General features: G+C 60.8%; 107 protein-coding genes, 7 tRNA genes, 1 other RNA gene and 1 pseudogene (2 of these 116 cut by a window edge). 42 read left to right on the top strand and 74 right to left on the bottom strand.

Features of this window, described 5'->3' with window-relative positions; translation table 11 throughout:
- The 10 genes from purF to L085_RS11430 all read right to left on the bottom strand — a co-directional run.
- Nucleotides 1-508, bottom strand: partial view of an amidophosphoribosyltransferase gene (gene purF / locus L085_RS11475; RefSeq protein ID WP_004936117.1) — the 5' portion only. The gene continues 1010 nt to the left of window position 1, outside the view; only the first 508 of its 1518 coding nucleotides appear in the window; the start codon lies at nt 506-508; its stop codon lies off the left edge, out of view.
- Between the two features lie 21 nt (nt 509-529).
- On the bottom strand, nt 530-1030 hold the full coding sequence (gene cvpA, locus L085_RS11470; protein ID WP_044030790.1) for a colicin V production protein: 501 nt from the start codon (nt 1028-1030) through the stop codon (nt 530-532).
- Between the two features lie 234 nt (nt 1031-1264).
- Nucleotides 1265-2002 (bottom strand): cell division protein DedD, encoded by a 738-nt coding sequence (dedD, locus tag L085_RS11465; protein ID WP_015378591.1) that lies wholly within the window; start codon nt 2000-2002, stop codon nt 1265-1267.
- On the bottom strand, nt 2003-3268 hold the full coding sequence (folC, locus tag L085_RS11460; protein ID WP_015378592.1) for a bifunctional tetrahydrofolate synthase/dihydrofolate synthase: 1266 nt from the start codon (nt 3266-3268) through the stop codon (nt 2003-2005).
- Nucleotides 3269-3458: 190 nt separating this feature from the next.
- Nucleotides 3459-4367 carry an acetyl-CoA carboxylase, carboxyltransferase subunit beta gene (gene accD / locus L085_RS11455; protein WP_004936126.1) on the bottom strand — a complete coding sequence of 303 codons (909 nt, stop codon included), beginning with the start codon at nt 4365-4367 and terminating at the stop codon, nt 3459-3461.
- A gap of 232 nt (nt 4368-4599) precedes the next feature.
- A complete protein-coding gene (locus L085_RS11450) occupies nt 4600-5262 on the bottom strand; it encodes a DedA family protein (RefSeq protein WP_044030789.1) in 663 nt (220 codons plus the stop codon).
- A gap of 78 nt (nt 5263-5340) precedes the next feature.
- On the bottom strand, nt 5341-6162 hold the full coding sequence (gene truA / locus L085_RS11445) for a tRNA pseudouridine(38-40) synthase TruA (protein WP_015378593.1): 822 nt from the start codon (nt 6160-6162) through the stop codon (nt 5341-5343).
- Complete coding sequence (locus tag L085_RS11440) at nt 6162-7172, bottom strand: aspartate-semialdehyde dehydrogenase (RefSeq protein ID WP_044030788.1); 1011 nt, start codon at nt 7170-7172, stop codon at nt 6162-6164. Before L085_RS11440 ends, truA begins: the two co-directional genes overlap by 1 nt.
- Nucleotides 7173-7282: 110 nt before the next feature.
- Nucleotides 7283-8404 (bottom strand): 4-phosphoerythronate dehydrogenase PdxB, encoded by a 1122-nt coding sequence (gene pdxB, locus L085_RS11435; RefSeq protein WP_044030787.1) that lies wholly within the window; start codon nt 8402-8404, stop codon nt 7283-7285.
- A gap of 53 nt (nt 8405-8457) precedes the next feature.
- Nucleotides 8458-9231: a helix-turn-helix transcriptional regulator gene (locus L085_RS11430; protein WP_015378596.1), complete on the bottom strand. Its 774-nt coding sequence runs from the start codon at nt 9229-9231 to the stop codon at nt 8458-8460.
- 117 nt (nt 9232-9348) lie between these two features.
- Here L085_RS11430 and L085_RS11425 point away from each other — a divergent pair, with 117 nt between their 5' ends.
- Nucleotides 9349-10269, top strand: a complete 921-nt coding sequence (locus L085_RS11425; RefSeq protein WP_004936141.1) for a DMT family transporter — start codon at nt 9349-9351, stop codon at nt 10267-10269.
- Here the strand turns inward: L085_RS11425 and L085_RS11420 are convergent.
- The 3 genes from L085_RS11420 to L085_RS11410 all read right to left on the bottom strand — a co-directional run bounded on the left by L085_RS11420 (nt 10266) and on the right by L085_RS11410 (nt 12758).
- Nucleotides 10266-11684, bottom strand: coding sequence for a sensor histidine kinase (locus L085_RS11420; protein WP_004936144.1), 1419 nt, complete (start codon nt 11682-11684; stop codon nt 10266-10268). The genes L085_RS11425 and L085_RS11420 overlap by 4 nt on opposite strands.
- On the bottom strand, nt 11671-12345 hold the full coding sequence (tctD, locus tag L085_RS11415; RefSeq protein WP_004936146.1) for a transcriptional regulator TctD: 675 nt from the start codon (nt 12343-12345) through the stop codon (nt 11671-11673). The genes L085_RS11420 and tctD overlap by 14 nt, the downstream gene beginning before the upstream one ends.
- Nucleotides 12346-12512: 167 nt before the next feature.
- Nucleotides 12513-12758 carry a hypothetical protein gene (locus tag L085_RS11410; protein ID WP_021505572.1) on the bottom strand — a complete coding sequence of 82 codons (246 nt, stop codon included), beginning with the start codon at nt 12756-12758 and terminating at the stop codon, nt 12513-12515.
- Nucleotides 12759-13118: 360 nt separating this feature from the next.
- Here L085_RS11410 and L085_RS11405 point away from each other — a divergent pair, with 360 nt between their 5' ends.
- From L085_RS11405 to L085_RS11395, 3 genes are read left to right on the top strand one after another with little or no spacing between them, the layout of a single operon-like run.
- The gene (locus L085_RS11405) at nt 13119-14099 is read left to right on the top strand and encodes a tripartite tricarboxylate transporter substrate binding protein (protein WP_015378599.1); all 981 of its coding nucleotides are present in this window, start codon (nt 13119-13121) and stop codon (nt 14097-14099) included.
- A 15-nt stretch (nt 14100-14114) separates the two neighbouring features.
- Nucleotides 14115-14546, top strand: a complete 432-nt coding sequence (locus L085_RS11400; RefSeq protein WP_004936154.1) for a tripartite tricarboxylate transporter TctB family protein — start codon at nt 14115-14117, stop codon at nt 14544-14546.
- Between the two features lie 11 nt (nt 14547-14557).
- Nucleotides 14558-16075 (top strand): tripartite tricarboxylate transporter permease, encoded by a 1518-nt coding sequence (locus L085_RS11395; protein ID WP_015378600.1) that lies wholly within the window; start codon nt 14558-14560, stop codon nt 16073-16075.
- Nucleotides 16076-16108: 33 nt separating this feature from the next.
- Here L085_RS11395 and L085_RS11390 read toward each other — a convergent pair whose 3' ends face one another.
- Both L085_RS11390 and L085_RS11385 read right to left on the bottom strand, forming a co-directional pair.
- Nucleotides 16109-16738 (bottom strand): CatB-related O-acetyltransferase, encoded by a 630-nt coding sequence (locus L085_RS11390; protein WP_044030786.1) that lies wholly within the window; start codon nt 16736-16738, stop codon nt 16109-16111.
- 156 nt (nt 16739-16894) lie between these two features.
- Complete coding sequence (locus L085_RS11385) at nt 16895-17890, bottom strand: DMT family transporter (RefSeq protein ID WP_044030785.1); 996 nt, start codon at nt 17888-17890, stop codon at nt 16895-16897.
- Between the two features lie 172 nt (nt 17891-18062).
- On the opposite strand from L085_RS11385, the gene L085_RS11380 reads away from it, so the two are divergent.
- The gene (locus L085_RS11380; RefSeq protein WP_044030784.1) at nt 18063-19529 is read left to right on the top strand and encodes a PLP-dependent aminotransferase family protein; all 1467 of its coding nucleotides are present in this window, start codon (nt 18063-18065) and stop codon (nt 19527-19529) included.
- Here the strand turns inward: L085_RS11380 and L085_RS11375 are convergent.
- The 4 genes from L085_RS11375 to L085_RS11360 are packed head-to-tail and all read right to left on the bottom strand — an operon-like array spanning nt 19526 to nt 23180.
- Entirely contained in the window at nt 19526-20026 is a 501-nt protein-coding gene (locus L085_RS11375; protein WP_044030783.1) for a protein disulfide oxidoreductase, read from the bottom strand. The two genes, L085_RS11380 and L085_RS11375, sit on opposite strands and share 4 nt — an antisense overlap.
- Nucleotides 20019-20735 (bottom strand): DsbA family protein, encoded by a 717-nt coding sequence (locus L085_RS11370; RefSeq protein ID WP_044030782.1) that lies wholly within the window; start codon nt 20733-20735, stop codon nt 20019-20021. The genes L085_RS11375 and L085_RS11370 overlap by 8 nt, the downstream gene beginning before the upstream one ends.
- Entirely contained in the window at nt 20732-22768 is a 2037-nt protein-coding gene (locus L085_RS11365; RefSeq protein ID WP_044030781.1) for a protein-disulfide reductase DsbD domain-containing protein, read from the bottom strand. Before L085_RS11365 ends, L085_RS11370 begins: the two co-directional genes overlap by 4 nt.
- Nucleotides 22769-22817: 49 nt before the next feature.
- The gene (locus L085_RS11360; protein ID WP_021505578.1) at nt 22818-23180 is read right to left on the bottom strand and encodes a hypothetical protein; all 363 of its coding nucleotides are present in this window, start codon (nt 23178-23180) and stop codon (nt 22818-22820) included.
- 205 nt (nt 23181-23385) lie between these two features.
- Here L085_RS11360 and flk point away from each other — a divergent pair, with 205 nt between their 5' ends.
- Nucleotides 23386-24414: a flagella biosynthesis regulator Flk gene (gene flk / locus L085_RS11355; protein ID WP_044030780.1), complete on the top strand. Its 1029-nt coding sequence runs from the start codon at nt 23386-23388 to the stop codon at nt 24412-24414.
- 4 nt (nt 24415-24418) lie between these two features.
- Here flk and L085_RS11350 read toward each other — a convergent pair whose 3' ends face one another.
- Complete coding sequence (locus L085_RS11350) at nt 24419-24874, bottom strand: rhodanese-like domain-containing protein (protein ID WP_021505580.1); 456 nt, start codon at nt 24872-24874, stop codon at nt 24419-24421.
- Nucleotides 24875-24967: 93 nt separating this feature from the next.
- Here L085_RS11350 and L085_RS11345 point away from each other — a divergent pair, with 93 nt between their 5' ends.
- A complete protein-coding gene (locus L085_RS11345; RefSeq protein ID WP_193378782.1) occupies nt 24968-26401 on the top strand; it encodes a PLP-dependent aminotransferase family protein in 1434 nt (477 codons plus the stop codon).
- Between the two features lie 27 nt (nt 26402-26428).
- On the opposite strand, the gene L085_RS11340 is transcribed toward L085_RS11345, so the two are convergent.
- The gene (locus L085_RS11340; protein ID WP_044030778.1) at nt 26429-27325 is read right to left on the bottom strand and encodes an endonuclease/exonuclease/phosphatase family protein; all 897 of its coding nucleotides are present in this window, start codon (nt 27323-27325) and stop codon (nt 26429-26431) included.
- A gap of 217 nt (nt 27326-27542) precedes the next feature.
- Between L085_RS11340 and pepT the strand changes: the two genes are divergently transcribed.
- Nucleotides 27543-28790: a peptidase T gene (gene pepT / locus L085_RS11335; protein ID WP_004936192.1), complete on the top strand. Its 1248-nt coding sequence runs from the start codon at nt 27543-27545 to the stop codon at nt 28788-28790.
- On the opposite strand, the gene L085_RS11330 is transcribed toward pepT, so the two are convergent.
- On the bottom strand, nt 28787-29899 hold the full coding sequence (locus L085_RS11330) for an SLC13 family permease (protein ID WP_044030777.1): 1113 nt from the start codon (nt 29897-29899) through the stop codon (nt 28787-28789). The genes pepT and L085_RS11330 overlap by 4 nt on opposite strands.
- Before the next feature lie 152 nt (nt 29900-30051).
- Between L085_RS11330 and apbE the strand changes: the two genes are divergently transcribed.
- A complete protein-coding gene (apbE, locus tag L085_RS11325) occupies nt 30052-31083 on the top strand; it encodes an FAD:protein FMN transferase ApbE (RefSeq protein WP_044030776.1) in 1032 nt (343 codons plus the stop codon).
- 51 nt (nt 31084-31134) lie between these two features.
- On the opposite strand, the gene L085_RS11320 is transcribed toward apbE, so the two are convergent.
- On the bottom strand, nt 31135-31356 hold the full coding sequence (locus tag L085_RS11320; RefSeq protein ID WP_004936201.1) for a hypothetical protein: 222 nt from the start codon (nt 31354-31356) through the stop codon (nt 31135-31137).
- A gap of 212 nt (nt 31357-31568) precedes the next feature.
- Nucleotides 31569-32789, bottom strand: coding sequence for a beta-ketoacyl-ACP synthase I (gene fabB / locus L085_RS11315; RefSeq protein ID WP_004936203.1), 1221 nt, complete (start codon nt 32787-32789; stop codon nt 31569-31571).
- A gap of 170 nt (nt 32790-32959) precedes the next feature.
- Between fabB and mnmC the strand changes: the two genes are divergently transcribed.
- A complete protein-coding gene (gene mnmC / locus L085_RS11310; protein ID WP_044032017.1) occupies nt 32960-34981 on the top strand; it encodes a bifunctional tRNA (5-methylaminomethyl-2-thiouridine)(34)-methyltransferase MnmD/FAD-dependent 5-carboxymethylaminomethyl-2-thiouridine(34) oxidoreductase MnmC in 2022 nt (673 codons plus the stop codon).
- A gap of 40 nt (nt 34982-35021) precedes the next feature.
- Here the strand turns inward: mnmC and L085_RS11305 are convergent, their stop codons facing one another.
- The 6 genes from L085_RS11305 to prmB form a co-directional block, all read right to left on the bottom strand.
- Nucleotides 35022-35303 (bottom strand): YfcL family protein, encoded by a 282-nt coding sequence (locus tag L085_RS11305; RefSeq protein WP_004936209.1) that lies wholly within the window; start codon nt 35301-35303, stop codon nt 35022-35024.
- A gap of 32 nt (nt 35304-35335) precedes the next feature.
- A complete protein-coding gene (locus L085_RS11300; protein WP_044030775.1) occupies nt 35336-35893 on the bottom strand; it encodes an elongation factor P hydroxylase in 558 nt (185 codons plus the stop codon).
- Nucleotides 35894-35975: 82 nt separating this feature from the next.
- A complete protein-coding gene (locus tag L085_RS11295; protein ID WP_044030774.1) occupies nt 35976-36782 on the bottom strand; it encodes a sulfite exporter TauE/SafE family protein in 807 nt (268 codons plus the stop codon).
- 3 nt (nt 36783-36785) lie between these two features.
- Entirely contained in the window at nt 36786-37613 is an 828-nt protein-coding gene (gene mepA / locus L085_RS11290; RefSeq protein ID WP_044030773.1) for a penicillin-insensitive murein endopeptidase, read from the bottom strand.
- A 5-nt stretch (nt 37614-37618) separates the two neighbouring features.
- Nucleotides 37619-38704, bottom strand: coding sequence for a chorismate synthase (aroC, locus tag L085_RS11285; RefSeq protein ID WP_004936219.1), 1086 nt, complete (start codon nt 38702-38704; stop codon nt 37619-37621).
- Nucleotides 38705-38769: 65 nt separating this feature from the next.
- Nucleotides 38770-39702: a 50S ribosomal protein L3 N(5)-glutamine methyltransferase gene (gene prmB, locus L085_RS11280; RefSeq protein ID WP_004936224.1), complete on the bottom strand. Its 933-nt coding sequence runs from the start codon at nt 39700-39702 to the stop codon at nt 38770-38772.
- 170 nt (nt 39703-39872) lie between these two features.
- Here prmB and smrB point away from each other — a divergent pair, with 170 nt between their 5' ends.
- Nucleotides 39873-40403, top strand: a complete 531-nt coding sequence (gene smrB / locus L085_RS11275) for an endonuclease SmrB (RefSeq protein ID WP_044030772.1) — start codon at nt 39873-39875, stop codon at nt 40401-40403.
- 69 nt (nt 40404-40472) lie between these two features.
- Here smrB and sixA read toward each other — a convergent pair whose 3' ends face one another.
- The 4 genes from sixA to L085_RS11255 form a co-directional block, all read right to left on the bottom strand.
- Nucleotides 40473-40955 (bottom strand): phosphohistidine phosphatase SixA, encoded by a 483-nt coding sequence (sixA, locus tag L085_RS11270; RefSeq protein ID WP_004936230.1) that lies wholly within the window; start codon nt 40953-40955, stop codon nt 40473-40475.
- A gap of 388 nt (nt 40956-41343) precedes the next feature.
- The gene (fadJ, locus tag L085_RS11265) at nt 41344-43509 is read right to left on the bottom strand and encodes a fatty acid oxidation complex subunit alpha FadJ (RefSeq protein WP_044030771.1); all 2166 of its coding nucleotides are present in this window, start codon (nt 43507-43509) and stop codon (nt 41344-41346) included.
- Nucleotides 43509-44819, bottom strand: coding sequence for an acetyl-CoA C-acyltransferase FadI (gene fadI / locus L085_RS11260; RefSeq protein ID WP_004936237.1), 1311 nt, complete (start codon nt 44817-44819; stop codon nt 43509-43511). The genes fadJ and fadI overlap by 1 nt, the downstream gene beginning before the upstream one ends.
- 196 nt (nt 44820-45015) lie before the next feature.
- Entirely contained in the window at nt 45016-45312 is a 297-nt protein-coding gene (locus tag L085_RS11255) for a YfcZ/YiiS family protein (RefSeq protein ID WP_072145088.1), read from the bottom strand.
- Nucleotides 45313-45717: 405 nt separating this feature from the next.
- Here L085_RS11255 and fadL point away from each other — a divergent pair, with 405 nt between their 5' ends.
- Nucleotides 45718-47058 (top strand): long-chain fatty acid transporter FadL, encoded by a 1341-nt coding sequence (fadL, locus tag L085_RS11250; RefSeq protein ID WP_044030770.1) that lies wholly within the window; start codon nt 45718-45720, stop codon nt 47056-47058.
- 117 nt (nt 47059-47175) lie between these two features.
- Here the strand turns inward: fadL and mlaA are convergent, their stop codons facing one another.
- The 10 genes from mlaA to ccmA form a co-directional block, all read right to left on the bottom strand.
- The gene (gene mlaA / locus L085_RS11245) at nt 47176-47934 is read right to left on the bottom strand and encodes a phospholipid-binding lipoprotein MlaA (protein ID WP_044030769.1); all 759 of its coding nucleotides are present in this window, start codon (nt 47932-47934) and stop codon (nt 47176-47178) included.
- A 28-nt stretch (nt 47935-47962) separates the two neighbouring features.
- The gene (gene ccmI / locus L085_RS11240) at nt 47963-49177 is read right to left on the bottom strand and encodes a c-type cytochrome biogenesis protein CcmI (protein WP_044030768.1); all 1215 of its coding nucleotides are present in this window, start codon (nt 49175-49177) and stop codon (nt 47963-47965) included.
- Entirely contained in the window at nt 49177-49644 is a 468-nt protein-coding gene (locus L085_RS11235) for a cytochrome c-type biogenesis protein (protein ID WP_044030767.1), read from the bottom strand. The genes ccmI and L085_RS11235 overlap by 1 nt, the downstream gene beginning before the upstream one ends.
- Nucleotides 49641-50192 carry a DsbE family thiol:disulfide interchange protein gene (locus L085_RS11230; protein WP_015378623.1) on the bottom strand — a complete coding sequence of 184 codons (552 nt, stop codon included), beginning with the start codon at nt 50190-50192 and terminating at the stop codon, nt 49641-49643. The genes L085_RS11235 and L085_RS11230 overlap by 4 nt, the downstream gene beginning before the upstream one ends.
- Complete coding sequence (locus L085_RS11225) at nt 50189-52159, bottom strand: heme lyase CcmF/NrfE family subunit (RefSeq protein ID WP_044030766.1); 1971 nt, start codon at nt 52157-52159, stop codon at nt 50189-50191. Before L085_RS11225 ends, L085_RS11230 begins: the two co-directional genes overlap by 4 nt.
- A complete protein-coding gene (gene ccmE, locus L085_RS11220; RefSeq protein WP_004936264.1) occupies nt 52156-52650 on the bottom strand; it encodes a cytochrome c maturation protein CcmE in 495 nt (164 codons plus the stop codon). Before ccmE ends, L085_RS11225 begins: the two co-directional genes overlap by 4 nt.
- Complete coding sequence (ccmD, locus tag L085_RS11215) at nt 52647-52883, bottom strand: heme exporter protein CcmD (protein ID WP_044030765.1); 237 nt, start codon at nt 52881-52883, stop codon at nt 52647-52649. The genes ccmE and ccmD overlap by 4 nt, the downstream gene beginning before the upstream one ends.
- Nucleotides 52880-53617, bottom strand: a complete 738-nt coding sequence (locus L085_RS11210; RefSeq protein ID WP_004936270.1) for a heme ABC transporter permease — start codon at nt 53615-53617, stop codon at nt 52880-52882. Before L085_RS11210 ends, ccmD begins: the two co-directional genes overlap by 4 nt.
- 120 nt (nt 53618-53737) lie before the next feature.
- Entirely contained in the window at nt 53738-54397 is a 660-nt protein-coding gene (gene ccmB / locus L085_RS11205; protein ID WP_016926839.1) for a heme exporter protein CcmB, read from the bottom strand.
- A complete protein-coding gene (gene ccmA, locus L085_RS11200) occupies nt 54397-55029 on the bottom strand; it encodes a cytochrome c biogenesis heme-transporting ATPase CcmA (protein ID WP_004936275.1) in 633 nt (210 codons plus the stop codon). The genes ccmB and ccmA overlap by 1 nt, the downstream gene beginning before the upstream one ends.
- A 229-nt stretch (nt 55030-55258) precedes the next feature.
- Here ccmA and L085_RS11195 point away from each other — a divergent pair, with 229 nt between their 5' ends.
- Nucleotides 55259-56185 carry a formate/nitrite transporter family protein gene (locus L085_RS11195; RefSeq protein ID WP_044030764.1) on the top strand — a complete coding sequence of 309 codons (927 nt, stop codon included), beginning with the start codon at nt 55259-55261 and terminating at the stop codon, nt 56183-56185.
- Nucleotides 56186-56314: 129 nt separating this feature from the next.
- A tRNA-Arg gene (locus L085_RS11190) sits at nt 56315-56389 on the top strand.
- 93 nt (nt 56390-56482) lie between these two features.
- On the opposite strand, the gene L085_RS11185 is transcribed toward L085_RS11190, so the two are convergent.
- The 4 genes from L085_RS11185 to L085_RS11170 form a co-directional block, all read right to left on the bottom strand.
- On the bottom strand, nt 56483-57757 hold the full coding sequence (locus L085_RS11185; protein ID WP_226988591.1) for a lactonase family protein: 1275 nt from the start codon (nt 57755-57757) through the stop codon (nt 56483-56485).
- 20 nt (nt 57758-57777) lie between these two features.
- Nucleotides 57778-58578 (bottom strand): helix-turn-helix domain-containing protein, encoded by an 801-nt coding sequence (locus L085_RS11180; protein ID WP_044030762.1) that lies wholly within the window; start codon nt 58576-58578, stop codon nt 57778-57780.
- A 703-nt stretch (nt 58579-59281) separates the two neighbouring features.
- Entirely contained in the window at nt 59282-59503 is a 222-nt protein-coding gene (locus L085_RS11175) for a hypothetical protein (RefSeq protein WP_004936288.1), read from the bottom strand.
- Between the two features lies 1 nt (nt 59504).
- Nucleotides 59505-60476: a hypothetical protein gene (locus tag L085_RS11170; RefSeq protein WP_044030761.1), complete on the bottom strand. Its 972-nt coding sequence runs from the start codon at nt 60474-60476 to the stop codon at nt 59505-59507.
- A gap of 228 nt (nt 60477-60704) precedes the next feature.
- Between L085_RS11170 and L085_RS11165 the strand changes: the two genes are divergently transcribed.
- From L085_RS11165 to dsdC, 3 genes are all read left to right on the top strand, one after another.
- A complete protein-coding gene (locus tag L085_RS11165; protein WP_044030760.1) occupies nt 60705-62201 on the top strand; it encodes a helix-turn-helix transcriptional regulator in 1497 nt (498 codons plus the stop codon).
- Nucleotides 62202-62335: 134 nt separating this feature from the next.
- Complete coding sequence (locus L085_RS11160; protein WP_226988590.1) at nt 62336-62620, top strand: CsbD family protein; 285 nt, start codon at nt 62336-62338, stop codon at nt 62618-62620.
- 423 nt (nt 62621-63043) lie between these two features.
- On the top strand, nt 63044-63973 hold the full coding sequence (gene dsdC / locus L085_RS11155; protein WP_004936301.1) for a DNA-binding transcriptional regulator DsdC: 930 nt from the start codon (nt 63044-63046) through the stop codon (nt 63971-63973).
- 11 nt (nt 63974-63984) lie between these two features.
- Here the strand turns inward: dsdC and L085_RS24625 are convergent, their stop codons facing one another.
- From L085_RS24625 to L085_RS11145, 3 genes are read right to left on the bottom strand one after another with little or no spacing between them, the layout of a single operon-like run.
- On the bottom strand, nt 63985-64287 hold the full coding sequence (locus L085_RS24625; protein WP_015378633.1) for a hypothetical protein: 303 nt from the start codon (nt 64285-64287) through the stop codon (nt 63985-63987).
- Between the two features lie 3 nt (nt 64288-64290).
- The gene (locus L085_RS11150; RefSeq protein ID WP_044030759.1) at nt 64291-65214 is read right to left on the bottom strand and encodes a DMT family transporter; all 924 of its coding nucleotides are present in this window, start codon (nt 65212-65214) and stop codon (nt 64291-64293) included.
- A 46-nt stretch (nt 65215-65260) separates the two neighbouring features.
- Nucleotides 65261-65551: a hypothetical protein gene (locus L085_RS11145; protein WP_044030758.1), complete on the bottom strand. Its 291-nt coding sequence runs from the start codon at nt 65549-65551 to the stop codon at nt 65261-65263.
- Nucleotides 65552-65948: 397 nt separating this feature from the next.
- Between L085_RS11145 and L085_RS11140 the strand changes: the two genes are divergently transcribed.
- The gene (locus L085_RS11140) at nt 65949-67100 is read left to right on the top strand and encodes an autotransporter domain-containing protein (protein ID WP_015378636.1); all 1152 of its coding nucleotides are present in this window, start codon (nt 65949-65951) and stop codon (nt 67098-67100) included.
- A gap of 57 nt (nt 67101-67157) precedes the next feature.
- Here the strand turns inward: L085_RS11140 and mltB are convergent, their stop codons facing one another.
- Nucleotides 67158-68246: a lytic murein transglycosylase B gene (mltB, locus tag L085_RS11135; protein WP_015378637.1), complete on the bottom strand. Its 1089-nt coding sequence runs from the start codon at nt 68244-68246 to the stop codon at nt 67158-67160.
- Nucleotides 68247-68531: 285 nt separating this feature from the next.
- Here mltB and L085_RS11130 point away from each other — a divergent pair, with 285 nt between their 5' ends.
- Nucleotides 68532-68987 carry a DUF805 domain-containing protein gene (locus tag L085_RS11130; RefSeq protein ID WP_015378638.1) on the top strand — a complete coding sequence of 152 codons (456 nt, stop codon included), beginning with the start codon at nt 68532-68534 and terminating at the stop codon, nt 68985-68987.
- Here L085_RS11130 and pgaD read toward each other — a convergent pair.
- The 4 genes from pgaD to pgaA are packed head-to-tail and all read right to left on the bottom strand — an operon-like array spanning nt 68984 to nt 75225.
- Nucleotides 68984-69424 (bottom strand): poly-beta-1,6-N-acetyl-D-glucosamine biosynthesis protein PgaD, encoded by a 441-nt coding sequence (gene pgaD, locus L085_RS11125; protein WP_016926824.1) that lies wholly within the window; start codon nt 69422-69424, stop codon nt 68984-68986. The two genes, L085_RS11130 and pgaD, sit on opposite strands and share 4 nt — an antisense overlap.
- Nucleotides 69421-70755 carry a poly-beta-1,6-N-acetyl-D-glucosamine synthase gene (pgaC, locus tag L085_RS11120; RefSeq protein ID WP_015378640.1) on the bottom strand — a complete coding sequence of 445 codons (1335 nt, stop codon included), beginning with the start codon at nt 70753-70755 and terminating at the stop codon, nt 69421-69423. The genes pgaD and pgaC overlap by 4 nt, the downstream gene beginning before the upstream one ends.
- Nucleotides 70752-72758 carry a poly-beta-1,6-N-acetyl-D-glucosamine N-deacetylase PgaB gene (gene pgaB / locus L085_RS11115; protein WP_031300559.1) on the bottom strand — a complete coding sequence of 669 codons (2007 nt, stop codon included), beginning with the start codon at nt 72756-72758 and terminating at the stop codon, nt 70752-70754. The genes pgaC and pgaB overlap by 4 nt, the downstream gene beginning before the upstream one ends.
- Before the next feature lie 10 nt (nt 72759-72768).
- The gene (gene pgaA, locus L085_RS11110; protein WP_071841624.1) at nt 72769-75225 is read right to left on the bottom strand and encodes a poly-beta-1,6 N-acetyl-D-glucosamine export porin PgaA; all 2457 of its coding nucleotides are present in this window, start codon (nt 75223-75225) and stop codon (nt 72769-72771) included.
- 580 nt (nt 75226-75805) lie between these two features.
- Here pgaA and L085_RS11105 point away from each other — a divergent pair.
- Entirely contained in the window at nt 75806-76243 is a 438-nt protein-coding gene (locus L085_RS11105; protein ID WP_004936322.1) for a hypothetical protein, read from the top strand.
- 274 nt (nt 76244-76517) lie between these two features.
- On the opposite strand, the gene L085_RS11100 is transcribed toward L085_RS11105, so the two are convergent.
- Nucleotides 76518-77258, bottom strand: a complete 741-nt coding sequence (locus L085_RS11100; protein WP_226988589.1) for a CDP-diacylglycerol diphosphatase — start codon at nt 77256-77258, stop codon at nt 76518-76520.
- Nucleotides 77259-77654: 396 nt separating this feature from the next.
- Between L085_RS11100 and ypdK the strand changes: the two genes are divergently transcribed.
- Nucleotides 77655-77729, top strand: a complete 75-nt coding sequence (gene ypdK, locus L085_RS25310) for a membrane protein YpdK (protein WP_099782600.1) — start codon at nt 77655-77657, stop codon at nt 77727-77729.
- Between the two features lie 66 nt (nt 77730-77795).
- On the opposite strand, the gene L085_RS11095 is transcribed toward ypdK, so the two are convergent.
- From L085_RS11095 to L085_RS11085, 3 genes are all read right to left on the bottom strand, one after another.
- Complete coding sequence (locus L085_RS11095) at nt 77796-78320, bottom strand: cytochrome b (RefSeq protein ID WP_044030756.1); 525 nt, start codon at nt 78318-78320, stop codon at nt 77796-77798.
- 110 nt (nt 78321-78430) lie between these two features.
- The gene (gene alaC, locus L085_RS11090) at nt 78431-79660 is read right to left on the bottom strand and encodes an alanine transaminase (protein WP_044030755.1); all 1230 of its coding nucleotides are present in this window, start codon (nt 79658-79660) and stop codon (nt 78431-78433) included.
- Nucleotides 79661-79779: 119 nt separating this feature from the next.
- Nucleotides 79780-80319 carry a GNAT family protein gene (locus tag L085_RS11085; protein WP_044030754.1) on the bottom strand — a complete coding sequence of 180 codons (540 nt, stop codon included), beginning with the start codon at nt 80317-80319 and terminating at the stop codon, nt 79780-79782.
- Between the two features lie 168 nt (nt 80320-80487).
- Here L085_RS11085 and L085_RS11080 point away from each other — a divergent pair, with 168 nt between their 5' ends.
- The 3 genes from L085_RS11080 to L085_RS11070 all read left to right on the top strand — a co-directional run bounded on the left by L085_RS11080 (nt 80488) and on the right by L085_RS11070 (nt 84247).
- Entirely contained in the window at nt 80488-81732 is a 1245-nt protein-coding gene (locus L085_RS11080; protein WP_044030753.1) for a DUF1479 domain-containing protein, read from the top strand.
- Nucleotides 81733-81824: 92 nt separating this feature from the next.
- Entirely contained in the window at nt 81825-83516 is a 1692-nt protein-coding gene (locus L085_RS11075) for a sensor histidine kinase (protein ID WP_033632451.1), read from the top strand.
- Nucleotides 83513-84247, top strand: a complete 735-nt coding sequence (locus L085_RS11070) for a LytTR family DNA-binding domain-containing protein (protein ID WP_004936341.1) — start codon at nt 83513-83515, stop codon at nt 84245-84247. The genes L085_RS11075 and L085_RS11070 overlap by 4 nt, the downstream gene beginning before the upstream one ends.
- 4 nt (nt 84248-84251) lie before the next feature.
- Here the strand turns inward: L085_RS11070 and L085_RS11065 are convergent, their stop codons facing one another.
- On the bottom strand, nt 84252-84584 hold the full coding sequence (locus tag L085_RS11065) for a DUF2502 domain-containing protein (protein ID WP_033632450.1): 333 nt from the start codon (nt 84582-84584) through the stop codon (nt 84252-84254).
- Between the two features lie 397 nt (nt 84585-84981).
- On the opposite strand from L085_RS11065, the gene L085_RS11060 reads away from it, so the two are divergent.
- Nucleotides 84982-86211: an OFA family MFS transporter gene (locus tag L085_RS11060; protein WP_044030752.1), complete on the top strand. Its 1230-nt coding sequence runs from the start codon at nt 84982-84984 to the stop codon at nt 86209-86211.
- A gap of 69 nt (nt 86212-86280) precedes the next feature.
- Here the strand turns inward: L085_RS11060 and glk are convergent, their stop codons facing one another.
- A complete protein-coding gene (glk, locus tag L085_RS11055) occupies nt 86281-87243 on the bottom strand; it encodes a glucokinase (RefSeq protein WP_015378652.1) in 963 nt (320 codons plus the stop codon).
- 310 nt (nt 87244-87553) lie between these two features.
- Here glk and L085_RS11050 point away from each other — a divergent pair, with 310 nt between their 5' ends.
- Nucleotides 87554-88801, top strand: coding sequence for an ion channel protein (locus tag L085_RS11050; RefSeq protein ID WP_044030751.1), 1248 nt, complete (start codon nt 87554-87556; stop codon nt 88799-88801).
- Here the strand turns inward: L085_RS11050 and L085_RS11045 are convergent.
- Together L085_RS11045 and L085_RS11040 are read right to left on the bottom strand one after the other, a co-directional pair.
- Entirely contained in the window at nt 88798-89490 is a 693-nt protein-coding gene (locus L085_RS11045; RefSeq protein ID WP_044030750.1) for an aspartate/glutamate racemase family protein, read from the bottom strand. The two genes, L085_RS11050 and L085_RS11045, sit on opposite strands and share 4 nt — an antisense overlap.
- Before the next feature lie 66 nt (nt 89491-89556).
- Nucleotides 89557-90009: a multidrug/biocide efflux PACE transporter gene (locus L085_RS11040; RefSeq protein WP_004936357.1), complete on the bottom strand. Its 453-nt coding sequence runs from the start codon at nt 90007-90009 to the stop codon at nt 89557-89559.
- A gap of 99 nt (nt 90010-90108) precedes the next feature.
- On the opposite strand from L085_RS11040, the gene L085_RS11035 reads away from it, so the two are divergent.
- On the top strand, nt 90109-90978 hold the full coding sequence (locus L085_RS11035; protein ID WP_044030749.1) for a LysR family transcriptional regulator: 870 nt from the start codon (nt 90109-90111) through the stop codon (nt 90976-90978).
- Here L085_RS11035 and L085_RS11030 read toward each other — a convergent pair.
- On the bottom strand, nt 90975-92636 hold the full coding sequence (locus L085_RS11030; protein WP_044032012.1) for a thiamine pyrophosphate-binding protein: 1662 nt from the start codon (nt 92634-92636) through the stop codon (nt 90975-90977). The two genes, L085_RS11035 and L085_RS11030, sit on opposite strands and share 4 nt — an antisense overlap.
- Nucleotides 92637-92824: 188 nt before the next feature.
- Here L085_RS11030 and mgrA point away from each other — a divergent pair, with 188 nt between their 5' ends.
- The gene (mgrA, locus tag L085_RS11025; RefSeq protein WP_044030748.1) at nt 92825-93814 is read left to right on the top strand and encodes an L-glyceraldehyde 3-phosphate reductase; all 990 of its coding nucleotides are present in this window, start codon (nt 92825-92827) and stop codon (nt 93812-93814) included.
- A 222-nt stretch (nt 93815-94036) separates the two neighbouring features.
- Entirely contained in the window at nt 94037-94447 is a 411-nt protein-coding gene (locus tag L085_RS11020; protein WP_004936369.1) for a DUF2502 domain-containing protein, read from the top strand.
- A 41-nt stretch (nt 94448-94488) separates the two neighbouring features.
- Here the strand turns inward: L085_RS11020 and L085_RS11015 are convergent, their stop codons facing one another.
- A complete protein-coding gene (locus L085_RS11015; RefSeq protein ID WP_004936371.1) occupies nt 94489-95724 on the bottom strand; it encodes an Nramp family divalent metal transporter in 1236 nt (411 codons plus the stop codon).
- A gap of 377 nt (nt 95725-96101) precedes the next feature.
- Here L085_RS11015 and L085_RS11010 point away from each other — a divergent pair, with 377 nt between their 5' ends.
- Entirely contained in the window at nt 96102-97289 is a 1188-nt protein-coding gene (locus L085_RS11010) for a NupC/NupG family nucleoside CNT transporter (RefSeq protein ID WP_004936373.1), read from the top strand.
- Between the two features lie 118 nt (nt 97290-97407).
- On the opposite strand, the gene L085_RS11005 is transcribed toward L085_RS11010, so the two are convergent.
- Nucleotides 97408-97483: transfer RNA gene (locus L085_RS11005), tRNA-Ala, on the bottom strand.
- Nucleotides 97484-97542: 59 nt separating this feature from the next.
- Nucleotides 97543-97618 (bottom strand) — tRNA-Ala (locus L085_RS11000).
- 308 nt (nt 97619-97926) lie between these two features.
- On the opposite strand from L085_RS11000, the gene L085_RS10995 reads away from it, so the two are divergent.
- Nucleotides 97927-98712, top strand: coding sequence for a formate/nitrite transporter family protein (locus tag L085_RS10995; protein ID WP_044030747.1), 786 nt, complete (start codon nt 97927-97929; stop codon nt 98710-98712).
- Nucleotides 98713-98782: 70 nt separating this feature from the next.
- Here the strand turns inward: L085_RS10995 and gltX are convergent, their stop codons facing one another.
- Complete coding sequence (gene gltX / locus L085_RS10990) at nt 98783-100198, bottom strand: glutamate--tRNA ligase (RefSeq protein ID WP_044030746.1); 1416 nt, start codon at nt 100196-100198, stop codon at nt 98783-98785.
- Nucleotides 100199-100492: 294 nt separating this feature from the next.
- Here gltX and L085_RS10985 point away from each other — a divergent pair.
- The 9 genes from L085_RS10985 (at nt 100493) to L085_RS10950 (ending at nt 105400) form a co-directional block, all read left to right on the top strand.
- Nucleotides 100493-100568: transfer RNA gene (locus L085_RS10985), tRNA-Val, on the top strand.
- Nucleotides 100569-100597: 29 nt separating this feature from the next.
- Nucleotides 100598-100673, top strand: a tRNA-Val gene (locus L085_RS10980).
- A 39-nt stretch (nt 100674-100712) separates the two neighbouring features.
- Nucleotides 100713-100788 (top strand) — tRNA-Val (locus L085_RS10975).
- Nucleotides 100789-100795: 7 nt separating this feature from the next.
- A tRNA-Lys gene (locus tag L085_RS10970) sits at nt 100796-100871 on the top strand.
- Nucleotides 100872-100946: 75 nt separating this feature from the next.
- Nucleotides 100947-101069: non-coding RNA, RtT sRNA (locus L085_RS24620), on the top strand.
- A gap of 193 nt (nt 101070-101262) precedes the next feature.
- Nucleotides 101263-102270 carry a Fe2+-enterobactin ABC transporter substrate-binding protein gene (fepB, locus tag L085_RS10965; protein ID WP_044030745.1) on the top strand — a complete coding sequence of 336 codons (1008 nt, stop codon included), beginning with the start codon at nt 101263-101265 and terminating at the stop codon, nt 102268-102270.
- Between the two features lie 213 nt (nt 102271-102483).
- Complete coding sequence (fepD, locus tag L085_RS10960) at nt 102484-103539, top strand: Fe(3+)-siderophore ABC transporter permease (RefSeq protein WP_015378660.1); 1056 nt, start codon at nt 102484-102486, stop codon at nt 103537-103539.
- A complete protein-coding gene (gene fepG / locus L085_RS10955; protein WP_021505613.1) occupies nt 103539-104576 on the top strand; it encodes an iron-enterobactin ABC transporter permease in 1038 nt (345 codons plus the stop codon). The genes fepD and fepG overlap by 1 nt, the downstream gene beginning before the upstream one ends.
- A 17-nt stretch (nt 104577-104593) precedes the next feature.
- The gene (locus L085_RS10950) at nt 104594-105400 is read left to right on the top strand and encodes an ABC transporter ATP-binding protein (protein ID WP_004936408.1); all 807 of its coding nucleotides are present in this window, start codon (nt 104594-104596) and stop codon (nt 105398-105400) included.
- Nucleotides 105401-105428: 28 nt separating this feature from the next.
- Here L085_RS10950 and L085_RS10945 read toward each other — a convergent pair whose 3' ends face one another.
- From L085_RS10945 to budA, 3 genes are all read right to left on the bottom strand, one after another.
- A complete protein-coding gene (locus L085_RS10945; protein WP_004936411.1) occupies nt 105429-107015 on the bottom strand; it encodes an ABC transporter substrate-binding protein in 1587 nt (528 codons plus the stop codon).
- Nucleotides 107016-107158: 143 nt separating this feature from the next.
- Nucleotides 107159-108844 carry an acetolactate synthase AlsS gene (alsS, locus tag L085_RS10940; RefSeq protein WP_004936413.1) on the bottom strand — a complete coding sequence of 562 codons (1686 nt, stop codon included), beginning with the start codon at nt 108842-108844 and terminating at the stop codon, nt 107159-107161.
- Between the two features lie 32 nt (nt 108845-108876).
- The gene (gene budA / locus L085_RS10935) at nt 108877-109656 is read right to left on the bottom strand and encodes an acetolactate decarboxylase (protein ID WP_004936416.1); all 780 of its coding nucleotides are present in this window, start codon (nt 109654-109656) and stop codon (nt 108877-108879) included.
- 451 nt (nt 109657-110107) lie between these two features.
- Between budA and L085_RS10930 the strand changes: the two genes are divergently transcribed.
- Complete coding sequence (locus tag L085_RS10930; RefSeq protein ID WP_044030744.1) at nt 110108-111004, top strand: LysR family transcriptional regulator; 897 nt, start codon at nt 110108-110110, stop codon at nt 111002-111004.
- Here the strand turns inward: L085_RS10930 and eutC are convergent.
- Nucleotides 111001-111781, bottom strand: a pseudogene (eutC, locus tag L085_RS10925) (ethanolamine ammonia-lyase subunit EutC). The gene L085_RS10930 and the pseudogene eutC overlap by 4 nt on opposite strands.
- Entirely contained in the window at nt 111778-113163 is a 1386-nt protein-coding gene (locus tag L085_RS10920) for an ethanolamine ammonia-lyase subunit EutB (protein ID WP_044030743.1), read from the bottom strand. The pseudogene eutC and the gene L085_RS10920 overlap by 4 nt, the downstream one beginning before the upstream one ends.
- Nucleotides 113164-113322: 159 nt before the next feature.
- Between L085_RS10920 and L085_RS10915 the strand changes: the two genes are divergently transcribed.
- Nucleotides 113323-113570, top strand: the beginning of a protein-coding gene (locus tag L085_RS10915) for a nucleotidyltransferase family protein (protein WP_044030742.1). It continues 301 nt past the right edge of the window; the window shows 248 of its 549 coding nt (coding positions 1-248); the start codon lies at nt 113323-113325; its stop codon lies beyond the right edge, outside the window.

The following is a 113570-nucleotide window of genomic DNA, read 5'->3' as shown; positions in this document are numbered from 1 at the left end:
AGGCGTAAGCGCCGCGCAGTTGCTGATGCATGGCGGCGACCGCGGTAAAAATGTTGTCGGCCTCCAGCGGGTAGTGCGGGAAGCGATCCAGCTCGCTGGCCAGCACGTTCAGCAGGATTTCCGAGTCGGAGGTGGTGTTGACATGGCGGCGGCCGCTTTCGAACAGCTTTTGGCGCAGCTCATGGGCGTTGGTCAGGTTGCCGTTGTGGGCCAGCGTAATGCCGAACGGCGAGTTGACGTAGAAAGGCTGGGCCTCAGAGGCGCTCGAGCTGCCGGCCGTCGGGTAACGCACATGGCCAATGCCCATGTTGCCCTGCAAGCGTTGCATATGGCGCGCCTCAAACACATCTTTCACCAGGCCGTTGGCTTTACGCAAACGGAACCCGTTGTGGGCGTCAATGGTGACGATGCCTGCGGCATCCTGGCCACGGTGCTGAAGCACCGTCAGCGCATCATAAATCGACTGGTTTACCGGCATGAAACCGGCGATACCGACAATACCGCACATGTTGTCTTTTCCTCATCAGCGCTACCGCCCCGGCAATTGGGTCGGCAAGAAACTCGACGTGCTCTGCAGGTAGTCAAAGAACCACCTGATGACGTAACTGAACTGGGGAATGAGCTGCGACTGTTTCCAGTCGGCACTCTGTGAAAAGCCGGTAAAGGTATCCAGGAAGAACAGGATCGCTGAGACGATCAATACTCCGCGCAGCGCGCCGAAGCAGATGCCCAACACCCGGTCGGTGCCCGACAACCCGGTTTTCTCTACCAGTGAGCTAATCACATAGTTAACAATAGCCCCTACGATCAAGGTCGCGATGAACAAAATCGCGATCGCGATGCCGTTTCGCACCAGTTCATCTTCAAAACGAGTGAAATAGACCGCAAGGTAAGAGTAGAAATGGCTGGCAACAAAAAACGCACATCCCCATGTCACAAGTGACAATGCTTCGCGAACAAACCCTCGGATCAGGCTCACCAGAGCCGAAAATCCAATCACCGCTATAATGACGTAATCAATCCAGACCATGAACTATTCCAATGATGAATCGCCCCTGCATCCAATTCGCGGCGAATTCTAACAGAAAAAGAAAACGTTTGCGTAGGGGATTTCCTACCACGTTACAAATAAAAAGCGGCGATCAAAAAATTCCCAATCGCCGCGCCTACATAGGTGATTTCGCCTGTAAAAGGCGCGGTTTTTCTCGCTTTCTCTCCACCACTCCTTAATTCAGGGGCGCATCGTGCTGCGCCCCTGCGGGGTTTAACGGCCGTACGGCTTCACCTGCCCGCTCAGCCCGCTGATCGAGTTCAGCGACGGCAGCGCCGCCTGCAGCTTCTGCTTGGAGGCATCCGGGCCGACGTAGATACGGGTGATCTGCCCCTGCACCGGCGTTGACGGCACGGTAAAGGCGCGATAGCCCGAGAGGCGCAGCGAAGCGACAATCTCGTTCGCCTTGGCGGCATTTTTCAACGCCCCGAGCTGCACGACGTAGGCTTGCCCGGCCGGCGCTTTTTCTTCCGCCGGTTTCGGCTGCGGCGTCGGTTCAGGTTTCGGCGTCGGCTCCGGCTTCGGTACCGGCTTCACTTCCACCGGTTTCGGTTGCGGCGCCGGTTTCGGTTTCACTTCCACCGGTTTGGTTTCTACCGGTTTCGGCTTGGGCTGCGGCACCGGCTGAGGACGCGTTTCGACCGGCGGCGGCGCCACCTGCGCCGGCTGCTGAGCACCTTGCCGCACCGCCTGTTGCGCCGCCGCTTCATTGGCCGCCTGCTGTTCGACCAGCGCGCCCGCCCCTTCCGGCGGCTGCGCCGGCAACGGTTGCGTCACCGGTGGCAGCACGTCGTTCTCTTCGACGTCGCCCGCCTTCGGCACCAACGGAATGGCCGCGAATTCATCCTCGTAATGCTTCTTTTTACCGTCCAGCAACCCTGGCAGGATGATCACCCCCAGCGCCACCAGAATCACGGTTCCGACCAGTCGGTTCTGAAATTTACTCGCCACTCACACTCCCCGCATCTCGTCTGACGCCGCCATCACCTGCGCCACGGTGTGGAACGATCCACAGACGATCACAATATCCTGTTTATCAGCATCCTGCATAGCCTGCCGCCAGGCAGTTTCGACATCATTAAAGCGTCGCGGTTCCGCCAGATGTTGCGCCAGCTGTTCGACGCTGGCGCCGCGCGGCCCGTCGAGCGGCGCGCAGTACCATTCATCCACCTGCTCGCTGAGGCAGGCCAGCGTGCCGGCGATATCCTTGTCCGACAGCATGCCCACCACCGCGCGCACCTTGCCGCCGTTGCGCGGCAGTTTGGCCAGACGCCCGGCCAGATAGCCGGCGGCGTGCGGATTGTGCGCCACATCGAGGATCAGCGTCGGCTCACGCCGCACGATCTGGAAGCGCCCCGGCAGCGTCGCCTGCTGCAGCCCGGTGAAAATCGCGCGTTCGTCGATTTCCAGTGGAGAACAGTTGAGCGCCGCCAGCGCGGTAGCGGCGTTGGCCAGCGGTACGTTCGGCGTCGGCAGATCGGTCAGCAGCGTGTCGCCGCCCTGCCACTGCCAGCGATCGCCCTGCTCGCTGAAGCGCCAGGCTTCGCCGCGGCGAGACAGCGGTGCGCCCAGCGTTTCGGCAACCTGACGAATGCTGTCCGGCATGTCGGGTTCACCGACCACCGCCGGTTTGCCGCTGCGGAAAATGCCGGCCTTTTCACGGCCGATGCTTTCGCGATCGTTACCCAGCCAGTCGGTGTGATCGAGCGCGATGCTGGTGATCACCGCCACGCTCGGATCGACGATGTTGGTGGCATCGAGACGCCCGCCCAGGCCCACTTCCAGGATCACCACGTCGAGCCGCGCCTGTTTGAACAGCTGCAGCGCCGACAGGGTGCCGAATTCGAAATAGGTCAGCGACGTTTCGCCGCGGCCGGCTTCAATGGCGGCGAACGAGCGGCTGTGCTCCGCTTCGCTCAGCTCTTCCCCCTGAATGCGCACGCGTTCGGTATAGCGCACCAGATGCGGCGAACTGTAGACGCCGACACGCAGGCCGGCGGCCAGCAGAATCGCTTCAAGGGTGCGACAGGTGGTGCCTTTGCCGTTGGTGCCGGCAACGGTGAACACCGTGGGTGCGGGGGTCAGTAAATCCAGATGCGCCGCGACGCGCTGTACGCGCTCAAGGCCGAGTTCGATCGCCTGGCTGTGCAGACGTTCCAGATAATAAAGCCACGAGCTCAATGGCGACGTGGCTTGGGGAATTTGGTGGTTTTGCATGAGTCCCATCACTGAACTTGGGTTCATTAATCCATCAGGGCACCACCCTCACCGCGGTAAAGGCGATGCGCTTCGTGACTGCCGCCAGCCTGCCAACCGCAGCGGATAGGCTACGGCCGACGGAGAGCGGGCATCAGCCGTCACTTAGCCACAAAGTGGCGGCTGAACCCGGGCGGGATCTGTCTTTGCCTCAGGCGTCGGCCTGCTGCTCCGGCTCAATGACCGGCGCGGCCTCATCGAAATGCGGCTGCGGCTGGTTGGTCAGCTTGGACAGAATGCTCGCCAACGTTTGGCGCATTTCCGGACGGCGAACGATCATGTCGATCGCGCCTTTTTCGATCAGGAACTCGCTGCGCTGGAAGCCTGGTGGCAGTTTCTCGCGCACGGTTTGCTCGATAACGCGCGGGCCGGCAAAACCGATCAGCGCTTTCGGCTCGGCGATGTTGATGTCGCCCAGCATCGCCAGGCTGGCGGAGACACCGCCCATGGTCGGGTCGGTCAGCACGGAGATATACGGCAAGCCGCGCTCCTGCATTTTGGCCAACGCCGCGCTGGTTTTCGCCATCTGCATCAGCGACATCAGCGCTTCCTGCATACGCGCGCCGCCGCTGGCGGAGAAGCACACCAGCGGACAGTTGTCCTCCAGCGCCTGCTCAACCGCACGCACGAAACGCGCGCCGACCACGGAAGACATCGAGCCGCCGATGAAGGCGAATTCGAAGGACGCGGCGACGATCGGCATACCGTACAGCGTGCCCTTCATCACCACCAGCGCGTCTTTCTCGCCGGTCGCTTTCTGTGCGGCGACCAGACGATCTTTATAGCGCTTGGAATCCTTGAATTTCAGAACGTCCTTCGGCTCCAGATCGCTGCCCAGCTCCACTTCGCTGCCTTCGTCCAGCAGGGTATGCAGACGCGCGCGCGCGCCCATACGCATGTGATGGTCGCACTTCGGGCACACTTCCAGATTCCGCTCCAGCTCGGCGCGGTAGAGAACCTGGCCGCAGCTGTCGCATTTAGTCCAGACCCCTTCAGGAATGCTCGCCTTACGGGTTTGTGTGATATTGCTCTTGTTAAGAATTCGTTCAATCCAGCTCATCGATGACCTTTCTGTTTGAACCTGGCACACGCCAGTCCGCTGTTCATGCTTTAACAATCCCCCCGAAAACACCCCAATGAAAAAATGCCCGTTCGCGGCGCGGCAAGCGCGGCGACTGAGGCATCGGCTTCAGGGTTGTTCGCAGGAACAGACCATAATGTCGCTCATTAAACCATATCGGCCCGACGCTGTGGACAAAAAACTGGTCGAACCGACAGGTTAAGCGATGTTTTTACTGTTTTTGCTGGCGGGCGGCCGCGCGCTTGTGGCGCCAAATTTCAATCACCCCCGGCAGAACCGAAACGATGATGATCCCGACGATCAACAGTTTCAGGTTCTCCTGCACCACCGGCAGATCGCCGAACAGGTAGCCAGCATAAGTGAAGAGCAGCACCCAAACCAGTGCGCCAATCACGTTGTAGGCGGCGAAGTGGCGATAGGACATATGCCCCATACCGGCGACGAACGGCGCAAAAGTACGCACGATCGGCACGAATCGCGCCAGAATAATCGTTTTCCCGCCGTGCTTCTCATAAAACTGATGCGTTTTATCCAGGTAGCTGCGGCGGAAGATTTTCGAATTCGGGTTGCTGAACAGCTTCTCGCCGAACAACCGCCCGATAGTGTAGTTCACCGCATCGCCGATGATCGCCGCCACGGCCATCAACGCCACCATGGTGTGCACGTTCAGATCGTTGGTCGGCAACGCCGCCAGCGCGCCGGCGACGAACAGCAAAGAATCCCCCGGCAGGAACGGCGTCACCACCAGACCGGTTTCACAAAACAGGATCAGGAACAGAATAGCGTAGACCCACATGCCGTATTGTGCGACCAGTTCGGCCAGGTGCACATCAATATGCAGAATGAAATCAATAATAAACTTGATGATGTCCATAAATTCTCTCATTGATGCCGGGCGTTTCAATCACCCGGCAGAAGCACAAGGGAGCGACGCTTTCAGGCGTGCCGGCGTTTAATCGTCGGGCAAAAACAGCGGCCCCATCGGCGGCCGCGGCAGACCAAAGTGGTCAGGGTAATCCACGGCAACCAGATACAGCCCCTCGGCTCGCGCCGTCGCCGCCGCCAGATTGCGATCCTTCAGCGCCAGCAACTCGGCCATCCAGTTCTCATCCTGATTGCCGCAGCCGATCTCCATCAGGCTGCCGACGATGTTGCGAACCATGTGATGCACGAAGGCATTCGCCTTGATATCTACCACAATATATTCGCCGTAGCGCGTAACCTTAACGTGTTTTACGCAGCGCCACGGGGTGCGCGACTGGCATTGCACCGCGCGGAACGACGTGAAATCGTTCTCGCCCAGCAGCGCCTGCGCCGCCCGATGCATGCGATCGGCGTCCAGCGGGTGATAAAAATGCGTTACCCCCTGCTGCAGCACCGCCGGCCGGTAGCGATGGTTGAAAATGATATAGCGGTAGCGGCGCGCGGTGGCGCTGAAACGCGCGTGAAAATCGTCGGCAACGGGGCTCACCCAACGCACCGCGATATCCGGCGGCAAATGGGTATTCACCCCCATCGTCCAGGCGGCGTCCTTGCGGCGCGCGGTAGTTTCGAAATGCACCACCTGCCCGGTGGCGTGCACCCCGGCGTCGGTACGCCCGGCGCACAGCACGGTAATCGGCGCATCCGCCACCTTGCTCAATGCCTGCTCCAGCCGCTCCTGCACGCTGGCCACTTCTTGCTGCCGCTGCCAGCCGTAATAACGGCTGCCGTCATATTCGATGCCCAGCGCTACCTTCAGCGTCGGCTGAGCGGGCGAGACCACCTCAGACATCAGTACATCTGCTCCTGCACCAGACGCTCGGCGGTTTCGACAGCCATCAACGCGCCGCCGAAGCGCACGTTGTCCGCCACCGTCCAGAACTGCAGCAGCTCGGGGATGCCGTAATCGTTACGCAGGCAACCGATGCTGAGCGCATCGCTGCCGGAAGCGTCGGTGACCTGGGTCGGGTAATCGTCCTCTTCGCTCAGCTGAATGTCTTCGACCTCTTCGAGCTCGCTGCGCGCCTCTTCGGCGGACAGCGGGCGCAGCGCTTCCAGGTGCACCACCTGCGCGTGGCCATAAAACACCGGCGACTGAACGCAGCTCACCGAAATCGGCAGTCCTTCATCCTGCAGCACCTTGCGCACCTGATCGACGATCAGGCGCTCTTCGCGCACGCTGCCCTGCTCGTCGGCGACAAGCGGCAGCAGGTTGAACGCCAGCTGTTTACCGAAAACGCCTTCCTCGGCCGGAATGCCGTTCAGCAGGCGCGCGCTCTGGCCGGCCAGAGCGTCCACCGCCACCTTGCCGCGCGACGATACCGACATCAGCGTGGTGACGTGCAGACGCGACAGCCCCGCCTGTTCGGTCAGCGGTTTGATCGCCGTCAGCAGTTGGCTGACCATGCTGTCGGCCACCGCCACGATATTGCGGTTACGGTAATCCGCCAGCACCTGCGGGTTCACGCCCGGCACCACCAGCGGCACATCCGGCTCCATGGCGAACAGGCCGCTGGTGTCGATCACCAGGCAGCCCATGTTGCCGGCTTCTTCGGCATAGCGCGCGGAAGCGTCGCTGCCGGCGACGAAGAAGGCCAGCTGCGCCTGCGACCAGTCGAACTCTTCGGCGTTTTGCACCAGAAGAGACTTGCCGTTGAAGCGCACATTGGCGCCCGCGCTGCGTTCGCTTGCCAGAGGATAGAGCTCACCCACCGGGAACTGGCGTTCCTGCAACAATTCCAGCAACGCTTCACCTACCGCGCCAGTGGCGCCGAGCAACGCGATATTCCAGCCGTCAGACATCGGGTTTTCTCCAGAGTATTTCATTCATAAAAGCACACGGGCAGTGCAATCACCGCCCGATAATCTTTACCGCTCACTGTAGCGGCGTTGGCTTAAGACAACCTTACGCCCTACGCCACGCTGAAGCCCAGCTTGCCGAGCAGCTCGGCGCTGGCGCTGTCATCGCATTGCACGGCCAGCGAAGACCACTCGCGGCGCTCCTGGTAGTGCTTGCGCAGGCGATCGAATTCGCCCGGTTGCCCGGCGACTTTGCGCAATGGCGCATCATCGCGGCGCACATCATACACCAAGTGCATCAATCGTTTTAACCGCGCTTCATCCAGCGGCCCGTTGAGGCGGATCTGGCTGAACTCCGGCACCGGCAGCAGCGAGGCCAGCGCCACCTGCTGCGGCTGCCCCAGATGGCGGCTGAACGCTTCGAACACCTGGGTGGTGCCGCGCGCCTTGCCTTCCAGCGTATACCCGGCGATATGCGCGGTGCCGATATCCACCCGCGCCAGCAGCGGCAAGGCGAGGTCCGGCTCCGGTTCCCACACGTCCAGCACCGTGCTCAGCTTTTTGCCCTTTTCCAGCGCCTGCAGCAGCGCGGCGTTATCCACCACCGGCCCGCGGCAGGCGTTGATCAGAATGCGGTTGTCCGGCAGCGCCGCCAGCAGGTCGACATCCGCCAGATGCAGCGAATGGTATGGGCCGGATTTATTCAGCGGCGTATGGAAGGTCAGCACATCGGCCTCGGCCACCAGCTTCTCCAACGGCCAGAACTCCCCGGCGTCGCCGCGATCGGCGCGCGGCGGATCGCACAGCAGCGTGCGCACGCCCAACGCTTTGAGGCGCGCGTCCAGGCGGGAACCGACGTTGCCCACGCCGACGATGCCGACGGTTTTATCCCGCAGGTGGAAGCCGTCGCGTTCGGCCAGCAGCATCAAGGCGGAGAACACATACTCGACCACCGCGATGGCGTTGCAGCCCGGCGCGGCGGAAAACCCGATGCCCTGCCGTTGCAGCCAGGCGTCATCGACGTGATCGGTGCCGGCGGTGGCGGTGCCGACAAAGCCGATGCGGCTGCCGGCCAACAGGGCTTCATTGACCTTGGTGACCGAACGCACCATCAGCGCATCGGCATCCGCCAGCGCCTCAAGCGGGATCGGACGCCCCGGCACCGCCTGCACGTCGCCCAGGCGGCTGAACAGCTCGGCCGCGTACGGCATATTTTCATCAACCAGAATTTTCACTGCGTTCTCCGACGGTTTACGGCTATTGGTCTGTGAAATAGTGTGCCACTGAATCAGGCACGGCGAAAGCGCTCAGGGGTGGTGCCGGCGATCTGCTGGAACATGACGATAAAGGCCGACGCGGAGCTGTAGCCGACGTCCAACGCCACGTCCTGCACGGTTTTGCCCTGCTCGAGCAACGACACGGCATGCAGAAAACGCAGGCGCTGGCGCCACTCGCTGAACGACATGCCCAGATCCTGCTGGCAGCGGCGCGACAGCGTGCGCTCGGTGGTGTAGACCCGCGCCGCCCACGTTGCCAGCGAGGTGTTGTCCGCCGGGCAATGCTCCAGCGCTTCCAGCACCGGCGCCAAAAATTTGTCGTCCGACGACGGCAGATAGGTTTGCTGACGCGGCGACAGGCGCAGCTGATCGATCAGCACCTGGCACAGACGCAAATCCTCCTCCGCCTGCGGAATGTACTGCTTGCGCGCATAGAAATCCTCGGCGATGGCACGGAAGATGGGCGTTACGCTCACCAGACAGGGGTCGGCCGGCATGCCGGCGCACAGCGCCGGCGTAATGTCCACCATGCGGCACTGCGCCAGTCGCTGGTTGTAGCAGGAGTGTTCGATGCCCGCCGGCGCCCACAACACGAACTCCGGCGGCGCCAGAAAGCGCTGCCCGCCGATGCGCAGCACCATCACCCCGGCTTTGACCCACATCAACTGGCCCCAGGTGTGGCTGTGCGGCTGGAATTCGGTGCGCGCGTTAAACTCTTCACAGCGGAACTGCACCGGGTTGGGCGCCGGGATCAGCGACTCAGGGAAATGGCGGATTTCTGGCATGGTTTCGTCCCGTGATTTGTCTTGTTTACGCCGATTTTTGTCTGGATATCGCTATATATGATAAACCGGACACGCGTAGACTAGCCAGCATGTTGGACGTTATTGAGAATAATTATCATGAATATGCTCTTCCCACTGTTGGCCGTGCTGATATGGTCGATTAACGCCGTTGTCAGCAAACTCTCCGCCACCGCCATCGATCCGGCGGCCATTTCACTTTACCGCTGGCTGCTGGCGCTGATCGCCCTGACGCCGTTCGTGCTGCCGGGCGTGCTGCGCAATTGGGCGCAGGTGCGCGCCAACTGGTGGAAACTAATGATCCTCGGCTTGCTGGGCATGGTGCTGTATCAAAGCCTGGCCTATTACGCGGCGCACAGCGTCAGCGCGCTGTTTATGGGCATCATCGTGTCGCTGATCCCGCTGCTGACCATCCTGATCAGCATCGTCCTGCTGCGCATTGCGCCGACCGTCGGCGTGCTGCTCGGCAGTATTCTCTCCTTCGGCGGTTTGATCTGGCTGGTCAGCGGCGGCCAGCCCGGCGTGCTGCTGCAGCATGGTATCGGCAAGGGGGAATTGATGATGCTGCTCGCCACCGCCTCTTACGCGCTGTATGGCGTGTTGACCAAACGCTGGGCCATCGCGCTGCCGAACTGGCAATCGCTGTACGTGCAGATCCTGTTCGGCGTGCTGCTGCTGCTGCCTAATTTCCTGATGGCGCAGGATGTCGGTTTGAACGGCCATAACCTGCCGCTGGTGCTGTTCGCCGGCATTCCGGCTTCGATCATCGCCCCGTTCCTGTGGATCCAGGGCGTGATGCGCCTGGGCGCCAACACCGCCTCGATCTTCATGAACCTGGCGCCGGTGTTTACCGCCGCTATCGCCGTGCTGTTCCTGCATGAGCAGTTGCACGGTTATCACCTGATCGGCGGCGGCATTACCCTGCTGGGCGTTATCCTGTCGCAGCGGCTGCGCACGCCGCTGACGCGTAAAGCCAAAGCCCCGGCGGCCGACGTCGAGTCCTGCAAAGAACAGGCTTAAGGCAACAGCCTGAAACGCACCCGTACCAACAGACCGCCCAGCGCGGCGGAGCTCAACAGCTCCGGGCGGGTGCCGTGATAGGCGGTGATGTCCTTCACCAGCGCCAGCCCCAGGCCGGCGCCCGGCTGATCGCCCACGTTGTCCAGCCGGTGAAACGGCTGCAGCGCCAGCGCCTTGTCCTGCAAGGCGATGCCGGGGCCGCTGTCTTCAATCTCCAGCACGCCTTCCCCCGTCGCCTTCTCCTGCGTGAGGCGAGCGGTGACCACGCCCTGACGCGGTGTGTATTTCAACGCGTTGTCCAACAGGTTGGCGCACAGCTCGGCCAACAGCAGCGGTTCCCCCGCCACCTGACACGCCGCTTCACCTTCGAAGCCGAGATCGATCTGTTTGCTGCGCGCCTGTGGCAAGCGAGAGAAACAGGCGTCGCGCAGCACCTGCGCCAGGTTGACCGGCTGCAGCTTGCGCTCGGCCTGGTGCTCGCTGGCCTTCAGGCGTGAGAGATACAGCAGGCGGTCGGTCAGTGCCACGGTATTGTCCAGCGTCGCGCTCATCGCCTGCAGGCTTTCGCGCCACTGCTGCGGCCGATCGCTGGCCAGCGCCACCCCGACCTGAGTCTTCAACACCGCCAGCGGCGTGCGCAGCTGGTGGGAAGCGTCGGCGCTGAAACGTTCCTGACGCGCCACCATCAGCCGCAGCCGTTCGATATAGCGATTGAACGCCACCAGCAGCGGCTGCATCTCCGACCACGGCAATACCCGCGGCAAGGGCGTCAGCTCGCCCGGATCGCGCCGCAGCATGATGCCGGAGAGTTTACGCATCGGCTTCAACACCCGCTTGAGCAGCGCGAACGCCAGGATCAGGGTCAACACCACCACCGTGCCCTGGCTCAGCAGCGCCGCGATCATCATCTGCCGCGCTAGGTAACGGCGCGACTCCAGGGTTTCCGCCACCAAAATGGTCGCCATGCCGCTCACCCCCGACTCGTTGACCGGCTGAAACAGCGCCGCCACGCGGATCGGCCGGCCGAGATATTCCGCATCGTAAAAATGCACCAGCGCCGGGTAGAGCGTGGAACGCGGGATATGGGGCGGCAGCGACGGCAAATCGTCATAGCCCGAGATGCTTTTTCCCTGCGGCGAAATCACCTCGTAATACAGTTGATCGTTCATGTTGCGCTCGAAGCTGTCGAGCACCACATAGGGCACATCGACTGCCAACTTGCCTTCGCGCACCACCAGTCGCTCCGCCACGGTGCGCGCCGACGCCAGCAGCGTGCGATCGTAAGCCAGAGTGGCGGCGCTCATGGCGCTGAAGTAGTGGGTGTAGATAGAGATGCCGCCCAGCGCCAGCAGCGGCAGGCCAAAAAACAGCAGCAGTTGATAGAACAGCGAACGCGGGGCGTTAAACCACCGCATTGCAGAGCTCCAGGCTGTAGCCCAGACCGCGCAGCGTGACGATCGCCACGTCGCTGCCCTGCAGCTTTTTCCGCAGGCGATGTACGTAAAGCTCGATGCTCTCCGGATTGGCCTCGTCGGACAGCGTAAACACCTGCTCGAACAGCTGTTGTTTGGCCACCGGGCGGCCGCGCCGATGCATCAGCGCGGTCAACACCGCCAGTTCGCGCGGCGTCAGCGCCAGCGGCTTGCTCTCCAGCAGAAAATAGCCTTCGTCATGGTAGGTCAACGCGCCGTACTGCAACGCCGGCTGCGGGGCGCCGACGCTGCGGCGCAGTAGCGCCCGAATACGCGCTTCAAGCTCGTCCAATTCGAACGGCTTGGTGAGGTAATCGTCCGCCCCCAGATTCAGGCCCCTTACCCGATCGGCCACGTCGGTGCGCGCCGTCAGCAACAGCACCGGCAGATCCTGCCCGCGCTTGCGCAGGCGCGCCAGCAAATCCAGGCCGTTCAAACGCGGCAACGCCACATCCAACACCGCCAGCGCATAACGCTCGTTGAGCAACAGATGATCGGCCGCCACGCCGTCCGGGGCGACGTCGACGGCAAACCCGGCGCCGGTCAGCGCCTTTTGCAACCAGTGAGACAGCTCGGGGTGATCTTCAACCAATAACAGTCGCATGTTCCCATTCCATTGATTTACCTGAACAACCTGGCGCCGACACGGCGTCCGTTAACAGGCTGATAACAAAGGATGGCATGGAAAATAAGGGGATAAAAGAGCGCCGCGCCGCCAGTTTTGGGAGCTGGCACACAATTATGCGTATGGAGCGCGATCGCAGGACGGCGTCAGATCAGCGGAATGGGGCTATCGGCAACGGCAATGTCCAGCACCGGGCGCAGCTTGTCGGCGGTAAACGGCGAAGAAACCAGTACGGAGCGGTTGTTGGCGGCAAACACCAGATCGATGCCGGTCACGCAGGCGGTCATCTGACAGGCATACTTTTCACCGTCGGCGTTGACGAAATGCAGCTCAAACACGCCAACCTCGGGGCGCAGGCGCTTCAAACGACACTGCCCGCTTTCTCCCGCCATCTCGGCGTAGACCTCAGGCAACCGTTTAATTGCGCATACTTTGGCGCTGTCCCTGCCACCAAACAATTTCCCTAACGAAAACATATTACTGCGTCTCTATTCATTTCACTGATCATGATTTTATCGCAAAAGCAGAACGGCAAACCTGATATTACGCAGGATTTTGGCCGGTTTAGCGCCCTGTTCTTGCCCTCGTTTCTATGGTAGCGCACCCGCCATTCGCTGGCGACAAGAGACCCTAATCACAGACTGGAAACTTTTCCGGCCACTGAAAGGTAAATGAAAGGTTGTTGTTTTAACAATCCTGCAACCGCACCCGGCGGGATTTCACAACCAGAACAATACCGAGGGCAAGTCACAATGAAAAAAATAATGACCCGAACCTTTACCGCCGCCGCCCTGTTGCTGGCGGCCTCTCAGTCCTTCGCCGCAGAGGCGCCCAAACGCACCGAATGCATTGCGCCGGCCAAACCCGGCGGCGGCTTCGATCTGACCTGCAAACTGATTCAGGTGTCGCTGCAGGATACCAAGGCCATCGATAAACCGATGCGCGTCACCTATATGCCCGGCGGCGTCGGCGCGGTGGCCTACAACGCCATCGTCGCGCAGCGCCCGGCGGAGTTCGGCACCGTGGTGGCCTTCTCCGGCGGCTCGCTGCTCAATCTGGCCCAGGGCAAGTTCGGCCGCTACAACGTGGACGACGTGAGATGGCTGGCGGCGGTCGGCACCGACTACGGCATGATCGCAGTGCGCGCCGACTCGCCTTACAAAACCCTGAAAGACCTGATGGACGCTTTCCAAAAAGATCCCAACAGCGTGGTGTTCGGCGCCGGCGCCTCCATCGGCAGCCAGGACTGGATGAAAACCGCGCTGCTGGCGCGCGAAGTCGGCGTGGATCCGCGCAAGATGCGCTACGTGGCGTTCGAAGGCGGCGGCGAGCCGGTCACCGCGCTGCTGGGCAACCATATTCAGGCGGTTTCCGGTGACCTGAGCGAGATGGTGCCTTACCTGCAGGGCGACAAGATCCGCGTGCTGGCGGTGTATGCCGAGCAACGTCTGCCGGGCCAGCTGGCCGATATTCCCACCGCCAAAGAGCAGGGATACAGCCTGGTGTGGCCGATCATTCGCGGCTTCTACGTCGGGCCGAAAGTCAGCGATGAAGAGTATCAGTGGTGGATCGACACCTTCCAGAAAATGATGGCGACCGACGAATTCAAGCAGCAGCGCGATCTGCGCGGCCTGTTCGAATTCAACCTGACCGGCAAAGAGCTGGACGCCTACGTGAAGAACCAGGTTGCCCAATACCGTGAGCAGGCGAAAGTGTTCGGCCTGGCCAAATAACCGCAGGGGAAAACCATGAGCGATCGTATTTTTGCCGGTTTTTGGCTGCTGCTGTGTATCGGCGGGCTGTTCATCGGCTGGGGCATCCAGAGCGAATACAGCTATGAACCGCTGGGGCCGCGCCCGTTCCCGCTGGCGATCCTCAGCCTGATGGCGCTGTGCGCGGCCCTGCTGTTGCTGCGCCACCCGCAGGCGGTGGAGTGGCCGCACAGCAAGGTGTTGCAGCGGCTGCTGGTGCTGGTGATCACCCTGGTGCTGTATGCCTGGGGCTTTGAATGGCTCGGCTTCCCGCTGGCGACCGCGCTGCTGACGTTCAGCATCGGCCTGTTGTTTCAGGCCAGCCTGCCGGCGGCGGCCATCTCCGGCGTCATCATGGGCGCAGCGTTGTACTACGCCTTTGACCAACTTCTCGATGTCACACTGCCGCTCGGCGCCTGGCTGAGCTAACGGGAGCGATGATGGATACCTGGATGTATTTGACCCAAGGGTTTGAAGTGGCGCTGGTGCCGCAGAACCTGATTATCGCCCTGATCGGCTGCTTCGTCGGCACCATCGTCGGCCTGTTGCCGGGGCTGGGGCCGATCAACGGCGTGGCGATCCTGCTGCCGCTGGCGTTCGCCCTCAAACTGCCGGCCGAATCGGCGCTGATCCTGCTGGCGACGGTGTATATCGGCTGCGAATACGGCGGGCGCATCTCGTCGATTCTGCTCAACGTGCCGGGCGACGCGGCGGCGATCATGACCGCGCTGGACGGCTACCCAATGGCGCAGCAGGGGCGCGCCGGCGTGGCGCTGTCCATCTCGGCGGTCAGCTCGTTCGTCGGCTCGATGATCGCCATCGGCGGCATCATTCTGTTCGCGCCGCTGCTGGCCCGCTGGTCGCTGGCCTTTGGCCCGGCGGAGTATTTCGCCCTGATGGTGTTCGCCATCGCCTGCCTCGGCAGCATGATGAGCCAGAACCCACTGAAATCGCTGCTGGCGGCGCTGATCGGCCTGGGACTGGCAACGGTGGGCGTCGACGCCAACACCGGCGTTTACCGCTTTACCTTCGACAGCGTGCACCTCTCCGACGGCGTGCAGTTCATCGTGGTAGTGATCGGCCTGTTCTCGGTCAGCGAAATCCTGTTGATGCTGGAGAGCACCAGCGCCGGCCAGAAGCTGGTGCGTAAAACCGGCCGGCTGCTGTTCAACCGCAAAGAGGCGGCGCAGTGCGCAGGCCCTACCCTGCGTTCGTCGGTGATCGGTTTCTTCGTCGGCATTCTGCCGGGCGCCGGCGCCACTATCGCCAGCGCGCTGACCTACATGACCGAGAAGAAAATCAGCGGCAACAGCGATACCTTCGGCAAGGGCGATATCCGCGGCGTCGCGGCGCCGGAAGCGGCCAACAACGCCTCGGCCTGCGGTTCGTTCATTCCGATGCTGACGCTGGGGGTGCCGGGTTCCGGCACCACGGCGGTGATGATGGGCGCGTTGACGCTGTACAACATCACCCCCGGCCCGGCGATGTTCACCGAACAGCCGGATATCGTCTGGGGGCTGATCGCCGCGCTGCTGATCGCCAACGTCATTTTGTTGATCATGAACCTGCCGCTGGTCGGTCTGTTCACCCGCATGCTGACCATCCCGTTGTGGTTCCTGGTACCGGCGATCGCCGCGGTTTCGGCGGTGGGGGTTTATGCGGTGCACAGCACCACCTTCGACCTGCTGCTGATGGTCGGATTGGGGGTGTTCGGCTACATTCTGCGGAAAATGCATTTCCCGATGTCGCCGCTGATTCTGGGCTTTGTGCTGGGTGAGATGCTGGAACAAAACCTGCGCCGCGCGCTGTCGATCAGCAACGGCGAGTTCGGCATTCTGTGGAGCAGCAGCATCGCGCAAACGCTGCTGGTATTGGCGGTCGCGGTGCTGGCGTTGCCGCCGCTGCTGCGCCTGATGCGCAAACGCCGCCAACCGACGGCCGAGGCCAAGGCCGAATAACGCGAAACGGGCGGGGATCCCCGCCCGTAGTGTTTAACGGCGCAAGGCCGCCATTCCCCTTTCCAGCGCCCCGATATCGTTATCGGCAAGCAACGGCTGAATCACCGCAAAGTCCACCTCGGACAAGTCATAGAGGCGCAAGGCAAGCAACCGTGCGATGACTTCCGGCGCGAACCGCCAACGGATAAACCTCGCCGGGTTACCACCGACGATGGCATAAGGCGCAACATCGCCGGCCACCACGCTACCGGCGGCGACGATCGCCCCCTCGCCTATCGAGATCCCCGGCATCAGCATCGCCCGCATGCCGATCCAGCAGCCGTCACCCAGCCGGGTATCACCTTTGGGACGGTATGCCTGCTTGATGGTTGCCATAAACGGATACAGGCTCAGCCAGTCGATGCGATGGGTGTGATTACCGCCCATCAGGATCACCACTTCGGCCGCGATGCACACATAATCGCCGATCAGCAGGCGATCTATTTCGCCCAGCGGCTGCCATTGGCGGCTGACCGCGTCGCCGTGCAGATAGCGCACCACCGAGCGTTCGAAGCCGTTATCCCAGCAGTCGCTGTAGTAGCTGTGGGTGCCTTTGACGATGATATTCGGGTTGGTCACCGTCTGATGCAGCAGTTCGGTTTTGGACCAGTGTTTTTCGGACATGGCGTATTCTCTTGTTACCGGAATAAAAGCCACGGAACGGAATGTCTGTGGCCGTGTTGTCGTTCACTCAACACGGCCATTCAAGCGATAAGCGCTCGTTTCAATCTCGGGTTATTCATCATTAGTGCCTCTCTTGCGAGGCACAAGGGTAACCGATCACGCCTCGGCGGTCTTGCTTTTCAACAGCAGCACCCCGCCCATCACCAATGCGCTGCCCAGCAGCTGCAGCTGATTCATGCTTTCCCCCAGCAGGAAATAGGCGATCACCGCGGTGAACACCAGTTCCAGCGACAGGATCAGGTTGGCCACCGCCAGCGGCAGCGTTTTCAGGCTGATGTTATACAACCCGAAGCCCAACAGCGTCGGCCCGGCGGCCAATGCCAGCAGCAACAGCCAGCCGCTCCACTGGATGCCCTGTGCGCCGTGCGACAGGAACCACAAATCGCCGGCCATGCCGTGGAACGCCGCCAACGGGAACGCCGTCAGCGCCGCGTTGAACGCCAGCTGATACAGCGCCGAAAAACCGAACACGTACAGGATGGTGTTCCACACCGGATAGCCGCGTTCGCTGGCCACCCGCCCGCCGAGGGTATACAGGGTATAGCCGATGCCCGACAGCATCCCTACCAGCAGCCCCAGCAGATCGAAGTGGCTGTTCCCCATGCTGTCGCCGTTGCTGACCAGGAAGCAACCGCCCAGGCTGATGGCGATCACCAGCAGTTGGCGCAGCGTCAGGCGCTCGCTGTACATCACCCAGCCGAGGAACACGGTAAAGCCCACCGAACAGTAGGTCAGTATGGTCGCCACCGACGCGCCATTCAGCGCTACCGACAGCGTCCACAGGCTGTTGAACAGCGCCAGCAGCAGCCCGTAAAGCGCGTAGAACACCACCTGCTCACGGCGCAGACGCGCCCACTGCGGTTTCACCAGCAACAGCAGCGGCAACAGCACCAGCGCCACCAGCGCCGCGCGCCAGAACGCCAGCACGAAGGTCGGCAGCTGATAGTACTCGGTCAGCGCGCGAATGATGATGGCGGTAAAGGCCAGCAGCATGGCGCTGATAATGGCGATGACGTAACCCTGGCTGCTGCCCTGCAAGAGGCGCGCGCCGGGCAACGCCGGCCGGGCGGAAACGCCTGACGGTAATGACATGAGATCCTCGGGAAAATGGCGACATAAATGCTCAGGCGCACAGTGTAACGCGGCCATTTTTTCCCACTATAGCCACTTTTCGGCGTTGTCATGCAGGCCACTTTTCTGCGCTTGAAGCCCTGTTGACATGGGGTATAGTAAAAAACCATCTCCCTAACCGGGCCAATTTCGCATGCACATCCCGTTAGATCGCGAACAGGACGTTCCGCTGTATTTGCAGATCGAAGAAGCGCTGCGGCGCGCCATCCTCACCGGCGTGTTCGTGGATGGCGACAAGCTGCCCTCGACACGCACGCTGGCGGCCGAATTGGCGGTCAGCCGTTTGACGGTGGATAACGCCTATGCCGAACTGGCGGCCAAGGGCTTTTTGCACCAGCGGCGCGGCAGCGGCGCCTATGTCGCGCACCCGCAGGCGCAAACGCGCCCGGCCCGGCCGACCAGCAACGCCCCTTTCCCGCTGGAGAGCTTCACCACCCTCACCTCGCGGCTGGACGGCTATGCCGACGCCCCGCTGCCGGAGGGGCTGATCAACTTTGCCGCCGGCGTCGGCAGCCCCAAGATATTTCCTCTGGAGGCGTTTCGCAAAGTGCTGCTGTCGGTGCTCAGCCGCCACGCGGAAGAAGCCTTCAGTTACGGCGAATACTGCGGCTACTACCCGCTGCGCGATACGCTGAGCCGCATTCTCAGCGCCCAGGGCATCCCCACGCAGGCCGAACAGGTGCTGATCACCAACGGTTCGCAGCATGCCATCAGTCTGGTGGTGCAAAGCCTGCTGGCGCCGGGTGATACGGTGATCGTCGAAGAGCCGACCTACGCCGAAGCGCTGGGCCTGCTGCGCCAGCACCGCATCAATATCGTCTCCGTGCCCGGCGATCGCCACGGCATGCTGGTCGATCGACTGCCCGAGCTGCTGGAACGCCACCGCCCTAAACTGATCTACACCATCCCCAACTTCCACAACCCGACCGGCCGCTGCCTGAGCGAGGCCCGCCGGCGGCGCCTGCTGGCGATCGCCCAACAGGCCGGCGTGGTGATCCTGGAGGACGACTTCGTCGGCGATCTGCGTTATCAGGGCAAACAGCTGCCGTCGCTGCGCGCGCTGGCGCAGCCGGGCGCGGTGATCTACGTCAGCACCTTCTCCAAGATGCTGCTGCCCAGCATGCGCATCGGCTATCTGGTGGCGGACAGCGAACACTATCAGCGTTTCGCCAGGCTGAAACACGTCGACAGCTTCACCAGCTCCAGCCTGATCCAGCGGGCGCTGGACGCGTTCGTCACCGTCGGCCGTTACGACAAGCAGCTGCGGCGCGCCGGACGCGTCTACCGCCTGCATCTGGAAGTGATGATCGACGCGTTGCAACATCGGCTGCCGCCGGGGTGCCGTTTCGAAACGCCGCAAGGCGGCTTGTTTATCTGGCTGACGCTGCCGGAGACGGTGACCACCGCCGAGCTGATGCCGGTGGCCTGGCGACACGGGGTGACCTTCGCGCGCGGCGAATGCTTCTATGCGCAGGAACAGCTGGGCGCACACGGCCTGAGGCTGAATTTTGCCGCCAACTCGCCGCCGCAGATTGAAGAAGGTATCGCCCGGCTGTGCCGGGCGATTGAGGAAGTGATAGCGGAGAAAAGCGCCGGTTAGACGGCGGCCCACCACAGCCGCAGCTTCATCCCCCAGTAGCTGGTCCAGCCGGTGGTGCTTTGCACCACCTTGCCCTGCGAGATCACCACGAAGGTCGGCGTGACGCCAATCCGCCACTGCGCCGACAGCGCGCCGGCCGGATCGTTGACCACCGGCAGCGCTAGCCGTTTGCGCGCCAGCCACTGCTTCACCTGGGCATCATCGCCCGATCGCAGCGCGACGGTCAGCACGTTGCCGCCCGCCGCCTGCAAGCGGGCGACGTCCGGCGTGGTGAAACGGCAAACGCCGCACCAGCTGGCCCAAAAGTAAACCAGCAGCGGCCGCTCATCGCTGAGCTGCGCCAACGACACGCGCTCGCCGTCCAGCGAGGTCAGCGTCTGAGCATCGAAGGCCGGCGGCGCCTGCGGCGCGTTCAGCCAATCCATCACCGTGACCACCGCCAATGCGATCAGCGCCAGCAGCAACAACTCGCGCCCCCAGCGCTTGAACTTAGCCATTGCTAGCCTTCGCCAGCTGCTGTTTCACCATCGCTTCCAGCTCTTCATACGACACCGCCCCCGGCAGCATTCGATCGCCGATCAGCGTCGCCGGCGTCCCTTGTACGCCCAGTTGCTCCGCCAACGCCATATTGGTGCGCAGCGTGGTCATGCTCTGTTCGCTCGGCGCCACCGCCTTGACGCCGGTTTTCTCCTGCGCGGCGGCGATGCTGGCATTGTCGTGGAAGCCCTTTTTCGCCATCAGCCGCTGGTGCAGGGCCCAGAATTGATCCGGGTGCTGTTGCCAGGTGGTGAGCGCCACGCGCGCCGAACTGACCGAGCTTTCGCCCTTGAACGGCAGCAGCTTCACCACCAGCGCCACGTCCGGATATTGCTTGACGATTTTCTCCAACATCGGATCAAAACGCTTGCAGTACGGGCAGTTATAGTCGGTAAAGGTCACCAGCGTCAGTTTGGCGTTGGCGGCGCCCAGGCGCGGGCTGGCCGGATCCTGGTACAGCGTTTTGGCGTTCTGCTTGATAGCCTGGCTGATTTGCTCGCCGGCGGTTTGCTGCTGCCAGGCGTCCACCGCCTGCGCCAGAATGTCCGGGTTGGACACCAGCGTTTCGCGGATCATCTCTTTGATACGCACCTCTTGCGCCGGGGTAAAAGGCTCGGCGGCCCACGCTGGGGCGGCGATGATCATCAGTAAAATCAGTAGTTTTTTCATTGTTCGGTTCCTTTGGCATGGGAAAGCGTTTGCAGCACGGCGTCACGGGTCAACAGCGGGGATAGCACCACGCCGTCCGGGCTGCCGGGGCCATAGACTTGGTTGAAAGGCACGGCGACGCTGCCGCGCTTTTGCAGGAAGGCGCCGATGTCGGCCGATGGACGGCTCCAGTCGCCGCGCAGCGCGACCACATCGTCGGCGCTCAGCGCGCGCTGTACGTCATCACGCAGCAGCACATTGAATTTGTTGGCTTTACAGGTCACGCACCAGTCGGCTGTCACGTCGACGAACACCCGCTTATGCTGCGCCAGCGCCTCGGCGATCGCTTGATCGCTCAGCGGTTGCCACTGCACCCGATCCTGCAACGGTTGGCGCCACAGGCCGGCGCTCAGCGATCCGGCCAGCAGGACCACACCCGCCAGCACCACAGTGCCCGCCGCCAGCTTGGCCGCCAAGCGTGCCCCCTGTTGGCGCCACACCGCCAGCAGCAACGCCAGCAGCGCCAACGCCCCCAGCCACAGCGTGGCCTGCACGCCAATATGGTTGCTCAGCAGGCTCAGCAGCCACAGCGACGACGCCAGCATCAGCAGCCCCATCGCCAGCTTGACGGTATTCATCCAACGGCCGGGGCGCGGCAAACGCAGCGCCAGCGATGGCCAGGCGGCGATCAGCAGCCACGGCAGGCTCATGCCGATGCCGAGCGCGATGAACATGCCCCACAGCACCGGCAGCGACGCCGCCAGCGCGAAGGCCACCGCCGTGCCGAGAAACGGCGCCGAGCACGGCGTCGCCAGCAGCGTAGCGAACGCGCCCTGCCAGAAATGGCCGCTCAGACCGCGCCCGTTATGGGTCGCCAGCGAGGTATTCAGATCGGACGAGAGACGCAAATGGAACAGGCCGAACAGGTTGGCGCTGAACAGCAGCGTCACCAGCACCATAAAGCCGATAAACCACGGATTCTGGAACTGAATGCCCCAGCCGAGCGCGTGGTTGCCGAGCCGCAGCAGCGTCATCAGCAGGGCCAGCGCCATAAACGAGGCGACGATGCCCAGCGATGACGCCAGGAACTGCAAACGCACGCTGTGCCGATCGCGCCGCTCCACCTGCAGGATCGAACCGAGCTTGATGCCCAGCACCGGCAGCACGCACGGCATCAGGTTGAGGATCAACCCGCCCGCCAGCGCCATCAATACCGCCTGCCACAACGGGAACGCCGCACCGGCGGGCGCGGCCAACGCATCGCCAATCGGCAGCGTAATCTGCTGCGCCATGCCGCCGTCGTCGATCACCAGCGTCAGCGTTTTGCCGCGCAGGTCCGGCGCCGCATCGCCCCAGCCATCGCTGACCGGCACTCGCGCCAGCAACCGATCGCCGTCGGTTTCAACCTGCGGCTTGCCGAGATCGGCATCCGCCAGCGTATCGAAGAACAGCGCAGGCTGTTGCCAGCCGGCGGCGCGTTCGGCGGCAATCTGCAACTCGCCGCTGCGATACCCGGCCTTGACGTTATCCGCCAACCCGGCGGCGATCGGCACCTGCCCCATCGCCTGCGCGAAGTCGTGATTAAACTGCGGATCGTTCGGCGCCGTCAGATCCAGACTGAACGGGTAGTCGGTCAGAATGCAGACGTTGCTGCAGGTGGACAGCGTCAGCGTACCCGCCAGCGGGCCGGATACCTGGCCTGACATCACGATCGGCAACGTGACCCGATCGTGATAGCCCTGGGTGGAAATGCCGGCCACCTCGAAACGCTGCGGCGTCGGCCAGTGCCAGGTCGCCGGCGGTGGGTTGCCTTGCCAGACGATAGCCGGCGCGATGCCGCCTTCGCCCGGAGAGCGCCAATAGGTTTTCCAGCCTTTTTGCAGCTCGACCGACAGCAGCAGGCGGGTCTCCCCCGGCTGAGACGTGTCGGCGCGCAGCCGCACCTTGGCATGATCGTTGGCCGGATTTTGCAGCCAGCCGCTGTCCGCCGCCTGCAAGGCAGGCAGCCACAGCATAAACAGGCAAGCGCAGGCCAGCCTGATGATTTTCAACATGTTAATTCTCCATAAATGATTAATTCACCACGAAAAACGGGCGATTAACTCATTCACGGAAGACGCATAATCGAAGGTGCACCCTGAGGGTGGGCGGAGAAATGGCGCGAGGAGGAGGAATGCGCAGACGCGCGGCGATGGTCGGCGCCAACAGCGCCAGCAGCAGACCCAGCCCGAACAGCACGGCTTCGAACATCACCGGCGGCGCGGCCAGCAATGACTTGGCACTCAGCTCACAGGGCGTCGGCTGCGCTTCGGCGGCCTCATCGCCGGATTGAACGGCGGTGGCAGCCGGGATCCCCAGCGTTTGCTGCAGCGCATGCAGGCCCGCCATGCGCTGGGTCATGCACGTCAGCACCACCAGGCAAGCCAGGCATAAAAACCATTTTGCAATCCGCTGCCGTTTAACCATGCCATCCTCATGTTTAGATCTGGGGTTATCTTAGCGGCGCAGACGCGATTAGCAACGTTTTGTCGGTAAAGAAATGTCTGAGCGGCGGTATTGATGGCGGCGATTTACAGGTATCATAGTGGGTAAGCCTGCGCTTTTCGCCGGGTACGATGACGATTCTCTCCTCCAGGCATTCTGCGGGGATACACAGCGAAGGACTGGTGATATGCAACCTTTGAGTGGGCCGGGCACCCCAATCGCCGGCGAACGCCCCCCCTCCCCGGGCAAAACGGCGGCCACTGACGATCAACCCCTCTCTCCGGCGCAGCGCACGACGCTGGAAAAACTGATCGTGAAAATCATGACGCTCAGCCCGGTCAAATCGGCGGAGATCTGGGCGTCTCTGCGTCACGATCTCGGCGCCGACAAAGGCGGCGAACTGCTGGCGCGCCATTTTCAACCGGCGGAACAGCTGCTGCAAACGCGCCTGACGCAGGCGCAACAAAACCATGCCGGGCGCCAACTGCTGCAACAGCTGGCCGAATTGCTGCCGCAGGGCAATAACCGCCAGGCGGTCAGCGACTTTATTCGCCAGCAGTTCGGCCATACGGTGTTGAGCCAACTGAGCCCACCGCAATTGCAACAGGTACTTAATCTGTTGCAAACCGGCGGCCTGACCATTCCCCAGCCGCAGCAAACCGCCACCAGCGATCGCCCGCTGCTGCCCGCAGAGCATCAAAGCCTGCAGCAGCAGATCACCAAACTCAGCGCCGCCACCGGCGAAGCGCCGGCTAAAATCTGGCAAACGCTGTTCGATCTGGCGGGCGTGAAAACCAACGATCCGCTGCCGGCACGCCACTTCCAGCTGCTGAACCAGTTTTTACAGGTGAAGGTGGCGCTCAGCCCGCAGAACGCGCCGACGCTGAACAACCTGCTGGCGGCGCTCAAGCAGCCGGCGGACGAGCGAGAACTGCAGCAGATGAACGACTATTGCCAGGCGCGCTTCAACTGCGGCGCCAATGCGCCGCTGACGCATCCGCAAATGAGCGACGCCATTCATCAGCTGTTTGCCCGCCGTCTGGATAAAGCCGGCCAGGCGCAGCCGATCGCCAGCCACCCTGTCGAACCGCAGCCGCTGCTCAACCCGCTGATCGCCGCCTTGCCTCTGCCGCTGCAAAAAGCGCTGAGCAAGCCGGCCGTAGCGCTGATCCTGCTGCTGTTGGCGTTGGCGATCGTGCTGGCGCTGGTGTTTTAACGCCTCAGGCGCAGCCGCAGTCCTCAGCAGCCGCCCGATCGCGCAACGATCCCGGCTGTTCTCCGATGGCCAATGGATGGCCATCGCGCAGCCAGAAGTCCAGCCCGCCGATCAGCTCCTTCACCCTGAATCCCAGTTTCGCCAGCTTGTAAGCACCTTTGGTGGATCCGTTGCAGCCAATGCCGTCGCAGTAGGTCACATACACTTTCCGGCGATCCAGCTGCGCCGTGCCGGCTTCATCCATCAGGCGATGCGGCAAACTGAGCGCACCGGGGATATGTCCGGCAGCGTACAGCGCCTGCGCGCGGGTGTCGATCACCACCATCCCGTCCACGCCATTGCGCAGATCTTCCGCCACATCCCAGGCATCCGCATAGCGGCTCAGTTTAGCCGCCAGATAGGCCAGGCTTTCTTCCGGCGCCGCCGGCGGAAAAGCCAGCACCAATGATTCTTTCGACATATCACTTACTCCCGTGCATCAAGACAGATGACAATAGTGCCCCATTTTGGTCTTATGATTGATACCCATTATCCACAGATGATAAGACCCATTATGCGGCACACGCTGATCACGCTGTTTCAGCAATCGCCCCAGGCCGTCGGCACGCTGCGCGAACGTCTTTGTGCAGCGTTGCGGCAGGCCATCCACCACGGCACATTGAACATTGGGCAACGCCTGCCCTCCAGCCGAGTGCTGGCTGGGGATCTGAAACTCTCAAGGGTGACCGTCGAAGCAGCGTACGGCCAGTTGGAGGCGGAGGGGTATTTGCAGCGCCGCGTCGGCCAGGGCACATTTGTGGCTATCCGCATCGCCAAATCGCTGCCGCCGCCGCCTCGCACCGCCATGCCGCGCCTTTCGCAACGCGGCCAACAGATCGTGCAAACCGGCGGCTGCCGCGATCCGCAGCAGCCACAGGCGTTTGCCGCCGGCTCGCCGGATCTGCGCGCGTTTCCGCTAGCCTTGTGGAAGCAACTGACCGCACAGCGCCTGCGGCTACAGGGAGAAAGCCTGCTGCGCTACGGCGACCCGCAGGGCTATTTGCCGCTGCGTGAAGCGATTGCCGCCCACGTCAACCAAACGCGCGGCGTAATCTGCGATGCAAACCAGGTTATCGTGCTGACCAGTTCACAGCAGGCGCTGCAGCTGATCGCCACGTTGCTGCTGGACAGCGGCGACAGCGTCTGGATGGAAGAACCGGGTTACGCCGGGGCGAGAAACGCCTTTATCAGCGCCGGCGCCGCCCTGACGCCGGTGGCGGTAGACGGCGACGGCCTGCGCGCTGAGCCCTCCTTGCCCGAGCCGCGTTTGATTTATTTGACGCCCTCGCACCAATACCCAACCGGCGCAGCGCTCAGCCTGGCGCGCCGCTTGGCACTGCTGACGCTGGCGGAAAAGCAGCAGGCCTGGATCATTGAGGACGATTACGACAGCGAGTTTCATTACGACGGCCTGCCGATACCGGCGATGCAGGGTCTGGATCGCCGTGGCCGGGTGCTGTACCTCGGCACCTTCTCCAAATCGCTGTTCCCTTCGCTGCGGTTGGCATACCTGATCGTACCGCCCACGCTGGTTGAAGCGTTCGTCACCGCACGCACGGTGTATGACGGCCACAGCGCGCAGCTGATGCAGGCGGTCACCGCCGAATTCATCCGCCAGGGGCACTTCGCCGCGCATATCCGCTACATGCGCCAACTCTACCATAGCCGGCGCGATGTGTTGCTGGCGGCAGTACGCGAAAAACTCGACCACTTCGCCACCCCCGCTCCCGCCGCCGGCGGCCTGCAGCTCAGCGTCTGGCTGCCGCCCGGCCAGGAGGCGGCGCTCAGCCGGCAGGCGCGGCGGCTCGGCATCCTTACGCCCGGGTTAACAGCGCAATACCAAACGGTTCAGGCGCAGCGCGACGGGTGGCTGCTGGGCTTTTCGGCCCTGACACCGGGCGAGATCCGCTGCGCCGTCGAGCGGCTGGCGCGGATCACCGTGGCTTAGCCTGGCCCCAATGGGACGCCGATCGGCTTATTGTTCGGTCAGGCGCATCTCCGCCACCAGCGGCAGGTGGTCGCTCACCGCCGGCCAATGCACGCCGTTCCAGTCGCCGCTGGCGTTCGGCACCGTCAGGCTGTCAAGATGCCAGCGCTGCGCGTTGCCGGTGAAGATGTAATCCACCTTGATCTCGGCGTTTTCCGCCGGCCAGCTGCGGCCGTCCTGCCCGTTGGGCATGATATCGTTCCAATAGCGGCTCAGCTCCAGCCAGGTGACGCTGCCCGGCACATCGTTCATATCGCCGAACAGCAGCTTGATGCCGCGAACTTCCATGGTGCGATCGTTCAGCTCCCGTACCTGATCCAGACGCATCGTCGGATCTTCCTTGGTATCGAGGTGGGTATTGAACAGGGTGATCGGCGTCGGGAACTCCGGCACATCGACCTTGGCGCTGAAGGCGATACGCTGTTCGCGCTGGCCGGACGGCAGCGGATAGATCACGGCATCGTGCAGCGGATACTTCGACAGAAACGCCAAACCATATTCGCCGCCGTCGAAATCGATCGCCCGGCCAAACACCGCCTGCATGCCGGTCAGTTTCGCCAGTTCCGCCGCCTGATCGACCCGCCCGCTGCGGGCGGTGAGTTTATCCACCTCCTGCAGCGCCACCACGTCGACATTCATCGCGCGAATCGCCTTGGCGATGGCGGTCATGTCGCTGACCTTGCCGGCGGCGATATTGAAGCTGGCGACGCGGATCTTCGGCGCCTGCTCCAGTTCGTAGGTTTTGTTCTTCAGGCCGCCCAACGCGCTGGCCACTTCGCGGCTGTTGGCGTTGCTGTTGGCGTGCCCGGTATCGGCAGACGACCAGGCGCTGTGAGAGATGCCCAGGGACAGTAAGGTGATAAGCAGAGCGTGACCGGTGTGCATGAATTCTCCTTGAGGGACAGATAAGTGTTATGTGGGCGCTTCCTGGCCCACAGCTAACACCGATTTTGCCGCAGAAACCTGCGACTATTTCCTAGTTGCACCGCTATTTTTCGTTTCTGCGCGATGCTTCGCATTCTGACGGTTTACGCATTGCACCGTTGGACAAACGGCTGATTTCGTTTTAAAACCGGTAGATTGCCAACCGCGAGGAGTTCCGATGACCAGCCCGATTGCCGAACAGCTTACCGAACGTTTCTTCCGCTATCTGGCGGTGACCAGCCAGAGCAACGCCGCCGCAGCCACCCTGCCCAGCACGCCGGGGCAGCATGAGATGGCGCAACTGTTGGCCGACGAGCTGCGCCGGCTCGGCCTGGCCGACGTGCAGATCGACGAGCACGCCACCGTGACCGCCCGCAAGCCCGGCACCCAACCCGGCGCGCCGCGCATCGGCTTCATCACGCATATCGACACCGTGGACGTCGGCCTGTCGCCCGAGATTCGCCCGCAGCGCCTGCGCTTCACCGGCGAAGATTTATGCCTGAACGCCGAGCAAGGTATCTGGCTGCGTACCGCCGAGCATCCGGAGATCCTGCCCTACCGAAACGAAGAGATCCTGTTCAGCGACGGCACCAGCGTGCTGGGCGCCGACAATAAGGCGGCGGTTACCGTGGTGATGACGCTGCTGGCCAACCTGACCGCGGCCGATCGCCACGGCGATATCGTGGTGGCGTTCGTGCCGGACGAAGAGATTGGCCTGCGCGGCGCCAAAGCGCTGGATCTGCAGCGTTTCCCCGTCGATTTCGCCTACACCATCGACTGCTGCGAACTGGGTGAAGTGGTGTACGAGAATTTCAACGCGGCGGCGGCGGAGATCCGCATCGAGGGGGTGACCGCCCACCCGATGTCGGCGAAAAACGTGTTAATCAACCCGATACGCATCGCCAACGACATCATCAACCGATTCGATGTGCAGGATACTCCGGAGCACACCGAAGGGCGCGAGGGCTATTTCTGGTTTACCGATCTGGCCGCCAACGCCAATCAGGCGACGCTGAAGGTGTCGATTCGCGACTTCGATCGCGCAGCGTTCGAGGCGCGCAAGGCCCGCCTCGAGGAAACGGTGCGCCAGGTGGCGGCCAACTATCCGCGGGCCAACGTCAGCTGCAGCGTCAGCGACATCTACAGCAACATCAGCAACGCCATCGGCGAGGACCGGCGCGCCATCGATCTGATCTTCGGCGCCCTCGCCGCCCACGGCATCCCGCCGAAGGTGATCCCGATGCGCGGCGGCACCGACGGCGCGGCGCTCTCCAGCCGTGGCATCCTGACGCCCAATTACTTCACCGGCGCGCATAACTTCCACTCGCGCTTCGAGTTTTTACCCGTCAGCGCCTTCGTGAAATCCTATCAGGTGACCCGCAGCATTTGCCTGCTGGCCGCGCGGCAAAGCGGCCAACCGGCTTAGCTCATCACCCAGCCGAGCAACGCGGTCCATGCCAACAGCGGCAGCGAATAATAGTGGAAGCGCAACCAGATCTTGCGCTCCCCCGCCATGCGCAACGCAATCAGGTTGGCGAGCGATCCGATCGCCAACCCGAAGCCGCCGGCGTTGACCGCATAGGCCAGCTGAGCGCTGGAGGGCACATAGTTGAGCAACAGTATGGTGGCCGGCACGTTGCTGACGATCTGCGACAGCCCGACGCCCAACGCATACACGCTCCCCTCGCTCAGCCCGGCGATGGCGGCGAACGCCGGCTGAAGCGGCGGCAGGCGGGTAAACAGGCCGACATCGATGAACATGGCGGCGAACACGAAAATCAGGCTCCAGTCGATCTGCAACAGCACTCGGCGCGCCAGCAGCAAGAAACCGGCGACCACCGCCAGCAGCCCATACAACGGCAGATCGAAATCGAGACACAGCAGGAAAACCGCATACAGCCCTACACAGCTCAGCAACAGCGGCCGCTGGTAGGGATAGCCCTCGGTATTCGGCGTTTTCACGATGTCGCGCGCCGGGAAGCTGAACCAGGTCAGCGCCAGCAGGCTCAACATCATTGCGGCGCCAAACGGCGCCATCTGGCCGATGAAGCCGAGGAAAGAGAGGCCGGAGCGGCTCCACAGCAGGATATTTTGCGGGTTGCCGATCGGCGTCAGCAGCGAACCGGCGTTCACCGCCAGCGCCTGGAAGATGATCAGGCGGCCAACCGGCAGCGCCGACAGCTTTTTCAGCGTGATGGTGAGCGGTATGACGATAAACAGCGCTACGTCGTTAGTCAGAAATGACGACAACAGCGCGGCGGAGAACACCAGGAACAGCGCCAGCCGCCGTTCGCTGTGCAAGCGGTTGATAATCTTGCGGCCGACAAAATCGAAGTAGCCGCTGACCTCCACCCCTTTGGTCAGCAGCATCAGCCCCAACAGGGTGATGAGGGTACGGCCGTCGATAAAACCACCCAGCGCTGCCAGCGGCTGCGGATGAAAGGCGAACATCGCCACGCCGGCCAGCAGCAATGCATGCAAGAAACGGTCTTTGGCAAAGGGATGGATGAGCCGGGAAATGGCGGTTGAACTCATAGCGGCAGTGTGAACCTCACCGAAAAGAATGGGCAGACGTTAGCTCAGACGCGGCTTCAGCGCCAGCAAAATGCTATTTTACCTTTATCCGCTTTCCATTTGCCGCGCATTACTTTATTTGTAGCGGCTTTCACGGTTTCAAAGGACATGTTATGGCTTCCCTGTTCGCCAAAGGAGCGCTGTTGAGCGCTTTATGCGCCCTGCTCGCCGCCTGCGACGACGCCTCCTCCCGCCCGCAAATCGATATTGACGGCAAAACCATGGGCACTTTCTACAGCGTAAAAGTCAGCGGTGACGTCGCGATCGGCAAACAAGAATTGCAGCGGCAGATCGACACGGTGCTCGAACGGGCCAACGACGACATCTCGACCTACCGCGCCAATTCGGTGCTGTCGAGGTTTAACCGCAATGTTAGCCTCGAACCGCAGTCTATCCCGCGCGGCATGGCGGACATCGTGTTGATGGCTCAACGCATCGGCCGCGATACCGGCGGCGCCATGGACATCACCGTCGGCCCCTTGGTGAACCTGTGGGGGTTCGGTCCCGACAAACATCCGGTCAAGGTGCCGGAACAGGCGCAGATCGACGCGGCAAAGCAGCGCACCGGCCTGCAGCACCTGAAGCTGATCAGCGACAACCGCGGGGAGTGGCTGCAAAAAGATCTGCCGGGCATGTATGTCGATCTCTCGACGCTGGGCGAAGGCTATGGCGCCGATGAGTTGGTGCGCCTGATGAACCGTCACGGCATTACCAACTACCTGGTGTCGGTAGGCGGCGCGGTCTCTTCGCGCGGCGTCAACGGCCAGGGCAAACCCTGGCGGGTGGCGATCCAAAAGCCGACTGACCGTGAAAACGCAGTGCAGGCGCTGGTGGATCTGCACGGTTACGGCATCAGCACCGCCGGCAGCTACCGCAACTACTTCGAACAAAACGGCCAGCGTTACTCCCATGTCATCGATCCGACCACCGGCAGGCCGATCAGCCACCGGCTGGTTTCCGCCACGGTGATCGCCCCGACCGCGCTCGAGGCCGACGGCTGGGATACCGGCTTGATGGTGCTGGGCCCGGAGAAAGCGTTGCAGCTCGCAGAAGAGAAAGGGCTGGCGGTCTACCTGATCAGCAAAACCGACGACGGTTTCAGCGCCGTGATGACGCCGCAGTTCAAAGCATTTTTAGTGCCGTGAGATAAAAAAGCCCGGCGCGCAATGGCCGGGCTTATTCCTGTTCCGCGTCGATCACTTGGTCAGCGCGATGATGCCGAGGGTCAGACCGGCAACCGCCGCCGCACCGCCGGCGATCGCGCCCGCGGTTTCCCAGTTATCCTGAGTGGTGCCCTTCATGCAGGTGTTGGTGTGCACCAGACGCCCCTGGTCATCATAGACCGGCACGCAGGGAGAATCGGTGGCGCATCCGGCCAACACGGCCGACAGTAACCCAACCGCAATTAACTTTTTCATACTTCTTGCCTCAATGTTCGATCACTTTAGAAAGCTACGCCGAGCGATAATCACGCTACCTGGCTATTGTATGCCCAACGCGTGTAATGGCGAGGTAATGATGTGTCAGGGGATGTGATTTGGGAAAACTCCGAGCGCCCGGCCAGTGGGCTTCGGGCAGTAAAAAGCCCGCGAAAACGCGGGCTTGTTAGCGGAATGACGCGCCGGCGGAATTATTTCGCCAGCTTGCGCATCACCAGCGTGGCGTTGGTGCCGCCGAAGCCGAAGCTGTTGGACATCACGGTGGTCAGCTCGCGCTGAGTCGGCTGAGTCACGATGTTCATGCCGACCGCCTGTTCATCCAGGGTTTCGATGTTGATGCTCGGTGCGATAAAGCCGTGCTCCAGCATCAACAGGCTGTAGATCGCTTCCTGCACGCCCGCGGCGCCCAGCGAGTGACCGGTCATCGCCTTGGTGGAGGAGATGGCCGGGGTATTGTCGCCGAACACTTCGCGAATGGCGCCCAGCTCTTTCACGTCGCCCACCGGTGTGGAGGTGCCGTGCACGTTGATGTAGTCGATCGGCGCGTCCAGATCCTGCATCGCCATCTTCATGCAGCGCACTGCGCCTTCGCCCGAAGGTGCAACCATGTCGGCGCCGTCAGACGTTGCGCCGTAACCGACGATTTCTGCGTAGATATGCGCGCCGCGCGCCAGCGCGTGCTCCAGTTCTTCAACCACCACCATGCCGCCGCCGCCGGCGATGACGAAACCGTCACGATCGGCGTCGTAGGTACGAGAGGCTTTTTCCGGCGTGTCGTTGTACTTGGTGGACAGCGCGCCCATCGCATCGAACTCACAGGCCATTTCCCAGCACAGCTCTTCGCCGCCGCCGGCGAACACGATGTCCTGTTTGCCCAGCTGGATTTGCTCAACCGCGTTGCCGATGCAGTGTGCGGAGGTCGCGCAAGCGGAGCTGATGGAGTAGTTCACGCCGTGGATTTTGAATGGCGTCGCCAGGCAGGCGGAAACGCCGGAAGCCATGGCTTTGGTGACCACGTATGGGCCAACCGCTTTCAAGCCGCGCGGGCTGCGCATCGCATCGGCGCCGAACACCTGGAAGCGCGGAGAACCGCCGCCGGAACCGGCGATCAGGCCCACGCGCGGGTTGTTTTGATACTCTTCTTCTTTCAAACCGGAAGAAGCGATCGCTTCTTGCATCGCCAGGAAGGCATAAATGGAAGCGTCGCTCATGAAACGCACCGCCTTGCGGTCGATCAGGCCGGTAGTGTCGAGCTTAACTTGCCCCCATACGTGACTACGCATGCCGGAATCTTTCAGCTCCTGGGAGAAAGTGATCCCAGAACGTCCTTCCTGCAGGCTTGCCAGGACCTCCTGCTGGTTATTACCAATGCTGGAGACAACTCCCAGGCCAGTAATCACTGCACGTTTCATTCAATACCTCTTCCACTATTTACCTACGGGATTTTGCATCGCACTTTAGCGTACAGATGTAAGCCGAACAAGTCCGATCAGCGTTTTTCAGCTTTATTGTCGTCCAGTTTGCGCCGGGGCGCCAGCGCCGTTAGAATTCGCGGCATCCCTTGAATTTCGAGCCATTGACCGTGAACCACGCCCCCATCCAAACCGCAACGCTAACCTGGAACGAACAGGGTACACCTGTTTCGAAACAGTTTGATGACGTCTATTTTTCCAATCAGGATGGGCTGGAAGAAACCCGCTACGTCTTCCTGCACGGCAATCGGCTGCCGCGGCGTTTCGCCGCCCACCCGCGCTCACTGTTTGTCGTGGCGGAAACCGGGTTCGGCACCGGGCTCAATTTCCTCACGCTGTGGCAGGCCTTCGCCGGCTTCCGCCAGGCCGAGCCGGACGCGACGCTGCAGCGCCTGCACTTTATCAGCTTCGAAAAATTTCCCCTGCAGCAGGCTGACCTGGCGGCGGCGCATGCGCGCTGGCCGGAGCTGGCGCCTTACGCCGACGAACTGCGCGCCCAATGGCCGCTGCCGTTGCCGGGGTGCCATCGCCTGCTGTTGGCCGAAGGCCGCATTACGCTCGATCTGTGGTTCGGCGACGTCAACGATCTGCTGCCGCAGTTTGACGCCAGCATGAATAACCAGGTGGATGCCTGGTTCCTCGACGGCTTCGCGCCGGCAAAAAATCCCGACATGTGGACCGATCAACTGTTCGCCGCCATGGCGCGTTTCGCCCGGCCGGGAGGCAGCTTCGCCACCTTTACCGCCGCCGGCTTCGTACGCCGCGGCTTGCAACAGGCCGGTTTTCAGGTCAACCGCTGCAAAGGCTTCGGCCAAAAGCGTGAGATGCTCGCCGGCGAACTCCCGGCCGATGCGCAGCCCGCCGCACATCCGGCGCCCTGGTATCGACGCCCGGCGGCGGACAACACCGCCGACGTCGCCCTGATCGGCGGCGGCGTCGCCAGCGCGCTCACTGCGCTGGCCCTGCTGCGGCGCGGCGCCACCGTCACGCTGTACTGCGCCGACGAACAGGCGGCGGAGGGGGCATCCGGCAACCGCCAGGGCGCGATTTATCCTTTGCTGAACGGCAGCGGCGACGCGCTGGAGAGTTTCTTCAGCGCCGCGTTTCCCTTCGCCCGTCGCCAGTACGACGCCCTGTTGCAACAAGGCGTCGCCTTTGATCACCAGTGGTGCGGCGTCAGCCAGTTGGCCTATGACGACAAAAGCGGCGCCAAGATCGCCAATATGCTGAAAACCGACTGGCCGCAGGCCTTGGCGACGGCGGCCGACCGCGAGACGCTCAGCGATCGGTGCGGCGTCGATACCGGCTTTGGCGGCATCACCTACCCGCTAGGCGGCTGGCTGTGCCCAGCCGAGCTGACGCGCGGCGCTCTCGCGCTGGCGCAGCGCCAAGGCTTGGTCTGCCACTACCGGCACGATGCACAGAGGCTGGCGCGTGAAGAAAACGGCTGGCGCATCGACTTCGCTCACGGCGAAAGCCGCAGCCATGCGACGGTGATCCTGGCCAATGGCCACCGGTTGGCCGAACTGGCGCCGACGGAAGCCCTGCCGCTGTATTCGGTACGCGGGCAGGTGTCGCATATCCCGACCTCGCCGGCCCTCGGTCAATTGAAACAGGTCTTGTGTTACGACGGCTACCTGACGCCGGTTAATGCCAACAACGGCCAGCACTGCATCGGCGCCAGCTACCAGCGCGGCGACATCGCCACCGACTACCGCGAGCAGGAGCAACAGGAAAACCGTGAACGCCTGCTGCGCTGTCTGCCGGAGCAGGCCTGGCCGCAGCAGGTGGACGTCAGCGCTCATCAGGCGCGCTGCGGCGTGCGCAGCGCCACCCGCGATCATCTGCCGATGGTCGGCGCACTGCCGGACTATCAGGCCACGTTGACGCAGTATCAGGATTTGCAGCGGCAGAACCAGCGCGGCGAAACCGTCGCCGATGCGCCGGTCTATCCCGGCCTGTTCGCTATCGGTGGATTGGGATCGCGCGGACTATGTTCGGCGCCGTTGGCGGCGGAAATTCTGGCGGCGCAGCTGTTCGGCGAACCGTTACCGGGCGACGCGCGTCTGCTGGCGGCGTTGAATCCGAATCGAATGTGGGTGCGGAAATTGCTGAAAGGCCGTTCGGTTTAATCAACCTTGAGGGGCGCGGCGACGCGCCCCGGCATGACGATCAGGCGGCAGGGGTTGCAGCCTGATAGAGGTTTTCCCACATGCCGCGCACCAGGATCTGATCCGGCGGCGAGAGTTCCCCGGCGGCGATCGCTTTGTGCAGGCTCTCCTCCACCCGCGCTTTCAGCGCTGCGGCGGTGTGTTCGCCCTGCTCTTCCGCTTCGGCCACCGCCAGCGTCAGATGACCGCGCAGGTAGCCACCGGCAAACAGTTCATCATCGCTGGCGTGCTCTACCATGTCATCAATCAGCGCCAAAATGCGCGCTTCAAATTCTGCGATCATCAAATTTCCTCATTAAATAACGGGCTGTGGCGTCAGTTGAGATCTTCCGGATACGGAAAATGCTCGGCCGCCAACGGTGGCGTATTGTAGAACGATTGCAGCGCCTGAATAAAGCGCGCAGGCCTTGTGGGTATTCCCTGCTCCAGCAGCGCCAATACCCGGGCGCGCACCTTGCGTTGGAACGCAATGCGATCCGGCTCGCAGTCGCCGTTCAGGTTGTCGCAGCTGACGTTGAACGGGAAACCGGCCGCCCCGCAGAACATCCATTCCAGTGCCTGCGGTTTGATCTCCACGGCTTCGAATTCGCTCTGGGTCTGCGCGTCGCGCCCGTCCGGGCAATACCAATAACCGAAGTCCACCAATTGGCGGCGCGCTTCACCGGCGATGCACCAGTGCGAAATTTCGTGCAGGCCGCTGGCGTAGAAACCGTGGGCGAACACGATGCGGTGATACGGCAATTCGTCGTCGGCCGGCAGGTAGATCGGTTCGTCGTCGCCCTTCACCAGGCGGGTGTTGTAGTCATCGCTGAAGCAGCGATTGAAGATCGCGATCAACTGCTCATAGTGATGGCGGGTCTGCGTGTCTGACATAAAAAAACTCTATAACCACAAAAATAAAGAGGCCATTATACCCGATAAGACAGGGCGCGTAAGCAGCGCACCCTCTTCATCTTTAACCGCGCACGAAGGTGGCCAACCACTGCTGAATCTCTGCGCCGTGATTGTCGTAAAGCAGCTTGAGGCTCATCACCAGCGAGACGATCACGATCATCGGCCGAATCAGTTTCTGCCCGCGGGTCAGCACCATGTGCGCGCCCAAACGCGCCCCCAGCACCTGCCCCACCAGCATCACCAGACCGATGCTCCACACCACCTTGCCGCCGATGATGAACAGCGCCAGCCCGCCGACGTTGGAGGTAAAGTTCAGCACCTTGGCGTGCGCCGTGGACTTGGCGAGGTTGAAACCGCACAGCGTCACATAGGCCAGCGCGTAGAATGAGCCGGCGCCGGGGCCGAAGAAACCGTCGTAAAACCCGACACAACCGCCGGCCACCAGCCCGAACGGCAAGGCGCCGAGGCGGCGTTGACGATCTTCCTCACCCAGGCGCGGCATCAGCAGGAAGTAGAGACCGATGCCGATCACCAGCAGCGGCAGCATCTGCCGCAGCAAATCGGCGCGCATATGCTGCACCAGAATGGCGCCGGCGATCGAGCCGATCAGCGTCAGAAAAATCGTCAGCTTCTGGTCATTGAGGTTCACCGCTCGCCGACGAATGAAGTACAGACTGGCGGAGAAGGAGCCGCCGACCGACTGCAGCTTATTGGTCGCCAGCGCCTGCGCCGGAGGAACCCCCACTGCCAGCAAGGCCGGCACCGTCAGTAATCCGCCGCCGCCGGCGATGGAGTCGATAAACCCCGCCAGCAGCGCTACCGCAAACAACACCCCGAGCATCTCGGGGCCAATGACGAACCAGTCCATGTGTTATTCCGCTGAGAAATGGTGATCCAGCAATGCCTGACAGGTAGGCGGCAACGGCGGCGGCACGGGTTTGCCCGGCTTCGCGTTCGGCTGATGAGGTACGAACCAACTCGCCAGTTCGGCGCCGCAGCCATCGCCCGGCGGCGGCGTATCCTGCTCCTGGCACTCCAGGCTGCCGGCCGGACAACGCAGACGCACGTGCATGTGCGCACGGTGGCCGAACCACGGCCGCACCTTGTGCAGCCAGGCGCGATCGGCGCCGGCGTCCAGGCACAGACGCTGCTTGATCGCCGGGTTGACGAAGATGCGCGTCACGTCCGCATCCTGCGCCGCCAGTTTGATCAGCGACTCAATTTGCGGTTGCCATTGGCTCGCCACCACCTGCTTGCCGTCGCCCGACACCAGGTCGATCGGCTGCGGCTTGAGCAATTGCTGCGCGCTCCAACGTTGGCGCGGCAGCTGCAGCCAGATGTCGACGTCGAGCCCAGACTGGTGGCTGGCGTGGCCGCTGCTGAAGCGCCCGCCGGCCGGCATCGCCATATCGCCGATCAGCACCGTGCCCAGCGCTTTCTGGTTCGCTTTGCTGCTGAGGCGCTGTATGAACGCCAGCAGATCCGGATGGCCGAAATAGCGGCGCTGGTCGGTACGCATCACCTGGTAGTTCGGTGAGTTCAGCGGCAACGGCTGCGCGCCGATGACGCAGCCGTTGGCGAAACCGCCCACCGCCTGCGGCGCGCCGGCCACCGGATGATCGATTTTCTGCCACGGCGTCAGCGCCATGGCAGAGGCGGAGGCCGTCAGGGCCACCAGGCCCAACATCCAGTTTTTCATGGCGATTACCAGCGCGGTACGTCGGAAACCACATCACCGTTTTGCGCGCGCTGGCGCAGCAGGTGATCCATCAACACGATCGCCATCATCGCTTCGGCGATCGGCACGGCGCGGATGCCCACGCACGGATCGTGGCGACCGCGGGTGACCATTTCCACCGCTTCGCCCTGGCGATTGATGGTACGGCCCGGCACCATGATGCTGGAGGTCGGCTTCAGCGCCAGATGCGCAATCACCGGTTGGCCGCTGCTGATGCCGCCGAGAATGCCGCCGGCATGGTTGCTCTGGAAGCCTTCCGGGGTGATTTCATCGCGGTTTTCGCTGCCGCGTTTGGTCACCACGGCGAACCCGTCGCCGATCTCCACGCCTTTCACCGCGTTGATGCTCATCAGCGCGTGCGCCAGATCGGCATCGAGGCGGTCAAACACCGGCTCACCCAGGCCAACCGGCACGTTTTCAGCAATCACGCTGACCTTGGCGCCGATGGAGTCACCCTCTTTTTTCAGCGCGCGCATCAGTTCGTCCAGCGCTTCCAGCTTGTCCGGATCCGGGCAGAAGAACGGGTTCTGTTCGACCTGATCCCAGTCTTTCAGCTCGCAGGTCACGTCGCCGATCTGCGCCAGATAGCCGCGCACCTGCACGCCGAACTTCTGCTGCAGGTATTTCTTGGCGATAGCGCCCGCCGCGACGCGCATGGCGGTTTCACGCGCCGAAGAGCGGCCGCCGCCGCGATAGTCGCGCAGACCGTATTTCTGTTCGTAGGTGTAGTCGGCATGCCCGGGACGGAACACGTCTTTGATGGCGCTGTAGTCTTGCGAGCGCTGATCGGTGTTTTCAATGATCAGACCGATGCTGGTGCCGGTGGTCACGCCTTCGAATACGCCGGAGAGAATGCGCACCTGATCCGGTTCACGGCGCTGGGTGGTGTAACGCGAGGTGCCCGGACGACGGCGGTCCAGATCGTGTTGCAAATCGGCTTCGGTGAGCGGGATGCCGGGCGGCACGCCGTCGACGATACAACCCAGCGCCACCCCGTGAGATTCACCGAAGGTGGTGACGCGGAAAATCTGCCCAATACTGTTTCCTGCCATCACGGCTCCTTACCGTTAGTCTTTTATCGTTATGCGGCCCGCCATGCGGGCCTTGGAAATGCGGCTTAGCTGCGATAGAGGCTGAAGTGATCCTTGCAATCCACCAGCTGCTGTTTGGTCAGCATGAACACGCCGTCGCCGCCGTTTTCGAATTCCAGCCAGGTGAACGGGATGTCCGGATATTGTTCCATCAGATGTACCATGCTGTTGCCCACTTCACAAATCAGCACGCCGTCGTCGGTCAGGTAGTCCGGCGCGCACGCCAGGATGCGGCGCACCAGCTTCAGGCCATCGCTGCCCGCCGCCAGGCCCAGTTCCGGCTCGAAGCGGAACTCCTGCGGCAGATCCGACATGTCTTCCGCATCGACGTACGGCGGGTTGGTAACGATCAGATCGTACTGGATCGCGGGAACGTCGCGGAACAGATCGGAACGGATCGGGATCACCTGATGTTCGACGCCGTGCGCCTGAATATTGCGCTCGGTTACCGCCAGCACGTCGCTGGAGATGTCCACCGCGTCCACTTCCGCTTCCGGGAAAGCGTAGCCGCAGGCGATGGCGATGCAGCCGCTGCCGGTGCACATGTCGAGGATATGGCGCGGCGGGTGCGGGATCAGCGCGCTGAAACGATCGTTGATCAGCTCGCCGATCGGTGAACGCGGCACCAGCACGCGCTCGTCGACGTAAAATTCCATGCCGCAGAACCAGGCCTTGTTGGTCAGATAGGCGACCGGGATGCGTTCGTTGACGCGGCGGATCACGCGCTCAACGATGCGATGGCGCTCGCTGGAAGTCAGACGGGCGGTGTGCATGTCCTCCGGAATGTCCAACGGCAGGAACAGGCTTGGCAGCACCAATTGCACCGCTTCGTCCCACGGATTATCGGTTCCGTGACCATAATAGATATTGGCGGCGTTGAAGCGGCTTACCGTCCAGCGCAGCATATCTTGAATGGTGTGCAGTTCGTTCACTGCTTCGTCGACGAAAATTTTGTCCAATTTGCCCTCCGGCAGGCGCTGTGTTTCATGATTTAGCCGCATAGTTTGCCATGAAGCCCGCGACAAATCACGCTTGCCCCTCGCGCTTTTCACTCTGGCCCGAGTTTTGCGTCGACAGCGCTCATTCACAAGGTAAACTAGCGAAATAAACGATTTCCGGTGAATGAAGCATGAAGAACAAGCCCCCTCTGAGCAAAGACGAACAACAGCTCTTCAGAGAGTCGGTGGCGGGCGCGAAAAAGCTGCGCCAGGACACCATCGCCCACCGCCCGCCGAAGCCCAAGGTCAAACAGATTGCGCCGCAACGATTGCTGCAGGAGCAGGTCGATGCCAGCTATTATTTTTCAGATGAATACCAGCCGCAGCTGGAAGAGGAAGGCCCGACGCGCTACGTGCGCCCCGGCAGCAGCCCGTATGAGCTGAAGAAGCTGCGGCGCGGCGATTACTCGCCGGAGCTGTTTCTCGATTTGCACGGCCTGACCCAGCTGCAGGCCAAGCAGGAGCTGGGGGCGCTGATCGCCGCCTGCAAACGCGAGCACGTGCACTGCGCCTGTGTGATGCACGGGCACGGCAAGCATATCCTCAAGCAGCAAACGCCGCTGTGGCTGGCGCAGCACCCCGACGTGCTGGCGTTCCACCAGGCGCCGAAGGAATGGGGTGGCAACGCCGCCATCCTGCTGTTGGTGGAGCTGGCCGAGTAGCCCCCCTCAGAAACGACTCAGGGCGATGTCAGACATCGCCCTGAGTTTATTCCGCACCGCATCCGCGGTTCACACTTTGGCCATCACCTGCGATGGGCTGACCTGCCATTCAAACTTGCCGTAGCTGCCGTCCGCCGGCAGATCGACGTTGGCGATCGCCGAGGTCGCGAACATCGGCGGGCACTCGCCCGGGCACAGTTCGGCCACCAGATACCCCACCAGCGGCAGGTGCGACACGATCAGCACCGAGCTCACCCCTTGCATCGCCAGCGCCTGCAGATAGCTGCCGACCTGTTCGGCGTTGCCGCCCGGCGTCAGCTCGGGCAGCACTTCTTCGCCCTCCGGCAGCGTCAAGGCTTCACGCACCGTCGCCAGCGTCTGTTCGGCCCGCAGATAGGGGCTGACCAGCACGCGTTCAATATCCACAGACTTGGTGTTCAACCAGGCCGCCATCTGACGGGACTCGTCGCGGCCGCACAGGGTAAGGGGCCTTACCGCATCGCTGGCTGCCTCGAGCGCCGCCTCTCCGTGACGCATAATCAAAACTTGCATATTGCACCGCTGTTGTTGACAAAGTAACGCTATACAGAAACGCCGTGCGTGCTGTACCGCCGAGTTTTCCAACCCAAAGCCAAAGCTTTAAAACGATAACGCGCCGTCTCTTTATGGCGGCCGGGCATTTTGCCTGAAAGTTTGCCTAAAGAAAACGCTGTTTTTTACAGCAACCCTCCCCGGGCAAACCTCGATTGCTCACAGAACAATCAATTCAACGGGTTAAATTTTAACCTTGCCGCCATGAAATTTATTGATGGCGGTCAAGCTAACTTACCGCTGCCTCAGCCTTGCTGTACAGCCTCACCGGCTGACGCTGTCGCAAGGAGTGATGGCGATCACAACGCGGCCCTGTTGCAACTATAGTGCAAATCGGGCCGCCCTGCGTTCAGCTCCCCAGCGGGTAAAAGCGCTCGCCCTGCTGCGCCATGCGCTGCAAGCGCTCGCACGGCGCGAAGTGCTCGCCGTGCTGCTGGCGCAGGTAGTCCAGCGTCTTCACCACTTTCTCGGCGCCGAGCTCGTCCATATAGCGGAACGGGCCGCCGAGGAACGGCGGGAAACCGATGCCGAACACCGCACCGATATCGCCGTCGCGCGCGCTGCGGATCACGCCTTCATCCAGGCAGCGCGCCGCTTCGTTCAGCATCATCATCACGCAGCGCTGGGCGACGGTCGCCGGCAGCATGTGCGCCTTCGGCGTGACGCCGAGCAACGTATACAATGAGGTATCCGCGCGTTTACGCCGCTGCCGCTGCTGCCCTTCGCTCGGGTAGAGATAGAAGCCGCGGCCGTTCTTGCGCCCTTTGCGCCCGTCCTTCAGCACCGCATCGAACGCGGCAGGCGCGGCGAAGCGCGGCCCCAGCGCCTCAACCAGCACCGGAATGATCTTGGTGCCGACGTCGATGCCCACTTCGTCCAACAGGGTGATAGGGCCGACCGGGAAGCCGAAGTCCACCAGCGCTTTGTCCAGCGATTCAATGGGCTCGCCTTCCAGCAGGCAGCGCGCCGCTTCGTTGATGTACGGCGCCAGGATGCGGTTGACATAAAAACCGGCGCTGTCGCCCACCACGATGGCGGTCTTGCCCTGCTTGTGCGCCAGCGCTACGGTGGTGGCGATGGTTTGTTCGCTGGTGCCGGCGTGCGGGATCACTTCCACCAGCGGCATTTTATCCACCGGGCTGAAGTAGTGCAGACCGATCACCTGCTGCGGCCGCTGGGCCTGTTCGGCGATTTGACCAATAGGCAGCGAGGAGGTATTGGAGGCGAACACGGTATGCGGCGCGCAGTTCGCTTCGACCTCGGCCACCATTTTCTGCTTCAGCGCCAGATCCTCAAACACCGCCTCGACCACGATATCCACCTGCTCGAAGCCGGTGTAATCGGTAGAGCCGGAGATCAACATCATCTGCTTTTGCCGCTCCGCCGGGCGCATGCGCTTGCTGCGCACCCGCTTGCCGAGTACGTCCCAACTGTATTTCAGCGCATGATTGATGCCGGTTTCATTGATGTCTTTGATGCGCACCGGCAAACCGCCGCGCGTGGCGGTGACACAGGCGATGCCGCCCCCCATCAGGCCGCCGCCGAGAATGCCGACGCGATGCAGGGCATGCGGCTGCGCATTGCCGCCCCGCTCTTTTTTCAGCGCGGTGGAGGCGAAGAACAGGCTGCGCAACGCCGCCGACTGCGGCGTCATCGCCAGCTCGCCAAAGGCGCGCGCTTCGGCCTCATAGCCGCTGGCGCTGCCGTGATCCAGCCCGGTTCGCACCACCTGAATAATGCGCTCCGCCGCCGGGTAGTTGCCGTGGGTTTTCGCCAACGTTTTCTTGCGCACGATGCTGAACAGCAGATTTCTGCCCAACGGGCCATTGAGCAGGCGATCCTGCCACGGCAGCTCGCGCTGATGTTTCCAGCCCTGTTTCACCCGCTCGATGGCGGTCTGCAACAGGATCGATTGCGGCACGGCGTCGTCCACCAGCCCCATGCGCAGTGCCTGGCGGGCGCGAATGTGCTTGCCGGTCAGGATCATGTCCAGCGCCTTGGCGGCGCCTATCAGGCGCGGCAGGCGCTGAGTGCCGCCAGAGCCCGGCAGCAGGCCCAGCTGCACTTCCGGCAGACCGAGCGCGGTTTTGTCATCCAGCGAACAGACGCGGCCGTGGCAGGCCAGCGCCAATTCCAGCCCGCCGCCCAGGCAGGCGCCGTGGATGGCCGCTACCACCGGCACCGGGAAAGCGGCGATCTGCGCCAGCGTGCTCTGCCCTTTCTTGGCCAGCGTTTCCGCCTCTTTGGCGCTGGTGCAGGCGGCGATCATGGTGATGTCGGCGCCGGCGATAAACGAGTCCGGCTTGCCGGAAACGATCACCAGCCCTTCCAGTGCAGTGTGCTGCTGCGCCCGGATCAGCACGTCGTTCACCTGTTCGACGAACTCGGCCTTGAGCGTATTGACCTTGTCGCCCGGCACGTCGATGGTGATCACCCCGATGTTGTCGGGGCGGATCGTCAGTTGAAAGGCCGACGGTTTGGCGCGCTGTTCATGCAATGCGTTTTCGAAACTCATTATTCCACCTCCACGATCATCGCGGCCCCTAACCCGCCGGCGGCGCAGGCGGTGGTCAGGCCCAGCCCGCCGCCGCGGCGTTTCAGCTCACGCAGCGTCTGGGTGATCATGCGCGCGCCGGTGGCAGCGAACGGGTGGCCATAGGCGATGGAACCGCCCAGGACGTTGAATTTGTCCATGTCCACCTCGCCGATCGCCTGGCTGCGGCCAAGCTTCTCACGGGCGAACGCTTCGCTGGCGAACATCTTCAGGTTAGCCAGCGTTTGCGCGGCGAAAGCTTCATGCATATCGATGAGCGTCAGATCGGCCAGACCGATGCCGGCGCGATCCAGCGCCAGCGGCGTGGCGTAGGAAGGCCCCAGCAGCATGTCTTCCCACACGTCGATGGCGGCGAAAGCGAAACTGCGCAGATAGCCGAGCGGCTGCAGGCCCAGCTCTTTGGCGCGCGATTCGCTCATCATCAGTACCGCCGCCGCGCCGTCGGTCAACGGCGTGCTGTTGGCCGCGGTGACGCTGCCATGCTTGCGATCGAACGCCGGTTTCAGCTTGGCGTAGGACGCCAGGCTGGAGTCTTTACGGATGTTGTTGTCTTCGGAAAGCTGCGCGCGGTATGGCGGCACGTAGGCGGTCATCACCTCATCGCGCAGCCACCCCTCCCGCCAGGCCTTGGCCGCCAGCTCGTGAGAACGGTGCGCCAGCGCATCTTGCGCTTCACGGGTGATGCCGTGGCTTTTCGCCATCTGTTCGGCGGTATCGCCCATGCGCAGGCCGGTGGAATACTCCGCCACCGCCGGCGGCACCGGCATCAGATCGCGGAATTTCAGCCGGCTGAACAATTTGAGGCGCTGCGACAGCGTGCGCGCCTTGTTGACATCCACCAGCGTGCGCGCCAGCGCCTTGCTGACGCCGATCGGCAAGACGGAAGAAGAGTCCGCCCCGCCGGCGATGCCGACGCTGATGCTGCCGGCCATGATGCTCTCCGCCACGTTGGCGATCGCCTGGAAGCTGGTGGCGCAGGCGCGCGACACGCTGTAGGCGTCGGTATGGACGCTCATGCCGGTGCCAAGCACGATTTCACGCGCGATGTTCGGCGCCTCGGGCATTTGCACCACCTGGCCGAACACCAACTGCTCGATAAGCTGCGGATCGATACCGCTGCGCGCCAACAGCTCGCTCACCGCCGTTTTCCCTAAATCCACCGCCGGAATGCCGTGATAGGCGGTCGCCTGTTTGGCAAAGGGGGTACGCAGTCCATTCACAATCGCAATGCGGTCACCATGACGGGTCACCAACGGCAGTGCCTTACTCATAAATGCTCCTGAAGAAAATAACGTCAGCGCAATGGGCAGAAAGAGGTCTGACCTGATGAGGTCATTGTTAACCAAACGGTTACATTTGGCAAACCGGCAGAGATCAAAACTGCGAGCAGGCGCACTTTCTATCGGGAGGGGTACGGGAAAGGAAATCCCCGGCGCACAACAGGCGGCGCCGGGGGTAAAGCCGGGATTAACGCAGGCCAAGCTGGAAGATCAGGGTTTCCGCCTGGCAGGCGAAGGTAAAATCAGCTTCCAATTGTACGCCGCCGTCAACCGGTTTAATGCTACTGCTGATGTCACAGGGATCGGATTCGACCGCGCGCGCCTTTTCGCTCAGCGCCGCCAGCATCGCCTCCGCATCTTGTTGATTGCTGAACACCTGGCTGTAGGATGCGGTGCAATCGGTGTTATCCATCACGGTGCCGACATCCACGCAGCAACACGCGGCGGTTTCCTGGGCGCTGCATTTATTAATTGCATCTGACATGGTTGGTTCTCCTCAAGGGCCTCGGTTATCAGCCCAAATTGCCGTTTTATTCACCGACGCAAAGCCACAAAATTCTGTGGGTATTTTACGCTCCCAAGCCGGCAATCACTAGCACTTACTTTTACTGGGTGTTTTAAGTGATGGAAATCACAAATAAAAATGAGCGCCTGCTAAGAAATGGTAAGAATTTTGTTATTTACCGCTGGCTTTTTGTTAAGCAGATCTCTTTTTTGATATCAGAGTGGAAATATTTCAAAAACAAACTTGCAACATTTTCACAGGTCAGACCTATACTTCAGCCACTGGTCTGATTTGTCTGAACGATAACGGACCCTACAATCCCGCGCTCCTTGTTACTTCGTGTAACAATAGTTTAAATAATAAACACATAATGAGGTTTTGGTCATGAGCCAGAAAAACCTATTGACTAAATCAGCTCTCGCAGCTGCAGTGGCAATTATTTCTTCAAACGTGTCTGCCGCAGGATTCCAGCTGAATGAGTTCTCATCAGCTGGTTTAGGACGTTCGTATTCTGGCGAAGGCGCCATGGCGGATACGGCGGCCTCCGCAAGCCGCAACCCGGCGTTGCTGATGATGTATACCCGCCCGGAACTCTCTTTCGGCGCAGTCTTCATCGATCCGGACGTAGATATTTCCGGTACCTCACCTTCCCGCGCCAGTCTGGATGCGAAAAACATCGCGCCGACCGCCTGGGTACCGAACCTGCATTATGTTCACCCGATTAACGATCAATTCGCCGTAGGCGGCTCGGTCACCAGCAACTTCGGTTTGGCGACCGAATTCAATAACGGTTACACCGCAGGCGCTTACGGCGGTAAAACCGATCTGGAAACCCTGAACCTGAACCTGAGCGGCGCCTATCGTTTGGACCAACACTTCAGCTTTGGCCTGGGTTTTGACGCCGTCTACGCCAAGGCTAAACTCGAGCGTTACGCCGGTGAATTGCCTAAGCTATTGGCCGCTCAAGGCTTACAAACCGGTAGATTAACGCAGCAGCAAGCCGGAATGATCGCTCAAATCCCTGGCGATACCCAGATTTCGCACCTGAAAGGCGATAAATGGGGCTTCGGCTGGAACGCCGGTATTCTCTACGAAGTGGATGAAAACAACCGTTACGGCTTCACCTATCGCTCTGAAGTGAAAATCAAGTTCGACGGCGATTACAAGAGCAGCCTGCCGGCACAGTACAACCCAATTACCCAGGCGCTGGGCGTTGGTTTACCATGGGGCACCAGCGGCAGCACCATCCCAGGTTCTCTGGATCTGAACCTGCCGGAAATGTGGGAGCTGTCCGGTTACAACAAAGTGGCGCCGCAATGGGCCGTACACTACAGCCTGGCCTACACCAGCTGGAGCCAGTTCCAGGAGCTGAAAGCCACCGGCAACAACGGCCAGACCCTGTTCCAGAAGCATGAAGGCTTCCGCGATGCCTACCGTATCGCATTGGGCACCACCTACTTCTACGACGACAACTGGACCTTCCGTACCGGTATCGCCTTCGATGACAGCCCGGTGCCTGCCCAAAACCGTTCGATCTCCATTCCGGATCAGGACCGTTTCTGGCTGAGTGCCGGTACTACCTATGCGTTCAACAAAGACGCTTCGGTTGACGTCGGCGTGTCCTACATGCACGGCCAGAAAGTCACCATCAATGAGGGTCCTTACACCTTCAACTCGGTGGGTAAAGCCTGGCTGTACGGCGCCAACTTCAACTACCGCTTCTAATCTCGCCTGAGATGGATGCCAAAGCGCCCCGCGGGGCGCTTTTTCTTTGCCTGTCGCTCGCCGCGGGCGTAAAAAAACCCGCCAGACGGCGGGTTTTCATGGGCATAAGGCCGGCGGTTACTGCGAGTCGATTTCGTCCAGATCGCCCTGAATCGCCTTGGCGTTCGGGTTCTCTTCCGGCTTGAGCGAACCGCCGTTGGCGATGAAGTCGTGGCGCTGGAAGTAAGCTTCACGCACCATGACATAAGGATCGGAGGAGTTGCGCAGCAGGCCGTCGGAATCCAGCAGTTGAGCGCGGGTTTCGATACCCTCGACCACCCATTTGCCCGCCGACATCCAGAAGGTCAGGTAACTCAGCATCGGATACAGCGTATCCGCAAAGTCGCCGCCTTCGTCACGCAGCGTGAAGCTGCCGTAGCCCGGCAACATCACGTACGGGCCGTAGCCCACATCGTAATGCCCCAACGTGCTGCCGAAACGGTTCGGCTCTTCGCGCGCCAGTTTCGGGTTGGCCATGCCGGCCACGTCGATCAGGCCGCCCATCCCGAGCAGGGTGTTCAGGAAGAAACGGTTGAAGTGGATCATCCCGCGGTAAGGATCGCCCTTCAGGAAGGCGTTGACCATGCTGGCCGGCTCTTCCAGGTTAGAGGTGAAGTTGCTGATGCCGTTACGCGCCGGCATCGGCACGTAGTCACGCCAGGCCACCGCGACCGGACGCAGGATATAAGGATCCAGGACGTTGTAGTTGAAGTCGAACATCGTCCGGTTAAATCCTTCCAGCGGATCGGAACGCCCTTGCGGATCGTTGTCTGGCGCGCTGGCACAGCCCACCAGTAATACCGTTGCGAATGCCACCCCAGTCAGGCGAAAGTTCATATTTTTCTCCATAAAAACACGTTCGGTCTTATTTTTCAGGGACCTGCTTGTTTATCTGAACGCTAACCTGCTCTTTACCGCTGAATGTCTGCAGCGAGCTTTCGCCGAACCAGTCCCCCGGCTGCGGCGTGGCCAATCCGTCCTGTGAGAGGCGCACACGCACCTGCACCTGATGCTGCGCCGAGAGCAGACGCTCGGGCATCATGGCGTTGCTGTCATCCAGTGAGAAAGACAGCGGAAAACGGCTCAGCGGCAATTGTTTTACCGCGACCGGCACCGGACTGACGCCGTCGGTGACCGAAATGACCAGCGTCCCCTGCGGCGGCATGGCTTTCGCCGCCTGCGGTGACAGCGCAACGGTCACATTCAGTTTAACATTTTCTCCGCCTGCCTGGGCTTTTGCTTGTGCAATACTGCGCTTTATCACTTCCGCGCGCGGATCGTTGGCCGGCAGCAGCTGCAGCATCACCTGCCAGGCGCCGATCGCCTGCTTGAAATCGCCCTGTTCGAAGGCATTGAACGCCAGCAGGCTCAGCACCCGCGGATCGCCGTGGTTTTCCGCGATCATGCGCCGCAACAGCTGCGCCGCCTGCTTGTTATCCTCCGGATCGTTGGAGCGCGTCAAGACCTCGGCATAGCCGAGCCGCACTTCCAGACTATTCGGATCCAATTGATAAGCATGAGCAAACGCCTGCGTAGCGGTGGTGGCATTATTCAGCGCCATGCCGACGCGCCCCAGCATCATCCAGTCATTGATGTTGCGATCGTCCTGTTGCAGCGCGGTGCGCAGCCCCAGCCCGAGGCGAGCAATCTCTTCCATGCTCAGCGGTTTGGCGCGCTCATTGGCAACGCGCTCGCGCAATTCCGGCATTTGCGCCTGCACCAGACGCCAGTCCAGCACCTGCGCCAGCCCGCCGGTTTTCAGATAAAAGCCAACGGTCACCGCCAGCAGTAACAGCACGCCCGGCACCAGCGCCCAGCGGTTGATCGGCTTCGCCTGCGCCATCTGCTCGGCCGGGATGTCGTTCAACAGGTTCTGTTGCAGCTCTTTGACCAGTTCCGGGCGCTCGGCTACCACGCCCTGCTGCTCATCCTGCTCCAACTCGCTGAGGCGATCCTGATAAAACGCCTTGTTCAGCGCATCGCGCGTGGCGGCGCTCTGCTCGCCGCGGCGCATCGCCGGCACCACCAGCAACGCGGCAGCGCCGGCCAGCAACACGCAAATAATCAGCCAAAAAGCCATTAGGGTTTCTTCCTGTCAGTCTCTTGCAACAGCGCCGCCAGGCGCTGCCGTTCCCGTTCGGAGAATGCATCGTCCACCGCCGCGTCGGGCTTGCGACGGGGGCGCAGGATCACCACTGCCCCGCCGATCAATACGAACAGCAGCGGGCCGATCCACAAGATCAGCGTCGCCGGCGTTACCGGCGGCTCGTAGGTGACGAAGTTGCCATAACGCGCCACCATGTAATCGATGATCTGCTGCTTGCTTTGCCCCTGCATCATCAGCTCGTACACCTTGGTGCGCATGTCGGCGGCGATAATGGCGTTGGAATCGGCAATGCTGTTGTTTTGGCATTTCGGGCAGCGCAGCTGTTCGGTCAACTCGCGATACTGCTGCTCCTGCTCGACGGAGTTGAAGCGATAGGTATCGATCGCCGCGGCGGCGCTCCAGCTCAGCAGCGCGGCGCACAGCAGAACAATCAGCCTCATGCCTCACCCCCGTACTTTTTATACAGCGGCAGCACTTCCTGCTGCCAGACGCGCTCATTCATGTCGCCGGCATGGCGATAGCGAATAATCCCCTGGCCGTCGATAAGGAAGGTCTCAGGCGCGCCGTACACCCCGAGATCCAACCCCAGCATGCCGTCGCCGTCGTACAGACTGAGGGCGTAGGGATTGCCGAGAGAGTTGAGCCAGGTCACCGCCTTGGCGCGATCGTCTTTGTAATTCAGGCCGACCACCCGTACGCCGCGCGCCGCCAGCGTATTGAGATACTGGTGTTCCGCGCGGCAGGTTGGGCACCAGGTGGCCCAGACGTTGAGCAAGATCGGCTTGCCGTCGCGCAGCACCGCCTGATCGTAGGTTTTGCCAGGCTGATCCAGTGATTCCAGCCTGAAGGTTGGCACCGGTTTGCCGATCAGCGCCGACTCCAGCATGGTCGGATCTTCGCCGCCCGCGTTGCGCGTGAGCTGCACCATCAGAGCCGCCACCAGCAGCAGGAAGAGCACCAACGGGATAAACAGCAGCTTACGCTTCATGATTGCGCCTCCAGTTTGCCTTCACGCTTGAGCTTTTTGCTCATGCGATAACGCGGGTCGAGAATGCACAGCAGGCCGCCGATCGCCATAAAGACACCGCCGAACCAGATCCAGCGCACGAAGGGTTTGTAATACAGGCGCACCGCCCAGGAACCGTCTTCCAGCTCCTCGCCCAGCGCCGCGTACAGATCGCGGCTGAACCCGCCGTCGATCGCCGCCTCGGTCATCATGCTGCGCGCCACGCTGTAGTAGCGTTTCTCCGCGTGCAGCGTCGCCTCCGGATTGCCGTTGCGCGTGACGTCGATGATGCCGACGCCGCCGCTGTAGTTCGGGCCGCGAATGTCGTGCACGTCGCGGAACACGAAGTGATAGTTGTGGATATCCACGCTGTCGCCGGCCTTCATCCGCACGTCGCGCTCCACGCTGTAATTCTGGCTGAAGGCGATGCCGATCACCGTCACCGCCACGCCGAGGTGGCCGAGCACCATGCCCCAGTGGCTGCGGGACAGCTGCCGCAGACCGCGCCAGAAACCGTGGCGGTGGGTGGCGCGCTCATGCAGCTCCATCAGCGTCAGGATGATCACCCACAGCGCCATGATCAGGCCCACCACCGTCATGCCGGCGATGCTGTCCTGCAGCAGCCACGGCAGCAGAATCGACAGCACCAGCGTCACCAGCAGCGCCACGCCGAGGCGGCGCCACAGTTTGCCCGGCTCATCGCGGCGCCAGCGCACCAGCGGCCCGATGCCCAACAGCAGCGCCAGCGGCGCCATCAGCCAGGTGAACATAGTGTTGAAGAACGGCTCGCCGATCGAGATGCTGCCCAGCCCCAGCTGTTTGTGCACCAGCGGCAGCAGCGTGCCCAACAGCACCACCAGCATGGCGGCGATCAGCAACACGTTATTACCCAGCAGGAAGGTCTCGCGCGAGAAAGTCTCGTGCTGCACCCGGCTGCGCACCTGGCCGCCCTTGACCGCATACAGCAGCAGCGAACCACCGATCACGATCACCAGATAGGCGAGAATAAACATGCCGCGCGCCGGATCGGAGGCGAAGGAGTGCACCGAGACCAGCACGCCGGAGCGCACCAGGAAGGTGCCCAGCAGGCACAGCGAGAAAGCGGTGATCGCCAGCAACACCGTCCAGGCTTTGAACGTGCCGCGTTTCTCGGTCACCGCCAGCGAATGCATCAGCGCGGTACCGGCCAGCCACGGCATAAAGGAAGCGTTCTCCACCGGATCCCAGAACCACCAGCCGCCCCAGCCCAGCTCATAGTAGGCCCAGGCCGATCCGAGCACGATGCCCAACGTGAGGAACACCCAGGCAGCGGTGGTCCACGGGCGCGACCAGCGCGCCCAGGCGGTGTCGAGCCGGCCGGCCATCAGCGAGGCGATGGCGAACGCGAAGGCGACCGAGAAGCCGACATAGCCCATGTACAGCAGCGGCGGGTGGAAAATAAGGCCGATATCCTGCAGCAGCGGGTTGAGATCGCTGCCGTCAATCGGGAAGTTCGGCAGCGTGCGGGTGAACGGATTGGAGGTCATGATGATGAACAGCAGGAAACCGGCGGTGATCATGCCCATTACCGACAACACCCGCGCCACCGCGTCCTGCGGCATCGCCCGGCTGCACAACGCCACCGCCAGCGACCAGCAGCTCAGCAGCAGCACCCACAGCAGCAGCGAACCTTCGTGCGCCCCCCAGGTGGCGGCGATGCGGTAATACACCGGCAGTTGGGTATTGGAGTTGGTGGCCACGTAGGCGACGGTAAAGTCATTGACCACGAAGGCATGCACCAGGCACAGGAACGCCAGCGCAATCGCGGCGAACATGCCGTAGGTCAGCGGCCGGGCCACCGCCATCATGCGGCTGTCCTGCCGCGCCGCGCCCCACTGCGGGTAAATGCTCAGCAGCAGCGCGATCGCCAGCGCCAGGCACAGCAGAAAACTGCCCAGTTCCGGCATCATGACTTGGCGCCCTCCGCCTGCGGCGCGTTATACGCTTCCGCCGGCCCTTTGTGATTCTCTTTCATCGCGTCGGCCACTTCCGGCGGGGTGTATTTCTCGTCGTGCTTGGCCAGCACTTCGCGCGCGTTGACCACGTTGCCCTCGCCCAGCACGCCCTGCGCCACCACCCCCTGCCCTTCGCGGAACAGGTCCGGCAGAATGCCGGTGTAGGTCACGCCGATCGCGCCGCGCGCATCGTAAATCTTGAAGCTGACCTGCAGCGTATTGGGATCGCGTTTCACCGAGCCGGGCATCACCATGCCGCCGATGCGCAGCCGCTGGCCGACTTCGGGCTTCTCATGGTTTTCGCCCTTACCCTGCAGGATTTCACCCGGGGTGTAGAACAGATCGATGTTGGAGCGCAGCGCGTACAGCATCAGGGTTGCGGTCAGCGCGATGCCGATCAGCACAACGATCGCCAGATAAAGGCGGCTTTTACGACGTGGATTCACAATGATTTCTCCCGCGGTGCGGCGGATTTTTGTTTTGATTGTTGCGCATGGCGAATGCGCCGCTCGCGCGCCTGACGGCGGCCGATCTCGGCGAGCAATAGCCGCCGCTGCCAGACGGTGTGCGCCACCAGCCCCAACAGCGAAATCAGCGTGACGGCGACCGCCAGCCAGACATAAAAGGCATAACCGCCCATGGCGAAAAACGCCGACCAGGAATCGAACGCGGCATTCATGACTGACGCTCCTTATTCACCAGCCCGGCGACCCACGGGCGCTGGCGCTCCTGGAACAGGATCAGATTGCGCAGGCGCATCAGCGTCAGCGTGACAAACAACAGCAGATAGCCGAGGATCGCCCAGCGCAGCGGGGTGCGCATGCTTGGCGCGATGGATTGCTGCATATTGGTCGAACCCTGATGCAACGTATTCCACCATTCGACGGAGAAATGGATGATCGGGATATTCACCACGCCCACCAGCACCAGAATGCCGGCGGCGCGGCCCGCCAGGCGGCGGTCTTCGAAGGCGTTATACAGCGCGATGACGCCCATATAGAGGAACAGCAGCACCAGCTCGGAAGTCAGACGCGCGTCCCACACCCACCAGGTGCCCCACATCGGCTTACCCCAGGCGGAGCCGGTCACCAGCGCGATAAAGGTGAACACCGCGCCGATCGGCGCCATCGCCGCCACCACGGTATCGGACATTTTCATCTGCCACACCAGGCCGATAAACGCCGCCACCGCCATCGAGGCGTAGATGCCCATCGACCACATGGCCGCCGGCACGTGAATATAAATGATGCGGAAGCTGTCGCCCTGCTGATAATCCTTCGGCGCGAAGCCAAAGCCCCATGCCCAGCCAAGCAGCAGGCAGGCCGCCGCCGCCAGCCCCAGCCAGGGGATAAAGCGGCCGCAGACGTGATACAGCCGTTCAGGCCGCGCCAGTTGATGTAACCATTTCCACATTGTCGTCAGTGCTCACGGTAATTTTTATGCGTCGGCCGCCTCGAGCGTTCGAAACGGCGAAAATCTTCTGCGGGGTACGCTCTTGCCGGCCTTGCCCCGTCTGTTCATTCAATTTGTTAGCTAGTGCACGCTCACTCGCAGCGCCGCTGCGGCGGCAAACGGCGCCAATGTCACGCTGCCCGCCAGCATCGCGCCGAGTATCGCCAGGTAACCATCAATCGGCATACCCATCGCGGCGGCGTCGATCGCGCCAGTGGCGAAGATCAGCACCGGGATATACAGCGGCAGCACCAGCAGGCTGAGCAGCACGCCCCCTTTGCGCAGGCCGACGGTCAACCCCACGCCGATAGCGCCGATCAGGCTCAGCGTCGGCGTGCCGAGCAGCAGCGTCCCCGCCACCGCCAGCCAGGTTTGCATATCAAGCGACAACAGCAGCGCCACCAGCGGCGACAGGATCAGCAGCGGCAATCCCGTCACGACCCAGTGAGCACACACTTTGCCCAGCACCGTCATCGGCAGCGGCGTCGGCAGCAGCAACAGCTGCTCCAGCGAGCCATCGAGGAAATCGTCGCGAAACAGCCGCTCCAGCGACAGCAGCGAGGCCAGCAGCGCCGCCACCCATACGATGCCCGGCGCAATGCGCGCCAGCAACTGCGGCTCCGGGCCAATCCCCAACGGGAACAGCGTGATCACAATCAGGAAAAACCACAGCGGGTTGACGATCTCCGACCCTTTACGGCAGGCGATCTTCAGTTCGCGACGCACCAGGGTCAAAAACATCACAAACTCCCCGCGTCGTGTTCCGCCAAACGAATTTTGCCCACCGTTTGGCTGACGCCGGCCAAATCCTGATGGGTGGTCAACAATACCATGCCGCCCCGCTGTGCATGTTGCTCAAAAAGGCTAATCAACTCGGCCACGCCCTGTTTATCGATCGCCGTTAGCGGCTCATCGAGGATCCACAGCGGCGCCGCGCTGAGCCACAGGCGCGCCAACGCCACGCGCCGCTGCTGCCCGGCGGAAAGCTGCGCCACCGGCAGATCTTCGTAGCCCACCAATCCCACCTGCTCCAGCGCGCGCCAGATGGCCTGCTGCTCGGCCGCGCCGCGCACCGCCTGATAAAACTGCAGATTTTCGAAGGGTGTCAATACGGCTTTGATGCCCGGTTGATGGCCGATAAACAGCAAATCTTGCTGATACGCCGCGCGATCGCGCAGCGTGTTACGCCCGCGCCAGCACACCTCACCGCCGTCCGGCCGCGCCAGACCGGCGAGGATGCGCAGCAAACTGGTCTTGCCCGCGCCGTTCGGCCCTTCTACCTGAATGATATCGCCCGGCTGAACTGAAAAGCTTAGCTCGCTAAACAGGATGCGTTCATCGCGCACGCAACTCAGACTTTTGGCTTCCAGCATCGGGGAACTCATATTTTTCTTTGGGATAGCGAATCATAGCATAAGCCTTTCCCCACACGCAGCCTGCGGCGGGCGCACCGGGAGGCCAATATGGCGAGCAGGATCAAGAATGCGCGGAAAAAAGCGGCGGATTTTAACTCTTGTTACCTTTTTCTGTATTTCGCCGCATTTAGGCTGGGCAACTACGCTTAATGACGTGACCTCACCCTTATTGAGCAGGAGCGACAGCATGAACGAACAGCAACGCCAGGAGCACGAGCAGGATGAGACGATGCGGGTAGAAAGCGAAGAGCAGGAACAGGGCAAGCGCGAAATCGAAGTCAGGGAAGAAAATCTGCCGTCGCGCGCGGCGGCGGTGCATGAACAGATCCGGATGGAAGGCGAAAAAGAGCTGGAGCGCGACGGGCTGGCATTGCTGTGGTCGGCGATCGCCGCCGGGCTGTCGATGGGCGCCTCGCTGGCGGCGAAGGGCATTTTCCACGCCCGCCTGCCGGACGATCCCAGCCGTTTCTTCCTTGAGAACCTCGGCTACACCTTCGGTTTTATCATTGTCATCATGGCGCGCCAACAGCTGTTTACCGAAAATACCGTCACGGCGGTATTGCCCATCATGCATAAACCCACGCCGCGCAACCTGCTGATCCTGCTGCGTCTGTGGGGCGTGGTGCTGCTCGGCAACCTGATCGGCACCGGGCTGGCGGCGCTGGCGTTTACCCATATGCCGCTGTTCGACGCCGGGACGCGCGGCGCCTTCATCAGCCTGGGCGAAGAGGTGATGCGCCATACGCCGGGAGAAATGTTCGCCAACGGCATCCTGGCCGGCTGGATCATCGCCACCATGGTGTGGATGATCCCGGCCGCCGGCGCGGCGAAAATCTGGGTGATCGTGCTGATGACCTACCTGGTAGCGATTTGCGATTTGACCCATATCGTGGTCGGTTCGGTAGAGATCCTCTATCTGGTGTTCAACGGCGCGATTGGGTGGCAGGAATTCGTCTATCCGTTCGCCCTGCCAACGCTGGCGGGCAACATCATCGGCGGCACCTTTATCTTTGCGTTGATAAGCCATGCGCAGATCCGCAACGATTTGAGCGCCCAAAAACGGGCGGAGCGGCAGCAAGAGGAAAAACGGCGCCACAGCGGGGAAAAACCGTGATCGCCGTCGGTCAGGCGAGGAAATTTCGGCGCTAACTGGCGAGGTATTGAGCAAACGCACCGCTAAGCGCTTATTCTGCGGGTAAAAAAAGGTATAATGCCCCGGCAGCTTCGGTTGCCAGCCCGCAGCGTCCCCGTAGTTAAACGGATATAACAAGCCCCTCCTAAGGGCTAGTTACTGGTTCGATTCCAGTCGGGGACGCCATTATTTATTATCAAGCCATTCCCCATCATCGGCACCCGCAATCCTCCTTCTCCACGCCTCAGACCCGATTTCCCCCGCGCGTTATGATGGGCGTTAATTGAAAAACTTAATATCCGTCGGCGTAGCAATCGTCGCCGCCTCGCCTCTGGCCTTCAACTCGCCCGTCTCATCATCGAAATCGAACAGCGTAACGGTATTGGTGAACACATTCGTGACATAAAGATGCTTGCCGGTGGCATCGAAAGCGAGCGCACGCGGTTCAATGCCGCCGGCCTCATAGCGCCTCGTCTCCCCTGGCAGCCCATCCCCACCAATTTTTAATATCAGCAAATGGTTATCGGCACCGCGATTGGTGGCAATAAGATATCTGCCGCTCGGACTGAGGATAATGGCTCCGCCGCTTTTCGCCTCCGCTGAATCCTGCCCGCCGTTCAGTTTCACTTTCCCTTGTTGCGTCAATCGATGGTCGCTGACGGTAAACACCTCGATTTCACCTGCCATTTCGGTGATGACATAGGCATACTCGCCTTTCGGCGAGAATACCATGTGCCTTGGGCCGGCGCCTGGCGCAAAGCTGACATCGCGCGATGCGTCCGCCTGCAGCGGCTGTGCGCTATCCGAGCGATAGCGATAGGCGTGCAGCTTGTCCCCGCCGAGATCCGCCGCATACAGATATTTACCATCGCGGCTGAAGGTGGTTGAGTGCGCATGGCCCCCTTCCTGACGCCCCTGCACGGCGCCAGAACCTGATATAAACGGATAATGCTGCACCTGTTCACCCAGTTTGCCGTCACTGTCAATTGGCAATACCGTCATCCCCGCGCCGCCTTTGGCGACGGAGTAGTTGGCGACAAACAGAAACTTGCCATCCGGACTGAGGGTGGCATGCGTCGGCTGCTGGCCCGCACTGCTCACCGTATTCAGCACCCGCACGCTGCCGGCTTCGTCTATTGCCAAGGCGGTCACCGTTCCCGCGTTCTCCTCATTGGTGGCATAGGCGAAACGGCCATCGCGAGATTTTACGATCCACGATGGGCTGTTCATTTTAACCACGTCGAGCAGCGTTAACGTGCCGTCGCCATTAACCGCCAGGCGATAGAGCCCTTCACTGGGTCTTGCCGGTTTCTGCACCGCAGGCGCATTCGGAATATGGGTCCAGGTACCGACTAACGCTATTTGCTGATGTTCCCGATTATTGGCCATCGCATTTCCTGAAAACATGAGAGAAATTAACACCGCAGTTAATTGAATGGCTTGCCGGCCTGAGCCGGCAACGATTGTTCGACCAAGTTCAGACAATATAGAAGGTAGCATAAAGCGAGCTGGATGGCGCTTATTAATCGAGTCGATAGTTTTTTCTCTATTCATGATGTCTTCTTGCCTCATCACTATGTCACAGGAATAAGTATATCGACATTGACAACCTTGCCATTTAGATCCTCTTGCCTATATAACTCTATAAAAAAGCTCTCCCTCATTTTGACATTGATGGCAGGCAGATAAGCGTCATACATTACATCGAAAAAGTCAATATATTCTGAAAACTCCCCCGTAAAGGGGATGACAATATATTTACCCATAGGGATATAGAAGTTAAAGATGGAATGAAAAACCTCTTGCCCTTTGCTGTTGGAATGCCATTTATTACTCCTGTTCTTTTCCACATTACATCCCCCCCGCTGCTTGCTTAACCATTTTTCATTGGTCCGTGCAATGTCGCCGGTATCTCTGAATTTTCTTATAGAATGAAAAATCAGTGAGTTGTAATGCTTTAACATCTCAATGTCATCCGGCATGACCGTGTGGTAGAAGTAGGGTTTCTTATCGTTGCCATACGGCGGGATCTGCGTGGAAAAATCCCATCCCCGGCTGTTTCTAAAGCTGTTGGGCGTTTCGCCAAAGAAACGTTTGAATGCCCGCGTGTAACATTGCTGAGAGGCAAACCCGGATGCCAGGGCGACATCCAATATGTTCCCTTGGTGCTGTTTGAGCAGAATAGCAGAGCGACTCAGTTTTCTATTCCTTATATAAGTCCCTAACGTTATACCAAAATAATGCTTAAACAGCCGTTGCAAATGCCATTTAGAGTAACCTGAGATAATGGAAACCTTTTCAACTGTCAGCCCCTCGACAATATTCTTTTCCATATACTCCAACACCTGCAAAAGAATATCTTTTCTGTAATCCATATGTGCTCCTTGCTTTTATAAGATTCGCGTCCTTTTTATTAAAATCGTTAACTAACCAAACCAAGTCATTAAGATTAATCCTAAAAAAAACCAGCCTGTCAATTCATTTTTTTCGGCATAGGAAAAACTATCGCATAAATAACTGAAAATGATCATGTTATATAAATCTCTCCGCAAGAAACCCATAAAACAAAATCAACTCGCGTAAAGTGCACTCATCAAAGATGCACTTGCCACACCAGGCAGAATCACACTTTTTGATAATTGTTTTACCTTAAAGTGTTTTTTACAGCCAGATTGCATGGCCGAATAGGAATTTCATCATCACAAATGAAAACGCATTTTATATGCCTGACCCGCCGATAAAACGTACTGCGAAAGAGATATAAAGTATGACCGACAGTAAAAGAAGACGGGAGGGATAAGCTCAAGGCTGAACATCGGTCTCAATAATCTCGCGTCGCGATAGCGCGTTTCTTTTTTATCGTTCCTGCGCAGAGAAAACGGATATTTTAACAAACCTTGCTCGATGCCCTGTTTTACAAACCGCGCCCATTGGGAACCCTGCCTACTCCCATGAATCGCCCATCTCCCCCCCCGGTAAAATGCCGAGCCGACTCGCCCGCGCCTTGTTGTCAGAACGGCCTGCGGCCGCAAACAAAAAGCCCAGCACGCGAGGCTGGGCTTTTCATTAACGGCCTGATTAATCAGCCAGGTTGTCGATCTCTGCGGACCTGTGCTTGCGCAACAGGTACAGCAGCAAAGATACCCGCCGCTCGGTGCGTTCCGGGGTATCCGGCGGCAGGTTGTAGCGCAGGGTATAACGCTCGTTGTTCTCGTTGCAGAAATCGATGACGAGCACGGGAGCAGAGGCCCCCGCTACTTTTCGATAATTCAGCGAGATGCACGACAGGTTTTTTTTCATCTCAACTTACCGCGACAGTGCGGCGGGTTGATTCGGCAATCCGCCCCACGCCGGCGCTCAACGCAGCGCCCAACAGCAGCACCAACAGCGAACCCCACGCGGCGCGAGACAGCTGTTTGGCCGCTTCATCGGCCGCTTCACGCGCTTTCTGCTCGGCCTCGGCCTTGAGTTTTTCCACCTTCTGCGCCGCCTGCTGGTAAGCCTGGGCGTAGTTATCGACGATTTGGCTCGCTTCATCGCGGCTCTTGCCGGTGCGTGCCGCAACGATATTCACCAGCGCGTCCTTATCGGCGGCGCTCAACGCCGGCTCACCGGACTGCTTGACGCGCTCGAACCACTGCTTAAGCTCGGTGGCGGCCTGCGCCGGATCGGCCGCGGCATCCACGGCCGACTGTTTGCCGTCGGCGGCCGCCCGATTGACTTTCTGCTCCAACCGAGCAGGATCCAGCTCCGGCTTACCGGTCTGCTTAAGGGTGGCGTTCAACTGATTTTCCAGGCTTCCCCAGTCAAGGCTGATGCCCTTTTTATCCAGCTGTTGCTTGAGGCCTTCGCCTACGTTTGGCGCTGCCGCCGCCAGGCCGCTGCCTGCCAGCGAAAGCCCTTTACCCACCGCGCTTCCTGCCAGCCCCACTACGCCGCTCGCCAATGAAACCATCAGCCAAGTGGTCAACAAGGTGGTGATCGCCCAGCTCAGCAAGCCATGCAAGCCGCCGCGATTCGGTGCGGAGCGGCCGGCGACGAACGCGCCTGCGGCCAGCGATGCCAACGTTGAAACCAGCAGCCAGATCCCGGTGCCGGTGCCAAAGCCGCTCAGCGGGTTGCCCTTTTGCATCATATCCACGGCCTGGGCACCAATAGCCGTGCCCAGCACGCTGAAGGTCAGATAAGTCACCAGCGCCACGGCACTCCCGGCCAATATCGAGCCCCATGACACCTGAAACGCTAAGCGATTTGATTCATAGACAGTGGTCATCGTTGTTCCTTATATTTTCTGGACAAGTGATTGCACGCACGGCGGGTAACCGCGCAGACAAATTCAGTCTGCCGCGCGGCGTCGTCGGCCGTCCCGGTTCATTTGCATCAGAATACCTGGTGCATTCACACCCTGCGAATACGCACGTTATGCACTAAGCTGCTCAGCGTATAGCGTAACCCGCGGCCGCCTTAAGAGGCCGCCCCCCTTCTGTCTAGCGGAGAACACATGAGCCAATCCGTTTTGGCCAGCGAAACCCACAGCGGCCACCTGCAGCAAATCATCTCCGGCTTGTCCGACGGCGTGATCCTGACGGATACCGATCAAACCTTGCTATGGGCCAACGAGGCCGCGTTGACCATGCATGGCGTGAGTCATCAGAAAGCTCTGGGGGCCAATGCCGGTGAGTACGCGGCGCGTTTTGCCCTGCGCTATCGCAACAATCATCCGCTGGTTTTGGAACAGTACCCGCTGAACCGGGTTGCCAAAGGCGAAACCTTCACCGATGTGGTGGTGGAGGTTCGGCAGGTCGACGATCCGGACAGCTTCTGGGTGCACCGCCTGCGGAGCCTGATTATCACCGATGCGCAGGGGCAACCGGAGCTGCTGGCGCTGATCCTGAGCGACGCGACGGAGTGGGCCAGCGCCGAACAGCGCTTTGAAAAAACCTTCAACGCCAATCCGGCACCGGCAGTCATTTGTCGGCTAAGCGACCTGCGTTATGTCAAGGTCAACCAGGGGTTCCTTGATATGACCGGTTACCAACGTGAACAGGTCATGGGGCGTTCGGTTTATGAACTCGACGTTTTGGAACAGGCGGAGCACAAAGAACTGGCCGTTCAGCGCCTGGGGGAAGGCGCTACCATTCCGCAGATGGAGGCCGAGCTGAAGCTGCCCGGCGGCGGAAGCAAGCTGGTAGTGGTTGCCGGCCAACCCTTGGATATCAATGAAGACGACTGCATGCTGTTCACGTTTACCGATCTCGAACCCCGGCGCCAGGCGGAATCGGCGCTGCGAGAAAGTGAAGAACGGTTTGCCAAGGCATTTCGCCTGAGCCCGGTGCCGACGTTGTTATGTACCGCGCACGAGCGGCGCGTGCTGGATGTCAACGAAGCCTTCACCCGCACCACCGAGTACGACGCCGAAGACTTGATCGGCAAGACGGTCGGAGAGATCCCGTTTATTGACGATCCGGAGGCGAACCGCCGTTTGTTTGCCGCCCTGGAAAAAAGCGGCAACGTCGAAGGGCTGGACATCCGGGTGCGCAAGAAAGGGAGCGAGTCGATTGACTGTGTGGCCTCGGCGGATGCCGTCAGCATCCACAATGCGCCCTGTTATCTGCTGGTGCTCATGGACATTACCGAACGCAAACGCTCGGAGCTGGAGCTGGTAAGCGCCATCGAAGAAGTGATGCAGGACGCCTCCTGGTTCAGCCAAACCCTGATCGAAAAACTGGCCAACGTGAAAAGCATCAATCGGCCCGACCAGGCTGGATTTACCGCCAGCGATCTCACGCCGCGCGAGCGCGATGTGCTGGAATTGATTTGCGAGGGGCTGCCGGACAAGAAAATCGCGGCGCGTCTCAATCTGGCGCTCAACACCATCCGCAACCATGTCGCGACGGTCTATTCCAAACTCGGCGTGCATAGCCGCAGCGAAGCCATCGTCTGGGCCAGAGAACGCGGGCTGTTTACCGGTGGGCTGGCCTTCAGGAATGGCAAGTAGCCTGCAAATGCACTACCCAAACCGATGCAAACGCCCCTTATAGGCCAAAAGTGAAGTGCATAACATGGCGGTGCAAATGCAGGCTTCCGTCCTGTGCGGAAGCCAAACGGATCGAACCTTAGGAGCGCATCACAATGAACAGCGAAAAAGCCAATGGCATGATGGAAAAAGTGGCGGGCAAGGCGCAGGAAATCGCGGGCGACGTCACCGGCAACGAACGTTTGCAGGCCGAAGGCGCCGCGCGCCAGGCAGCGGGCGTGCTGCAAGAAAAATACGGCGATGCCCTGAGCTGCGCCGGCAACATGATGAAGAAAAACCCCCCTCGCCGCATTGGCCCTCATTGCCGGCGCAGGCCTGTTGACCGGCCTGCTGCTGCGCCGCCGTTGATGCGCGCCGGCGAACAAACCGCTTTTCCCTGAATGCCGCGCCCGGTGGGTAGCCACCGGGCGCGGTTCTCTGGCCAGACGGGGGATTGCTGCCTCCATCTCGTTGGCATCCGGGCTTAACGCGTGCTCTGCGTCGCCATGCGACGGATTATTATGGCGAAACCGTTATATCCCGCAGGGAACATGAGCCTTTATCGTTCAGGCTGTCGCACACCGTCTTTACTCGCTGCTTATACGGCACGTCTTTTTATTATATTCGTCCTATTGCAGATTATCATCACCCTCTCACTCAACGCGCCCACCACCTGTTATTTCCGGTTGTTATGCAAGCCAGTTAATTTCCCTGCAACATAACGATATTTCTCAGCGTAAAAACTGAATATATCAATCAGCCTGGGTTTATCCTCCGCGCCATTAAATGTTAATATTGCCGGATTATGCGCACGGAGAAATAGCATGTTCCCCAGTAAAAAACATTCGCAGCGGGCAACCCCGCTGACCAGCTATCAATTTTCCCGGCTGCATACTTTCGAATGCGTCGCCCGTCATTTATCTTTTGCGCTGGCGGCGCAAGAATTGTCGATCACCCCCAGCGCCGTGAGCCACCGCATTAATTTGCTCGAAAAGGAATTGGGTTTTCTGCTATTCCAACGCTTTCATCGCCGGATTACGCTGACGCCGGAGGGCGAGCGCATGCAATGGGCGTTGGACAGTTCCTTCAACACCTTGAATCAAGAAATTCTGGACATCAAAAATCGCGAGTTGACGGGGACCTTGACCCTCTACTCGCACCCGTCCCTGGTGCAATGTCTGCTGCTGCCGCGCATCGGCGACTTTATCGCCCAGCACCCCACCATTCACCTCAATATTCTGACCGGGCAGGAAATCATCAACCTGGCCAACCGCGGCGTGGATCTGGCGATGTACTTCGGCAAACTGCCCTCGGGGCGGCATCTGGACGAAGCCTTTATGCAGGAATCAATGGTGCCGATCTGCACGCCGCAGTACGCCGCCACGCATAACCTGTACGATGCGCCGGAAAACCTGGCCCACTGCACGCTGCTGCACGATCGCTACAACTCCGGCGAAGATGAGTGGCAAACCTGGTCGCAACACTTTGCGCTGGGGCTGGATACCGACAGTAAAAGCATGGAGTTCGACCGTTCCGATCTTGCCGTGCTGGCCGCGACGCGGCACCTTGGCGTCGCCATGGGGCGGCTCAATCTGGTGCAGGACTGGATCAAAAGCGGCGAACTGATCATTCCGTTCACCGACATGACCGTGCCCTGCGAGCACTGCTATTTTACCTCGACCATCTCCGAGCGGCAGTGGCCGAAGATCCTCGCGTTTAAGCAGTGGATCATGAAAATCTCCCCTCTGGTCTGATGGCCAGAGGATTATCGCCATACTTTGGGGGAATAAGAAAAATGCAGCGCGCAGGCGTAGAGCCGGCCAGCCTTTGAATAAGAGATATTTTTGCGGTTTTTATCCCAGGTCAGCAGAGAATTATTGGCAAAATAATAAACCTCCAATTGCATCCCATTAGCCAACCTCGACCAGCCTCGGCTTCTTATCACGGTAAAATCACCGTTATCGCTGAGCGTAATCAGCGGCACGCCCCAGGCATAGCGGGATATTTGCAGCTGAATAATGAATTGGCTTTCGCAGCTTATTTGGTAGTTCTGTACATCAACATCCATAATTTATATTTTTGGTGCCACCCTTCGGTCAACATAAATAAGATATGAACAACTCACTACGATTAACCCCAGTACGATCAACACAGCACCCAATACAAATTCAATTTGCAACGGTTCGCCGAGAATGACGGCCCCCGCCAGGATGCCGAATACCGGCGTCATAAAGGTGAGAATGCCCAACGAGGAAGCCTGATAACGACGCAACAGTGAAAACCAGATCAGGTAGCTGAAAAACGACACGATCACCGTTTGGAACAACAGGCTGCTCCAGGCCACGGGGCTCAGGACGACGTGCAAATTGTCTGTCGCCAGCGCCAGCAGCGACAGTAGCACACAGGCGCCCGTCAACTGGAACAGCAGCGTCTGTTTGGCCGGGCACTCCGCCAGGCGCGTGGTACGGATCACCAGGGTAGAACCGCCCCAGGCGATCCCCGCCAGCAGGCCATAGAAATCGCCTTTCAGCCGATCGGCCCCGCCGCTGCCCTCGGCCATGCCCGATATGGCCAGCACCACACCGCCAAAGGCGATGAGCATGCCCAGCCACTGCACCGGCGACAGACGCTCCTGACGATTCAGGAAATGCAGGCCAAGGGCAGAAAACAGCGGCGCGGTGTACAAAAACACCGCCATATGCGAGGCGCTGGTATAGCGCAGCCCTTCGGAGACAAAAAAGAACTCCAGCGCGAACAATGCTCCTACGCTCAGACCGGCGCTCAGCGTGGCGCGATCCCAGGTGAAACACTCGCCGCGGCAACGCGCCAACAGGTATACCCCCAGCGCGGCGAGCCCCGAACGAATGGCAATTTGCAGCACCGCCGACACATCCGCCTCGGCAGCCTTGATCGCCACCTGCTGCATTCCCCAGATAGCGCAAAGCATCACCATGGCGGCGGCAGCCCTGCCGTCAATACCGATTCTTGCATTCATAATAGGGTTCTCGTCGCCGTTGAAATAATAACAGGCTGCCGTCGCGTTATTCTTTATACACCACTATTTCCTGATAAAGTTTAATAATCTCGCCGTCGCTGTCGACAGAGTCGGTATATTCAGTTTGCTGCGCCAAATGAATCACCTTCCATCCTTTGCGCGCCAGTTCCGGGATCGTCAGGCGCCCCACGCCGCGGCAGGAAAACAGGGTGTCGGCTGACAGCCTGAGCTTACTAACCTCTGAATAATCATAAGCTTGAGAATGACAAACGTGCGATTCCGCCGCCATCGCCGGTAATGAAAACAGCCCCACCAACAACATTAACAGATTCCTCATAGCGACCTCCCAATCGCTTATTCCTGCCGACCGATTACGCAGAAAGCGGCTAACGTTAATACGGCGGTGACAGGCTTTAATTAATTATCTCTTGCACGGATAAAATTACAGGCTGACGCCGATGACTGACAAATGAAAAATATAAACCTTGGCGTTAGATGAATTCATCCGAATCGAAAGGCATGAAAAGCGGCCCTTTTCACCGCACGAAATGGTCAAAAACCGGCCAATAATTAGCAAGAAAAGTAATTATTTATTTTACCGTTTATGTTACAAATGCCGCCCGCCGCTAAAACACCAAAAAAACCGTCAAAATGCGTGAAAACGCAGCGTTCTGCGCAAAACATCGGCATGGCGGCGCTGATGGGGGCGGTCATACATAAAACAGGGATAACACATGGCAATGAAATTGCGCGTATTGACTCAAGCGGTGGCGCTGGGTCTGGCGATCGGCAGCGCGTCGTTCGCCGCTCAGGCGGAAATCACCCTGCTGAAGCAGGATCCGCAGGCTGGCGATCCGCTCAGCCGCCTGAACTTCACCGTTGGCGGCAGTATCCGTCCGCAGTTCAACAACATGACGGGCGACGGTGACAAGGGCTCCTACAAGCGTAACGGCTTCGACGGCGGCACCCGCTTCCGTTTCGCGGCGGACTACTACCTGTTCGACGATATCAGCTGGATCAGCTACTACGAGCTGGGCGTGAACATTCCGGCGCTGTTCGACTGGGATCACCACTATGCCGACGGCGCGAGAAACACCAGCCGCCGCATGCTGTACACCGGCCTGAAAAGCAACACCTGGGGCCAGATGACCTTCGGTCAACAGAACAGCGTTTATTATGACGTGGTGGGCGCCAAAACCGATATCTGGGACTACGACATGCTGGCCCAGGCACCGGGCAACGGCATCAACGGTGACTACGACGGCTCTTACCGCTCACGCAAAATGCTGAAGTACAAGAACCGCTTCGGCGATGCGGACGTTTACGCTTCGTACCTGTTCAGCGACAGCGACTATCTGCCGGGCAACGGCCTGCGCTACAAGCGCAAAGGCGGCGGCTCACTGGGCGTGGATTACCACATTACGCCGGATTTGACCTGGGGCACCGCCTGGAACTACACCCGCGCCGAAATGCGCAATCCGTCCACCAGCGGCAGCAAGAGCTATGACCAGAACATTTTCGGTACCGCCATCAGTTGGAAACCGGACAACTGGACCCTCACCTTCGGCGGCGGTTACTACAACGACTTCCTGACCACCAAGAAAGCCGACATCAATAATTACTTCGCCGGCGACGCATGGGGTATCGAATACCTGGCCGGTTATACCGTGCCGGTTGGCCAGTACGCGGTGAAATCGGTGATGCCGTACTTCATGGGCGACCGCCTGGAATACATCACCGGCCGCAACTACCAGCGCATCGACAACGGCCTCGGGGTTACCGTGCAGTTTGACTACGGTTTCCGCGTTGACGTGGAGCACGTGCTGACATCGAGCACCGACAACCTCGGCGATATGACCGTGGTGCGCCTGCGCTACGATTTCTGATTGCTCAGAACGCAAAAAAGGCCGCGCAAGCGGCCTTTTTCGTTTATTGACGCAGCGTCAGAAGCCGCCGCGCGCCGAGCGCCCGACCGCCTCGCCCAGCTGCCATACCGCCATGGCGTAATGGGTGCTGTGGTTATAGCGGGTGATGACGTAGAAGTTCGGCAGGCCATACCAATACTGGTAGCCGGTGCCGATGTCCAGCCGCAGCAGGCTGGCTTCCTGATTATCGCCGAGCGAGCCCTGCGGGCTTAGGCCGGCTTCCGCCAGCGCGGCAACCGAGTAGCGCGTCTTGAAGCCATTTTCCAGCCCCGGTGCCTGGCCGTTGGCCTGAATGGCGACCGGCTCGCCTTTGGACCAGCCGTGCGCCTTGAAGTAATTGGCCACGCTGCCGATGGCATCGACCGGATCCCACAGGTTGATATGCCCATCGCCGTTGAAGTCGACCGCATAGCTTTTGAAGGAAGAAGGCATGAACTGCCCATAGCCCATCGCGCCGGCAAAGGAGCCGCGCAGTTCGAGCGGATCGTCGCCTTCGGTGCGCGACATCAGCAGGAAGGTTTCCAGCTCACCGGCGAAGTAATCGGCGCGGCGCGGGTAGTTGAAGGCCAACGTCGCCAGCGCGTCGATAATGCGGGTTTTACCCATTACGCGGCCCCAGCGGGTCTCCACGCCGATAATCCCCACGATGATCTCCGGCGGCACGCCGTACACCTGCCAGGCGCGCTGCAGCGCATCCTGATATTGATTCCAGAACACCACGCCGTTCTGCACGTTATCCGGGGTGATGAACTTGTTGCGGTAGCGCAGCCAGGAACCGTTCGGCCCGGTTGGCCCCTGGGTAGACGGCGTCGGCGCCTGCCTGTCCATCAGCCGCAGCACCGAATCCAAACGCCGTGCCTGCGCCAGCACGTCGTGCAGCTGCTGCCGATCAAAGCCGTGTTCCTGCACCATCTTATCGATAAAGCGCGCGGTATTCGGGTTATTGGCGAAATCCCCCCCCAGCGGCGCGCCGCTGTGCGCCGGGCTCAGCAAAAAGCCGCCCTTTACCGGGGTGCTCTGCGGCGTAGCGGTGGTACTGGGTTTCGGCGTGCTGCTACAGGCAGCAAGCAAGGTAATCAGCGGTAAAAGCGCAACCAGGTGACGCATCGGATATCCATATAGCCATGCAAGAGATAAGTGGGAGTTATGTTAATGCATTGTTCAACGCGAACAAACCGGATTATGCCGCCAATTACCGCGCCAGGTAGCCAAACGTGCCAAATTGTGACGTTTTGCACGGTGAAGGGACGCCCGATGCGGCCGCGTGGAATCTCAACCGCAACTAAATGAGAAAAATTATCACCTTGACGCCCGCATTTACCCCGATAAAATGCCCGGCTGCTTGCCATCCGGCCACCGCCGGGCGGTCAATGATTACGACAACGGATTGTGATGGACTCTCTCGGACAACTCGCCAAAGACCTTTATCGTGGGCGCATCTCGCGCAAACCCTTTGTTTTTTCGCTGGCGATCTTCGCCGTTGGCATCGTGCTACTGTCGTTTCTGTCGACCTATCTGGATAAAAACCATTTTCGCGCCCATGCGCACGGCGATACCGAGGAATTCGTCTCGGTGCTGCTGTATCTGCTGTGCATCATGGTGTGGGCGCTGTTCTGTTTTGGCCTGGTGGCGTGGTTTATGGCCAAAACCGCGTTTCGGCTCAACGATATCGGCCTGCCCGGTTGGGCGCTGGCCGTGGCGTGCTATGTGTGTTCGGTGCTGAACAATTACTCTCCCGGCCCGGTGGCGCGCTGGCTGCCGCTGTTCAGTCTGGCGGGGATGATCTGCGCCCTGCTGTTGCCGCCCGACGGGCTGCGCCGCAAGCCGGACGGCAACGCTGACGATTAACGCAGCTGCACCACCTTGTTCGCTGCCGGTTCGGCCGCCGTCAGCCTGCCGCTAACCTGGCTGATACCGCCGCCGCTGTTGTGGGACACCACGGCGATCGGCAAACGCCGCAACTGCCGGGTCAGCTCCGGCGTGATATAGCCGATGTGGGTGTTCTGTTGCTGTTTCCGCCAGCGGTCGGCCGCCCTGCGACGGGAGAAATACTGGTTGTATTTGGCCCAGGCGATCAGAGTGACGGCATTGAACAACGCCACAATGATATACAGCGAGATCACTTCCAGCAGCGACAGGGCGGAGCCCACCCCGTGCTGATCCATCACCGACATCAGGCCGCGGCTGAACAGATAAAGAAAGCCGCACCAGGCGAAAAGCGTCAGCAGGCTGTCTACCATGCGCGGCAGCAGGCCGCGCTCGGAATAAATCAGGACGTCCGTCATTCTTTGATCCTCCCAATGCCCCGGTCGGGGCTTATCCAGCGCGCACGCCCGCGCCGAGCTTTCAACATCACTTTGGAAAACGCCACCAGCGTGGTCAGCAAGCTGAGCAGCCAATACACCAGCGGATACCAGATGATCCAGAACAACGAGCGGCCAAAGCCCTTCTCATAGCGCTTCTCCAGCAGCAGACTGACGGTGAACTGCAGCAAGCACACCACGCCCAGCACCAGGCCGGTAAACGCCGGCGTCAGCAGCGAGTGAATGCGGATGCCCTCCGGCAGCGGTATCGCCAGTCCAACCAGAAAAATCAGCACGCTGACCAGGTAAGTGAACGCCCACAGCGTGGAGAGGCAATACTCGGCGAACAGCAGCCACATATGCCGGTGCTCCCAGGCCCACAGGTTGCGCAGATTCTTTAAAAACACCTCGGCGCCGCCCTGCGCCCAGCGCAGGCGCTGCTTCCATAGCCCGCGCAAGGTCTCCGGCATCAGGATCCAGCACAGCGCTCGCGGTTCGAAGAAGATAGCCCAGTGCTTCAGCTGCAGCTTCCAGCTGATGTCGATGTCTTCGGTGATCATGTCCTGACTCCAGTAACCGACATCGGTAAGCGCTTGCTTACGAAACGCCGCGACCACGCCGGAGATGGTGAACAGGCGGCCATAAACGCGCTGCGTGCGCTTGATAAGGCCGATGATCGACGAAAACTCACCGACCTGGATGCGGCCGATCAGCGTGGAGCGCGTGCGGATGCGCGGGTTGCCGGTCACCGCGCCGACATGCGGATTGGCCAACAGCGGCGCCACCAAATAGGCTGCCGCATCGCGATCCAGCAGCGCATCGCCGTCGATGCACACCAGATACTCGCTGCGCGCCGCCGCTGCGCCCGCCTGCAGCGCGATCGCCTTGCCCTGATTTTGCGCCAAATGGATCACTCGCAGCCGGGGGAACTCCAGCGTCAACTGGTCCAACACCTCGGCGGTGTCATCGCTGGAGCCGTCGTTGATGGCGATCACTTCGATATTGTCATAGCGCTGCGCCATCGCCGCCGAAATGGTTTCACGCGCGTTCAACCCTTCGTTGAAACAGGGGATCAGCACGCTGATCGACGGGTTGCCCGGCAGCGCCGGCGCGGGCATGTCCGGGCTCCAGCGCCAATGCCGCTCGCGATGCAGCCAGAAATAGATGCCGCCGGCGATCCAGATGCCGGACATGAACAACGGCCAGAAGAACACGAAGTTGAGCAGCATTTCGCCGGTAAACAGCAGGACGATGCCGAAAGGCACGCTCAACACCAGACACAGGATAAATAAGGCAATTAAACGATCGGTCATGGCAGTGGGAACCAGGCTGAGGACAACACCGGGCGAACGGCATCCAGCTTAGGCCGATCGTCGAGGAAGTTGTCGGGGTAATAACCAAAGCTCTGAGCGCCATTGCGCTGCAGGCGACGCATCCATTCGGCCAGCAGTTGACCGTCATCCAGGCTGATCCGGCGCTCCTTGCGCCAGTCGACAGCCTGCAACTCAAACACCGTTTTATCGAGCGCGCCGGGGTAAGCGGCCACTTTGCCCACCAGTTGATCCAGCCAGCGGCCGCTGTCGGCGCGCGGCACGTTTTCCATCAGCGGCATCGCCATCGGCGCTACCCAGTCGTAGGCCTGCAGGAAATCCGCTAAATTCTGGCCGAACCAGGCTTCACTGGCGGGATCGAGTACCGGCATCGCATAAATATTGCGCGCGGTTTGCACCTGCGGACCGCGGATCGCCCGCACCCGTTCGGCCAGCGACTGGGTAAAGTCGATCAGCGCCCGGCTCTTGAAGCGCGTCCAGCGCGCCATCGCCTGCGGATCCTGACGAATCGCCGCCACCGAATCGGCGAAGCCGGCCTGGCGATAGGCCGCAACGGCGTCGGGGCCGGCATCTTCGAAGTCCGACAGCAGCGCATCGTCGTGGAACAGGATCCCTTTGAAAGTGGCATGGGCCGCCAGATCCTCGTAGATCTCACCGATGCGCTGGCGCGCCACCGGACTGAACGGCGACAGGCGACGATACTGCTTGTCGTCTACCGACAGCTGCCCGCTTTGCGGATCGAGGCGCTGCACGCGCGGCACGTCAGACCCCAGCTCGAACGCCAGCACCGGCATCCAGGCATACACGGCCACGCCGGTGCGAGAAGAGAGCTGCCAGGAGACCCGGTTGAACAGGTCGGCCTTCATCGGCAGCCAGCGGTTGGGGAAATAGAGCTCGCGCACGTTGCCGTCGCCTTTTGGATCGGCGAACGCCTGCAGGAAAACGGTATTGATGCGCAGGTCATAGATGCGCTGGATCAGCTTGTCGAGGTTTTTGGCCTGCTGCTGCGGATCGGGATCGTAGAGGTAGTCGAGATCGACGTGCGCCACCCGCATGATCTGCCGGTTCTGTATCTGCGTCAGCTGCTGGGCGAAGCTCGTCAGCGACGGATTGCCGGCCACCAGCATGCGCGGCACGTTCTCAGGCGCGTTGACGTCTCCCAGCCCGTTCTCCAGCGTCAGCGCCATGCGGTAACCGTGCTTGCGCGCGATATCCAGCGCCACGCCGCCGGCCGCACCGTACGGCCAGACCCACACGCGCGGCGCCTTACCGGTGGCGGCGGTGATGCGCCGGGTGATCAACGCCACGTCCTTCTCGATGCGTTGGCGGTACTCCGTCTCGCTTTCATAGCGGCCCTGCTTGGCGTCGTACAGCCGATTGGCGACCGCCGGTTCGGTATTGCCCTGCGGGTTGGCGATGCCGCCATAATGCGAGGCGTAGGTATGCGCGCCGATCTCCACCAGCCCGGAGTCCGACACTTCCCGCACCTGCTGCCAGGTGAGGAAGCGATCGCGCGGCGTCATCAGGCCGCCGAAATCGACCGGCTTGTCGGCCGGCGCATCCAGCCAAACGCCGACCGGCGCCAGCACCGCCGGCCAGTTGTAGGCCTTCAGCAACGGGAATACCCGGCTGTAGAAGCTGCGGTAGCCGTCGTCGAAAGTCAGCAGCACCGCCTTGTTAGGCAACGCCGGGCCGCCGTTCTGCGCCTGCAGGATCTGCTCGACCGACACCGGCTGATAGCCGTTTTGCTTCAGCCAGGCGAACTGTTCGTTAAGCGCGCTGGTGCGCACCGACATGTAGCGCTGGTCCGCCGCGCCGTCTTCCACGTCGTGATACGCCAGCACCGCGTAGCGGTTGGCCGGCCACGGGCGTTCCATTGGCCCCACGGTTCGCTCCGCCGGCGGCGTGAAGCGCGGTACGTCCGCCTGACTGCAGGCGGTGGTCAGCAACGCGGCCAGCACTAAAAGCGAGGATCGAATAAGCATGATGATTCCTTTAAAAACGATAATTCAGATCAAACGTCACGCCGATGTTCCGCTCGCGTTTGCCGTCGTACGGATGCTTCTCAAACTGCAGCATCACGCCGGCGTCCAGCACTCCGTTCCAGCTGACGCGCTGGCCGTAACCCAGCTGGGTGATCGGCTTGCGCGCATAGTCCCGCTGCCAATAGCTGCCGGCGCCGGCCTGGAACTGCTGGCTCCACTCGGTCTGATAATGGCGATACAGGGTGTGATCGAGCGTTAACGACGGCAGCAGCGTGAAGTCGCGCTTCGGGTTGTAATACGGCACGTTCTCCTGGCTGTTGCGGCTGCCGGACAGCGTCAGGTTCATGTCCAGCCGATAACGGGCGCCGGCGAGCAGCCGTTGCCGCCCTTCCAGGCCGTATTCCAGCCGGTTGTTGCCGTCCGAGAAGTGCGAAGGCGCCACGCTGGCGCGCAGCTCGCGGCTTTCGTTCTGCTGCCAACGCAGCCACAGGTTGCCGCCGTTGGCGCTGATGCCGTTGGTCAACGCGCGCAGCGGCGTCTCGGCCGACAGGCGCGCCATCGAACCGCCGAGGCGCCATTGATCATTCAGGTCATACCAGGATGAGAGGCGCAGGCCGAGCTCATTGCCGTGGCCGTAGTTGCGGTTGGCCACCTCGGCCTCCAGCCACAGATCGCGCGAGCGCCACTCGGCACCGGCGCTGAGATCGCGGTTGATGCCCTTGCCCTCGTCGAACTGGCCGGTGTTGAATCCCCAGCCGGTGAACAGCCGCCAGTTGTCGTCGATCGGCGGTGAATAGAGCGCGGCGTGTATGCCGAAATCGTGGCTGCCGCTGACCGGCCCGTCGGAATCGATGCCCTGATTGCCGCTGATGCGCAGTTCAGACATATGGTGAATGCGGCGCGAACGTTCAAACTGCTGAGCGGCGACGCTTTCCAGCGCGCGCTGGATGACGTCGTCGGCCAGCAAATCCAGTTGGCGCCACTCCTGCAACCCCTGCGCGACATAGCCCTGCTGGATCTCCAACGGCAGGCTGCGCGGCTCCAGCCCTTCCACCTGTTTCAACTCCTCCTCGGCGCGACGCGGCCAGCCGCGCGCCAAATAAACGCTGGCCAAGGAGATGCGCAGCCCCTGATTACCCGGTGCCGTTCGCGCCAGATGGGTCAGCTGCCGTTCGGCCTCGGCCAGATCGCGTTGATAAACCCGCGACTGCGCCAGCAGCGATTGGCCGACCAGCCAATCATCGTTGTAGGCCAGCGTCGGCAGCTGGTACAGGTGGGTCGCGTAGGGATAGCGCTGGCTGACGCGCTGCGCCAGCAGCGCCGCCTGATCGATGCGTTCGTTCTCCGCCTGCGCGTAAAACAGATCGGTCTCGTCTTCGGCGGTCACCGCCTGCGGCGCGGCGGCGTTCAGCCGGCCGAAAATGGCCTGCGCCTTGTCCGGCTGCTGCAGATAGAGGTAGGCGGACGCCGCCCAGCGCTGCGCATAATCCGGCACCGTGCGCCCTTCCGCCTGCAAGGTTTGATACTCGCTCACCACGTCGGCCATTCGATAGCGCGCCAGCAGCGCGCCCAGGCGATCGACACGCGCCTGTTGGTAGCTGTCCTGCGCCTCCGGCAGCGGCCGCCACTGCGCCAGCAGTTGGTCATAGCGCGCCAGCGCGCGATCGGCGATGACGAAACGTTCTTGTTCGCCGCGAGCATCGATAAACGACAGCCGCACCAGTTCGGCGGCTTCATCCGCCTGCAGGCGCCGCTGCTGCGCGGGCGGCAATGCCAGCCCCTGGCTTTCACGCAGCGCCGGATCCGCGACCCGATTCGCCGCCAGCAGCGTCACGTAATAAGCCTGAATACCGGTGTCGGACGGCGCCAGCGCGCGGGCATGAGTGGCGTTTTCCAGCGCCGCCCAGCTGCGGCCGGCGGCCTGGTCCACATAGGCGCGCGTCAGATACCACGTCGCCGGCTCCAGCAGCTTCTCCGCTTTGGCCGCCTCCGTTTGCGCCTGCGCATCCTGCCCGGCATCCGCCAGCGTCATCACATAGCCACGCTGTAAGCCGCCGTCGGCGGGAGCGAGCTGCAACGCCGTACGCCACAGGCGCAGCGATGGTTGCCACTGCTTCAGGTTGCGATAGGCGCGAGCCGCCGTCGCCAGACTGGCGCTATCCCGCTGCAGCGCGGCGCCGTCGGCACGCCAAAGCGCGACTACCTCTTCATCGTGGCCGGCCCACCCGGCCACCTGGATATAATCGGCTCGCTGCTGCAGGCTCAACCCCTCCTGAGCGCGCCGCTGCGATAAATACGCCAGCACCGGCGCAGTATCGCCCGATCTGGCCTGACGGATCAGCGCGTCATAGCGTTCATCCGCCAGCGCGGTGGCCGGCAGGGATAAACCGATAAACATCAATGACGCCGCATATTTGGTGGCGTGGCGTTCGGTAAAGCGTAATGAACGCGAGTTAACTTTAGGCACGAGGTATTCCTTTAATCCGTGAGCTGCTGTCCTGGCAAAGTAGAAATGCGAGCAGGCACCCGAAAAGTCGGCTAGAGCCGCCGGGTAATAAGCATGGAGTAATGAATATTTCTGTCTGGCGCACGCTTAAATAGAATCGAATGCGCCTTTGCCTAAAAAGAGTATTTTATAAATCTGCCAATGAATACCGCAGCCAGGTGATATCTGCCTGAAACTGGAATTTCACAATTATCAATAAGTGAAATAACAAAAATTAAAACAATATAAATCAATAAGATAAAACACATTAATGATCAATATTCTTAATTTCACTCTTTCGTGTGAAATTGTATAAAACCGGTGTGATATTTGATTTTAATTCTCATTATCACCGGTCGACAGGAATATTAATCCAAACATCCAATTAAATAACCTGCCTTGTTGGAGAAAATAACAAGATTATTGTTAACACGAATATTAAATTTGCCTGCTAATAATTATTCAATTCAATTTAAATTCCCCCACGGATACATTCATGCTGGCTATCTCCCGAGCATGCCGTCACAATAGCGCCTCATTCTGGTTTCAATCAGGGATTGCCATGTACAGCCACTACCCCGCCCATTACACCTTCGATAGCGACAGCGACGCCTGGCAGATCGGTTTCCACGACTTCCCCGAGTGGCAATCTGCCTGCTATAAACGCGAAGACATCGAGCTGGAAGCGCAGGAAAGCCTGCTGGCCGCCATCGCCGCCGCGATGGATGAAGGGCTGCCCCTGCCCGCCCCTTCTCCTTCGCAAACCGATGACTTGAGGGTACATCTGCCGGCGCTGGTGGCGCTGAAGATCGAACTGCACAACGCGATGCTGCGCAAAAACACCGGTAAAGCGGCGCTGGCGCGCAAGCTGGGTTTCAACGGCGGGCAAATGGAGCGGTTGCTGGATATCGGCTACGCCTCAAAAGTGGAAGCGCTGGAGCAGGCGTTGTATCTGCTGGGCTACGAAGTGCGCGTGACGATAAGTGAAGTTTGCCAATAAGTTAGCGGCAGGTAAGCGAAATATTATCCAAGGGGGCTAAATTTCCCCCGTTTTGCGCCGATATGATGGCTACCTAATCACTTGTCGCAACAACGAAGGCTAAAAATGGAGTGGAGTCGCCGTCATATTTGGGCCGTTATTCTGCTGTCTTGTCTCGTTTTTTGGGTCATTTTGGCGACCGGCATCAACGCCGTCGCCTGAGCGCCTGCCACCGTATTGCAATACCCGATTTTAAAGCCCGCCACACGGCGGGCTTTCTGTTCACGACGTATCGCTAACTGGAATGCGTGGTAAAGTTCTTACAAGAAAAATCAAGCAAATTCTCAGTGTGCCCCGTATTGTTTTTCATCGCCCCTTCCTCGTCAGCCAATAAAATAAACCCTTGTTGTTTATCTTCAAAAGTAACGGGGACGACCGCCACACCAAACTTTCTCATATCCGCGTTTTTTTTAATCAGATCATGACCTATATTGATAAATGGAAACACACCGTCCAAATCCGCTTGCCTTATTCGCATACCTAAATAATGTTGCCCAACCAAGTTGTCTTTCAACGGTGTCCATTCATCCCCAATATTAGGTAGCTGGCGGTCTATACTGCGTCTGACATGCGGTTTCAAGCATGAAATGTGAATGTGCAATTGCCCTTGAGTACGGCCTCGCTGCGAGTTTATTGTTAAAGCATAAGCTTCTCGTGGCAATGAAGAGCCATAAACCTCTTCCAGAACATGTCGATTCTGCCAAGCCAACGCAAAATAATTTGGCGTATCAGCTAATAACAGTTCCGGACTTTCGACTCCCGCCATTTTCAACGTTGGCACGAGCAAATAATGATAGCGGCTTTCAAGATCGCGTACTATGGCATAGCCACGAGCGACACCTTCATCCATTGAAACTTTATCGCAGGGAAATGGTGTTCCTAAATATTGATAGTTAAACACACATAGATTATTCACTACGCGCCACAAAGCATTACTGGCAAAAGCAGACGGCGGGGTCGCTATCAAAAAAAGCACCGATGCTTTAAAAAAAACTTTAATAACAACAAATTAAAAATCCTTTTCGATTGTAGCCAGCCTACGTTACAACGCTATCCTAGCGTCGAAACTTACTATAGGTAAACATAAATAAAAAGCGTTATAAAACAGCGCACCCTGTTTAAAAAACAGCCTAAAATTGTGATCAAAAACACAGTATTGAAATCAGACCAGTATTGAGAGTACATTAGCGCCGATCCTGTCGCGGTTCGGATTTTACCTCACGGAGCATGAGGCGCGACAACCGGACAACCCGCGCTCGAGGACGTTGTTCTTCCGCTTGGAAGAATCCGCCCGACAAGCAGGTTGCCCATAAAATACTCAGCACAACAATCGGGATCATTGCTGGCGAGGACTCCAGACAGGAGTTGTTCAGTGAAATATTTTTTGATGGGCGTGTCATTCATGCTGGTTGCCTGGGTTGGCACCTTCATGTTGATGGTTGCCTGACAGCAGCCACACCAGGAACACAGACAAAGGGACGCGCAAGCGTCCCTTTGTCGTTTCGGCTAGCGCTCATTTGCCCGGCATCATGCGGCGCAGGGTGTCGTCCTTGCGCAGGTAGTGGTGATACAGCGCCGCCAGCGCATGCGCGCCAATGATAAAGTAGCCAACGTTTGCCAGCGTCTCATGCACCGTTTTGACCAGCTTGCGCATCACCGGATCCGGCGTCACCCACTGCGGCATCGGCCAGCCCAGCAAAGACCACGATTTCCCACCGTAGGCCAGGGTTAACATGCCCAGCAGCGGCAACATCAGGAAGACCACGTACAGCAGCCAATGGAAAATCTTCGCGCCTACCTCCTGCCACTCCTCCAGCGGAGGCGTGGTTGGCGGCGCAGCGTGGAAAGAGCGCACCGCCAACCGAATCAGCATCAGGGCAAAGACCGATACCCCAAAGTTGAAATGCAGATTTTTGACCATCGGCACCCACGCCTCCGGCACCGAATCTTTCAGCAACATCGCCGCATAGGTGAGGATCACCATCAGCAACGTCAGCCAATGTAAAACGATTTGCGATCGCGCGTAGCGGTTGCTCATACACTCTGTCCAAAAAATAAAATTCAGCGTAGTTGAGCATAATGGGGAAATAATGAAGAAAACCTTGGGACGGAAAAAATAAGGCCGGGCGAACGCCCGGCCTGACAGGGTTATTTGGTGCTGCCGGCTTTACCCGGCTTCAGCAGCCCGTCCGTGCGGAACATCGCCTTGATGCCGCGCACCGCCTGGCGGATACGATCCTGATTCTCGATCAGCGCGAAGCGCACGTGGGTATCGCCGTAGTCGCCGAAGCCGATGCCCGGCGAGACGCAGACCTTGGCTTCCGCCAGCAGGCGCTTGGCGAACTCCAGCGAACCGAGGTGGGCATAAGGCTCGGGAATTTTCGCCCACACGTACATCGACGCCTTCGGGTTTTCCACCATCCAGCCGGCCTCGTGCAGCCCCTTCACCAACACGTTGCGGCGCTGCCGATACTGCTCGGCGATATCGCGCACGCACTGCTGATCGCCTTCCAGCGCGGCGATGGCCGCCACCTGCAGCGGCGTGAAGGTGCCGTAGTCGTGATAACTTTTGATGCGCGCCAGCGCGCTGACCAGCTCAGGGTTGCCGACCATGAAACCGATGCGCCAGCCGGCCATGTTGTAGCTTTTCGACAGGGTGAAGAACTCCACCGCAATGTCTTTCGCCCCCGGCACCTGCATGATCGACGGCGCTTTCCAGCCGTCATAGACGATGTCGGCATAGGCCAGGTCGTGGATCACCAGCACGTTGTACTGTTTGGCCAGCGCCACCACCCGCTCGAAGAAATCCAGCTCCACGCACTGCGCGGTCGGGTTGGACGGGAAGCCGAGGATCATCATTTTCGGGCGCGGAATGGTTTCCCGAATGGCGCGCTCCAGTTCACTGAAGAAATCCACGCCGTCCACCAGCGGCACCGAGCGCACCTGAGCGCCGGCGATCACCGCGCCGTAAATGTGGATCGGGTAGCTGGGGTTCGGCACCAGCACGGTATCGCCGTGATCCAGGGTCGCCAGCATCAGGTGCGCCAGCCCCTCTTTCGAGCCGATGGTGACGATGGCTTCGCTTTCCGGATCGATATCCACCTGATAACGATCGGCATACCAGCGCGAGATGGCGCGGCGCAGGCGCGGAATGCCACGCGAGGTGGAGTAACCGTGGGTGTCGTCGCGCTGGGCGACGGCGCACAGTTTTTCCACGATGTGCGGCGGCGTCGGGCCGTCGGGGTTACCCATGCTGAAGTCAATAATATCCTCGCCGCGACGGCGTGCGGCCATCTTCAGTTCGGCGGTGATGTTGAATACGTAAGGGGGAAGACGTTCAATGCGCGTAAAACGGCGCTGTGGACTGTTATCAGCCATAGGGGATTCCTCGATAAACGTTAGCGCCCGGACCGTCCGAGCGACGCTGGCCAGCGAACTGACCGAATATCGAACATAGCGCAGCGCCGGCGAGCTTGTCGATACCCGGCGCGATATTTTTATTTGCCGCCCTGAAACTCCGCCGCCAACAGCCCGAACAGCCAGTCGTCGTGCCACTCTCCCGCCAGGCGGAAATTATCGCGCAGCGTGCCTTCCAGCTGAAAACCGCACGACTCCAGCAGGCCGCGCGAGGCGAGGTTGCCGGCGGTCACGGTAGCGGTCAGCTTGTGAAAACCGCAGGCGTTCACCGCAAAATCCAGCACCGCCCGCAGCGACTCCTTGCCATAGCCCTTGCCCTGGCCGGAGGGCAAACTGCCATATCCCACCTCCGCCTGCCGATACGGCAGCCACTGCGGGCGAAAGCCGGTAATGCCCACCGCCTCCCCGCTGTGCTTCTCACGCATCACCAGACACAGCCACTGATCGCCGTGTTTGTCCCAGGCCGGCAGCCGCGCGTCGAAACGCTCGCGGATCGCCGCTTCGCTGAGCGGATCGGCGATATAGCGGATCACATCAGGATCCTGGTAAAGGCGCAGAAACAGCGGCCAGTCCTCGGCGGTTATCGACTGTAAGTACAAGCGTTCAGTGACCAGCTTCATAAAATCTCCGAAAAACGAAAAAGAGGAACTTACGAATGAAAGATATCTCTTTATTTTCCCCGATTGGTTGCCGATAATCATTCACGTTAAAACCACAAAACCATAACGTCTTGCCCGATTCCCTACAACCGTCCGCCGCAGTGACTCACGCGGCACCAGGAGAACACCATGGCCTCTTTAGTCATCGATGATATTCCGCAGACGATCGTTAACGTCAAGCGCCAGCTGCGCCAGGCCTTGCCGAACTACCGCGAAGTTTTTCTGGCGCTGGAGGAGAACATCCGCGGCCAGGTCGACCAGATCCGCCGCGAACTGGCCGCCGGCCATAATCCGGTGCCGCAGATCGACGCGGAAGATATCCTGCAGCAGCGCGTCAGCGATCAACAGATAGCGCTGATCAAACAGCGCGGCGCCTGCGCCATTCGCGGCGTGTTTCCCCGCGCCAAGGCCGAAGGCTGGAACCGGGAAATCGGCGACTATCTCGAGCGCAACAACTTCGTCGAGCGGTTGAAAAACGCCGCCGAAGACAACTATTTCGGCAAGCTGGCCGCCAGCAAGCCACAGATTTATGGCATCTATTGGTCAAAGCCGCAGGTCGAAGCGCGGCAGGATGCGCGCATGCATGCGGTGCAGGTGTTCCTCAACAGCCTGTGGGCCACCGAAAGCAACGGCAAGCAGCATTTCGATCCGACCCGCATCGCCACCTACGCCGATCGCACTCGCCGCCGCCCGCCGAACTCCTCGTCGCTGGGCCTGTCGCCGCACGTCGACAGCGGCACCATCGAGCGCTGGCTGGACGAGAATTTCCGCTATGTGTATCGCCACGTGTTCTCCGGCGACTGGCAGCAGTACGATCCCTTTGCCGCCGACGGCCGCACCGAAGTGCGCGAAATAGCCTCCCCGGCAGTCTGCTCGATGTTCCGCACCTTCCAGGGCTGGACGGCGCTGACGCCGCAACGCACCAACGCCGGCACGCTGAACCTGGTGCCGATCGCCAACGCCATGGCCTATGTGTTGCTGCGCGCGCTGCAGGACGACGTCGCCGACGACGATCTGTGCGATGCGGCGCCGGGCCGCGCGCTGTCGATCTCGGAAAAATGGCATCCCCTTTTATTAAGTGGGATTTCCCCTATTCCCGATCTGGAGCCGGGCGACACGGTATTTTGGCATTGCGACGTGATCCACGCGGTGGAGAACGAGCATAACGGCGAGTTCGACAGCAACGTGATGTACATCGCCGCCGCGCCGGGCTGCGCGAAAAACGACGCCTACCTGCAGCGCCAGCTGCCGAGCTTTATCGACGGCAGAACGCCGCCGGACTTCGCTCCCGACGACTTCGAAGTGGATTTTGACGGCCGCGCCACCGCCGATCTGCTGACGCCGCTGGGCAAAGCGCAGCTCGGCATGCGCTGACCGCCGGCCTGAGCCACGGGCCTTTCTCGCTGTGGTATACTGCCGCCATCCGTAGGCCGCAGCGAGAACCCGTCGTGCACCCTTTTTTTGAAATGCTGTTGGCGGTGTTTGATCGCGCCGCGCTGATGTTGATCTGTCTGTTTTTTCTGACCCGCACCCGGCTGTTCCGCCAACTGCTGCAAAAAGAAGACCATACGCCGCTCGAGCTCGGCATCGTCACGGCGATCTTCTCGCTGTTCGCGCTGTTCAGCACCTACTCCGGCATCAACGTTGAGGGATCGCTGGTCAACGTGCGCGTCATCGCCATCATGGCCGGCGGCATTCTGTTCGGCCCCTGGGTGGGGATCGTCACCGGCATCATCGCCGGGGTGCACCGCTATCTGATCGACATCGGCGGCATCACCTCGGTGCCCTGCCTCATCACCAGCATCATCGCCGGCATCAGCGCCGGCTACATCAACCTCAAGGTGAGAAAAGAGCAGCGCTGGCGCGCCGGCATCGTCGGCGGCATGCTGTGCGAATCCCTCACCATGCTACTGATCGTGCTGTGGGCCAAGCCGACCGAGCTTGGGCTCGACATCGTGTCGCAGATCGCGCTGCCGATGATCCTCGGCACGGTGTGCATCGGCCTGATCGTGCTGCTGGTGCAGAGCGTCGAAGATGAAAAAGAAGTGATCGCCGCACGCCAGGCCAAGCTGGCACTGGATATCGCCCACAAGACGCTGCCCTATTTTCGCAACATCAACAGCGAATCGCTGGCCACCATTTGCGATATCATCCGCCAGGACATCCGCGCCGACGCGGTGGCGATCACCGATACCCATCAGGTGCTGGCTTACGTTGGCGTGGGGCGCGAAGCCTACCCAATCGGCCGCGAAGGGCTGAGCCGCGTTACCCGCGAAAGCATTCGCCACGGCAAAATCATCATCAAAAACAACCTGGAAAACCCGGCCGCGCCGCAGATCCATTCGCAGCTGGTGGTGCCGCTGTGGGAAAAGGGCGAAGTGACCGGCGCGCTGAAAATTTACTACTGCCACGCTCACCAGATCACCAACACGCTGAAGGTAATGGCGGTCGGGCTGTCGCAGATCATCTCCACCCAGATGGAGGTTTCGCGCATCGAGCATCTGCGCCAGATGGCGGATAAAGCCGAAATGCGCGCGCTGCAGAGCAAGATTAACCCACACTTCCTGTTCAACGCGCTGAACGCCATCTCTTCCTCCATCCGCCTGAATCCGGACACCGCGCGCCAGCTGATCATTAACCTGTCGCGCTACCTGCGCTACAACCTGGAGCTGAACGACGAACTGATCGATATCCGTAAGGAACTGCATCAGATTCAGGACTATATCGCCATCGAACAGGCGCGCTTCGGCGCCAAGCTGACGGTGATTTACGACATCGACGACGACGTCTCGGTGCGCATTCCGAGCCTGCTGATACAGCCGCTGGTGGAGAACGCCATCGTGCACGGCATCCAGCCCTGCAAGGGTAAAGGGGTGGTGGTGATCGCGGTGAAAGATCAGGGCGATCGGGTGAAAATTTCGGTGAAGGATACCGGCCACGGCATCAACCAGGAAACCATCGACCGGGTGGCGCGCAACGAGATGCCGGGCCACAATATCGGCCTGCTCAACGTGCATCACCGCGTGTCGCTGCTGTACGGTGAAGGGTTGCATATCCGCCGCCTGGAGCCGGGCACCGAAATCGCGTTCTACATCAGCAAAAACGGCGGCAAGCTGCATCAGGAACCGAGCGCGCCGCCGGTCGGGGAGGCCTCATGAAAGCTATCATCGTGGAAGACGAATTCCTCGCGCAGGAAGAACTCAGCTACCTGATCAAGAAACACAGCAATATCGATATCGTCGCTACCTTCGAGGATGGCCTCGACGTTCTGAAATACCTGCAAACCCACCAGGTCGACGCCATTTTCCTCGACATTAACATCCCGTCGCTGGACGGCGTGCTGCTGGCGCAAAACATCAGCAAGTTCGCCCATCGGCCATCGATCGTGTTCATCACCGCCTATAAAGAACACGCGGTGGAAGCCTTCGAGATCGAGGCGTTCGACTATATCCTCAAGCCCTATCACGAGGCGCGCATCGTCACCATGTTGCAAAAACTGGAGGCGCTGCATCATCGCCCCGCCGGCGCGGCGGAACCGACCAGCGCGCCGAGCCGCGGCAGCCACAGCATCAACCTGATCAAAGACGAGCGGATCATCGTTACCGACATCAACGACATCTATTACGCCGCCGCCGATGAAAAGGTGACGCGGGTCTATACTCGCCGGGAAGAATTCGTGATGCCGATGAACCTCACCGAGTTTTACGGCCGGCTGCCGGAAGAGCATTTCTTCCGCTGCCACCGCTCTTACTGCGTTAACCTGGCCAAGATCCGCGAGATCGTGCCCTGGTTCAACAATACCTACATTCTGCGGCTGAGCGATCTTGAGTTTGAAGTGCCGGTCAGCCGCAGCAAGGTGAAAGAATTTCGCAAGCTGATGCGCCTGTAAGCGCTTACCAGCGCGGGCCCGGACGGTAGTAATAGCCGGGCGGCGGCGGTGGCGGCATGCGGTAATGCGGCCGATCTCGCCAGTCGCGCCGCGGCGGCCCGTAGTAAATCACCCGTGGCGGCGGGCCATAATAGTACCCGCGCGAACGTTCATACCGGTGATGATCGGCCCACCAGCGCGGATCGCGCCAGCGATAGCCGTCCCAGTAGTGGCCGCGATGATCGCGATCGCCGATATGCAACGACAGGCCCGGCACGTTCACGCCGATGGACACGTCGGCCTGGCTCGCCAGCGGCAGCGCCAGCAGCGCAGCCAGTAACAACAGCGTTTTTTTCATTTCATGGACTCCTGCAGAGCGGACCTCATCCGATCGCAGATAACATAGTCCCGCGCTCGCCGCCGCTCTATAGGCGCAATGCCGATTTACGCCTTGCAGACGCATCCTTCACAATTTCACCACAATCGTTCACCGGCGATTAACAATAAATCGTTGATATCTTTGATGTAGATCACGTGTTACTCCCGGCATTTCACGCGCTTTTAGGCGTAAAAACGGCAACTCACGCCGTATAAAATGCATTTCATTCCTTCTGCCGTGCAATTCATTCCCGATCCACCGTCCGCCGGGGGGGCCGGCCATATAATAAGCCCAGACCGCGGGAACATAGATTCACCCCGCAAATTTCAGCCAGCGGCTCACGCCCGGCAACGCACACACAGGAAGGAGACCGGCCATGAACACCAAACCGGCAAATCGCAGCTTAATCGTTCTCGGCACCATCATCTGTCAGATGGGTCTGGGCACCATCTACACCTGGAGCCTGTTCAACCAGCCGCTGGTCGACAAGTTCCACTGGGGACTGGCGGACGTCGCCACCACCTTCTCCATCACCAGCTTCTTCCTGGCTTTCGCCACGCTGTTCGCCGGCAAGCTGCAAGAGCGCTTCGGCATCCGCAACCTGACGCTGTGTTCCGGCATCCTGGTCGGCCTGGGCCTGATCGCCAGCGCCCATGTCAGCTCGCTCGACATGATCTACCTGCTGGCCGGCGTGGTGGTGGGCTTTGCGGTCGGTATCGCCTACATCTCCACCCTGTCCAACCTGATTAAATGGTTCCCGGCCAACAAAGGCCTGATTTCCGGCATCTCCGTCGGCGCCTTCGGCAGCGGCAGCCTGCTGTTCAAATACGTCAACGCCGCCCTGATCGCCGACGTCGGCGTTTCAGGCGCCTTCTTCTACTGGGGTGCCATCGTGATGGGCCTGATCGTCGTCGGCTCCCTGTTGCTGAAAGAGCCGGTGCTGGCAACCAGCGCCGCACAGCCAGGCGCCAACGGTCTGGGCAACGACTTCAGCGTGCGCCAGATGCTGGCCACCAAAGAAGCTTACCTGCTGTTCACCATCTTCTTCGCCGCCTGCATGAGCGGTCTGTACCTGATTGGCATCGTGAAAGACATGGGCGTTCAGCTGGCCGGGATGGATTTGGCCACCGCCGCCAACACCGTGTCCGCCGTCGCCATCTTCAACACCGCCGGCCGCATCATTCTGGGTACGCTGTCTGATAAAGTAGGCCGTATGCGCGTCATCAGCTTCACCATGCTGGTTACCGTGCTGGCGATTGTCGCGCTGAGTTTCATGACCCTGAACCACACGCTGTTCTTCATCTGCGCTGGCGCGGTGGCCTTCTGCTTCGGCGGCAATATCACCGTGTTCCCGGCGATTGTCGGCGACTTCTTCGGCCTGAAGAACCACAGCAAGAACTACGGCATCATCTATCAGGGCTTCGGCCTGGGCGCGCTGGCCGGTTCGTTCGTCGCCAAATACTTCGGCGGCTTCCACGCCACCTTCATGGTGATTGGCGTCCTGTCTGCCGCTTCTTTGCTGATTACACTGTTCATCAAAGCGCCGAAAGCGGTGGAAATGGAAAGCGAAGAAACCGCACAGGCGGCGGAGCTGGCCAAAGCCTGATCCCCTACGAAAACGACAAGGGGCGCAACCCGCAGGTTGCGCCCCTTTTTTATTGCCCCGCCGCGCGGCTTACAGCCGCATGCCAAGCGTCTGGCGCAGATGCGCGCCGGCCCCCAACAGGCCCGGCTGGCCATGGGTTATCATGAACACCGGAATGTCTCGCACATAGTCACGGAAACGCCCTTTGTCTTCGAAGGCGGCGCGGAAGCCCGAGGCCTTGAAGAATTCCATAAAGCGCGGCACGATGCCGCCGGCGATGTACACGCCGCCGAAGGTGCCCAGATTCAGCGCCAAGTTGCCACCGAAGCGCCCCATGATCACGCAAAACAGCGACAGCGCGCGGCGGCAGTCGATACAGCTGTCGGCCAGCGCCCGCTCGGTGATGTCCTTCGGCTCCAGTTTCTCCGGCAGCCGGTTGTCCGCCTTAACGATGGCGCGATACAGATTGACCAGGCCCGGCCCGGACAGCACGCGCTCGGCGGAAACGTGCCCCACTTCACCGCGCAGCACCTCCAGAATAATGTCTTCTTCTTCGCTGTTCGGTGCGAAATCGACATGGCCGCCCTCGCCCGGCAGGCTGACCCAGCGGCGATCGACCTGCACCAGGTGGGCAACACCCAGCCCGGTGCCGGCGCCGTACACCGCGATCGGTTTGCCCGGCTGCGCATCGCCGCCGCCAAACTGCAGCACGTCGTCCGGCGAGAGCATCGGGATCGCCATCGAGACGGCGGTGAAATCGTTGATCACTTCCAGGTGACTCAACCCCAGGCTGGCCTTCATTTCTTTGATCGAGAACGCCCAGCTGTGGTTGGTCATCGCCACCCAGTCTTCGGTCACCGGGCAGGCGATCGCGATGCAGGCGTCCTGCACCTCGATCTCGCACTCTTTCAGGTATTGGCGGATCACCGCCTCCAGGCTGTCGAACTCCAGGCCGGAATAGGTTTTCGCCTGGGTAATCTCACCCGTCGCAACAGTGCACAACGCCAGGCGGGCATTGGTGCCGCCAACATCACCCACGAGGGCATAGGTCATTGATTTCGTCTCCGCAAAATGAAAAATAAAACGCTGCCCACACTGTAAAATCCTGCTGCGAAAACAACAATCACCCGCCTCGGATCTGCACCTCAATAGCGATCCGGATCACAAAAAACGTTTCAGCTTGTCCGCTATGCCGCGATTTGAAACAAATTGCGGCAAAAAACGCCCCCCGGCGACTGTTAACCGTCATCGCCGCCGGGCAATATCAATGCGTGCCTGCGCGCCGATAGTCTGGCAAGCTGTGGCCACTGCCCAACCACCCGCACTCCCTGCCCCGCAGGGAGGCATCGACAAGGGATTATTCATGCTGCATCCGCGCGCCAATGCCATGTTGGCCTTTGCTTTGCCTGCGCTGATTATCGGTTCCGTTTCCAGTCTGGTGCTGCTGTTGGTGATGAAAATTGCCGCCGCATTGCAGCAATTACTGTGGGTGACGCTGCCCGATGCGCTGAGCCTGGACGCCCAGTCGCCCTGGTGGCCGGTTGCGATGCTGACGCTGACCGGCGTGGCGGTCGGCCTGATCGTGCGTTATATGCCGGGTCACGCCGGGCCGGATCCGGCGACGGAATCGCTGATCGGCATGCCGCTGCCGCTCGCCGCCTTGCCGGGGTTGGGGTTGGCGCTGATTGTCGGCCTGGCCGGCGGCGTCAGTCTGGGGCCGGAGAACCCGATCACCGCCATCAACATCGCACTGGTGGCGGCGGCCGGCGCGCGCCTGCTGCCGAAGGTGCCGCACATGGACTGGATCATCCTGGCGGCGGCAGGCACTATCGGCGCAATGTTCGGCACACCGGTCGCCGCCGCGCTGATCTTCTCGCAAACCCTGGCCGGCAATAACGAAACGCCGCTGTGGGATCGGCTGTTCGCCCCGCTGGTGGCTGCCGCCGCCGGCGCGGTCACCACGCAGATGTTCTTCGTGCCCAATTTCGCCCTGCAGCTCGATGCCTACGACGTGACGCGGCTGCCGGACATTTTCAGCGGCGCCATCGTGGCGCTGATCGCCATCGCGCTCGGCATGGTGGCGCTGTGGTGTTTCCCGCACGTTCACCGCCTGTTCCATTCAATGAAGAATCCGGTGTTGATGTTAGGGCTGGGGGGCTTTGTGCTGGGGCTGCTGGCGCTGTTGGGCGGAGAGATTACCCTGTTCAAGGGGCTGGATGAGATGAAACGCCTGGCGGTGGACGACAGCTATTCGGTGCCGGCGCTGTTGACCATTACCCTGACCAAGCTGGCGGCGCTGGTGATCGCCGCCGCCTGCGGTTTTCGCGGCGGGCGCATCTTCCCGGCGGTGTTCGTCGGCGCGGCGCTGGGCCTGATGCTGCACCAGCATGTTCCGGCGGTGCCGGCGGCGATCACCGTCTCCTGCGCCATCATGGGGCTGGTGCTGGTAGTGACGCGCGACGGCTGGCTGAGCCTGTTTATGGCGGTGGCAGTGGTGCCGGATCTGCACCTGCTGCCGGTGTTGTGCATCGTGATGCTGCCCGCCTGGCTGGCGCTGGCGGGCAAACCGCTGATGCTGGTAAACCGCCGGCAACCGCCGCGCGACGATTAGGCCAGCGCGAACGCCGCGGCGGCGCGGGCGTGGATTGCAGTGGTGTCGAACACCGGCACCGACGCATCCCGCTCGCTCACCAGCAAGCCTATTTCGGTGCAGCCGAAAATAATCCCCTGCGCCCCCTGCTGTTCCAGATCGCTGATAATCCGGCGATACTCGTCGCGCGAGGCGTCGCGAATTTTACCGAGGCACAGCTCGTCATAGATGATGCGGTGTACGATGTCGCGATCGGCGCTGACCGGCGTCACCACGTCGATGCCGTGCAATTCCTGCAGGCGGCCGCGGTAGAAGGTCTGCTCCATGGTAAAGCGCGTGCCCAGCAGCCCGACGCGGCGAATGTTTTTTTCCCGCACCTGCAGCGCCGTGGCATCGGCGATGTGAATCAGCGGCAGGCCGCTGGCCTGCTCGACCGCCTCCGCCACCTTGTGCATGGTGTTGGTGCAGATCACGATAGCTTCGGCGCCGGCGGCGCGCAAAGCCACCGCGGCGGCGGCCAACAGCCGGCCGGCGCCGTCCCAATCGCCCTGGTGCTGCAAGCGCTCAATCTCCTGGAAATCGACGCTGTAGAGCACGATTTTGGCCGAATGCAGCCCGCCAAGGCGCGCCTTTACCTGCTCGTTGATGGTGCGGTAATACGGAATGGTGGATTCCCAGCTCATGCCGCCCAGCAGACCCAACACTTTCATCCTTCGTTCCTCAGCATTTCCGACGATCCTCTGACCTTACCTGAGAATCGTCGGTCTGACGACGCCTTATTTGGCGCCGGAATTGATCGGCTGGCGCGCCTCGAACCAGCGCTGACGCAGCATGTCGTACAGCCAGTTATAGGCCATGGTGTACGGCAGGAAGAACAGGAAGAAACCGATTTCCAGCATAAACGCCTGCGTCCAGGAGATGCTCAGCATCCAGGCGGCGATCGGCACGCCGATCAGGATAAAACCGGCTTCAAAGCCGACGGCGTGCAGCGCACGCACCTTCAGGTTACGCACCACCCGGCTGACCGGCCACAGGCGGTCGAACACCGTGTTGTAAACCATGTTCCACAGCATCGCGACGGTGGAGAGCATTACCGCCAACGCACCGACCTGCACCATTGAACGGTTCAGCAGCCACGCGCCCAGCGGGGCGCAAACCATCACGGCGATGGCCTCGAAACCGACGGCGTGGACGATACGTTCAATGAGAGACTTGTTTTGCAGTTGCATACATCACCTTTTTTTCAACAGTTGTTGCGAAAGCCAGGTGATTATCATCGCTTTTTTGGGTAGATTAAAAATAGGTTCCATCGATAAAGTAGATAGATCATGCACTATTCCCCGGAAGCGTTGCACGCGTTTGTCGAAGCCGCCGCCCTCGGCTCGTTTTCCGCCGCCGCGCGCAAATTGCGCAAAAGCCAATCCACCATCAGCACCGCCATCGCCAATCTGGAGGCGGACCTGGCGCTGACCCTGTTCGATCGCGGCGCGCGCCAGCCGGTGCTCACCGCTGCCGGCCGCAAGGTGCTGGGACATGTGCAGGCGATCCTGGCCGCCAGCGAACGCCTCGACGCCCTGAGCATTCAGTTGGCGGGCGAGGTTGAACCGCGCCTGAGCATGGTGTTTTCCGATACCTACCAGCCCAAGCATCACGATCGGTTGATGCAACTGTTCGAACAGCGCTACCCGGAGATTGAGCTGGAATGGATGATCGCTGAGGAAGGCGACGTTATCGATCTGCTGCAAAGCGGCCGCGCGCACTTGGGCATGGTGGAAGTGCAAAAAAGTTATCCGCCGGATATCGCCTTCTCCCGGCTGCCTGAGCAGACCGAAATGGGGCTGTTCGTCGCCCATCAGCATCCGCTGGCGCAGGTCGCTGCGCCGACGCCGGAGCAATTGTCCAGCACCCGCCAGTTGATCCTGAATACCTACACCGGCGCCGAGGCGGCCAGACAAGGCGGGCTGGTGTGGTCGGCGCCCAGCTATCTGCTGTTGCTGGAGATGGCGGAACAGGGATTCGGTTGGGCGGTGTTGCCGCACTGGCTGGTGCAGCAATACGGCCACGGCAGGCTCACCCAGCTGCGGCCGCGCGGCTGGCCCAAACTGATTTCGGTGGATGCGGTCTGGTCCAAACTGACCCCACCGGGCCCGGCGGGGTTCTGGATGCTGGAGCGCCTGCTGGGCGACACCCTGCCTTAAGCGGCGGCGTTGCGCGCCTGAATGGCGCGAGAGACGGTATCGAGGAGTTCCGGAATGTCCATCTTCGGCAGCATCACTTCGATGAAGGCCAGCCGCTCGTCGTCCGCTACCTCGCGCAGCGCCTGACGCAATCCGTCCGGATCGCTGACCCGCAACGCCTTCACCGGCCGATCACCAGCCAACGCCATCGGCAACTGCGTCCAGTTCCAGCGCGCGATGTCGTTATAACTTTGCTCCGGCCCGTGAATCGCGCGCTCAACGGTATACCCCTGATTGTTCAACACGAAGATCACCGGTTTAAGCCCGTCGCGCAGCATCGATCCCAGTTCCTGCACGGTTAACTGCGCGGCGCCGTCGCCGATCAGCAATACTGCCCGGCGCTGCGGTTCGGCGGTCTGCACGCCGAACGTCGCCGGCAGGGTATAGCCGATCGATCCCCAGAGCGACTGCACGATCAGGCGGCAGCCACGCGGCAACGTCAGCGCCGCCGCGCCGAAACAGGCGGTACCCTGATCGGCCAGCACGATATCCCCCGGCCGCAGGAAATCCTGTACTTGCCGCCAGAAGGCGTGCTGATCCAGCCCTTCCCCATCGCCTTCCGGCAGCGCCGGGCGGACGATCGGCGGCAACGGCCAACGCGACGCCAGCGACAGGCTCAGGCGGTGCAATGCCTGCACCGCCTCGCGCATCGGAATGCGGCTAAAGCGCTGCCGCCCGATCCAGGCTTCGAACGGTTGAATATCGATGCATTTTTCCACCGGCAGGTGATGCGTGAACCCCGCGGTAATGGTGTCGGTCAAGCGTACGCCGACGTTGATCACCACATCCGCGTTTTCGATCAATTGTTTCACCGCCGGATCGCTGGCGCCGCCGCAGTAGGTACCGACAAAACCGGCGCGATTCTCGTCCAGCAGGCCCTTGCCGAGCAACAGCGTCGCATGCGGCATATCGACCTCCTGCAGCCACTCGTCCAGCGCCGCTTCGGCGCCGAAGCGATCGGCCAGGAAGTCCGCCAGCAGCGACACCCGCCGTGCCGACAGCAGCTTTTCGCGCGCCGCGGCGATAAACGCCTGCAATGCGCTCTGCGACAGTTTGGCCTGGCGCAGCATCAGCGGCGCCGGTTTACTCGGCAGCGGCGCCTGCGCGACGTCGCTGGGCAACATCAGGTAAACCGGGCGATGCTCCAGCAAGGCGGCGCCGATCAGGCGGTCTATCTCCAGCGCGGCGTTGTCGGCGGTCAGGTCGGCCTGCGCGACGGTCACCTCTTTGGCTATCCGGGCGAAATGAGTGAAGTCGCCATCCCCCAGCGAATGATGCAGCAAATCACCGGCGCGCTGGGCGCGCTGCGCCGGCGTGCCAACCACGTGGATCACCGGCAGGTATTCGGCGTAGCTGCCGGCCACCCCGTTCAACGCGCTCAGCTCCCCCACGCCGAAGGTGGTGAGCAGCGCGGCCGCCGGTTTGCAGCGCGCATAGCCGTCAGCCGCATAGGCGGCGTTCAACTCGTTGGCGCAGCCTACCCAGGTGATTTGCGGATGCGCGAGGACGTGATCGAGAAATTGCAGGTTGTAATCCCCCGGCACGCCGAAGAAATGACGGATGCCGATTTGGGCCAGACGATCGAGCAGATAATCGGCCACCGTATAGGTCTGAGTCATGATCATCACCTGTCTGCAGCTGAAGCGATTATCTTAATTATCGAAGATGCCGTTCAAATTTCGAACAATCATCCCGGCATCGAACGGCAACCTGGCGTTACATGCCGGCGTCGTGATCGCTCCCGCGGCAACGCGGTGTGGAAACGTATACACTCAAAGCACTTCACCTTTCGCCGACAAGGATAACTATGTCTTACCCAGCCTCCCCCTCGCGTTATCAAGCTATGGAATACCGGCGCTGTGGCCGCAGCGGGCTGAAGCTGCCCGCCGTCTCACTCGGCCTGTGGCACAACTTCGGCGACGCCACTTTGTACGATAACGCCCGCGGCCTGATCCGCTGCGCCTTCGATCGCGGCATTACCCATTTCGATCTGGCCAATAACTACGGCCCGCCGCCCGGCGCCGCCGAGGAGAACTTTGGCCGCATTCTCAACGCCGATCTGCGGGCCTGGCGCGATGAGCTGATCGTCTCCTCCAAAGCCGGTTACACCATGTGGCCCGGCCCCTACGGTGATTGGGGCTCGAAAAAGTACCTGGTCGCCAGCCTCGATCAGAGCCTGAGGCGCATGGGGTTGGAGTATGTGGATATCTTTTATCATCATCGGCCGGATCCGGACACGCCGCTGGAAGAAACCATGGCGGCGCTGGATCTGCTGGTGCGCCAGGGCAAAGCGCTGTATGTCGGCCTGTCCAACTACCCGGCCGAGCGCGCGCGCCAGGCGTTCGACATCCTGCAGCGGCTCGGCACGCCGTGCGTGATCCATCAACCGAAGTATTCGATGTTGGAACGCGGGCCGGAAACGGCGTTGCTGGATACGCTGGAAGAACATGGCGTCGGATCTATCGCCTTCTCGCCGCTGGCGGGCGGCCTGCTGACCGATCGTTACCTGCACGGCATCCCGCAAGATTCTCGCGCCGCCAGCGGCAGTCGCTTCCTGCAGCCGGAGCAGCTGACCGCCGAGCGACTGGACAAGGTGCGCCGCCTCGATGCGCTGGCGCGGCAACGCGGGCAGAAGCTGTCGCAGATGGCGCTGGCCTGGGTGCTGCGCGGCGATCGCGTGACCTCAGTGTTGATCGGCGCCAGCAAGAATGCGCAGATAGAAGACGCGGTGGGCATGCTGGCCAATCGTCACTTCAGTGAAGAAGAGCTCGCGCAGATCGAGAACATCTTATTGTAATCGCTTACAAATTCCGCCGTTCAATCGAGCGGCGATACTCCAGAAAAATCTCAAATCTTAACCTCCTGCATCATTTTCAGAGTGGCTCTCAGATTCAACCCTATATGCCGGCGCTATGATGCCGATATTGCAGCAAAAATAACGATAAGGCCGCTTTTAAACTGATGAACGCGCTTCATAAAGTGACAAACGGCCAGGCCGCGCAAGCGGGAAGGAGAAGCCATGTTTAAACCTCTGCTCTTGGCCGCCATTTTGGCGGCGACGGTACTGCCCGCCGCACAGCAGGCGCATGCCGAAGGGATCAGCATCGATCTGATGCCGGGCGTTTCATTGCGCATCGGCGATCAGGATAACCGCGGCCGTTACTGGGACGGTTACGATTGGCGGGATCGCGACTGGTGGCAAGGCCATCAGGGCCGTTATCTCGGCGACCGCAGCCGTCGCGGTTACTACTGGGACGGCTATCGCTGGCGCGATGGCGACTACTGGCGTAAACACTATTACTATCATGAAGGACGCTATCGTAAATACGACAAACACTACGATAAGCACCACTGGAAGAAAGAGAAAAAGCACCATCACGATCATGACCGCGATCGCTGGCGCCGCCACGGCGATGACGACCGCGATTAAAGACGACGGGCCGGCGCAACGCCGGCCCGCACTGTTTTCGCTTACAGCACGCTGCCGATCAGCAGGTAGCCGTTCAACCCAACCACCACCAGTACGATCAGCTTGCCCAGATTTTGCACCAGCGGGCCGTTGACCATTTCCCCCATCAGCGCCCGATTGCCGGTGAAAGCCAGCAGCGGCACCAGCGCCAGCGCAATGCCGAAGCTGAGCAGCACCTGGCTCAGCACCAGAATGCGCGTCGCATCCATCCCCAACATGATGACGATAAACGACGGCAGCATGGTCACCGCGCGCCGCAGCCACAGCGGAATATGGAAACGCACGAACCCCTGCATCACCACCTGCCCCGCCAGCGTGCCCACCACGGTAGAAGAGAGGCCGGCGGCCACCAGGCTCAGGCCGAACACGGTGGCGGCGGCGTGCCCGAGCAGCGGTTGCAGCGTCAGGTAAGCCACGTCGAGATCGGCAATGCCGCTGTGGCCGCTGAAATGAAACGCGGCGGCGGCGGTGGCCATCATCGCCAGATTAACGAAACCGGCGATGGTCATAGCCACGGCGACGTCGACTTTGGTGGCGGCATAGCGTTCCGCCTTGTCGTGCTCGCCGCCGATTTGGGTGAGCGACGAATGCAGATAGATCACGTGCGGCATGATGGTGGCGCCCAATACCCCGGCAGCCAGGAATACCGCATCGCCATTAGGCAAATCGGGCAGCGCCATCCCCTTCAGCAGCGGCGCCAACTGCGGCTGGGAGAACGCCAGCTCGACGATGTAAGCGGCGGCGACGAACAACAACAGCCCGCCGATCACCAGCTCCAGCGGCTTTTGCCCGCGTTTTTGCAGCATCAGAATTAAAAAGGTGGCGATGCCGGTCAGCACTGCGCCCTGCAACAGAGAGACACCGAGCAGCAGCTTGAAGCCGATCGCCGCGCCGATAAACTCAGCCAGATCGGTCGCCATGGCGATGATCTCCGCCTGTACCCAATAGGCCCACACCGCCGGCCGCGGAAAGCGATCGCGAATATGCTCGGCCAGATTTTTCCCGGTGGCGATGCCCAGCTTGGCGGACAACAGCTGGATCAGCATCGCCATCACGTTGGCCCAAACCACCACCCACAGCAGGCTGTAGCCGAATGAGGCGCCGGCCTGGATGTTGGTGGCGAAGTTGCCGGGATCGATATAGCCGATAGCGGCGATGAAGGCGGGCCCCATGAGCGAGAGTTTGATTTTTCTGGCGGAGCGACCGGAGGTGGTTTCAACCACGCGACTGTTCAGCATATGTTGAACCCTTACTGAAATTACGTTTATCTCCACTCTATATAAATGATAATAATTATCAAGCGCATTTAGAGCGGTAAAACTTATCTCTGTAATAGCCAACATTAACGGTTTTATCGAAGGGTTCAGCGCGGAGCTTGCCGATTTCCGTGCTTTTCTGATGGGATTTTGGCTGCAATACCCCTGAAAGACAGGTTAGCACAAGAATACGAATTTCCTATTGCTGCTTTAACATCTTGATTTTTTATGCTTTTGCGCAACACTTTAGGAGAACTCCCACTATGATTTTCCATATTTGCAATAGAAGTCTCGTTTTTAAACGTAGCGTTACATAAAATGACAGCCGAAATTCAGCCTGCCTCAAATTTGGAGCAAACATGTCCCATATTGCGCACTTTGCGTTGGCGATAGTGGTGGTAGCGATCCTGGCCCTGTTGGTGTGCCGCGATCGTAAAAGCATCCGCATTCGCTATGTTATTCAACTACTGGTTATCGAAGTACTGCTGGCCTACTTTTTCCTGCATTCGGAAGCGGGTTTGGGCTTCGTAAAAGGATTCGCCGCGCTGTTTGACAAACTGCTCGGGTTTGCGGGACAAGGGACTGATTTCGTGTTCGGCGGTATGGGCGACAAAGGCCTGGCGTTCTTCTTCCTGAAGGTGCTGTGCCCGATCGTCTTCATTTCGGCGCTGATCGGTATTCTGCAGTACATCAAGGTGCTGCCGTTCATCATCCGCATTATCGGCACCGTGCTGTCGAAAGTGAACGGCATGGGCAAGCTGGAGTCGTTTAACGCTGTCAGCTCGCTGATCCTGGGGCAATCCGAAAACTTCATCGCCTACAAGGATATCCTGGGCAAGATGTCGGAAAAGCGCATGTACACCATGGCGGCGACCGCGATGTCTACGGTTTCCATGTCCATCGTCGGCGCCTATATGACCATGCTGGATGCCAAATTCGTGGTGGCGGCGCTGGTATTGAACATGTTCAGCACCTTTATCGTGCTGTCGCTGGTCAACCCGTACGACACCAATAAAGAAGAAGAGCTGCACCTCGGCAACCTGCACGAAGGCCAGAGCTTCTTTGAAATGCTGGGTGAATACATCCTGGCGGGCTTCAAAGTAGCGATTATCGTCGCCGCGATGCTGATTGGCTTCATCGCCCTGATCGCCGCGCTCAACGGTGTGTTCAGCGCCATTTTCGGCCTGAGCTTCCAGGAAATCCTCGGTTACTTCTTCTATCCGTTCGCCTGGATCATGGGCATTCCTAAGCACGAAGCCCTGCAGGTTGGCAGCATCATGGCCACCAAGCTGGTTTCCAACGAATTCGTGGCCATGATGGAACTGCAGAAAGTCTCTGCCGAGCTGTCGCCGCGCAGCCTGGGGATCCTGTCGGTGTTCCTGGTGTCCTTCGCCAACTTCTCTTCCATCGGCATCGTGGCCGGTGCGATCAAGGGCCTGAACGAACACCAGGGCAACGTGGTGTCACGCTTTGGCCTGAAGCTGGTGTACGGCTCTACGCTGGTCAGCATCCTGTCCGCTTCCATCGCGGGTCTGGTGCTGGGCTAAGCCTCGAACCAACTGCGATAACAAGGCGCCTGCGGGCGCCTTTTTTATTGGCCGGCATTCGGCGAAGGTTAAATGACACAAAGCAAAAAGCCGACCCTAAGGTCGGCTTTTTAAATGGTGGTGGAGCTAGACGGGATCGAACCGTCGACCTCTTGCATGCCATGCAAGCGCTCTCCCAGCTGAGCTATAGCCCCACAAAAGTGGTACGCTTTGACCGGCGTTACGGTATCTCCAACCTTTCTGAGAAGAAGATTGGTGGAGCTAGACGGGATCGAACCGTCGACCTCTTGCATGCCATGCAAGCGCTCTCCCAGCTGAGCTATAGCCCCGTTCCACAATCACTTTGTGCTGTGAACGGGGCGCATAATATGAAACCCGCTCAAAGCTGTCAACGGCTAAATTGAATTACTGAATCAAGCGTTGAAAAAGCCGCCAAATCAGCATCTTTGGCGCCAAAAAATCATCACTTTGCGCAGAGTTCATCCATTTTGCGCGCTACATCTCAAAATGGCGAAAGACCCTGCATATCACGTTGATTTTTAATTAACGGAATGTTAGCGAAATGCGCTTGAGTCGGACTCCCGAGCGGCATAGACTGCCCGCGCCATAAACTTCATTACTATAAACCGAGTCCGTCATGTCTTTGCATTCACCAAAAGAAATCGCCGCCCTCGCCGTTCAGGCCGGGGTAAACAAAAGCCGCGCCCCGCTCGCTAATCTGCTGATTCTGGGCTTTCTCGCCGGCGCCTTTATCGCCACCGGCTTCCTGCTGGATATTCACGTCATCGGCACCCTGCCGGCCGAATGGGGCTCTTTCGGCGCGCTGTTGGGCGCAGCGGTGTTCCCGATCGGCCTGATCCTGACCATTCTGGCCGGCGGCGAACTGCTGACCGGCAACATGATGACCTTGCCAATGGCCTGGTTCGCTCGTGAAATCCCCGCCATCGCCGTGCTGCGCAACTGGTTTTGGGTCACCCTGGCCAACTTCGCCGGCAGCGTGGCCGTCGCCTACTTCTTCGGCCACCTGCTGGGCCTGACCGAAGGCGCGTTTTTACATAAGACGCTGGCGATCGCGCAGGCCAAAGTGGATGCGGACTTCCTGCACGCCTTCATCTCCGGCGTCGGCTGCAACTGGCTGGTATGCCTGGCGGTGTGGTTAGCCTTCGCCAGCAAAGATGTGCCGGGCAAAGTGATCGGCATGTGGTTCCCGGTCATGGCTTTTGTCGCCATCGGCTTCCAACACGTGGTGGCGAATATGTTCATCATCCCGGCGGCCATCTTTGCCGGCGGCATGGGCTGGGAGCAGTATCTGCCTAATTTCGTCGCGGTATTTCTCGGCAATGCGCTGGGCGGCGCCGGCTTTGTCGGGTTGATGTATTTCCTCGCCTATCGCCCGGGATTGCCGGCCGGCGAACAAGCCTGATAAACGACAATAAAAAAGCCCCGGGATCGCTCTTCGGGGCTTTTTCTTTATGGATGGCGTATCAGGCTAATCAGGCCTGCGCTTCACGCTCGGCGATGTAAGCCAGCGCCATATCGATGCGCTGCAGCGAACGCTTCTGGCCGATCGCATGCACGGTCACGTCCATGCCCGGCGACTGGCCGGCGCCGGTCACCGCCACGCGCAGCGGCATGCCGACTTTGCCCATGCCGACGCCCAGCTCATCCGCCGTGCCCTGAATGGCGTCGTGCACGTTTTCCGGCGTCCAGACGGTAATGGCGGCCAGCTTGGCGCGCACCGCTTCCAGCGGCTGACGCGCGACCGGACGCAGGTGCTTCTTGGCGGCATCGGCGTCGAACTCGCTGAAGTCTTCGTAGAAGTAACGGCAGGACTCCGCCATCTCTTTCAGCGTCTTGCAGCGCTCGCCCAGCAGCTTGACGATATCCTTCAGTTCCGGCCCGTTGCGAGTTTCAATGCCCAGTTGCTCAACGTGCCATGCCAGATGCACCGCCACTTCTTCCGCCGGCATATGGTTAATGTAGTGGTGGTTCAGCCACTGCAGCTTCTCGGTGTTGAACGCGCTGGCGGATTTGTTGATCGCTTCCAGCGTGAAGAACTCTTTCATCTCGTCGATGGAGAAGATCTCCTGATCGCCGTGGGACCAGCCCAGACGCACCAGGTAGTTCAGCAGCGCCTGCGGCAGATAGCCGTCGTCGCGGTACTGCATCACGCCCACGGCGCCGTGACGTTTGGACAGCTTTTTACCGTCGTCGCCGAGGATCATCGACACGTGCGCGTATTCCGGCACCGGCGCGCCCAGCGCTTTGAGAATGTTGATCTGGCGCGGGGTGTTGTTGATGTGGTCTTCACCGCGGATCACGTGGGTGATTTCCATGTCCCAGTCATCGACGACGACGCAGAAGTTATAGGTTGGCGAACCGTCGGTGCGGCGGATGATCAGATCGTCCAGCTCCTGGTTGCTGAATTCGATCGGGCCGCGAATTTTGTCGTCGAAGATCACCGACCCTTCCTGCGGGTTGCGGAAGCGCACCACGTGCGGCTCGTCGTCGGTGTGGCTGCACTGGCTGTCGCGGCAGTGGCCGTCGTAACGTGGCTTCTCGCCGTTTTCCATCTGCTTCTCGCGCAGCGCTTCCAGACGCTCCCTGGAGCAATAGCATTTATAGGCCGTGCCCTGATCCAGCATCTCATCGATGACCGCGTTGTAGCGATCGAAACGCTTGGTCTGGAAGTACGGGCCTTCATCCCAATCCAGGTTCAACCAGTTCATGCCATCCATAATTGCGTCGATCGCGTCCTGGGTAGAGCGTTCCAGATCGGTATCTTCGATACGCAGAACGAACTCACCGCCCGCATGGCGGCTGAACAACCAGGAATAAAGTGCGGTACGCGCGCCGCCGACGTGAAGATAGCCGGTCGGGCTCGGTGCAAAACGGGTTTTGATTTTCATTGGGTTCACTGCCTTATTACGCAACGCGTGTCGGCGATGGCCGACGATTGCTCGGAATTGAAAAAAGAGTGGACGACATTGTATCACCACGCGCTAATTCCTCAACGCCGACACGATATTGCACCGGTCGATTTCGCGCGTTTTGCGGCGAGTTTCGCATAGCATCGCGCAAAGAATCGGCGCTGCAGGCGATTATTATCGCGCCCTGCCTAAATTTGCGGCGAACGATTGAAATCATTTTAAAAACCGTTGACTCACTTTGAACTATCCCTATAATGCGACTCCAACAAGACGGGGCGATTAGCTCAGTTGGTAGAGCATCTCCTTTACACGGAGGGGGTCGGCGGTTCGAGCCCGTCATCGCCCACCATCTTGTTGAGAAAAAATGAGAACGAATGAGGGTGATTAGCTCAGTTGGTAGAGCATCTCCTTTACACGGAGGGGGTCGGCGGTTCGAGCCCGTCATCACCCACCATCATTCTCTCGTTTAGCAGTAACCTGGAAGTCCTGAAGTGGGTGATTAGCTCAGTTGGTAGAGCATCTCCTTTACACGGAGGGGGTCGGCGGTTCGAGCCCGTCATCACCCACCACTTCTGCGGGTCGTTAGCTCAGTTGGTAGAGCAGTTGACTTTTAATCAATTGGTCGCAGGTTCGAATCCTGCACGACCCACCAATTCAGAAAAAAGCGCCTTTTGGCGCTTTTTTCGTTTCTTCGCCACCCACCTCTGGCTTCATCTTCTCGCAGGCATAGTTTACCGAATCGTGCAGGATGAGAACCGTAGAGGTTCGAGTATCGCGTAGCGATACGACAATGCGCAGCGTTGCCCGCAGGGTGAGGCCACAGGCCGAATCAATCCTGCACGACCCACCCATTCAGAAAAAAGCGCCTTTTGGCGCTTTTTTCGTTTCTGCCGTTCGCCTCCCTTTCTTCTTATTCACCACGCGCTGAGATACGAATGGTTATCATTTTGGCGGCTTGAATGGTAAATTAGCCGGCATCCACCACACAGCCAATCCTCAGCCGGATTGATACGCCTTAGTTCAAGGAAAGAAAGAGCCCGCTCATGACCCTATCCTTACGCCAGCTGTTCATTGCATTTATCGCCACTTCCAGCCTGCTGCTCAGCGGCTGCGGCCCGGACGACAAGAGCGACGGGCAGAAACCGTCCGCCCCCGCAGCCGACGGCAGTTGGCCGCGCACCATCGACAGCGTCAAAGGGAAATTCACGCTGGAAAAACCGCCGCAGCGCATCGTGTCCACCAGCGTCACCATCACCGGCACGCTGTTGGCTATCGACGCCCCGGTGGTCGCCAGCGCCGCCACCAGTCCAAATCCGCTGGTGGCCGATAAACAAGGTTTCTTTACCCAGTGGAGCGAGGTGGCCAAACAGCGCCACGTCGAGCGGCTGTACCAAGTGGAGCCCAATGCCGAAGCCGTCGCCGCCGCCGCGCCGGATTTGATCGTCGTCGCCGCGACCGGCGGTGATTCGGCGTTGAAACTGTATGACCAGCTGTCCGCCATTGCGCCGACGCTGGTGCTCGACTATGGCGACAAAAGCTGGCAACAGCTGGCCAGCGAGCTCGGCGAGATCACCGGTCATGAAGCCGGCGCCAAACAGGCGGAAGATCGTTTCGAGCAGCGCGTGGAGCAAGTGAAACAGGCGATCGCGCTGCCGCCGCAGCCCACTACTCCGCTGGTGTATGCCGACAACGGCCGCGAGGCCATGCTGTGGACGCCGGGTTCCGCCCAGGGCAAACTACTGACCCAGCTCGGCTTCCAGCTGGCCACCCCGCCGGAAAGCGCCAAAGGCAACACCAGCATGGGTAAACGCCATGACATCATCCAGATCTCCGGCGAAAAAATGGCCGAAGGTCTGAATGGCAAAACCCTGATCCTGTTCGCCACCAATGAGCGCAAAGTGCAAGAGGTGCTGGCCAACCCGTTCCTCAAACATCTGGAGCCGGTGGAACAGCGGCACGTCTACGCCGTCGGCAACGACACCTTCCGCCTCGATTACTACAGCGCCACCAACATGCTGAATCAAATCGAACGGTTGTTCAAAAAGCCCTGAATCACGCCGTCGGCAGGTCAGCCCCCTGCCGACACTTTCCGCAAGCGGGGCGAACGTTCACATTCAATCAATTGAAATATCAATAGTTATTAACATCGTCCACGCACCTTTGCCACCAACCGGCGGGTGCATGCGGGCGTAAACTCGTGCTACTATTGCCCCCGCATGAACGCAAATAACAATGAGAATAAAAATCATACAGGAGTTACCGGTGTGAACGTACCCACTCCGACTGAGCGGACGCTTTCGTCCGCACCGCACGCAGCTTACGCCAGTGGCTTCAAACGCATCGCCGGGTTCGGTATCGGTTTGGCGCTGTTGCTGCTGTGCATCATGGCCAGCCTGATGCTGGGTTCCAAAGCCATCCCCTTCCATACCGTCTGGCTCAGCCTGCAGGGCGCCGCGAGCGGTTCCGACAGCACCATCATTCTCAATGCCCGGGTGCCCCGTACGCTGGCGGGCATCCTGGCCGGCATGGCGCTCGGCGCCGCCGGCGCGCTGATCCAGGCGCTGACGCGCAACCCGCTGGCCGATCCCGGCGTGCTCGGCATCAACGCCGGCGCCAGCTTCGCCGTGGTCATCGGCATCATGTTTTTCGGCGCCGCCACCACCGAAAGCTACATGGCCTACGCCTTTGCCGGCGCTGCCCTCACCACCCTGCTGGTCTACCTGATCGGCACGCTGGCGGGCGGGCGCATCAACCCGGTGCGGCTGACGCTGGCCGGCGTGGCGATCGGCGCGGTGCTGCTCGGCATCACCACCGGGCTGTCGTTGATCGATCCGCAAACCTTTGACCAACTGCGCTTCTGGCAGGCCGGCACGCTGGATATCCGCACGCTGTCCACGCTGCCGGTCACCGCCCCCGCCATTTTGCTCGGCTGCCTGCTGACGCTGCTCATCGCCCGGCCGCTGAATACCATCGGTATGGGGGAAGATCTGGCTATCGCACTCGGCGCGCGCGTGGTGCTGACTCAGGTGATCGCGGTGATCGCCATCACGCTGCTGTGCGGCGCGGCAACCGCCACCGTCGGCCCAATCAGTTTCATCGGCCTGATGGTGCCGCATATCGCCCGTTGGTGGGTCGGCCCCGACCAGCGCTGGATCCTGCCCTACTCCATGCTGCTGGCGCCGATTTTACTGCTGTGTGCCGACGTGGTCGGCCGCTTGCTGGCGGCCGGTGAGCTGCGGGTTTCCATCGTGGCGGCCTTCATCGGCGCGCCGGTGCTGATCTGGCTGGTGCGCCGCAAGAAAACGCTGGGGGGTCTGTGATGAGTCTGCCGCATACGCTGCATATCGGCCGCCCGGACGGCGTCATCAACGGGCGCCTGCCGCTGCGCCTGCTGTTGGTCAATCTTTCGCTGCTGGCGTTGTGCCTGGCGATGGCGGTTGCCGCCCTGTGCTACGGCACGCTGCAACTTTCGCTGGAGCAGGTTTTTGCCGCGCTCAGCGGCGAGGCGCCGAAAAACCTGGTGACCGTGGTCACCCAATGGCGCTTGCCGCGCATCGCCATGGCGCTGTTGTTAGGCGCCGCGCTCGGCATGAGCGGCGCCATTTTCCAGTCAATTATCCGCAACCCGCTCGGCAGCCCGGACGTGATCGGCTTTAACATGGGGGCTTACACCGGCGCGCTGATCGCCATCACCCTGTTCAACGGCGGCTACTATTACATCGCCGGCGGCGCGCTGGCCGGCGGCATTCTCGCCGCGCTGGCCATCTATCTGCTGGCCTGGCGGCAAGGCATCGCCGGCTTCCGGCTGATCATCGTCGGCATCGCCATCAGCGCGGTGCTGGTCTCCACCAATACCTGGCTGATCATCACCGCCTCACTCGAGCGCGCCATGGACGCCGCCATGTGGCAGGCCGGTTCGCTCAACGGCATGACCTGGCAGAAAGCCCAGCCCGCCACGGCGTTTATCGTGCTGGCGGCCGCGGCCGCGCTGCTGATGGGCAAACGGCTGCAGCTGCTGGAAATGGGCGATGACACGGCGCGCGCGCTGGGCGTTAACGCTGAAGGCAGCCGGCTGTGGCTGATGCTGTTCGGCGTTACCCTCACCGCCGCCGTCACCGCCACCGCCGGGCCGATTTCCTTTATCGCGCTGGCGGCGCCGCAGATCGCCCGTCGCCTCGCCGGCCAATCCTCGGTCACCCTGACCTCCTCGGCGCTGATGGGCGCGGCGTTGCTGCTCGGCGCCGACGTGGTGTCCCAACATCTTTTCGCGCCGATCCAACTGCCGGTCGGGGTTGTGACCGTCTGCATCGGCGGCCTGTACCTGATTTGGCTGCTCATCCGAGAGGCCCGCAGATAATGAAGAGTGATAATGCCATGAGCCACCGCCTGCACGCCTCGCACCTGAAGCTGGGCTACGACAATAAAATCATCGCTGACGATCTGAGCGTGGCGATCCCCGACGGCGCCTTTACGGTGATCGTCGGGCCGAACGCCTGCGGCAAATCGACGCTGTTGCGCGCCCTGTGCCGCCTGCTGAAACCCAGCGCCGGCGAGGTGATGCTGGACGGCAAGAACATCAGCAGTTTCGCCACCAAGGCGCTGGCGCGCGAGCTTGGCCTGCTGCCGCAAACCTCGATCGCACCGGACAGCATCACCGTGGCGGACCTGGTGTCGCGCGGCCGCTATCCGCACCAGAGCCTGCTGAAACAGTGGACACAGGCCGACAAACAGGCGGTGGAAGCCGCCATGGCGGCCACCAACGTCAGCCAACTGGCGGATCGCAGCGTCGACGAGCTGTCCGGCGGGCAGCGTCAGCGCGTCTGGGTAGCGATGGCGTTGGCGCAGCAAACGCCGCTGCTGCTGCTGGATGAACCGACGACGTATCTGGACATCGCGCACCAGATCGAGCTGCTGGATCTGTTCCGCCAGCTCAACCGCGAGCGCGGTCAAACCCTGATCGCGGTGCTGCACGATCTCAACCACGCCTGCCGCTATGCCGATCACATCATCGCCATGCGCGACGGCAAGATCGTGGCGGAAGGGAAACCGGCGGAGATCATTACCGCCGAACTGGTGGAGCGGGTGTTCGGCATGCCGTGCATGATCATCGACGATCCGCTGTCCCACACGCCGCTGGTGATCCCGCGCGGCCGCTATCACTGCGACGCGCCGCAGGCATGAAAAAGGCCGGGTTACCCCGGCCTTGTCGTTACTTCTCCAGCGACACCTGCTTGAAGATGTGTTTGCCGAACGGGTCTATCTCGTAGCCTTTCACTTCCTTGCGCACCGGTTCGAAGATGGTCGAGTGCGCGATCATCAACGCCGGCATCTGATCGTGCATCACCACCTGCGCCTGCTGATACATCGCCACCCGTTTGGCGTGATCGTTCTCCTCGCGCGCCTGCAGGATCAACTGGTCGAACGGTTTGTAGCACCATTTCGCCGAGTTGGAGCCGCCGAGCGAAGCGCAGGTGAACAGCGGGCCGAAGAAGTTGTCCGGATCGCCGTTGGCGGTGGTCCAGCCCATCAGCGCGGTCTGGTGCTCGCCGTTTTTAATCCGCTGCAAATACTCGCCCCACTCGAAGGTGACGATTTTGGCGCGCACGCCGATCTTGGCCCAATCGGCCTGGATCATCTCCGCCATGCGCTTGGCGTTGGGGTTATAGGGCCGCTGCACCGGCATCGCCCACAGATCGATATCGAACCCCTGCCCCAGCCCGGCCTCCTGCAGCAGCTGCTTCGCCCGCTCCGGCGAATACGGATAATCTTCAAGCTGCGCGTTGCTGCCCCATTGGGTCGGCGGCAGCAGATTCTTGGCCGGCTGGCCGGCACCGTGGAACACCGCGTCGATGATCGCCGGCTTGTTGACCGCCAGCGCCAACGCCTGGCGCACCTTGACGTTATCCAACGGCTTCTTCTGGGTGTTGAACGCCAGGAAGCCGATATTCAGGCCGGATTTTTCCATCACCTGCAGGTTGCCGTCCTGCCGCATGCGCGCCAGATCCGCCGGGTTGGGGAACGGCATCACCTGGCACTCGTTCTTTTGCAGTTTGGCGTAACGCACCGTCGCATCCGGCGTGATCGAGAACACCAGCCGATCGATCTTCGGTTTGCCTTCCCAGTAGCGGTCGAACGCCTTGTAGAGGATTTTTGCGTCCTTCTGGTACTGCACCAGCTGGAACGGCCCGGTGCCGATCGGATCGTTGTCCACCCGCTGCGGCGTGCCGGCCTTCAGCATCGCGTCGGCATATTCCGCCGATAAAATGGTGGCAAAATACATGCCCAGATCGGCAACGAACGGCGCCTCGGCGCGGGAGAGCTCAAAGCGCACGGTGTGGTCATCCACCTTGACGATCCGGTCAATCAGCGTGCCGAACTCCATCGACTCGAAGTTGGTGTAGGCGCCGTTGGAGACCTTGTGATACGGGTTGTTGGCGTCCTTCTGGCGCATAAACGAGAAGATGACGTCATCCGCGTTGAAATCGCGGGTGGGGGTAAAATATTTATTGCTCTGGAATGCCACGCCCTTGCGCAGATGGAAGGTATAGCGCTTGCCGTCTTCGCTGACCTCCCAGCTTTCCGCCAGGCTGGGTTGCAGCTCGACGGTGCCGGGTTTGAAATCCACCAGCCGGTTGTAGATCGCCGCCGAACTGGCATCCACCGTGGTGCCGGAGGTGAACAGCTGCGGGTTGAAGCCTTCCGGCGAGCCTTCAGAACAGTAGACCAGCGTATTGGCCCGCGCGCCGCCGGCAATCGCCAACGCCAGCAGCCCGATCGTTATTGCTTTTCTTTTCATTGCGCTATCCCCAGTGGTGAAAAAACAGCCGAACGGATAGCAATAAATCATGCAGTTAGCGATGTAAAGGACAAATTCCGCGCATAAAAACGGGCAGGCGCGCAAGCGGCCTGCCCCGGTGAAACGGCGCGAGGATGATGAAATTAAATCATCTGGCTGAAGTTCATCTGCGCCATCAGCTTATAGTTGTCGGCGTAGTCGACCGGAATGGCCACCACCACCGGCCCCTGGATCGCCATCGCCTTGCGCAGCATCGGCCGCAGATCGTCCACCGACTGCACGGCGAAACCGACCGCGCCGCAGGATTCCGCATAGGCCTTGAAGTCAATCGGCCCAAACTCCACGCCGGATTTGCGCTGGTATTTGTTCACTTCCTGCATCTCCACCATGTTGTAGGCGTTATCGACCCAGATCACGTGCACGATGTTGTTTTTCAGCCGCACCGCGGTCTCCAGCTCCATGCTCGACTGCATGAAGCCGCCGTCGCCGGAGATTGACACCACCTTATCGCCGGGGCGTACCAGCGCCGCGCCGATGGCCCACGGCAGCGCCACCCCCATGGTTTGCTGGCCGTTGGAGATCAACAGCTGGCGGGCGCGGAAGCTGTAAAGATAACGGGCGATCCAGATGTGGAAGCTGCCCATGTCCACGCACAGCGTCACGTCGTCGCTGACGATGTCCTGCAGCTCCTTGACGATGCGCAGCGGGTGGATCGGCATGCCGCCGCGCCGCGCGGCGCGTTCCGCCAGTTCAGTGCGCTGGCGGCCGAGATCGGTGAGGATCAGCTCCACCTCCGGCGGCACGCAGACCGCCTCATTGAACGTTTCGGTCATCATGTTCAGCGTGGCGCTGATGTTGCCCACCAGTTCGACGTCCGGCCGATAGCAGGTGTCGATATCCGCCGGCAGCACGTCGATGTGCACCAGTTTCAGCCGCCCATGACTGTTCCACATGCAGGGATCGTATTCGATCGGATCATAGCCGACGCTCACCACCAGATCGGCCTTCTGCAACAGCTGATCGGCCGGCTGATTGTTGAACAGGCCAACGCGGCCGGCGAAACGGGCGAAGTGGTTGACGTCAATCACCCCCGCCGCCTGATAGGTGCCGACCACCGGCATGTGGGTGCGGTACAGCAGATGGCGCACCGCCTCGCTGTTCTCCGGCCGGCTGGCCTGCAAACCGAGCAGCAATACCGGGCATTTGGCCTGGCGGATCAGCTTCACCGCCGCCTGGATGTCGTCCGCCGCCGCGGCCCCCATGCGCGGCAAACGGCAGCCGGCCAACACCGGCGCGCTGACCGGTTCATTGACGATATCCATCGGCAGGCTGACGAACGAGGCTCCCGGGCGGCCGAACTCGGCGCGGCGGAAGGCGTTGGCGATCACCTCGGAAATCGCCGAACCGGCGTGCACTTCGGCGCAATACTTGGTCACCGGCCGGAACATGCTGACGGTATCCATGCTCTGGTGTGTCTGCTTCAGGCTGTCGGCGCGCTTCACCGCCCCGCCAAAGGCCACTACCGCGTCCCCCTCCGAGGTGGCGGTGGCCAGCCCGGTGATCAGGTTGGAGCTGCCCGGCCCGGAGGTGACCAGCGCCACCCCGGCCTTGCCGGTCAGGCGGCCGACCGCCGCCGCCATAAAGGCCGCGTTGGCCTCATGCCGCACCACCACCGTTTCAATCGATGGCGCGTCCTCCAGCGAGTCGAACACCCGGTCGATCTTGGCGCCCGGAATGCCGAAAACGTGTTTGACGCCCTGCGCTTCCAGATTTTTCACCACCAAGTCGGCGCCGCATTGCCAGTCATTGCCTGTTTTTTCCTGTGCCATGGTTCCATCTCCTAAGAAAACGATCGCCGGGGTTAGCCCTCGGCGGAACGAATCGCGCGGTCCAAATCCTCTGGGCAGAGGTTGGCGCGCAAGAAATCCGCATCATGCGGCAACTGAAGATTAAGACGGGTGATGACGCCGAACTGCAGGCGGCCGTGATCGAGCTGGTAGTCCAGCACGTGGCCGCCGCCGCTGCGGTCGTCGGTAACGAAGTGTTCGTGATAGCCGGCCACGCCGATGCCCTGCATGTAATCCGGCGAGCGGAAGCCAACCAGCGTGCCGCGCCGTTGATGAAACGAGAAGGTCGGCTGCTCTTCTATCGCTTCCAGCATCGGGCGATAGGGCCGTTCCTGACGCGGCACGGTGCGGGTTTCCACGTGGCTGAACTCACCGTCGACCCGCACCGCGCAAAACAGGTTCGGCGAGGCGACCTGTTCATCGATGCACTGGTGCAGCTGCGCCTTGGTGATCGGCCGGTCGAACTGCTGGCTGATACTGGGCTGGAAAAAGGTGACGACGGCGAAAGGGGTTTTCTGTTGCAAACCGGCTGGGCGGGCGCTGCCGTCGGCGCGCAGCTGGTGTATTTCCTGGTCGAAAGCGATCAGTTCGCCGTCCAGGTGATTGAAGGTGCCGAGGCCGAAATCACCGTGTTTGAGCAACTCGGCAATGGTGGTTTCACCCTCGTAGACCCCGTCGATGAGCGCGCTCATCAGCGAGATTTGATAGATTTCGCCCTCCCCGGCGTTGATCGACTGCCTGGCAAAACCCTGCGCCAAATGGCGCGCACAGGAACACCCGTGTTTTTCGTTCATGACTCACTCCTCCACCAGCGCGGGATCGCGATCCTGCGCGTTCAAAAGCCCCACCGACGGTGGGCCAAGATGCCCCCCAAGGCGCGTTCATCAGTTGGAACGATTCAGCCTGAGGCGACAAAAAAACCGGCACGGCTGGCCGGCCGATATCCAGAACCCACGGCATGACGTGTGAAAGTAAAGGCTCACTAATCATTAATGCCGAGTCGGATATCAAATTGAACGGTTAATCTGGTGTTGGAGCGACAACCAACTCCGCAGGCGGCTCATGCAACCTGGGAAAAACATCTGTTATTTAGTGCTAAGCGCCGCGAGGTTTATGCGTTTTCTCTCTATACGGCCGGGATGCAGCGGCGTTAAAGCCCGCCGTCAACCCGCAGCCAGAGTAGCCGCAGCACCGCCGACAGAGAAGCGGGTATTCATAAGAAACGCTTTTGCATATAATGCAAAAATGAATGACGCCCGTTATGTTGAACATCTGCCGATCTTTCTCGACGTGGCCCGCCTGGGCAGCTTTTCCGCCGCCGCTCGCCGGCTGGGCATGGTGCCCTCCTCGCTGGTGCGCCATATCGACGCCCTGGAAAGCGCGCTCGGCGCCACGCTGTTCGTCCGCTCCACCCGTGGGCTGCTGCTGACCGACGCCGGCGAGCTGCTGCTGACGCGCGCCGCTGCGCTGATGACGGACATTACCGGCATTCACGCCGAGCTGAACGCGCTGAACGAAACGCCGCAGGGCACGCTGCGCATCAGCTGCCTGCCGACCTTCGGCAAAACCTATGTGCTGCCGCTGCTGCCGACGCTGGCGGAACGCTATCCGCAGCTGTCTATCGATCTCGATCTGACCGAACGCCAGACCGATCCGACGCAGGAACGGCTGGATGCCGCCCTCCGCATCGGCGAACAGAAGGACAGCGCGCTGTACGCCAGCCGTATCGCCACGCAACGCTGGGTGATGTGCGCCAGCCCCGCCTACGTCGCCCGCTATGGCCTGCCGAGCGATCTGGAAGCGTTGCCGCAGCATCGGCTGATCGCCCGCTACCACAAACAGCAGCCGGCTTGCTGGGCGCAGATCCTCGACGCGGCGCTGATGAGCCGCTGCACCATGGCGCTGCGCTGCGACGACTTCACCGCGCAGCGCCAGGCGGCGCTGCTCGGCCTCGGCATTGCCTTCCTGCCCAACTGGGTGGTGGGACCGGACGTGCAGAATGGGCAACTGGTTCAGATGCTCGAAGATCCGCGCCATGAGCAGCAAGGCATCTATCTGCTGCGCCCGATGGCGAAGGTGTCCGCCCGGCTGGCGGCCTTCACCGCCCTGCTGCAGCAAACCCTCGGTCAGCCGCCCAGCTAGGGGTAAAGCGGAGTGACGCGGCCGCGCAGCGCCGGGTTGTCGCTCTCGTCTTTCAGCTCGACGCCGGTCAGCCGTCGCCGGCACGCCTGTTCCAGCAGCCAGGCCAATTTGAACGCCGCCTGCGGATAATCCAGCCCCTCCGGCCGCACATTGGAGATGCAGTTGCGCTCTGAGTCCCTTCTGCGCGCGTTCGGCTCCCAGGTCAGATAAACCCCCCAGGCTGTCCGGCGCCGACAGCCCCGGCCGTTCGCCGATCAGCACCGCCACCGCCCGGGCCTGCAGGCACTCGCCGATCTCATCCCCCAGCGCCACTCGCGCCTGATGCGCCAACACCACCGGCGCGATCGCCAGCCCCAATGTATCGAGATAGGGCCGCAGCGCCTGCAGCAGCGGCAATGCCTGGCGGTGCACCGCCTTGGAAGAAAGGCCATCCGCCACCACCAGCAGCAGATCGGTCCGGCGCGGCGGCACGCCGAGCAGCAGGCGGCGGCTGTCCGGCGCCAATCGCCGCCCCAGATCCGGACGGCGCAGATAGGCGGCGCGGTCGGCGGCCTGGCTGTGCACCGCCAGCGTGGGCCAACCGGCATCGTGCAGATCCGCCGCCAGCCGTTCGCTGTCGAAAGGCTGATGCACCGCGTCGCGCGCCTGGGCATGGGCCAGGCCGAAGCGCAGCAGCTCGTCGGTCGGCAGGCTGGCGCCGGTGCGCCCCAACGCGATGCGCGCGTCGGTAAAGGCGCGCAGCGAGTCCCAACTGTTGACGTGAACCGGTTTGCTCATGTCCGTTCTCCCTGCAGCGCCAGCAACAGCGGGTGATTGGCGGCGGCGTCGCGCAGCCGCCCGCGCTCGTCGGTGATGTTCATCGCCGCCAGCCAGGCGGCGAACTCCGGCGCGTGCTTCAGCCCCAGCAGTTCGCGGATATAGAGCGCATCGTGGAACGAAGTGCTTTGGTAATTGAGCATGATGTCGTCCGCGCCCGGCACGCCGATCAGGAACGTCAGCCCGGCGGCGGCCAACAGCGTCAGCAGCGTGTCCATGTCGTCCTGATCGGCTTCGGCATGGTTGGTGTAGCAGACGTCGCAGCCCAGCGGCAGGCCGAGCAGCTTGCCGCAGAAATGATCCTCCAGCCCGGCGCGGATAATTTGTTTGCCGTCATACAGGTATTCGGGGCCGATAAACCCCACCACGGTATTGATCAGCAGCGGCGAGAAATGGCGCGCCACCGCATAGGCGCGCGCCTCACAGGTCTGCTGATCGACGCCGTGATGCGCGTTGGCCGACAGGCAACTGCCCTGCCCGGTTTCGAAATACATCACGTTATCGCCCAGCGTGCCGCGCCTGAGGCTCAGTGCCGCCTGCTGCGCCTCCGCCAGCAGCGCCAGGTTGATGCCGAAACCGCGGTTAGCCGCCTCGGTGCCGGCGATCGACTGAAACACCAGATCCACCGGCGCGCCGCGCTCCATCAGCCGCAGCGTGTTGGTCACGTGGGTCAGCACGCAGGATTGGGTGGGTATGGCGAAGCGCTGGATCACATCGTCCAGCATGTAGTTAAGTTTTTCCAGCAGCGGCAGGCTGTCGCTGGCCGGGTTGATGCCGACCACCGCGTCGCCGCTGCCGTACAGCAGACCGTCCAGCATGCTGGCGGCGATGCCCTGCAGGCTGTCGGTCGGGTGATTGGGCTGCAGCCGCACGCTGAGGTGGCCCGGCAGGCCGATGGTATTGCGAAAGCGCGTCACCACCCGGCATTTCTTCGCCACCAGGATCAGATCCTGATTGCGCATGATCTTGCTTACCGCTGCCGCCATCTCCGGCGTAATGCCGGCGGCCACCTGCGCCAGCATGGCGCTGTCCGCCTGCTCGCTCAGCAGCCAGTCGCGAAAATCGCCGACCGTGAGGTGCGAGATGGGCTCAAAGGCGGCGGCGTCGTGGCTGTCGATAATCAGGCGCGTCACCTCGTCCTGTTCGTACGGCACCAGCACCTGCTGCAGGAACGCCTTGAGCGGCACATCCGCCAGCGCGATGCGCGCCGCCATGCGCTCTTCGGCGCTCTCCGCCGCCACCTCCGCCAGATAATCGCCGGAACGCGCCGGCGATGCTTTCGCCATCAGCTGGCGCAGATCGCCAAAGCGATAGCCGCGTTGGCCCACCGTTGCCTGAAACATAGCCCCCTCCCTTGCCCTGCGTGACGAGATAAAAGCCCTGCACCAAGTGTAGTCAGTGGGAAAAGAAAATTATTTTGCACGCGATCGCCGCCATCACGCTTTCCCCCATTTCACCCGTTGCCGCTTCGGGTTACAGTAGCCGCGAAAACAGGAGGGGTGATGGATCCGCAACGGCAAATTATCGACTGGCTGCAACAAGATAACGCACGCATGGCCGCCCTGCGCACCGTGCGCCGGCTCGGCTTGAATGACTGGTGCCTCGGCGCCGGCTTTGTGCGCAATCTGGTGTGGGATCGGCGCCATGGCTATACGGAGCCCACGCCGCTCAACGATATCGACGTGATCCACTTCGATGCGGAGCGGGCGGACGCTGAGCGCGATCGCATGCTGGAGGTGCGTTTGCAACA

Origin of the sequence: Serratia sp. FS14, assembly GCF_000695995.1 — a bacterium.
In the GTDB taxonomy this organism is placed as follows: domain Bacteria; phylum Pseudomonadota; class Gammaproteobacteria; order Enterobacterales; family Enterobacteriaceae; genus Serratia; species Serratia nematodiphila.
Note: the sequence above shows the minus strand (reverse complement) of the source record. Positions and strands in the feature narration are given on the sequence as shown.

Bases quoted from the DNA above. Each gene is read 5' to 3' on its own strand.
- cvpA (WP_044030790.1), bottom strand. From the start codon at position 1,030: ATGGTCTGGATTGATTACGTCATTATAGCGGTGATTGGATTTTCGGCT.
- folC (WP_015378592.1), bottom strand. From the start codon at position 3,268: ATGCAAAACCACCAAATTCCCCAAGCCACGTCGCCATTGAGCTCGTGG.
- accD (WP_004936126.1), bottom strand. From the start codon at position 4,367: ATGAGCTGGATTGAACGAATTCTTAACAAGAGCAATATCACACAAACC.
- L085_RS11450 (WP_044030789.1), bottom strand. From the start codon at position 5,262: ATGGACATCATCAAGTTTATTATTGATTTCATTCTGCATATTGATGTG.
- truA (WP_015378593.1), bottom strand. From the start codon at position 6,162: ATGTCTGAGGTGGTCTCGCCCGCTCAGCCGACGCTGAAGGTAGCGCTG.
- L085_RS11440 (WP_044030788.1), bottom strand. From the start codon at position 7,172: ATGTCTGACGGCTGGAATATCGCGTTGCTCGGCGCCACTGGCGCGGTA.
- L085_RS11430 (WP_015378596.1), bottom strand. From the start codon at position 9,231: ATGCCAGAAATCCGCCATTTCCCTGAGTCGCTGATCCCGGCGCCCAAC.
- L085_RS11425 (WP_004936141.1), top strand. From the start codon at position 9,349: ATGAATATGCTCTTCCCACTGTTGGCCGTGCTGATATGGTCGATTAAC.
- L085_RS11420 (WP_004936144.1), bottom strand. From the start codon at position 11,684: ATGCGGTGGTTTAACGCCCCGCGTTCGCTGTTCTATCAACTGCTGCTG.
- tctD (WP_004936146.1), bottom strand. From the start codon at position 12,345: ATGCGACTGTTATTGGTTGAAGATCACCCCGAGCTGTCTCACTGGTTG.
- L085_RS11410 (WP_021505572.1), bottom strand. From the start codon at position 12,758: ATGGCGGGAGAAAGCGGGCAGTGTCGTTTGAAGCGCCTGCGCCCCGAG.
- L085_RS11405 (WP_015378599.1), top strand. From the start codon at position 13,119: ATGAAAAAAATAATGACCCGAACCTTTACCGCCGCCGCCCTGTTGCTG.
- L085_RS11400 (WP_004936154.1), top strand. From the start codon at position 14,115: ATGAGCGATCGTATTTTTGCCGGTTTTTGGCTGCTGCTGTGTATCGGC.
- L085_RS11395 (WP_015378600.1), top strand. From the start codon at position 14,558: ATGGATACCTGGATGTATTTGACCCAAGGGTTTGAAGTGGCGCTGGTG.
- L085_RS11390 (WP_044030786.1), bottom strand. From the start codon at position 16,738: ATGTCCGAAAAACACTGGTCCAAAACCGAACTGCTGCATCAGACGGTG.
- L085_RS11385 (WP_044030785.1), bottom strand. From the start codon at position 17,890: ATGTCATTACCGTCAGGCGTTTCCGCCCGGCCGGCGTTGCCCGGCGCG.
- L085_RS11380 (WP_044030784.1), top strand. From the start codon at position 18,063: ATGCACATCCCGTTAGATCGCGAACAGGACGTTCCGCTGTATTTGCAG.
- L085_RS11375 (WP_044030783.1), bottom strand. From the start codon at position 20,026: ATGGCTAAGTTCAAGCGCTGGGGGCGCGAGTTGTTGCTGCTGGCGCTG.
- L085_RS11370 (WP_044030782.1), bottom strand. From the start codon at position 20,735: ATGAAAAAACTACTGATTTTACTGATGATCATCGCCGCCCCAGCGTGG.
- L085_RS11365 (WP_044030781.1), bottom strand. From the start codon at position 22,768: ATGTTGAAAATCATCAGGCTGGCCTGCGCTTGCCTGTTTATGCTGTGG.
- L085_RS11360 (WP_021505578.1), bottom strand. From the start codon at position 23,180: ATGGTTAAACGGCAGCGGATTGCAAAATGGTTTTTATGCCTGGCTTGC.
- flk (WP_044030780.1), top strand. From the start codon at position 23,386: ATGCAACCTTTGAGTGGGCCGGGCACCCCAATCGCCGGCGAACGCCCC.
- L085_RS11350 (WP_021505580.1), bottom strand. From the start codon at position 24,874: ATGTCGAAAGAATCATTGGTGCTGGCTTTTCCGCCGGCGGCGCCGGAA.
- L085_RS11345 (WP_193378782.1), top strand. From the start codon at position 24,968: ATGCGGCACACGCTGATCACGCTGTTTCAGCAATCGCCCCAGGCCGTC.
- L085_RS11340 (WP_044030778.1), bottom strand. From the start codon at position 27,325: ATGCACACCGGTCACGCTCTGCTTATCACCTTACTGTCCCTGGGCATC.
- pepT (WP_004936192.1), top strand. From the start codon at position 27,543: ATGACCAGCCCGATTGCCGAACAGCTTACCGAACGTTTCTTCCGCTAT.
- L085_RS11330 (WP_044030777.1), bottom strand. From the start codon at position 29,899: ATGAGTTCAACCGCCATTTCCCGGCTCATCCATCCCTTTGCCAAAGAC.
- apbE (WP_044030776.1), top strand. From the start codon at position 30,052: ATGGCTTCCCTGTTCGCCAAAGGAGCGCTGTTGAGCGCTTTATGCGCC.
- L085_RS11320 (WP_004936201.1), bottom strand. From the start codon at position 31,356: ATGAAAAAGTTAATTGCGGTTGGGTTACTGTCGGCCGTGTTGGCCGGA.
- fabB (WP_004936203.1), bottom strand. From the start codon at position 32,789: ATGAAACGTGCAGTGATTACTGGCCTGGGAGTTGTCTCCAGCATTGGT.
- L085_RS11305 (WP_004936209.1), bottom strand. From the start codon at position 35,303: ATGATCGCAGAATTTGAAGCGCGCATTTTGGCGCTGATTGATGACATG.
- L085_RS11300 (WP_044030775.1), bottom strand. From the start codon at position 35,893: ATGTCAGACACGCAGACCCGCCATCACTATGAGCAGTTGATCGCGATC.
- L085_RS11295 (WP_044030774.1), bottom strand. From the start codon at position 36,782: ATGGACTGGTTCGTCATTGGCCCCGAGATGCTCGGGGTGTTGTTTGCG.
- mepA (WP_044030773.1), bottom strand. From the start codon at position 37,613: ATGAAAAACTGGATGTTGGGCCTGGTGGCCCTGACGGCCTCCGCCTCT.
- aroC (WP_004936219.1), bottom strand. From the start codon at position 38,704: ATGGCAGGAAACAGTATTGGGCAGATTTTCCGCGTCACCACCTTCGGT.
- smrB (WP_044030772.1), top strand. From the start codon at position 39,873: ATGAAGAACAAGCCCCCTCTGAGCAAAGACGAACAACAGCTCTTCAGA.
- sixA (WP_004936230.1), bottom strand. From the start codon at position 40,955: ATGCAAGTTTTGATTATGCGTCACGGAGAGGCGGCGCTCGAGGCAGCC.
- fadJ (WP_044030771.1), bottom strand. From the start codon at position 43,509: ATGAGTTTCGAAAACGCATTGCATGAACAGCGCGCCAAACCGTCGGCC.
- fadI (WP_004936237.1), bottom strand. From the start codon at position 44,819: ATGAGTAAGGCACTGCCGTTGGTGACCCGTCATGGTGACCGCATTGCG.
- L085_RS11255 (WP_072145088.1), bottom strand. From the start codon at position 45,312: ATGTCAGATGCAATTAATAAATGCAGCGCCCAGGAAACCGCCGCGTGT.
- fadL (WP_044030770.1), top strand. From the start codon at position 45,718: ATGAGCCAGAAAAACCTATTGACTAAATCAGCTCTCGCAGCTGCAGTG.
- mlaA (WP_044030769.1), bottom strand. From the start codon at position 47,934: ATGAACTTTCGCCTGACTGGGGTGGCATTCGCAACGGTATTACTGGTG.
- ccmI (WP_044030768.1), bottom strand. From the start codon at position 49,177: ATGGCTTTTTGGCTGATTATTTGCGTGTTGCTGGCCGGCGCTGCCGCG.
- L085_RS11235 (WP_044030767.1), bottom strand. From the start codon at position 49,644: ATGAGGCTGATTGTTCTGCTGTGCGCCGCGCTGCTGAGCTGGAGCGCC.
- L085_RS11230 (WP_015378623.1), bottom strand. From the start codon at position 50,192: ATGAAGCGTAAGCTGCTGTTTATCCCGTTGGTGCTCTTCCTGCTGCTG.
- L085_RS11225 (WP_044030766.1), bottom strand. From the start codon at position 52,159: ATGATGCCGGAACTGGGCAGTTTTCTGCTGTGCCTGGCGCTGGCGATC.
- ccmD (WP_044030765.1), bottom strand. From the start codon at position 52,883: ATGAATGCCGCGTTCGATTCCTGGTCGGCGTTTTTCGCCATGGGCGGT.
- L085_RS11210 (WP_004936270.1), bottom strand. From the start codon at position 53,617: ATGTGGAAATGGTTACATCAACTGGCGCGGCCTGAACGGCTGTATCAC.
- ccmB (WP_016926839.1), bottom strand. From the start codon at position 54,397: ATGTTTTTGACCCTGGTGCGTCGCGAACTGAAGATCGCCTGCCGTAAA.
- ccmA (WP_004936275.1), bottom strand. From the start codon at position 55,029: ATGCTGGAAGCCAAAAGTCTGAGTTGCGTGCGCGATGAACGCATCCTG.
- L085_RS11195 (WP_044030764.1), top strand. From the start codon at position 55,259: ATGAACGAACAGCAACGCCAGGAGCACGAGCAGGATGAGACGATGCGG.
- L085_RS11185 (WP_226988591.1), bottom strand. From the start codon at position 57,757: ATGAATAGAGAAAAAACTATCGACTCGATTAATAAGCGCCATCCAGCT.
- L085_RS11180 (WP_044030762.1), bottom strand. From the start codon at position 58,578: ATGGATTACAGAAAAGATATTCTTTTGCAGGTGTTGGAGTATATGGAA.
- L085_RS11175 (WP_004936288.1), bottom strand. From the start codon at position 59,503: ATGAAAAAAAACCTGTCGTGCATCTCGCTGAATTATCGAAAAGTAGCG.
- L085_RS11170 (WP_044030761.1), bottom strand. From the start codon at position 60,476: ATGACCACTGTCTATGAATCAAATCGCTTAGCGTTTCAGGTGTCATGG.
- L085_RS11165 (WP_044030760.1), top strand. From the start codon at position 60,705: ATGAGCCAATCCGTTTTGGCCAGCGAAACCCACAGCGGCCACCTGCAG.
- L085_RS11160 (WP_226988590.1), top strand. From the start codon at position 62,336: ATGAACAGCGAAAAAGCCAATGGCATGATGGAAAAAGTGGCGGGCAAG.
- dsdC (WP_004936301.1), top strand. From the start codon at position 63,044: ATGTTCCCCAGTAAAAAACATTCGCAGCGGGCAACCCCGCTGACCAGC.
- L085_RS24625 (WP_015378633.1), bottom strand. From the start codon at position 64,287: ATGGATGTTGATGTACAGAACTACCAAATAAGCTGCGAAAGCCAATTC.
- L085_RS11150 (WP_044030759.1), bottom strand. From the start codon at position 65,214: ATGAATGCAAGAATCGGTATTGACGGCAGGGCTGCCGCCGCCATGGTG.
- L085_RS11145 (WP_044030758.1), bottom strand. From the start codon at position 65,551: ATGAGGAATCTGTTAATGTTGTTGGTGGGGCTGTTTTCATTACCGGCG.
- L085_RS11140 (WP_015378636.1), top strand. From the start codon at position 65,949: ATGGCAATGAAATTGCGCGTATTGACTCAAGCGGTGGCGCTGGGTCTG.
- mltB (WP_015378637.1), bottom strand. From the start codon at position 68,246: ATGCGTCACCTGGTTGCGCTTTTACCGCTGATTACCTTGCTTGCTGCC.
- L085_RS11130 (WP_015378638.1), top strand. From the start codon at position 68,532: ATGGACTCTCTCGGACAACTCGCCAAAGACCTTTATCGTGGGCGCATC.
- pgaD (WP_016926824.1), bottom strand. From the start codon at position 69,424: ATGACGGACGTCCTGATTTATTCCGAGCGCGGCCTGCTGCCGCGCATG.
- pgaC (WP_015378640.1), bottom strand. From the start codon at position 70,755: ATGACCGATCGTTTAATTGCCTTATTTATCCTGTGTCTGGTGTTGAGC.
- pgaB (WP_031300559.1), bottom strand. From the start codon at position 72,758: ATGCTTATTCGATCCTCGCTTTTAGTGCTGGCCGCGTTGCTGACCACC.
- L085_RS11105 (WP_004936322.1), top strand. From the start codon at position 75,806: ATGTACAGCCACTACCCCGCCCATTACACCTTCGATAGCGACAGCGAC.
- L085_RS11095 (WP_044030756.1), bottom strand. From the start codon at position 78,320: ATGAGCAACCGCTACGCGCGATCGCAAATCGTTTTACATTGGCTGACG.
- alaC (WP_044030755.1), bottom strand. From the start codon at position 79,660: ATGGCTGATAACAGTCCACAGCGCCGTTTTACGCGCATTGAACGTCTT.
- L085_RS11085 (WP_044030754.1), bottom strand. From the start codon at position 80,319: ATGAAGCTGGTCACTGAACGCTTGTACTTACAGTCGATAACCGCCGAG.
- L085_RS11080 (WP_044030753.1), top strand. From the start codon at position 80,488: ATGGCCTCTTTAGTCATCGATGATATTCCGCAGACGATCGTTAACGTC.
- L085_RS11075 (WP_033632451.1), top strand. From the start codon at position 81,825: ATGCTGTTGGCGGTGTTTGATCGCGCCGCGCTGATGTTGATCTGTCTG.
- L085_RS11070 (WP_004936341.1), top strand. From the start codon at position 83,513: ATGAAAGCTATCATCGTGGAAGACGAATTCCTCGCGCAGGAAGAACTC.
- L085_RS11065 (WP_033632450.1), bottom strand. From the start codon at position 84,584: ATGAAAAAAACGCTGTTGTTACTGGCTGCGCTGCTGGCGCTGCCGCTG.
- L085_RS11060 (WP_044030752.1), top strand. From the start codon at position 84,982: ATGAACACCAAACCGGCAAATCGCAGCTTAATCGTTCTCGGCACCATC.
- glk (WP_015378652.1), bottom strand. From the start codon at position 87,243: ATGACCTATGCCCTCGTGGGTGATGTTGGCGGCACCAATGCCCGCCTG.
- L085_RS11050 (WP_044030751.1), top strand. From the start codon at position 87,554: ATGCTGCATCCGCGCGCCAATGCCATGTTGGCCTTTGCTTTGCCTGCG.
- L085_RS11045 (WP_044030750.1), bottom strand. From the start codon at position 89,490: ATGAAAGTGTTGGGTCTGCTGGGCGGCATGAGCTGGGAATCCACCATT.
- L085_RS11040 (WP_004936357.1), bottom strand. From the start codon at position 90,009: ATGCAACTGCAAAACAAGTCTCTCATTGAACGTATCGTCCACGCCGTC.
- L085_RS11035 (WP_044030749.1), top strand. From the start codon at position 90,109: ATGCACTATTCCCCGGAAGCGTTGCACGCGTTTGTCGAAGCCGCCGCC.
- L085_RS11030 (WP_044032012.1), bottom strand. From the start codon at position 92,636: ATGACTCAGACCTATACGGTGGCCGATTATCTGCTCGATCGTCTGGCC.
- mgrA (WP_044030748.1), top strand. From the start codon at position 92,825: ATGTCTTACCCAGCCTCCCCCTCGCGTTATCAAGCTATGGAATACCGG.
- L085_RS11020 (WP_004936369.1), top strand. From the start codon at position 94,037: ATGTTTAAACCTCTGCTCTTGGCCGCCATTTTGGCGGCGACGGTACTG.
- L085_RS11015 (WP_004936371.1), bottom strand. From the start codon at position 95,724: ATGCTGAACAGTCGCGTGGTTGAAACCACCTCCGGTCGCTCCGCCAGA.
- L085_RS11010 (WP_004936373.1), top strand. From the start codon at position 96,102: ATGTCCCATATTGCGCACTTTGCGTTGGCGATAGTGGTGGTAGCGATC.
- L085_RS10995 (WP_044030747.1), top strand. From the start codon at position 97,927: ATGTCTTTGCATTCACCAAAAGAAATCGCCGCCCTCGCCGTTCAGGCC.
- gltX (WP_044030746.1), bottom strand. From the start codon at position 100,198: ATGAAAATCAAAACCCGTTTTGCACCGAGCCCGACCGGCTATCTTCAC.
- fepB (WP_044030745.1), top strand. From the start codon at position 101,263: ATGACCCTATCCTTACGCCAGCTGTTCATTGCATTTATCGCCACTTCC.
- fepG (WP_021505613.1), top strand. From the start codon at position 103,539: ATGAGTCTGCCGCATACGCTGCATATCGGCCGCCCGGACGGCGTCATC.
- L085_RS10950 (WP_004936408.1), top strand. From the start codon at position 104,594: ATGAGCCACCGCCTGCACGCCTCGCACCTGAAGCTGGGCTACGACAAT.
- L085_RS10945 (WP_004936411.1), bottom strand. From the start codon at position 107,015: ATGAAAAGAAAAGCAATAACGATCGGGCTGCTGGCGTTGGCGATTGCC.
- alsS (WP_004936413.1), bottom strand. From the start codon at position 108,844: ATGGCACAGGAAAAAACAGGCAATGACTGGCAATGCGGCGCCGACTTG.
- budA (WP_004936416.1), bottom strand. From the start codon at position 109,656: ATGAACGAAAAACACGGGTGTTCCTGTGCGCGCCATTTGGCGCAGGGT.
- L085_RS10930 (WP_044030744.1), top strand. From the start codon at position 110,108: ATGAATGACGCCCGTTATGTTGAACATCTGCCGATCTTTCTCGACGTG.
- L085_RS10920 (WP_044030743.1), bottom strand. From the start codon at position 113,163: ATGTTTCAGGCAACGGTGGGCCAACGCGGCTATCGCTTTGGCGATCTG.